General features: G+C 35.5%; 84 protein-coding genes (2 of these 84 cut by a window edge). 36 read left to right on the forward strand and 48 right to left on the reverse strand.

Annotation, left to right across the window (positions count from 1 at the left end; translation table 11 throughout):
• Window positions 1-322 carry the start of a glycosyltransferase gene (locus MY04_RS14525; RefSeq protein ID WP_066210689.1) on the reverse strand. 668 nt of this gene lie to the left of the window's left edge, so 322 of the gene's 990 nt are visible here — the first part of the coding sequence; the start codon lies at window positions 320-322; the stop codon falls past the left edge of the window.
• 329 nt (window positions 323-651) lie between these two features.
• Here MY04_RS14525 and MY04_RS14530 point away from each other — a divergent pair, with 329 nt between their 5' ends.
• From MY04_RS14530 to MY04_RS14540, 3 genes are all read left to right on the forward strand, one after another.
• Entirely contained in the window at window positions 652-1,737 is a 1,086-nt protein-coding gene (locus MY04_RS14530) for an Ldh family oxidoreductase (RefSeq protein ID WP_066210691.1), read from the forward strand.
• Window positions 1,738-1,930: 193 nt separating this feature from the next.
• Entirely contained in the window at window positions 1,931-2,500 is a 570-nt protein-coding gene (locus tag MY04_RS14535) for a Pathogenesis-related transcriptional factor and ERF protein (RefSeq protein ID WP_066210692.1), read from the forward strand.
• 308 nt (window positions 2,501-2,808) lie between these two features.
• On the forward strand, window positions 2,809-3,828 hold the full coding sequence (locus tag MY04_RS14540; RefSeq protein WP_066210693.1) for a hypothetical protein: 1,020 nt from the start codon (window positions 2,809-2,811) through the stop codon (window positions 3,826-3,828).
• A gap of 78 nt (window positions 3,829-3,906) precedes the next feature.
• Here MY04_RS14540 and fmt read toward each other — a convergent pair whose 3' ends face one another.
• The 5 genes from fmt to MY04_RS14565 form a co-directional block, all read right to left on the reverse strand.
• A complete protein-coding gene (gene fmt / locus MY04_RS14545) occupies window positions 3,907-4,830 on the reverse strand; it encodes a methionyl-tRNA formyltransferase (RefSeq protein WP_066210695.1) in 924 nt (307 codons plus the stop codon).
• A gap of 7 nt (window positions 4,831-4,837) precedes the next feature.
• Window positions 4,838-5,554 (reverse strand): TrmH family RNA methyltransferase, encoded by a 717-nt coding sequence (locus MY04_RS14550; protein ID WP_084005896.1) that lies wholly within the window; start codon window positions 5,552-5,554, stop codon window positions 4,838-4,840.
• 103 nt (window positions 5,555-5,657) lie between these two features.
• Window positions 5,658-7,436, reverse strand: a complete 1,779-nt coding sequence (bamD, locus tag MY04_RS14555) for an outer membrane protein assembly factor BamD (protein WP_066210696.1) — start codon at window positions 7,434-7,436, stop codon at window positions 5,658-5,660.
• Window positions 7,437-7,670: 234 nt separating this feature from the next.
• Window positions 7,671-8,075 carry an Hsp20/alpha crystallin family protein gene (locus MY04_RS14560; protein ID WP_066210698.1) on the reverse strand — a complete coding sequence of 135 codons (405 nt, stop codon included), beginning with the start codon at window positions 8,073-8,075 and terminating at the stop codon, window positions 7,671-7,673.
• An 8-nt stretch (window positions 8,076-8,083) separates the two neighbouring features.
• Entirely contained in the window at window positions 8,084-8,494 is a 411-nt protein-coding gene (locus MY04_RS14565) for an Hsp20/alpha crystallin family protein (RefSeq protein WP_066210700.1), read from the reverse strand.
• 394 nt (window positions 8,495-8,888) lie between these two features.
• Here MY04_RS14565 and MY04_RS14570 point away from each other — a divergent pair, with 394 nt between their 5' ends.
• The 3 genes from MY04_RS14570 to MY04_RS14580 are packed head-to-tail and all read left to right on the forward strand — an operon-like array spanning window position 8,889 to window position 11,582.
• Window positions 8,889-9,365 carry a MarR family winged helix-turn-helix transcriptional regulator gene (locus tag MY04_RS14570; protein WP_084005897.1) on the forward strand — a complete coding sequence of 159 codons (477 nt, stop codon included), beginning with the start codon at window positions 8,889-8,891 and terminating at the stop codon, window positions 9,363-9,365.
• 18 nt (window positions 9,366-9,383) lie between these two features.
• Window positions 9,384-11,168, forward strand: a complete 1,785-nt coding sequence (locus MY04_RS14575) for a L,D-transpeptidase family protein (protein ID WP_066210705.1) — start codon at window positions 9,384-9,386, stop codon at window positions 11,166-11,168.
• Window positions 11,169-11,582: a GNAT family N-acetyltransferase gene (locus MY04_RS14580; RefSeq protein ID WP_066210706.1), complete on the forward strand. Its 414-nt coding sequence runs from the start codon at window positions 11,169-11,171 to the stop codon at window positions 11,580-11,582.
• 54 nt (window positions 11,583-11,636) lie between these two features.
• Here the strand turns inward: MY04_RS14580 and MY04_RS14585 are convergent, their stop codons facing one another.
• Together MY04_RS14585 and MY04_RS14590 are read right to left on the reverse strand one after the other, a co-directional pair.
• Window positions 11,637-12,263, reverse strand: coding sequence for a carbonic anhydrase (locus MY04_RS14585; protein WP_066210708.1), 627 nt, complete (start codon window positions 12,261-12,263; stop codon window positions 11,637-11,639).
• 113 nt (window positions 12,264-12,376) lie between these two features.
• Window positions 12,377-13,198 carry a hypothetical protein gene (locus MY04_RS14590; protein ID WP_158297712.1) on the reverse strand — a complete coding sequence of 274 codons (822 nt, stop codon included), beginning with the start codon at window positions 13,196-13,198 and terminating at the stop codon, window positions 12,377-12,379.
• A 470-nt stretch (window positions 13,199-13,668) separates the two neighbouring features.
• On the opposite strand from MY04_RS14590, the gene MY04_RS14595 reads away from it, so the two are divergent.
• The 5 genes from MY04_RS14595 to prfA all read left to right on the forward strand — a co-directional run bounded on the left by MY04_RS14595 (window position 13,669) and on the right by prfA (window position 22,579).
• Window positions 13,669-14,163 carry a dihydrofolate reductase gene (locus tag MY04_RS14595; protein WP_066210711.1) on the forward strand — a complete coding sequence of 165 codons (495 nt, stop codon included), beginning with the start codon at window positions 13,669-13,671 and terminating at the stop codon, window positions 14,161-14,163.
• Between the two features lie 3 nt (window positions 14,164-14,166).
• Entirely contained in the window at window positions 14,167-14,985 is an 819-nt protein-coding gene (gene prmA / locus MY04_RS14600; RefSeq protein ID WP_066210713.1) for a 50S ribosomal protein L11 methyltransferase, read from the forward strand.
• Between the two features lie 122 nt (window positions 14,986-15,107).
• Window positions 15,108-20,498, forward strand: coding sequence for a hypothetical protein (locus MY04_RS14605; protein ID WP_066210715.1), 5,391 nt, complete (start codon window positions 15,108-15,110; stop codon window positions 20,496-20,498).
• Between the two features lie 12 nt (window positions 20,499-20,510).
• On the forward strand, window positions 20,511-21,386 hold the full coding sequence (locus tag MY04_RS14610; RefSeq protein WP_066210716.1) for a toxin-antitoxin system YwqK family antitoxin: 876 nt from the start codon (window positions 20,511-20,513) through the stop codon (window positions 21,384-21,386).
• A 119-nt stretch (window positions 21,387-21,505) separates the two neighbouring features.
• A complete protein-coding gene (gene prfA / locus MY04_RS14615; protein WP_066210718.1) occupies window positions 21,506-22,579 on the forward strand; it encodes a peptide chain release factor 1 in 1,074 nt (357 codons plus the stop codon).
• 59 nt (window positions 22,580-22,638) lie between these two features.
• Here prfA and MY04_RS14620 read toward each other — a convergent pair whose 3' ends face one another.
• The gene (locus MY04_RS14620) at window positions 22,639-23,049 is read right to left on the reverse strand and encodes a response regulator (RefSeq protein ID WP_066210720.1); all 411 of its coding nucleotides are present in this window, start codon (window positions 23,047-23,049) and stop codon (window positions 22,639-22,641) included.
• 10 nt (window positions 23,050-23,059) lie between these two features.
• Complete coding sequence (locus MY04_RS14625) at window positions 23,060-24,145, reverse strand: ATP-binding protein (RefSeq protein WP_066210722.1); 1,086 nt, start codon at window positions 24,143-24,145, stop codon at window positions 23,060-23,062.
• A gap of 264 nt (window positions 24,146-24,409) precedes the next feature.
• On the opposite strand from MY04_RS14625, the gene MY04_RS14630 reads away from it, so the two are divergent.
• Window positions 24,410-25,144, forward strand: a complete 735-nt coding sequence (locus tag MY04_RS14630; protein ID WP_066210724.1) for a shikimate dehydrogenase family protein — start codon at window positions 24,410-24,412, stop codon at window positions 25,142-25,144.
• A gap of 60 nt (window positions 25,145-25,204) precedes the next feature.
• Here MY04_RS14630 and MY04_RS14635 read toward each other — a convergent pair whose 3' ends face one another.
• From MY04_RS14635 to MY04_RS14685, 12 genes are all read right to left on the reverse strand, one after another.
• Window positions 25,205-25,963 carry a hypothetical protein gene (locus MY04_RS14635; RefSeq protein WP_066210726.1) on the reverse strand — a complete coding sequence of 253 codons (759 nt, stop codon included), beginning with the start codon at window positions 25,961-25,963 and terminating at the stop codon, window positions 25,205-25,207.
• Between the two features lie 100 nt (window positions 25,964-26,063).
• Complete coding sequence (locus tag MY04_RS14640) at window positions 26,064-26,393, reverse strand: hypothetical protein (RefSeq protein ID WP_066210727.1); 330 nt, start codon at window positions 26,391-26,393, stop codon at window positions 26,064-26,066.
• 75 nt (window positions 26,394-26,468) lie between these two features.
• A complete protein-coding gene (locus MY04_RS14645) occupies window positions 26,469-27,128 on the reverse strand; it encodes a response regulator (RefSeq protein WP_066213335.1) in 660 nt (219 codons plus the stop codon).
• Between the two features lie 7 nt (window positions 27,129-27,135).
• On the reverse strand, window positions 27,136-30,597 hold the full coding sequence (locus tag MY04_RS14650) for a sensor histidine kinase (RefSeq protein ID WP_158297713.1): 3,462 nt from the start codon (window positions 30,595-30,597) through the stop codon (window positions 27,136-27,138).
• A 102-nt stretch (window positions 30,598-30,699) separates the two neighbouring features.
• Window positions 30,700-31,281, reverse strand: a complete 582-nt coding sequence (locus tag MY04_RS14655) for an HdeD family acid-resistance protein (protein WP_169055536.1) — start codon at window positions 31,279-31,281, stop codon at window positions 30,700-30,702.
• A 50-nt stretch (window positions 31,282-31,331) separates the two neighbouring features.
• Window positions 31,332-31,811, reverse strand: coding sequence for a hypothetical protein (locus MY04_RS14660; RefSeq protein WP_158297714.1), 480 nt, complete (start codon window positions 31,809-31,811; stop codon window positions 31,332-31,334).
• 336 nt (window positions 31,812-32,147) lie between these two features.
• Window positions 32,148-33,602, reverse strand: a complete 1,455-nt coding sequence (locus MY04_RS14665) for a M48 family metalloprotease (protein ID WP_066210735.1) — start codon at window positions 33,600-33,602, stop codon at window positions 32,148-32,150.
• Between the two features lie 137 nt (window positions 33,603-33,739).
• Window positions 33,740-34,267: a transporter gene (locus MY04_RS14670; RefSeq protein ID WP_066210737.1), complete on the reverse strand. Its 528-nt coding sequence runs from the start codon at window positions 34,265-34,267 to the stop codon at window positions 33,740-33,742.
• An 89-nt stretch (window positions 34,268-34,356) separates the two neighbouring features.
• Entirely contained in the window at window positions 34,357-35,853 is a 1,497-nt protein-coding gene (locus MY04_RS14675; protein WP_066210739.1) for an arylsulfatase, read from the reverse strand.
• Between the two features lie 229 nt (window positions 35,854-36,082).
• Entirely contained in the window at window positions 36,083-36,409 is a 327-nt protein-coding gene (locus MY04_RS14680) for a nucleotide pyrophosphohydrolase (protein WP_066210741.1), read from the reverse strand.
• A 709-nt stretch (window positions 36,410-37,118) separates the two neighbouring features.
• On the reverse strand, window positions 37,119-37,253 hold the full coding sequence (locus MY04_RS28240; protein WP_257793908.1) for a hypothetical protein: 135 nt from the start codon (window positions 37,251-37,253) through the stop codon (window positions 37,119-37,121).
• Window positions 37,254-37,828: 575 nt separating this feature from the next.
• Window positions 37,829-39,304, reverse strand: a complete 1,476-nt coding sequence (locus tag MY04_RS14685) for an SDR family oxidoreductase (protein WP_066210743.1) — start codon at window positions 39,302-39,304, stop codon at window positions 37,829-37,831.
• A 494-nt stretch (window positions 39,305-39,798) separates the two neighbouring features.
• Between MY04_RS14685 and MY04_RS14690 the strand changes: the two genes are divergently transcribed.
• The 7 genes from MY04_RS14690 to MY04_RS14720 all read left to right on the forward strand — a co-directional run bounded on the left by MY04_RS14690 (window position 39,799) and on the right by MY04_RS14720 (window position 48,060).
• Window positions 39,799-40,770, forward strand: coding sequence for an AAA family ATPase (locus MY04_RS14690; RefSeq protein WP_066210746.1), 972 nt, complete (start codon window positions 39,799-39,801; stop codon window positions 40,768-40,770).
• 12 nt (window positions 40,771-40,782) lie between these two features.
• Window positions 40,783-41,718: a DUF58 domain-containing protein gene (locus MY04_RS14695; RefSeq protein ID WP_084005900.1), complete on the forward strand. Its 936-nt coding sequence runs from the start codon at window positions 40,783-40,785 to the stop codon at window positions 41,716-41,718.
• A gap of 1 nt (window position 41,719) precedes the next feature.
• Window positions 41,720-42,211: a DUF4381 domain-containing protein gene (locus MY04_RS14700; protein ID WP_066210748.1), complete on the forward strand. Its 492-nt coding sequence runs from the start codon at window positions 41,720-41,722 to the stop codon at window positions 42,209-42,211.
• Window positions 42,159-43,193, forward strand: coding sequence for a VWA domain-containing protein (locus tag MY04_RS14705; protein ID WP_066210750.1), 1,035 nt, complete (start codon window positions 42,159-42,161; stop codon window positions 43,191-43,193). The genes MY04_RS14700 and MY04_RS14705 overlap by 53 nt, the downstream gene beginning before the upstream one ends.
• The gene (locus MY04_RS14710; protein WP_066210754.1) at window positions 43,190-44,947 is read left to right on the forward strand and encodes a VWA domain-containing protein; all 1,758 of its coding nucleotides are present in this window, start codon (window positions 43,190-43,192) and stop codon (window positions 44,945-44,947) included. The genes MY04_RS14705 and MY04_RS14710 overlap by 4 nt, the downstream gene beginning before the upstream one ends.
• Window positions 44,941-46,311 (forward strand): BatD family protein, encoded by a 1,371-nt coding sequence (locus MY04_RS14715; RefSeq protein ID WP_066210756.1) that lies wholly within the window; start codon window positions 44,941-44,943, stop codon window positions 46,309-46,311. The genes MY04_RS14710 and MY04_RS14715 overlap by 7 nt, the downstream gene beginning before the upstream one ends.
• An 816-nt stretch (window positions 46,312-47,127) precedes the next feature.
• Window positions 47,128-48,060: a hypothetical protein gene (locus MY04_RS14720; RefSeq protein ID WP_066210758.1), complete on the forward strand. Its 933-nt coding sequence runs from the start codon at window positions 47,128-47,130 to the stop codon at window positions 48,058-48,060.
• Window positions 48,061-48,315: 255 nt separating this feature from the next.
• On the opposite strand, the gene MY04_RS14725 is transcribed toward MY04_RS14720, so the two are convergent.
• Window positions 48,316-49,074 carry a hypothetical protein gene (locus tag MY04_RS14725; protein WP_066210760.1) on the reverse strand — a complete coding sequence of 253 codons (759 nt, stop codon included), beginning with the start codon at window positions 49,072-49,074 and terminating at the stop codon, window positions 48,316-48,318.
• A 302-nt stretch (window positions 49,075-49,376) separates the two neighbouring features.
• Here MY04_RS14725 and fusA (MY04_RS14730) point away from each other — a divergent pair, with 302 nt between their 5' ends.
• The 5 genes from fusA (MY04_RS14730) (at window position 49,377) to rpsJ (ending at window position 55,575) form a co-directional block, all read left to right on the forward strand.
• Window positions 49,377-51,515 carry an elongation factor G gene (gene fusA / locus MY04_RS14730; RefSeq protein ID WP_084005901.1) on the forward strand — a complete coding sequence of 713 codons (2,139 nt, stop codon included), beginning with the start codon at window positions 49,377-49,379 and terminating at the stop codon, window positions 51,513-51,515.
• Between the two features lie 540 nt (window positions 51,516-52,055).
• Window positions 52,056-52,430, forward strand: coding sequence for a 30S ribosomal protein S12 (gene rpsL, locus MY04_RS14735; protein ID WP_044202330.1), 375 nt, complete (start codon window positions 52,056-52,058; stop codon window positions 52,428-52,430).
• A 101-nt stretch (window positions 52,431-52,531) separates the two neighbouring features.
• Window positions 52,532-53,014 carry a 30S ribosomal protein S7 gene (rpsG, locus tag MY04_RS14740; RefSeq protein ID WP_066210764.1) on the forward strand — a complete coding sequence of 161 codons (483 nt, stop codon included), beginning with the start codon at window positions 52,532-52,534 and terminating at the stop codon, window positions 53,012-53,014.
• Window positions 53,015-53,020: 6 nt separating this feature from the next.
• Window positions 53,021-55,159, forward strand: a complete 2,139-nt coding sequence (gene fusA / locus MY04_RS14745; protein ID WP_084005902.1) for an elongation factor G — start codon at window positions 53,021-53,023, stop codon at window positions 55,157-55,159.
• Window positions 55,160-55,269: 110 nt separating this feature from the next.
• Window positions 55,270-55,575: a 30S ribosomal protein S10 gene (rpsJ, locus tag MY04_RS14750; protein ID WP_044227810.1), complete on the forward strand. Its 306-nt coding sequence runs from the start codon at window positions 55,270-55,272 to the stop codon at window positions 55,573-55,575.
• Between the two features lie 116 nt (window positions 55,576-55,691).
• Here rpsJ and MY04_RS14755 read toward each other — a convergent pair whose 3' ends face one another.
• On the reverse strand, window positions 55,692-56,666 hold the full coding sequence (locus MY04_RS14755) for a FecR family protein (RefSeq protein WP_066210768.1): 975 nt from the start codon (window positions 56,664-56,666) through the stop codon (window positions 55,692-55,694).
• A gap of 290 nt (window positions 56,667-56,956) precedes the next feature.
• Between MY04_RS14755 and MY04_RS14760 the strand changes: the two genes are divergently transcribed.
• Together MY04_RS14760 and MY04_RS14765 are read left to right on the forward strand one after the other, a co-directional pair.
• A complete protein-coding gene (locus MY04_RS14760; protein ID WP_066210770.1) occupies window positions 56,957-57,412 on the forward strand; it encodes a hypothetical protein in 456 nt (151 codons plus the stop codon).
• A gap of 27 nt (window positions 57,413-57,439) precedes the next feature.
• Entirely contained in the window at window positions 57,440-59,626 is a 2,187-nt protein-coding gene (locus tag MY04_RS14765; protein ID WP_066210772.1) for a bifunctional alpha,alpha-trehalose-phosphate synthase (UDP-forming)/trehalose-phosphatase, read from the forward strand.
• A gap of 705 nt (window positions 59,627-60,331) precedes the next feature.
• On the opposite strand, the gene MY04_RS14770 is transcribed toward MY04_RS14765, so the two are convergent.
• The gene (locus MY04_RS14770; protein ID WP_066210774.1) at window positions 60,332-61,366 is read right to left on the reverse strand and encodes a ferredoxin--NADP reductase; all 1,035 of its coding nucleotides are present in this window, start codon (window positions 61,364-61,366) and stop codon (window positions 60,332-60,334) included.
• 18 nt (window positions 61,367-61,384) lie between these two features.
• A complete protein-coding gene (locus MY04_RS14775) occupies window positions 61,385-62,209 on the reverse strand; it encodes a hypothetical protein (protein ID WP_158297715.1) in 825 nt (274 codons plus the stop codon).
• Window positions 62,210-62,477: 268 nt separating this feature from the next.
• Between MY04_RS14775 and MY04_RS14780 the strand changes: the two genes are divergently transcribed.
• The 3 genes from MY04_RS14780 (at window position 62,478) to MY04_RS14790 (ending at window position 66,813) form a co-directional block, all read left to right on the forward strand.
• Window positions 62,478-63,938, forward strand: coding sequence for a ComEC/Rec2 family competence protein (locus MY04_RS14780; RefSeq protein WP_066210778.1), 1,461 nt, complete (start codon window positions 62,478-62,480; stop codon window positions 63,936-63,938).
• 138 nt (window positions 63,939-64,076) lie between these two features.
• Window positions 64,077-65,492 (forward strand): phosphoglucosamine mutase, encoded by a 1,416-nt coding sequence (gene glmM / locus MY04_RS14785; protein WP_066210779.1) that lies wholly within the window; start codon window positions 64,077-64,079, stop codon window positions 65,490-65,492.
• A 175-nt stretch (window positions 65,493-65,667) separates the two neighbouring features.
• Complete coding sequence (locus MY04_RS14790) at window positions 65,668-66,813, forward strand: cysteine desulfurase family protein (protein ID WP_066210781.1); 1,146 nt, start codon at window positions 65,668-65,670, stop codon at window positions 66,811-66,813.
• A 213-nt stretch (window positions 66,814-67,026) separates the two neighbouring features.
• Here MY04_RS14790 and bshA read toward each other — a convergent pair whose 3' ends face one another.
• Together bshA and ytxJ are read right to left on the reverse strand one after the other, a co-directional pair.
• Window positions 67,027-68,169, reverse strand: a complete 1,143-nt coding sequence (gene bshA, locus MY04_RS14795) for an N-acetyl-alpha-D-glucosaminyl L-malate synthase BshA (RefSeq protein WP_066210782.1) — start codon at window positions 68,167-68,169, stop codon at window positions 67,027-67,029.
• 24 nt (window positions 68,170-68,193) lie between these two features.
• Window positions 68,194-68,517, reverse strand: a complete 324-nt coding sequence (gene ytxJ, locus MY04_RS14800) for a bacillithiol system redox-active protein YtxJ (protein ID WP_066213341.1) — start codon at window positions 68,515-68,517, stop codon at window positions 68,194-68,196.
• 246 nt (window positions 68,518-68,763) lie between these two features.
• On the opposite strand from ytxJ, the gene MY04_RS14805 reads away from it, so the two are divergent.
• A complete protein-coding gene (locus MY04_RS14805; protein WP_066210785.1) occupies window positions 68,764-69,657 on the forward strand; it encodes a hypothetical protein in 894 nt (297 codons plus the stop codon).
• Window positions 69,658-69,730: 73 nt separating this feature from the next.
• Here the strand turns inward: MY04_RS14805 and MY04_RS14810 are convergent, their stop codons facing one another.
• The 6 genes from MY04_RS14810 to MY04_RS14835 form a co-directional block, all read right to left on the reverse strand.
• Complete coding sequence (locus tag MY04_RS14810) at window positions 69,731-70,831, reverse strand: hypothetical protein (protein ID WP_066210787.1); 1,101 nt, start codon at window positions 70,829-70,831, stop codon at window positions 69,731-69,733.
• Between the two features lie 85 nt (window positions 70,832-70,916).
• A complete protein-coding gene (locus MY04_RS14815; RefSeq protein ID WP_066210788.1) occupies window positions 70,917-71,687 on the reverse strand; it encodes a LytR/AlgR family response regulator transcription factor in 771 nt (256 codons plus the stop codon).
• Between the two features lie 2 nt (window positions 71,688-71,689).
• On the reverse strand, window positions 71,690-72,742 hold the full coding sequence (locus MY04_RS14820; RefSeq protein ID WP_158297716.1) for a sensor histidine kinase: 1,053 nt from the start codon (window positions 72,740-72,742) through the stop codon (window positions 71,690-71,692).
• A 101-nt stretch (window positions 72,743-72,843) separates the two neighbouring features.
• A complete protein-coding gene (locus MY04_RS14825) occupies window positions 72,844-74,181 on the reverse strand; it encodes a TolC family protein (RefSeq protein ID WP_066210792.1) in 1,338 nt (445 codons plus the stop codon).
• A complete protein-coding gene (locus MY04_RS14830; RefSeq protein ID WP_066210793.1) occupies window positions 74,168-77,323 on the reverse strand; it encodes an efflux RND transporter permease subunit in 3,156 nt (1,051 codons plus the stop codon). Before MY04_RS14830 ends, MY04_RS14825 begins: the two co-directional genes overlap by 14 nt.
• Window positions 77,324-77,334: 11 nt before the next feature.
• The gene (locus MY04_RS14835; protein ID WP_066210794.1) at window positions 77,335-78,441 is read right to left on the reverse strand and encodes an efflux RND transporter periplasmic adaptor subunit; all 1,107 of its coding nucleotides are present in this window, start codon (window positions 78,439-78,441) and stop codon (window positions 77,335-77,337) included.
• Window positions 78,442-78,698: 257 nt separating this feature from the next.
• Between MY04_RS14835 and MY04_RS14840 the strand changes: the two genes are divergently transcribed.
• On the forward strand, window positions 78,699-79,577 hold the full coding sequence (locus tag MY04_RS14840; protein WP_066210796.1) for an SDR family oxidoreductase: 879 nt from the start codon (window positions 78,699-78,701) through the stop codon (window positions 79,575-79,577).
• A gap of 164 nt (window positions 79,578-79,741) precedes the next feature.
• Here MY04_RS14840 and MY04_RS14845 read toward each other — a convergent pair whose 3' ends face one another.
• The 6 genes from MY04_RS14845 to MY04_RS14870 form a co-directional block, all read right to left on the reverse strand.
• Window positions 79,742-80,323, reverse strand: a complete 582-nt coding sequence (locus MY04_RS14845) for an SPOR domain-containing protein (protein WP_066210798.1) — start codon at window positions 80,321-80,323, stop codon at window positions 79,742-79,744.
• 99 nt (window positions 80,324-80,422) lie between these two features.
• A complete protein-coding gene (gene secA / locus MY04_RS14850; RefSeq protein ID WP_066210800.1) occupies window positions 80,423-83,806 on the reverse strand; it encodes a preprotein translocase subunit SecA in 3,384 nt (1,127 codons plus the stop codon).
• 206 nt (window positions 83,807-84,012) lie between these two features.
• Window positions 84,013-84,567: an FKBP-type peptidyl-prolyl cis-trans isomerase gene (locus MY04_RS14855; protein ID WP_066210802.1), complete on the reverse strand. Its 555-nt coding sequence runs from the start codon at window positions 84,565-84,567 to the stop codon at window positions 84,013-84,015.
• A 26-nt stretch (window positions 84,568-84,593) separates the two neighbouring features.
• Window positions 84,594-85,718 (reverse strand): FKBP-type peptidyl-prolyl cis-trans isomerase, encoded by a 1,125-nt coding sequence (locus tag MY04_RS14860; RefSeq protein ID WP_066210803.1) that lies wholly within the window; start codon window positions 85,716-85,718, stop codon window positions 84,594-84,596.
• Window positions 85,719-85,894: 176 nt separating this feature from the next.
• Window positions 85,895-86,806 (reverse strand): FKBP-type peptidyl-prolyl cis-trans isomerase, encoded by a 912-nt coding sequence (locus MY04_RS14865; protein WP_066210806.1) that lies wholly within the window; start codon window positions 86,804-86,806, stop codon window positions 85,895-85,897.
• A gap of 19 nt (window positions 86,807-86,825) precedes the next feature.
• Window positions 86,826-87,839, reverse strand: a complete 1,014-nt coding sequence (locus MY04_RS14870; RefSeq protein WP_066210808.1) for a DHH family phosphoesterase — start codon at window positions 87,837-87,839, stop codon at window positions 86,826-86,828.
• Between the two features lie 542 nt (window positions 87,840-88,381).
• Here MY04_RS14870 and mutS point away from each other — a divergent pair.
• From mutS to MY04_RS14885, 3 genes are read left to right on the forward strand one after another with little or no spacing between them, the layout of a single operon-like run.
• Entirely contained in the window at window positions 88,382-90,997 is a 2,616-nt protein-coding gene (gene mutS / locus MY04_RS14875; protein ID WP_066210810.1) for a DNA mismatch repair protein MutS, read from the forward strand.
• Window positions 90,998-91,041: 44 nt separating this feature from the next.
• The gene (locus tag MY04_RS14880; protein ID WP_066210812.1) at window positions 91,042-91,572 is read left to right on the forward strand and encodes a DUF4199 domain-containing protein; all 531 of its coding nucleotides are present in this window, start codon (window positions 91,042-91,044) and stop codon (window positions 91,570-91,572) included.
• Window positions 91,573-91,594: 22 nt separating this feature from the next.
• The gene (locus MY04_RS14885; RefSeq protein ID WP_066210814.1) at window positions 91,595-92,563 is read left to right on the forward strand and encodes a glycosyltransferase family 2 protein; all 969 of its coding nucleotides are present in this window, start codon (window positions 91,595-91,597) and stop codon (window positions 92,561-92,563) included.
• Window positions 92,564-92,680: 117 nt separating this feature from the next.
• Here MY04_RS14885 and MY04_RS14890 read toward each other — a convergent pair whose 3' ends face one another.
• The 5 genes from MY04_RS14890 to MY04_RS14910 form a co-directional block, all read right to left on the reverse strand.
• The gene (locus tag MY04_RS14890) at window positions 92,681-93,253 is read right to left on the reverse strand and encodes a DUF4136 domain-containing protein (protein ID WP_066210816.1); all 573 of its coding nucleotides are present in this window, start codon (window positions 93,251-93,253) and stop codon (window positions 92,681-92,683) included.
• A 398-nt stretch (window positions 93,254-93,651) separates the two neighbouring features.
• Window positions 93,652-99,294 (reverse strand): Ig-like domain-containing protein, encoded by a 5,643-nt coding sequence (locus MY04_RS14895; protein WP_066210818.1) that lies wholly within the window; start codon window positions 99,292-99,294, stop codon window positions 93,652-93,654.
• Between the two features lie 236 nt (window positions 99,295-99,530).
• Complete coding sequence (locus tag MY04_RS14900; protein ID WP_158297717.1) at window positions 99,531-103,616, reverse strand: hybrid sensor histidine kinase/response regulator transcription factor; 4,086 nt, start codon at window positions 103,614-103,616, stop codon at window positions 99,531-99,533.
• A 365-nt stretch (window positions 103,617-103,981) separates the two neighbouring features.
• Entirely contained in the window at window positions 103,982-105,505 is a 1,524-nt protein-coding gene (locus MY04_RS14905; protein WP_066210824.1) for a SusD/RagB family nutrient-binding outer membrane lipoprotein, read from the reverse strand.
• Window positions 105,506-105,590: 85 nt separating this feature from the next.
• On the reverse strand, window positions 105,591-108,722 hold the full coding sequence (locus MY04_RS14910; RefSeq protein ID WP_084005905.1) for a SusC/RagA family TonB-linked outer membrane protein: 3,132 nt from the start codon (window positions 108,720-108,722) through the stop codon (window positions 105,591-105,593).
• Between the two features lie 309 nt (window positions 108,723-109,031).
• On the opposite strand from MY04_RS14910, the gene MY04_RS14915 reads away from it, so the two are divergent.
• Together MY04_RS14915 and MY04_RS14920 are read left to right on the forward strand one after the other, a co-directional pair.
• A complete protein-coding gene (locus MY04_RS14915; protein ID WP_084005906.1) occupies window positions 109,032-110,162 on the forward strand; it encodes a sensor histidine kinase in 1,131 nt (376 codons plus the stop codon).
• A complete protein-coding gene (locus tag MY04_RS14920; RefSeq protein ID WP_066210826.1) occupies window positions 110,155-110,946 on the forward strand; it encodes a LytR/AlgR family response regulator transcription factor in 792 nt (263 codons plus the stop codon). The genes MY04_RS14915 and MY04_RS14920 overlap by 8 nt, the downstream gene beginning before the upstream one ends.
• Window positions 110,947-111,470: 524 nt before the next feature.
• On the opposite strand, the gene mrdA is transcribed toward MY04_RS14920, so the two are convergent.
• The 3 genes in view from mrdA to MY04_RS14935 are tightly spaced (at most 20 nt apart) and all read right to left on the reverse strand, a layout consistent with a single transcriptional unit that may run on beyond the window.
• A complete protein-coding gene (gene mrdA, locus MY04_RS14925) occupies window positions 111,471-113,417 on the reverse strand; it encodes a penicillin-binding protein 2 (protein ID WP_066210828.1) in 1,947 nt (648 codons plus the stop codon).
• Window positions 113,418-113,432: 15 nt separating this feature from the next.
• Window positions 113,433-114,467, reverse strand: coding sequence for a vWA domain-containing protein (locus MY04_RS14930; RefSeq protein WP_066210830.1), 1,035 nt, complete (start codon window positions 114,465-114,467; stop codon window positions 113,433-113,435).
• Between the two features lie 20 nt (window positions 114,468-114,487).
• Window positions 114,488-115,343 carry the 3' portion of a hypothetical protein gene (locus tag MY04_RS14935; RefSeq protein WP_066210832.1) on the reverse strand. 95 nt of this gene lie beyond the right edge of the window, so only the last 856 of its 951 coding nucleotides appear in the window; its start codon lies beyond the right edge, outside the window; it ends in the stop codon at window positions 114,488-114,490.

Consider the following 115,343-nt stretch of genomic DNA (forward strand, 5'->3'; position numbering starts at 1 on the left):
TCACCCAACTATTAGGATAAATTGTATCCGCATCAGCAAATAATAGATACTGACCTTCCACTTTTTGAGACAAAAAATGTAATACATTCAGCTTACCTTTATAGTCTTTATGATTAGGTACTGTATAACAATCTACTTCTTCATATCTATGCTTTAAATTTTCTGCAATTTTTAAAGTATTATCCTCTGACTGATCATTACCAATTAAAATTTTCACGACAATATCCTCATCCAGTTTTTGATGCACTAGACTTTCTACGCATTTTTTTAAATACTTCTCTTCGTTACGTGCCGCTAAAAGAATATTTACTTTTATTGTCATGAACAATTTTTCAGTTTGTTAAAATATGAAGTCAGCTTACTTTTTGCAGTTTGACCTAAATCATAAAGTTGATAAATTTGTGTCGTAAATGATAGAGGAATAATTTCTTTATCAGATACAAATGGAAATAAGTGTATTTATCATAGACGATTTGTTTTAATAATTCTTCAATAATTCTTAAGTAAAGAGCCTCTTCTATACTTTGATAATCATCTTTGATTAATTAGTCGAATAAATCTTTTATCTTCAATTTTTAATTTGATGCTTACTTCATTTTTTCTTAAAATAAAGAAATCATAAGCAGTTTACTTTAATAAAATATACTTTACATGTCTACAGCAATAAATTTAGTATCGTTCGAGAAGCTTTTTTCATTTAGTAAAAGTGTGTTCTTATCCATGGGTTGTCCAGAGGAAGATGCCGAGTTAGCTGCCAAAGTGCTTTTATCTGCCGACTTAAGAGGAGTCGACTCTCATGGTGTGGCTAGATTAATAGGTTATGTAAGGTTATGGGAAGCAGGAAGAATTAACCCTACTCCTAACATTAAAGTAATCCACGAGACTCCAAGCACAGCTACTATCGATGGAGACGCCGGTCTAGGACTTGTTGTTGCTCCTAAAGCAATGCAAATTGCTATCGATAAATCAGAAAATGTAGGTTCTGGTTGGGTTTCTGTTAAAAATTCGAATCACTATGGTATTGCCGGTTATCATGCAATGATGGCACTGGAACATGATATGATCGGCTTGTCAATGACAAACGCTTCCCCATTGGTATCTCCAACTTTCTCTAAAGAGAGATTATTGGGTACCAACCCAATTGCCATGGCAATTCCTGCGGGCGAAGAACCTGCTTTTGTTGCCGATTTTGCTACAACTACTGCAGCAAATGGTAAATTGGAAATCTTACAGCGTAAACAAGAGGATGCCCCTATTGGTTGGGTGCAAGATAAAGATGGTGCTCCATCTTCGAATGCTGCTGCTTTAAAAAGTGGTGGTGCGTTACTTCCTCTTGGTAGTGATAGAGTAAGAAGTAGTCACAAAGGATTTTGTTTAGGTAGTATGGTCGATATTTTATCTGCCGTATTATCTGGTGCAGGTTACGGACCTTGGGCACCTCCATTTGTAAGCTTTCTTCCATTACCTGAAGATCCTGTCGGAGAAGGTTTGGGTCATTTCTTTGGTGCGATGCGTGTGGATGCATTCAGACCAAAAGAGGACTTTAAATCTCATATGGACAACTGGATAAAACGATTCAAAACCGCTGAAACAGTAGAAGGACAAGAAAGAGTATTAATACCTGGTACACCTGAAAGGGAAATAGAACATTCTAGAAAAACCGAAGGTATACCTGTGTTAACTCCAGTTATAAAAGACCTTGAAGAAGTAGGTAAGAAATTTAGTTTAACTCTATAACCATTATCTATTAACCTAAGTTTGGGGAGTCAAACTTAGGTTAACATTCACTATAGTTAATTACTAAACCACCACTCGCTTCTTTCTGTATTTATTTAGTTTTTAAAAGGAAACTTATCAATCAATTTACCATCACGGCTTGTGTATATGGGCTGGATGTATCATCATCTTACTATCTAAAAACAAAATCAAAATGCTTTATAAGATTAAGCTAAAGAATGCTGATGAGCATGTCTTATTGTCGGGTACGGCGTACGATTTCATCACCACAAACGAATACTACAAACAACTTAATTTATTAGAAAACCTTAGAATGCACGCTTCTGGCTATGTTTTTTTTCAAAAAAACTACCCTAAGCCAAATGGAGGATATCAAAATGTCACCATTTATTTACATAAGTTAGTTGCTGAAAAATTTGTTGATCAGCCAGAGTCAGCAAAAAGATTATTCGTTAGAATCAAGAACGGAAACGCACTAGATTGCCGTGAAAAAAACTTAGAATGGGCAACTATGGCAGAACTTAGAAGGAACCAAAAGCACCACCATAACAAAACAGGTTACAGAGGTGTGGTGAAAGTTAGTAAAAAGACTTTCCGTGCAGTTTTATATTCTAAAGGACAACGTTATGATTTAGGATTATTCCCTACGGCTGAAGCAGCTGCGGAAGCATATAACAATAAGTCTCAAGAGCTTTTCGGAAGAACAAAAAGTTTAAATAAAGTAGACGAGGAATCTGAGAAACAAACTACTCCTACAAAATAAACGAGGAGATACGAGCAATAGATTAACTTGTTATCAAGTAATTAGGTAGGTAAAAACATTTTTATCTACCTTTTTTTAGTTCTATAGGTGATATTTTATTTCTATGGATATTAACCTCACGAAGATCGAATATCATTATCAAATACTTTTTGATTGAAAAAATAAAATTTCATCTAATTTTTTGGCAGTAATTGATAAAAAATTATTGTAAATACATCAAATTCAAATATTTATCCGTATATATAATGAATAAACGATCATTCATGTTTAAATTTGCTATTAGAAAATAACCTGTAAAGAGAATTACCATGGCACAACAAAGAAAAAAGAGTACTAGTACGAGTTCTGCTGGTACAAGTTCTACTACACCGAGAACGAGAAAGCCCGCTCAAAAGAAACCTACTTCGAGAGCTAGAAAAACTCAAACAAAAACAGAAGGTACTCAAACAAGTATTCCTAACGTAGATCAAGTCGCTAAAAGCGTTAAAGAAACGACAAAGTCAGTTCAAAAAACAGTTTCTACAACTGTAAAAGACACCACTAAAAAAATAAACACAATCGCTAAAGAAGTTCAAAAAGAAACGACTGAGGCTGTTAAGAAGGTGAATGAAAATGTTGACAAAGCTGCAGAGACAGTAAAATCAACAGCTAAGGAATTGGAACAAAAAGCGCAAGAAACCGCTAACAAAGGCTCAGAAAAGTTTGCCGAAACACTAGAAAATACTTCTAATTATTCTCATTCTTTAGTAAAAGATGCTAATTCATTTTCTAAAGAATCACTAGATACAGTGAATAGTAAAACGGTGCAATTCATTAATAAAAGCGAGGAAGTTTCTGGCCGATTAATGGAAGAAGCAAAAAGCTTATCTGATGCAGCTTTAGAAAGCGCAGAAGAAAATAGCAACAAGCTTATTGAAATGACGAAAGGTGCTGTTGAAAAATCTTTGGAATTTACCAACGACTTCATCAGTAACGCTATTGAGAAAAGTAAATTGTTTACTTCAGAGGCTTATACTAAATCTAACGAATCGGTAGATCATTATTCTGAACAAGCAGATGGTATTATCGACGACTCTTATCGTTTTGTAAAAGAATCATCTGAAAAGATTTTTGATACTACTAAAAAAGTAATTGAAAGTCCAGTGGATACCGTTTCTGAAATGATTAAGGAAACGAAAGAAGCAACAGTGGAAGTAATCGATGAAGCAACAGACAAAGTGGTTCGTTTATCACCTGTTGAATTACCTAAAAAAAACGAAGTGATTTCTTTTGTTAAAGGAGGAGCTGCATTCGCCATTTATCCCGTAATCAAACTTTTGAGATCTTAATTTCAATTTGATATAAAGACAAGAGGCATTATCCATTGAATAAGATAATGCCTCTTTTTTATTGTATGTGCTATTTTTTTAGAACTTCGTTCCTAGTAAAAACGCATCTATAGCCATTCTCTTCTTCCCTTGCATTTGCCATTCTTTTACTTCTATAAAACCATCTTTGGTCTTAATGTAGAAGTACTTTTTATTATCAGTAGCAAATCCATCTTCGTTTGCTTCAATGGATTCATCATAGACTTTTCCCACTTTAAATAACTTATACGTTTTCCCTTGTATCTCTGTCCAAGCTGCTGGATAAGGAGATAAACCACGAATAAAGTTATATACAGTTTCTGTATCTTGAGAGAAATCTACTTTACAAGTTTCCTTAAATATTTTAGGTGCGTGCTTTGGTTCTCCCTTAATTACCTGAGGAGTTGTAGTATAATCGCCAGCTTCAATTTTTTGAACCGTTTTAAGCACTAAATCACCACCAATGTTCATCAAACGGTAGTAAACGTCTCCTACGGTATCTTCTTCATGAATAGGTTCTTCTTGTTGGAACAAAACATCACCTGTATCAATCTCATGTTTTAAGAAGAAAGTAGTGACACCAGTTACTTTTTCACCATTAATAATCGCCCAGTTGATAGGTGCAGCACCTCTATAATCAGGTAATAATGAACCATGCAAATTAAACGTACCAATCTTAGGCATACTCCAAACAGATTCTGGTAACATTCTAAATGCTACTACAACCTGAAGATCCACCTCTAAATTTCTTAATTCAGTCTGAAACTCTTCCGCCTTTAAATTGGTAGGCTGCATAATATGTAAACCCGCTTCCTCTGCATAAGCTTTTACTGGAGAAGATTGTAGTTTTCTACCTCTTCCTGCAGGTTTATCGGGTGCAGTAATTACTCCTACTACATTGTAACCGTTTTCTACTAGTATTTTTAATGATGGTACAGCAAAATCTGGAGTACCCATAAATACTATTCTAAGATCTTTAGCCATTATATATTTATTTTTTTGGTGGATAGGTCTTCAATAAATTTTCAAAAAACTTGAGCGATTTACACACCCATGCTCCTTCTATTAATTTTTTCTCATCTTCACTCAAGGTCCAATCAATATCAGGTGATTTGCGTATTTTAATACTCAACTGATTTAAAACCAAAGCTGCTGAGACAGAAATATTAAAACTTTCTGCAAAACCATGCATTGGGATTTTCACTTTGTAATCGGCCATTTCTACCGCTTCATCTGTTAGACCCGCAAACTCATTTCCGAACATCAAAGCAAGTGGTTCATCTACTGGCAAATCATCCAAGGTCATATCCGTATGTGGAGATGTTGCTACTAATTTATAGCCTTTTGACTTAAGATGTTCAACAGAAGATTTAAGCGAAGAATATTTATGTAAATCTACCCACTTTGCAGCTCCTTTAGCCACACTTGTAGACAATTGAAATCTATCTTCAGCATCGATTACATGTAGCTGTTGAATACCAAAACAATCACATGTTCGCATTACTGCAGCTCCATTTTGTGGTTTATAAATTTCTTCCAACAAAACGGTCAGGTGATTTGTTCTCCCTTGCAGTACCTCTTGAATTTTTTCTAATCGTTCTTCGGTTGCAAAAGTTTTAAGGTAATCGATCAGTCCTTCCACTTCTGTATATTGTTTAAAATACTCGGTGTTATAGAACTTCACATAACTCTCGTCTACGTAAGGCATTCTGATGTGTGATATTTGTATATCAAAAAAACTGTTTCACAAGCAAATGTACTCATAAAACAGTTTTTCTGAGGATCTGTTTATCCTTATTAATAAGCAACAATTAATAATCCTGCTCAAACTGAGGTGGTGTCATATTTTTCAAATCACCATCAATAAATTGAATAATCGGGATATACTGATTGTCTTGAGACTCATAATAATTAAATGCTTCTTGCATATACCCTTTCATTAATTTCTCATTTTGTTTTAATGGATTCACAAAACCATTTCCATATTCCTTTAAGATATTACCGAAAGTAAACATGGTTTCAAAACCTTTAAATACAAAGTCAGAAGGCTGATTATTAAATTGCTCATGATATTTTTTTACAAACAATTTAGCATTATATGTATCGTCATTATACCAACCTGGGAACAAAATATTAATTCCGGCAGATTCCATTTGAGCATAACTCAACTGTTTAAATTTCAGCCACTCTTCTGGTACATAAACATCGGCTACAGTACCTAAAGAAAGCAACGCACTTACTGTACTTAATGCTGCCACTTCATTGGTTACTGAAATGAATACGTGAGCAGTTGAATCTCTTACATATTGAATCGAATCCAAATCGACAAACGCCAAAGGATCGAAAAGTTCTTGAGCAACATTAAAACCATCTACTGGATCGTATTCTTGGAAAACGGCAATTTTACCACCTTCTTTCTCATACGCTTCTTTAAATGATTTAGCCATTTCCTTTTCTTTCGTAGAATGACCAAAAATAACGTAAGCTTCTACCGTGTCTGCCTTTATTCTTATCGAATCTTCCTCTGGAAGTAATTCTAAATTAGCTAACTCGTCTTTTCTAAGTTTCGTACCTAAATACTTACCAATCGTTTTTGATGTTGTAGATGTAAGGAAAGAATTCGGGTACCCCTCAATAATCATATCATTTTTTGATATTGGATTGACCATTGGAATTCCAGACTCACTAGAAAACTTTTGTACGACAGGAATCATATCCGCATACAATGGTCCAATAATCAAATCAATATTTTTAAAATCTTCCTGATTCAATACTTCCCTTACATGTGCAGAATCTCTTTTGGTATCAAATGTTTGAATATTTAGGCGAATATCTCTTTTATCTAAATAGTCCTTTGCAATCAAAATACCTTGATAGATATTATAGACAAATTCATTTTTAACTCTTAAAGCAGTACCGTCTGTTGTTTCAATAAAGAAAGGAAGGACTACAGCGATATTGTAAACATCTTTATGTTGTGTTTTTCTAATGACATGCTTTTCGATAGAAATACCTAAATCAGTTGCCAATTGTTCTAATAATGCTTTGTCCACTTGATCTTCTGGTTGATCTTGAAGTTTTTCAAGCAAGGCTAATTTTAGAATTTCGTTATCGTTATATTTTTCTGATAATGGCTTTAGTTCGTCAATAGTTAAATCGCTCGCTTTTTGTGTAGTGAACGTCTTAATGTAATCTTGATACTTTTCTGATTTTACATTATTAAAAGAAACCAATGCTTGATCTAAATTTCCAGATTTCACCAAAGCACAACCTTTCAAATAGTTTACTTCTTCTTTGTTCTCCCAATTTGGGTAAGAGGTTTCTATTTTCTCTAAGTTTTTGACTGTTTCTGTATAATTTTTTTCTTCATAGTTGGCATGAGCCATTAACATCAAAGCATATGGCTGCAATGAAGCATTTTTCATGGTCATCATCTTCTCCAAGATTGTTTTTCCTGGCTGATAATTCCCTTGATCTATTAACTTCTTTGCATAAGCGTAATGTTCGGCTTCAGTTTTTCCAGGTCCATCTTGAGACCATGCTTGAAATGAAAAAATTAGACAAAAAAGAACTGTATAAAGTCGCTTCATAGTTGATGACAAAAATGTCATTTTTTTAACCGTTGAAAAAAGTACAAATTATTGATATTTAGACATGTCGTCTTTTATCAAAAAGTACAAACCAAATATAAGCATTACCAATTAATCGTAATATTCTTAGTATTTAGATTTACAAAGTGCAATTTACAGAATTCGGGATGGATTAATAAAAAAAGCCAACTTGAATAATCAAGTTGGCTAAAATTTTATTAAAATTTTCTAGAACTAAACAATTTCGATCGTTTTCTTGGCTGCTTTTTCACTTTTTGGAAGTGAAATCGTTAAAACACCTTGATCAAAATTCGCTTGAATCACTTCTACATCTACAGTATTTGGAAGATCAAAAACTCTTTCGAAATCTTTTCTTACAAACTCTCTTTTAAGATATTTTACTTCCTTATCCTCTTGGTGTTTGTAAGCAACTTTCAATTTATTATCGTCTACAGATAAAGCTACTTCCTCTTTCTTAATACCCGGAACAAAGATTTCTAGGGTATATCCTTCTTCCGTTTTTAAAATATTTACGGGTACCTGATTGTTAGGAACACTAACATTATCAAGAACATTAGCTACATCGTTAAACAATGATGAAAATAATGATGTTGGGTGGTTATTTACTGTATATCTCATGACTTTTATTATTTTATTTCGATATTAATAGGTTTTTTTTCTTCTGATTTTGGTAAACTGATTGATAAAATACCTTCATTAAATGAAGCACTAAATCTTTCATAATTTACATCTTTTGGTAGTTTATATTTCTTTTCAAAATCAACTACTTGATATGCATTTGAAATATATTTCACTTCCTCTTTAGTATCTTTATCTTTAGATGAAGTGTATTTCACCGATAGTATTTTATCCTCTATATCAATTGAAAAGTTTTCTTTTTGATACTTTGGCACAATGAACTCCACTATATATTCCTTATCATTTTCTATGATGTTTACTGGAATATTTCTTTGTAAATCATGATTCAATACTTGATTCATATTATTTATAAATCTTCTTTTACTTCTTGGAGTATAACAAACATTATTGATGCTCATTTCTATAAATATTTTTAGTGTATTTTAAATTCAAATTCAATTCGAATTAGACAATGAGTGTACCAATTGAAAACAGATGTCATTTTGTCTTATTTTAATCAAAAACAATAATAATGAAATGTCATTTTGTCTTAATCAGTGCAAATACACTTAATAATATGTCTGCTTTTTGATTTTCTCCTCGATCTAAACTCGATTATTTATCGATTTTATTTTTTCATCATTTAATTAATATCAATTTCTTATTTTGGTTAAACACAAACAATATTGTAAATTGGCTGTTTATCTAACCGGGTTATCACAAAAGTGAAAGCCCATAATTAAAGTAGTTTAATTGTTTAGGGATTGACTACTTTAAAATTGAATAAAATCAATCTACTCTAAAAATATCGCTATGAGCAATCTTATGGGAGAAGAGGTGGAAAAAAGAAGACGCCTCACTAAAATAATTGCACAAACTTCTAGACTAGGAAACTACACATTAGGAAGAGCATTCGAGAAAGAAAGCTTACCTATTTCAAGAGAACAATGGGACGTACTCGTAATGCTTTGGGAAAAAGATGGGAGAGCTCAGCAAGAATTCGCCAACTTCTTATTGAAAAATAGAGCTAGTATTACCAGTCTTATTGACAATATGGAAAAAAACAATCTAGTGACTAGAGTACCTAATCCTACAGACAAAAGATCTAAATTAGTTTACTTAACTAGAAGAGCTAGAGACCTTAAAGATCAGGTATTGGGAATTGCTGAAAAAGCGATTTTAGAAATCACTTCTGGTATTGAGATGGACGATATTAATCAAGCGGTAGTTACCCTTGAAAAATGTTTAGAAAACATCGGTAGGTATCATAAAATCATCACAGAAGAATAACATCAAAATTTTAAATTGATGAGCAAACCACTTTCTACTTATTCTAGACTCTACTCTTTAAGCATTTTATTTCTTTTGGCGTTAAGCTTAACTTCTAATAAGCTTAACGCTCAAAATTCTGTTCAAAATGAAATAAAAAATATTCTTACCACACTTAAAGAAGAACCTCAATTCACCGTTTTTTCTGATAGTTTAATGCCATTAATGTATAATAGGCTAGACTATCAGGAAATATGGAGTGATACTAGCAATATCAATGACCTATTGTATTGCATTCAAGAAGCCTATCATGATGGGTTAAATCCAGAACACTATCATTTAGAGATTATTAATAAACTGCTTGAAACTCATCCAAGATCACCAAAAGAGCAAGCACAACTGGATATTTTACTTACAGATGCCGGTATATTATTATCTTCTCACTTAATTTGGGGGAAAGTTCAACCTGAATCTATTTCCACAACTTGGAATTACGACTCCAAAGAATTTGATGGTGACCGAGTGGAGTTGTTCCTAGAACCAATACAAGGCAACTTAATTAAAGAAGCTGTTGAGCAACTAAAGCCTAAAAATGAATTGTACGTTGGGTTAAAAAAATCATTATTTGAGTTTCGAAAAATTAAAGAAAACGGGGGGTGGCATAAACTTCCTAAAATGGAGAATTTAGAAATTGGAGATGAAAATGATGAAATCCCTTTTTTAAGAAAACGTTTAGCAACAACAAGTACACTTTTTAGATATGACACCACCGTTCTAAAAATAGACACTCTTCTAAGAACACAAACAGAAGGTGTAACTGTAGTCAATTCTCCATCCATAAATCCAGAGATTGATACGATCCGATCAGTTATTCCATATTCTCCCATCCCTTACTATGATTCTTCTTGGGTAAAGGTGTCTTATTTAGATACACTTTCCAGAGTATTTGATGAAAACTTAAAGAATTCTGTCATCAAGTTTCAAAAAATGTATGGATTGGTGCAAGACGGTCAGGTGGGTAAAGCTACTCAAAAAGCATTGAACATCTCTATTGATGACCGTATCAATACATTGAGGATCAACTTAGAAAGAACGCGTTGGATTAATCATGAAGAGAAGGATAATTTTATCTTTGTCAACATCCCTAGTTTTGAACTATACCTACATAAAAATAACTCTTGGTATTATCAAACAAAGGTGATTATTGGCAAGCCTTATCATCAAACACCTGTTTTTAAAGCTAAATTAAGCTATATAGACATCAACCCAACTTGGACAGTTCCTTACAGTATTGCCTCTAAAGAAATGCTTCCTAAATTAAAAAAGGATGCCAATTACCTTTCTAGGAATAACATGAAATTGTATGATCGTTCTAATAAGATCGTTGACGCAACAACAGTTGATTGGAAGTCCATAAAGACAAACAACTTTCCATATACAATTGTCCAAGGTTCTGGTCCAGGAAATGCTTTGGGACACGTCAAGTTTATATTCCCAAATAAATATTCTATTTATTTACACGATACGCCATCAAGATATCTGTTTAGTAGAAATACTAGAGCATTTAGTCATGGCTGTATTCGAGTATATCAACCTGTAAAATTAGCTTCGATTCTTTTAGAAGACGAGAAGTACACGGAGAAAAAGATCAATGAAATCATAAAAGAAGGCGAACTCAAAAGGGTCATTATTATGCATAGGCCTACCGTTTATCTTATGTATTTCACGGCTATATTAGGTCCTGAGGAGTCTATTCATTTTTATGAGGATGTTTACTCAAGAGACAAAAGAGTTTTAAAACAGCTAGACAAAAAACCGTATTAAATGATAAAAGAAATCATTATTTCAGATTCAAAAGACATTTCTGAAGGTCAAATTATTGAACTTTATAAAGCCAATAAATGGAGTGCAGCAGAAAAGCCAGAGCAATTACATAATGCACTTAGAAATTCTCATTCTTTGATATCTGCTTGGGAAGATGATCAATTGGTAGGAATTGGCAATGCAATATCAGATGGATACTTGGTGGTGTATTTCCCACATCTTCTTGTTCATCCGGATCATCAAGGAAAAGGGATTGGAAAAAAAATTGTTGATAAGTTACTTCAGATTTACAAAGGGTTTCATATGCAAATGCTTACAGCAGATAAAGAAGCTGAGGCATTTTATCAGAAAGTCGGATTTCAAAAAGCAGGTGAAACGATTCCTATGTGGATCTATGAAGGTAATGAGCATTAAAAAAGAGGTATTCTGATGAAGAATACCTCTTTTTTAATATACTAGGTAAATTAATTAACCTAGATCATAAATATTTTCGACCTTATCAAATACTTTTTTGAAATCTACTTTAAGGTCAATAATAGTTCCGGTTTTAATATCAAATACCCAACCATGAACCTCAATTTCACCACGTTTCATTGCAGCTTGAACTTCAGGAGTTTTCATGGTATTAATAGCATTTTCAACTACGTTTAATTCTACTAAACGGTCGTATCTTTTATCCTCATCTGTAATAGCATCTAACTCTTCTGCATTCAGACGATACACATCTCTTATGTTTCTTAACCAAGGATTTAAAGTTCCTAAATCAGCTGCAGTCATTGCCGCTTTTACACCTCCACAACTATAGTGACCACACACTACAATGTGTTTTACTTTTAGATGGTCGACTGCATAATTAATTACGGATAATGCAGATAAGTCTAAATTGGATACCGTATTTGCAATATTTCTTAAAACAAATACTTCACCTGGGTTAGCCCCCATCATACTTTCTGCAGTTACTCTACTATCTGAGCATCCTATGTAAAGAATTTCTGGGCTTTGACCTTTCGCCAAGTTTTCAAAATACTTATCATCGACATTTAAATGGGACTTCACCCATTCTTTGTTATTTTCAAAGACTTTGTTGATTTTCATGAGTTTCGCTAATTCTAATTTAATGGTTTGAGTTAAAAAGGCTCTTAATTAAGACTCCAATCAGATAACTTTACGATGGAATCGAGAGTAAAGTTAATGAATAATGAATTACTTTATTTTCTACTACCGAAGAAGAAAGTTAAGAACATAGCAGAATAGAAGTTTCTATTATCATCTGTTGCCATAATTTTCACTTTTTTAGCATAGACATCTCCAATAATACCGGCTTCAATACCAGTAATACTCCTTTTGCTCATTCCAAATTCGAAAGATAGAGAGGCTTTAAACGCTAAACCTGGGGTAACACTCGCTTTAGATAAAGCTTCACCAAAAGAAGCTGTTCCTAAAATAGAGGTAAAATTGGTTAAGTAATCATCTTGATCAAATTGAGCCGATTGAGTGGTTCCATCCTTGTTGTATTTCACTAAGTAAGGAACAATCACACCAATTGAAGGACCTGCAGAACCAATAACATTTACCTGTACACCTTGTTTTCTAGCTTTTTTAAATAGAATCCACTCCTTACCAAACATTGGTCGAATAGCATATAATCTATTCATTTTACCATATACCACTCCATCTCCTGTTGGTGATGCAGCTCTTTTTTGTTCCTTAGGATGTCGGATACTAAGTATTTCTAAATTGAAAGAGTGGTACTTCCCTTCTCTTTCGATTTTTCCAACGGTACCAGTGGAGACCTTTGTTTTTCCACTACCTTGACCAAGGGATTGTTCAATTTTATGTCGATAAAAGTAATTACGGGCATGACGAATAGAAACACCTCCAATGAAACCACCGTAAGTGTTCATCATTACACCAAATGCCCATTCTTTTTCATAATACTCATCTTCTTCTTCCACAGGGAATTGAGCATAACTATTGAATGGCAATGCGAATAGAAACAAGAGTATTATTTTGTAGAATTTCTTTTTCAAGTGAGTTTTGTTTAACGTATTATCAGATGATTTAGGGTCTTTAGAAGAACTTGAAATTAAATTAAATGAGTATCAAATTCGAGCTATACAGTAATTTACATTCTATAATTGATTACTACAAGTCACCTTTTCATATAATTGATAAAAAATTCAAGTCTTTCTCTTATTTTTGTCGAACTTCTTCCATAAGATAAATTGATTTACAGTTAGATTTTTGAAAACTCTAGCTATATTTATCATTTACTAAAAGTGCATTAAAAATCAAACCGTTAAGTGGCTTATAAATGATAAACTTTAATTCATCGGAGATTGAGAAAATCTGATTTTGTTGAAAAACTTTCACTCAAACAAAATCAATTACAGGTATATTCTACATCGTAGAGTAACGATTACTATTTTTTTCAAAAATCAAAAGCGTAATCAAGATTTAATTAATCATTATCGCTTATACAGAATAATAAATTAGAATCATGAAAATATCTATCATTGTTGCTAAGGCAGCAAATAATGTGATAGGGAAAGACAATCAACTTATTTGGCATATACCCGCAGACCTTAAATATTTTAAAAAAGTTACTTCAGGACATTGTGTGATTATGGGTAGAAAAACCCATGAGTCTATCGGGAAATGCTTACCCAACAGGTTAAATATTGTCATCTCAAGAAATAAAGAATATCAGCCTTATGAAGGTGGAGTTTTATCTTCCGGGTTGGAAGAAGCGATTGAATACGCTCGCCAAAAAGGAGAAAACGAAGTCTTTATTATTGGTGGTGGTGTGCTTTATCAAGAAGCTATTAAATTGGCTGATAAACTGTACATTACAGAAATTCACGATCAATTTACAGGAGATACATTCTTTCCTGAAATTTCTTGCGAAGAATACACAGAAATATCTAGATTTGAATACCCAAAAGGAGAAAAATCTCCATATGCCTACTCATTTGTCAATTATATCAGAAATTAAATAATGAAATACACGGTCATCAAAGTTAAATGTGAGGAAGAATTGAGCGAGGTTCTTCAAGCGATTCTAGGAAATGTTGGTTTCGATGCTTTCTTAGAAAATGAAAATGGTTTTGAAGCTTCAATAGAAAGTACATTATACCAAGAGGAAGAAGTAAATGAGGCGTTGAGTTTTTTTGATGATCAATTGACTTACAGCATTGAGGAACAAGAAAAACAAAACTGGAACAAGCTATGGGAAAGCCATTACAATCCAGTAGAAATTTCTGAAGATTTACAAATACGTGCTTCTTTCCATGAGAAAGATCCAAAGTACAAGTACGAAATCATTATCACTCCAAAAATGTCTTTTGGAACGGGGCATCATGCAACAACTACATTGATGCTTAGAAACCAACTTTCTATTGATCATAGTGGTAAAAATGTAGCCGATTTAGGTTGTGGTACCGGCATACTTGCTGTAATGGCTAAAATCCTAGGAGCCAAACAAGTAGATGCTTGTGACATTGAAGATTGGTCATGTGAAAATGCCCTCGAAAATGCTAAACTAAACAATGTTGATATTCGCGTTACAGTAGGTACTGTTAGTGAGATGGAAAAGCTGGATAAATATGAAATTGTCCTTGCGAACATCAATAGAAATGTCTTGTTAGAAGAGATGTCTACATACCAAAGTCTTATTACAGATGGTGGACATTTATTACTTAGTGGTTTCTATTCAGAAGACCTACCAATAATTAAAGAAAGAGCAGCAGAATTTGGTTTAACCTATGCTTCTCATCTAGAAAAAGATAATTGGATTAGCGCTGTCTTTAAAAATTAAAGGACGTAAGTGCAATTTGGATTATTTTTTGCAATTTAAAGGTACAATACTTTAGGCTGTAACTGAAGTCACTTCACTTACAGCCTATATTTTCTAACAGAAGCCTACTTTTGATTCAAAAAATGATATCAAAATTCAGATATATACTTTTTCTTTCTATTGTTTCTTTCGTCATGATTGCCGCTCAAGACACTTTTGGTCAAGGCAAAAAAAAGAAGGTAAAAGAAGACAAAAACCAACACTTTAGGTTATTCGCAGAATACGATAGCTTTTTAGTCGACCTCAATTTATACTTTGAGAAAGGCGTGAGATATGGTACCGATTCTTTGTACGACGATTTTGAGTCACATTGGCAAAACAATGTCATCGACGACACCCAAAAACAATGGATATATAAATCCACCAAAAGACTTCATAAAAATAGAATTGATTACAGAAGACAAGCAGCAGAGTACTACAAATGTATTATTGCATTTCTTGACTCTGGACAACGATTAAACCCTCAGTTCACCCGATTTTTAGAGATTGCCGATACGAGTTTATTGGCTTATTCTCCAAAGGTTACCCAAAACTTCTTCCGAAAATCTCATGTCTTCTTAAAAGACGGCTATTTAGAAAAATCAAAGTATACCAACATAAAAGTACAGGGAGGTAATTTCACTTTCGAACACAGACTTAGTGCTTCAGGTGCTATTGCTGAAGATATGTTGGTACAAGTGGAAGAAATACCTAAAGAGGAAACTCCTAAAGAAGATTGGTTTGGTTCCGATGAGGAAAATCAAGAAACTACCGAAGAAGAAACTTCTGATACAAATACTGAGCAAAGTGATGGAGAATATAGTTGGGACGATAACGATAGTAGTGATTCTGGTGAAGAGTACAGCTGGGATGACAACGACTCTTCTTCTGATTGGAGTTCCGACGATAGTAGTTGGGACAGTGGTGATAGCAGCTGGGATAGCGATGATGCATCCTCATCTGATTGGGAAGATTCTTGGGGTGGAGATGATAGCAATATCTCTGATTATGGAGAAGATACCAATAATGCAGATAGTTATGCCAACGGAACAGATTATGTAAGCGATTGTCCGGTGGATGTGATTGAAAATAGAGATTTTGATCCAGTTATAGAAGACCTTGCCGAAGAGGAAGGTCCTATGTTGAAAATTACTGAAGCAGATTTAATTATCACTACAAAGCATGATACCCTTTTACTTGAAAAAACAGTGGGTACGCTGCTCTTTCAATCAGATACTTTGATTTGTAGAGGTGGGCGTGTGTACTGGGAAAATGTAGGCTTCTCAAAAGATTCTGCTTGGACAGAATTACCTTATTTCTCTTTCGATACCCGTAATGCTCATATTGAAGCAGATCACGCAGAGATGTATTTCCCCTCTGTATTGGACACAATCGCTATTGGTGCTTTTACCTACAAAAGTGGACATTATAATCAATCTCCAGAAAAAGCTATTTATCCACAATTTATTAGTTATAACAACATCTATAAGTGGAATAATTTAAATGATCATATTGATTTTGAAGGTGGTTTTGCGTTAAAAGGAAGACATGTTGCCTCAAAGGCCATTTCAGGTTCATCAAGTCATTTAACTTATGCAAATGATACTTCAACAGTATTCACTATTGCATCAAGTAAAGCATGGCGTTTTTCTGATGACTATTCTAATATTCGTTCTAAATCAGGAGACCTAGTGGTTTATTATGCTAACGGAGATTCAATCACCCACCCTAGTGTAAACATGAGTCTATCATTAAATGATAGTCTAGAAAATGTATATTTCAGAAAAACTACAGATGTTTATCGCTTTAATCCATTTCAATTAAGTAATCAAAAAGTTGGTGTTCATGCTGATGCAATCACCATGAACCTTCAAGAAGACTCTTTGGAGTTCCGTATTACTGGAGGTGAAAAAGTAGTTCCTCTAATTGTAGAATCAGACGATTTCTTTCAAACTGGTTTCTTCAATAGAATACAAGGTTTTAAAAAGTTCCACCCTTTGGTTATGCTCGTGTCCTACTCTCGTAATCACAGAAAAGAGTGCTTTGGAATTTCTGAACTTTTAAATGGTACAGGTATTAATGAAGATCTTTTTAGAGAGAGTTTGCAAGCGATGTCTTTGGAAGGTTTGATCCAATACAATCCATATAGTGATATTGTTAAACTTACGGATAAGGCTTACCGCTACTATGATAGATACTATTTTGCTGCAAGTGAAAGAAGAAGATATCATTTAACATCAAGAATGAATTTCGATAATCTATCTATGGCTCAAGAAGAAATGCTATTGGATAGAGACTTTGATAATATCGCTATCGCAGGTTTATTTCCAGATAATCAGACGGCCAATGCAAGTTTATCAATGGACGATTCAACTGTCCTTGATGTAAAGAAAGTACCTTACTTCCCAATATCAGATTCTTTAAATGTTTATGCAGAACCCGATAGTAATGGAGTTCAAATCAATAGCAATAGAGAAATTATTTTTGGAGGTAAATTCGTTGCTGGGACTTATATTTTTAGAGGTAGAAAATTCATATTCAATTATGATAGCTTCTTAATCAAACTCTCGGAAGTCGATTCCATTAATTTTATTGTAGAAGATTCTGCTTCAGGTAAGAAAATAGAATCTCCTAACCCACTAGTGGAAACTGGTGGTACATTATTTATCAATAAATTATTTAATAAAAGCGGATTACTTGATATCTCAGGTTATCCTTCTTTTAACGCTAGATCTGACAGTAGCAAGGGTGGTAGAATTTTCTACGATAGACCTACTGTTTTAAATGGAGCCTATGATAGACGTATCGTTTTTGAATTAGATACTTTTACAGTAGATGCCTCTAAAATACACTCTGATGTTTCTTTTGATGGTGTTTTTAACTCTGGTGGTATCTTCCCTACTTTTAGAGATGAGGTCACCATGGATCAGCAATCGGGTATTTTCACTTTAGAAAGAGAAACTGATGCCGATCAGCCATGGTCGAACCCAAGAGGGTGGCCTGTTTACCTTAACCCTAAGTTCTTAAACTCAAAAGATTCAACAAAAGGAAAAGGAGATTTTGACGGTAAAATTACTTTAAACCACCGTGGTATTAGAGGTGCAGGAGAACTTCATTACTTAGGTAGTGAATTCAAATCTGATGATTTCATTTTCTATTCTGATTCCTTAACAACGACAGGTACTGCAGGTGTTATCGAATCGGAAGTTCACCCGAGAGTAACGATGAGTACCTACGACATGACTTGGTACGTAAATCGTGACAGTATGGCTTTCACAGGAACTCATGCAAGACCTTTTACTATTTATAATGATGATATTAAGTTTAGTGGTGAGCTAGCCTTAGTTCCAAGAGAAGTATTTGGTAAAGGTGAAATCGAAACAACTGATTCCTATAACCGTTCTGCCAATATTCACTTTAAAAAGGATATTTATATTAGTAGACACTCTAAGTTCTTAATCCATTCCGGTATAGATGGCGAACCTTCTATGTTAGGCAACGACGTTATGGTCTTAAGAAACATTGAAAAAAATATTGTCGATCTGCGAACGGAACAAAATTCCAATACCAAATCTGTTCTTACTTTCCCTTTTGTACAATTTGAAACATCAATTAATAAGGCGAAGTGGAATGTTGCAGATAAAAACATTGTGATGAACAGTGAGAACAACATGAAAGGTAAGTTTATTTCAACGAAGCCTGAACAAGACTCACTATTAATCAAAGGTGATTCTGCCTACTACGACTTGGTGGATAACAAACTTAACATCATCAATGTAGATTACATTGATATTAGTAATATTAGAGTGATTCTTGATTCTGCAAATCAGACGGTTCACATCAAACAAAATGCTGAGATTGAAAACCTAGAAAACGCTACCATGATTCTAGGTAAATATTCTGAGTTAGATGATAAACACAGAATTTTTAATGCCTCAGTAAAACTTTTATCAAGTAAAAAATTAGAAGGTTCTGGAGATTACTTGTACAGAAACAATTTGGGTGAAGAAAAAATCATCAAAATTGATCGAGTTGTTGAAAAAGAATACTACAGCAATACGGCTCAAGAAAATACATTAGAAGCAAGAGCCTATGGTAAGATTTCTGTAGACGACCCTCTAATGTTCTTAGGTGGCTTAGAATACTACGGTAAGATTGGATTAACTGAAAGTAAAAGCGCAGCAAGGTTCAAAGATGGTAATGTTAGACTTGCCATGGGGGGAGACGAAAACAAATGGTTTAGTTATGAATCTAGAAATGACGATATCAATGGTGAGGAAGATACTATTGCTCATGTCATCATAGACAATACCATAAAATCTTCTGACGAAAATCTTCCATTAATTACAGGTCTTTATTTCGATAATCTAAATTATGCTATCAATAACTCATTTATTGAAAGACCTGATGATTATAGAGCTGACAATATTAGAAAACTATTCGAAATCGAAGGACGTTTAACTTTCGATTCAAACGATGGTACTTCTCAAACGGGTGTTTATCATATCAAACCTGAGTATTACTACAAAGGAATGGAAGAGGATGAGGTTCTTGCTCCTTTCTTGGGTAATTTCATGTCGTATTCTCCAGAAGAAAAGAAAGTAGAGTTTAAAGGTAAATTCGAATTCATTGCCAAAGACGATAAGGCTAAAATAAATGTATTGAAAGCTGGAGTTGACGGAAGTGCTTATCATGGATTATCAGAAACTACATTAAACGCTTCTTTCGCGATTGGAGGAGTAAAACCTTCATCTAATGTTTCTGCGAATATGAAAAACTTCTTAGCATCAAATGCTGAGAATGCAACGAAAGTTATCCCAGAAGATTATGATATCGAAGGATTAGGAGAATTAAACCATCAGATTACTTCTCTATTTGATCCATCTCAAGTCAAAGGTTATTTACAAGGAAAGAGTATCACCAACCTTTTATCCAATTATATTGTCATACTTGATAATGAAATGGAATGGAGTAGTGATTATGCTTCCTTCTATTCAACAAGTGACAATATGAAAGTTCTTTCTGCATTTGGGGAATACATTAATACCAACATAAGTGGATTTATAGAAATCCCTAAAGAAGAGAACAGAGATGAGGGAGGAGAAGAAAGCGATGATGTAGTGAATATGTTCTTAGAAGGTCCTACAGGAACATGGTATTACATTCGTCTTCAAAACGAAGAAATGAGTATATTTAGCTCAAATAAAGAATTCAACACCTTTTTAGAAAAACAAAAGGGTGTAACTTTGTCTACCCCAGATCAAACATCGGCCTTCTTAGATAGATTCTATGCCAATTATAGAGATGGGCAAATGCCTCCATCTAGATATACTGATGAATTAGACAAACAAATGTCTCCTGAAATTCCTGAAGACGACTTCGGTAACGATTTTGGAGGTGTTGATGATGAAGGAGGAAATGATGATGAGGAAGAAGGAGGAAGTATGGATGAAATTCCTGTGGATGATGAGGAAGATGACGGGGACGACTTCTAAGCCTAATAAAGTATGATGTTAGTACATAAACGTATATTCTTTTTATGCTTCTTAATCTTGGGTATTACTTTAAATACTTTTGGACAAGATGAAGAAGAAAAAAAACCAAAGAAGAAACCTTTGGTCGTCGAGATGGATTCCGTAAGCGAAGATGCACCAACAATAGAACTAAACCCAGGTGCCCCCGACGAACAAGAGGTTGCTAAAAGAAAAAAGAAGAAAAAGAAGAAGGTATTTTGGGGCATTAAAACCAAAAGAGCCTATACAAGAACGAATTCAAAAGGAAATACCATTTTTGAACTTTTCTTTATACTTCCTGAATATGAAGAACCTAGTAAATACGCTCCTGTAAAGTATTTCTACAATCCTAAAGAGAAAAAAATTGAAAAGAAAACTGTTTCTAGACCTGAATACGGTTTTCCTTTACACGGTACCTATGTAAAAATTGTAGATAAAGATACGTTGACTACGGGGCAATTCTACAAAGGACTACTAACCGGTCGTTGGGTATGGTACGGTAAAGACAAAGAAATAAAAGATAAGAAGTTCTATTATATGGGATTTCCAAAAGAGTCAAAAATTCAATATTACGATTCAAAGCAAACAAAAGTCAAAGAAGTTATTCCTATTCAATTTGAAGAGAAAAATGGCATCTATCAATCCTTTTACGAAAGTGGAAGAAAAAAGGAAGTAGGTTCCTATAAATATGGAATGAAAATCGGTGATTGGACAGAATATTACGATGCTGTAGATAAAAGAGGAAGGCAACGAAAGAAGAAAATCACTAGGCATAGAAACAAAAACAGAGTGTATGATAAAAGCTACTCTGGTCCTGTAGTAAAATACGAATGGGATGAAAAAGGAAAGGTCTTAATTAAGAATAAATAGACTTTTCCAAGAAATGACCCGTATTTTTTGAGAATAATTATTTATAAATCATATATTCTCAACATGCTATACCCAAAAAAATACTACATTTGTAGAAAAATTAGAAGAGACGTAGAGAGATGTTAGATAAACTCGAAAAAATAAAATTACGCTTTGATCAAGTAAGCGAAGATTTAGTTAAGCCTGAGACAGTTTCTGATATGAAATTGTATGCTAAGCTGAATAAAGAATATAAAGATTTACAAAAAGTTGTCGATAAATATTTTGAGTATAAAGCTATGCTTGAAGGTATTGATGAGGCAAAAGAAATATTAGAAGAAGAGAAAGATCCAGAGTTGCGCGAAATGGCAAAAATGGAGCTTGACGAACTTCAAGACGGTATTCCTACTATCGAAGAAGAGTTAAAGATGCTTTTAATACCAAAAGATCCTAACGATTCTAAAAACGCCATCTTTGAAATTAGAGCTGGTGCAGGTGGAGATGAAGCTTCTATTTTTGCTGGTGACTTACTTCGTATGTACCAACGTTTTTGTGAAAGACATAAATGGAAGTTATCAATTACCGACTTTGTAGACGGTACTTCTGGTGGTTTCAACAAAATTGTAGCCAACATCCAAGGTGAAGATGCTTATGGTATGTTGAAATACGAAGCAGGTGTACACCGTGTACAACGTGTTCCTGCTACAGAATCTCAAGGACGTATACACACTTCTGTGGCTTCAGTTGCCGTACTTCCAGAAATGGATGATGTGGAAATCGAATTGAACATGTCGGATATCCGTCGTGACGAATTCTGTTCTTCTGGTCCTGGTGGTCAGTCAGTAAACACTACTTACTCTGCCATTCGTTTAACTCACCTTCCTACAGGTATTATTGTACAATGTCAGGATGAGAAATCGAAGTTGAAAAACTACGATAAAGCACTAAAAGAATTAAAGTCTCGTCTTTATGCTATTGAAGAAAAGAAAAGACAAGAGGAAATTGGTGCTGAACGTAAATCAATGGTAGGTTCTGGAGCTCGTTCTGATAAAATTAGAACATACAACTATCCTCAAGGTCGTGTTACCGATCACCGTATTAACCACTCGGTATTTAACTTACCAATCGTTATGGACGGCGAAATTCAAGACTTTATCGATAGATTACGTATTGCCGATAATTTAGAAAAAATGGAAAATAGTGGTTTAGCATAATCACTTATTTCTTGATATAAAAAAGGTGGTTGCAAATTTAATGCAATCACCTTTTTCTTTTATACTTTTTGTTTCGACCTTACTTCTAAAACTTGATTCAACTGCTCTTCAGTTAAAGGCTTCGTTAAATATCCTTTTACGGTGGAATAGGTTAATGCTTTATCTTTATCATCTTTATTGGTAGATGTAGTAAGCATAAACAAAGTGATGTTTTCGGTAATTGATTTATCTAATTGATCAAATTCTTCTATAAACTCCCAACCATTCATTCTGGGCATATTAATATCTAATAGAATAATTTCAGGTAAAGGATATTTCTCTTTATCATATTCCTGAAGATACTCTAAACCTTTTTCTCCACTTAAAAGCATTGTACACTTTTCGGTGATATTAGCCTGTTCAATGATTAATTGATTAAAAAAGCTGATCGATTCACTATCGTCAATTAGAAGTATATTTTTTAAGAGCATTGCTATATATTTATTTTTTTGGTAGTGTAAAACTGAATGTACTTCCTTCACCATAAACCGATTCTACCCATAATTTCCCTCCACAGAGCTGTACTATTTTCTGACAGTTTGCAAGGCCTAAACCACTTCCTTTATAGATAGTTTCATCGGTATGAAGTCTTTGGAATACCTGAAATATTTTGTCTTTATGTTCCTCTTGAATTCCAATACCATTATCTTTTACATGAAATAAATAGGCACCTTCCTTCTCCTCAAATGAAATATCGATAATTGGTTTGTTATTATCCTTTTGATATTTCAATCCGTTTTCTATTAAATTTTGAAAGAGTAATCTAAGACCTATAGCACACCCTTCCACCTTAGGTAAATTTCCTATTCTTACCTCACCCTCTTTTTTTGTTATGATGCCCTGTAAATCTTTAACGATGTCGTCTAATGTTTCATTTAAGTCAACAGTTGTTACCACTATGTTAGTACCAAGACGAGAATGTTCTAAAATTCCCAGTATCATATTTCGCAATCTATTCGATGCTTCTTCTATATAGTTTAAGCATTTTAAGCCTGTTTCATCAAGAAGATCGAGATACTTAGATTTGAAAATACCGACAAAACCATTAATGGTATTTAGAGGTTGCTGCAAATCATGTGATGCGATATATGCAAATTCCTCTAATGAACTGTTTTTCTCTTTTAAATCTTTATTTTTCTGAGTGAGTTCAGATTTAACCTTTTTAAGCTCTGAGATATATTCATAGGTAATCATCACATGATCACTACTAAGAGGAGTGGCTTTTAGTATATAAGATCTCATAGCATGATCTTTATAAGAGAATTCAAACTCTCCTACTTCTATCTCCTCATTTTTCTTAAGACATTCATAGTATTTTTCAGGAAATCCTAATTCATAAATACCAGGGAAAGAGGTTCTCAAGTCTTTTCCCACAAACTGTTTCATGTCCACTCCACAAACTTCAAGATTGGCATCGTTAGCCATAACGATATCAAAATCCCGACTTTTGCTATCGGTTAATTTAAAAACTACAATAGCAACAGAGAGACGGTCTACTAAATGATAAATATCTAAACTTTCATTCATTAAGTATCATAAATTAGGTTCATGATTTAACAAGCTTCCTTTTTAGGTTTTTCTAAAGGATATAGATCGGATTATAAACTTTTAGTATAATATTTTAAGATTAAGCAATTAAATATTTCTTGTACTTAATAAATTAATAATTAATCTGCAGTTTAGCACACCGGTTAGGAAGAAAAAACTATAAATCATGGATTAATATTATTCTTCATCTGCTTAATTATATTAGATGAGTTTGTAACTTGCGGACTTAAAAATTATCTAGACATGAAAACTTACGGACTAATTGGTTATCCCCTTGAACACTCTTTCTCAAAAAAATATTTTACTGAGAAATATGAAAAAGAAGGTATTGAAGGGTGTCAGTATGAATTATTCGAATTGGAAAACATCAAACAGTTTACTGATCTTTTAAAAGAAAATCAGCTAAATGGATTGAATGTAACCATTCCTTATAAAGAACAAGTATTACCTTTCTTAGATCGATTAGATCCTGAAACTGCAGGTAAAATTGGAGCAGCGAATGTGATTAAATTCGAAGAAGACGGTACCCTAACAGGTTATAATTCTGATTATATCGGCTTCAAAAATTCTTTAGAAAGCTTTTTACCTCACACTCAGTTTAAGGCTTTAGTTTTAGGTACTGGCGGTGCATCAAAAGCAATTAAAGCTGTTTTAGACGATCTAAAAATTCCTTTCCTGTCGGTATCAAGAAATAAAACTGAAGAAAGTATTGCTTACAGCGATGTTACTGAAGAAAACTATACGACTCATACGTTAGTGATCAATACTACTCCATTGGGAATGCATCCAAAAGTTGGCGTAGCTCCAGACTTACCTTATGAGTTTACTTCTGACAAACATTATTTCTTTGATGTGGTGTACAACCCTGCCGAAACTGAATTCTTAAAGATCTGCCGTGAAAAAGGTGGTCACGGAATGAACGGTTTGGATATGTTGATTGGTCAAGCTGAAGCTTCTTGGGTGATTTGGAATAAATAATCCAATTTTGAAAATATATAATAGAGTAAGTCGAATGATCGGCTTACTCTTTTTTTATAATTAAAACTGCATATTTAAAGCTGAATACAACTGAAATAATGGTTGATTATCACCATGATGTAAAACAGAATACTGTGGCTCAATGAAGAAATTACACACTGTTTTATTAATCTTGATTACTTTCCCTAGGCCAATGCCTAATGGAATATTATAGGTTCCTTTTTCTAAATTAAAATTCCATGTAGGAGCACTTCTAAAGTAAACACCACTTCCTACCTGCCAAAATGCAAAAGGTTGAAATGCTAAAATGTTGACATCCTCTCGAAGATCATCTCCTCCAACATCCGTTCTCCATATTGCTAGACCTCCTGCCTGAAATTGAGGTGAAAGACTTGCAAAGGCAACCGCCGCTGCACCTGCTGTCCATTTTCCAGATCCCAAAGTTGCATGCGTTGCTGTAGGTGCAGAAACAGATGGTCCTAAACCTACTGATAACGTAGGTTTAGAAACGGCAAGGTAAGCTGCAAACAAATCAAAGTCTCCCAAGCCTGATGTACTCACACCTGTTTCTGGAATTGAGTAGGTGCTAATAGGCAATGATGCTCTCCATAATACCCTTCCTGTAGGTTTGGCAAATCTCAACCAATAAGTACTTGATGTTGCCTCGCTGTTTCCTGATAAATTAGGAGAATAATATTGTTGTAGATTAAACGCTGTAATCTGAGCTAAAGGATTGTTGGCTTGTGCTTTTTCCTCATCTGTTTGTGAAAAAACAGAGAATGAAATAAAAGTAAAAACGATAATAAATAGATTTTTCATAATTGAGAGATTAACTTTTTTGATGTTACAAATCTCTCGAAAAACCCCCTCCAATAATTTAGAGGATTACCCAATTGATACTTATAGGTAATTCACTTAGTTAAGGTAATATAGATGATAAGTCTTCTGAAAAATCTAAAATTGAAATATAAGCATTGTACCCTTCTTCCATTAGGTTGTTGATCATATGATCTACCTGAAAGCAGTGCATTGCTACAATACAATCGTTAGGAAACTTATTCTTGATAATACTTAATACTTTAGAAGATGGTAAATCTACATCTAAAAGATTAACAAAAATATATCCTTTGGATGTAAATCTATTTTCAATTATATCATTTAATTCAACTCTTTTGATAGGTGTTAAATAGTATATCTGTTCAATAAGTTTATTATTTAGACTGTTGTCTTTTCCAATTAATAAATTCATTCAATTTAGGTTTTCAACAAAACTAATGTGTTTCGAAAAGACGTCTATTAGAGAATTACCTATTTTTACTTTTTTCTATATATCATCAAAAAGTTCTCTATCGATAGCATAAAGTATTAATCCTGCCAGGTTTTTACTCCCCGTTTTGTCTAATAAATTTCTTTTGTGTGCGTCAACAGTTCTCACACTAATAAACAACTCCTCTGCTATCTCTTTATTGGTCTTTTCCTTTAATATTAGATGAAGTACTTCCGTTTCTCTCTCAGATAATGGAACCTCCAAAGCAACATTCGATTTTTGTGGTTTTACCTTTCTAATGTTATTTATGATTGCGTTGGTTACTTCCGGCGAATAATATGTTCCTCCAGAATAAACCATTCGAATACCATTAATCAACTCTTGTTCACTGCAGTTTTTCAATAAGTATCCCATAGCACCTTCTCCTAACATTTTTTTGATATGTTGACTTTCACCTAACATGGTAAGTGCCATTATTTTTATTTCCGGGTATTTATCTTTAACATTTTGCACCAACTCCAAGCCATCCATGATAGGCATATTCACATCGGTTAATAGAATGTCGATATCACTATTTTTTTCCAATTGATCCAAACATTCTTTTCCGTTGTCTGCTTCCCCAGTAATTTCAAAATCACTTTCATCCAATAAAAAGTTTTTTAATCCCTCTCGGATCATTTTATGATCATCGACCAAGAATAATTTTATTTTTCTCATATCTATTTTAAAAATTTTTATTGATTTCAATTAATAATGTTGTTCCTCTTCCTTCTCTACTTTCTATCTCCAAGAATCCTCCTATTGCATCCAGTCGATTTTTCATTCCTTTAAATCCTAAACCCGAATTTTCTGACAATACTTTTGATGTATCAAAACCAACCCCATTATCCTCAATGGTCAGCATATAAATATCCTCATAGTTCTTTAATTGAATATCCACTTTTGTTGCCTTTGAGTACTTAAAAATATTATTGATTCCTTCCTGTAGAATTCTATAAAGTGTAATTTCTATCTGATGATTTTCGATCTGATGCTCTTCGAAATTATGGAAAAACGAAAATTGTATTTCCTCACTACTTTTATCGACTTCAGTAATTAAACTATCAAAAGCCGATATGATCCCGAAGTCAACAATCGCTTTAGGCATTAAACTATGTGCTACAGAACGGCTCTCTGTAATTGATTTCTGAAGGTACTCCCAACCAGTCTCAAACTTATCCAACATACTATTTGATACTTCCTTCAAATTCTTTTTTACAGATTGAAAGTTCAATGAAGCAATCGTTAAAGTCTGTTGTAATCCATCGTGAATGTCTTTTGAGATACGTTGTCTTTCGTTGTCCTCAGTTCGGATAATTGCTTCTAAGACCTCTTGTGTTTTCTTTTTCTTTTCGGTGATGTCGATGTACGTTCCTACAATTCTCTGTGGTTGATTATTTTTATCTCTCTCCACAATTTTTGCTCTCACCAACAACCATATCAAACGACCATCTTTATGATGAAACCTAAATTCTTGGTCTTCTATTTCATCCTTATCCATCTGATATTGTATCGTATTATAGTAGTTCAACCAACCTTCAATATCATCAGGATGGATAAAAGGATGGATACCTGTCGCTTTATCACAATCGTTTAATTCATATCCTAAAAGATGTGCAGAAGCTTCACTAATCATTAAGATTTTCTCTTTTAGGTTCTGATCCCATATTCCATCTTTCGTAGCTTCCAAGGCGTATTTTAATCGCTCCTCACTTTGAGTAAGGTCTTCGTTGAGTAAAGAAATCTTTTTGGTTCTCTCCTCGACTAAGTTTTCTAGATTTTCATTTAGGTATTGAAGTTCTTGCGTTCTTTCATCCACCTTTATCTGAAGCTTTCTTCTTTGTAATTTCAACAACTTTAATCGCCATTGAAAAACAACTATAATGATGAGTAGGATACTTAATATGTATATGAGTTTAGCCCAAGGTGTTTTATACCAAAACTCCAGCTTTTGGAAAGAATATGGATTTGTTAAATAAGAAAACGTGTTATCAGAATTTCTGATTCGTGCTTTAAAAGTATAATTACCTGCAGGTAGATCGTTATAATAGGCGATGGATCTGGTCTGCATATTTATCCATTTTTTATCATATCCTTCGATCATGTAATCGTATGATAGTCGATCTTCTTGAGTAAAATCCAAGGTAGATAAATGGAACTCCAATTGTTCTAAATCGGCATCAATAACTGTAGGAAAGTGGTCTGATTTTTCTCCGTTAACCACCACTTCCTTTAGCAATACTTTAGGTTGAGAATAATTTACTTTCCTTGGTTGAAACAGATATAGATTATCTTCGGTTAATAAATAAAGTTGACCATTATAATTGACAAATTTCGGATCATAACCCACCTCATGGAAAGCATCATCGGCAAAATTCCACTTAAACTTTTTTCCTAGATGCAGCGTTTGTTTTCCATTGATATTTACAGGAAGAATCTCTCTTAAATATTGTTCTTTCTTGTGTGTAACAAAGAACCAATTTCCTTGAGCTTTAGATGTAGCGACCATCATGGCCTGATTTGCTGGTAAATTCGTTCTTGTATCATAATGAATGACTTCATTTTCGTTTTTAATGTGAAGTAGTCCACTACCATAGGTACCAATCCACAAAGTAGAATCTTCTCCTTGTGCTACACTAGTTATATATTTTGATAATGACGGGTGTTTATCAAATAATCTTAATGTATCGGATTCTATCAAATAGACTCCTTTATTGGTGCTTATCCAATCTTTTCCTAAGGTTCGATTAAATCCTTCAATTTCTAAAAAAGGTTTCCTCAGGCTCGTCAAAGTATCCTCTTTTGAAATGTAAAACCCTTTGGATGTATTTATTATAAATCGTCCATCTGATAATTGAAAGAGATCCTTGGTTTTACCATCATAAATTTTTCTTACCACTATCAAGGATCGTTTATCAACACTTACTTCAAAACCTCCCAAATTTGTTGATAACAAAAGGTTTCCATTCAGTGCTTTTGAGGTTTCCAGAATGTTATCCCCAATAATCTGATCAGAAAACATTTTTACTACATTTTCTCCATCGTAGGTAAACATCCCTTGATTTAATGAGCCAAATACAATTTGATTATTAATCACTAACGGACGATGAAACGTTGCATTTTTATTTGTTTCTGATTTAGGTATTTGCTTGAAAGGAGTATTTGATATATAATTTAAACCTGCCATTGCACCTACCCATAAGTTTCCATCTCTATCAATAAAGATACTTCGTACTTTGTTATACGATAAGTCATTTTCTTCTGTAAGTGTACTTACTTTATTGTTATAAACTCTATGCAAACCAAAACCACCAGCCCAGATAGTACCATCTTTCTGAACAAGAATATTTCTTATAGTAGTTTTAGTATCGTTCTTCCTCACCCAATAATGCAATCTATTATTTATTGGATTGAACTCGCACAATTCCCCCCATTGTCCTCCAATTAACAGTTTATCATGGTACTGTTTTACTGTAAAAGCCATCACTGGAATAGGCTGTTTATTTATTTTGATGGCTTTATTGGTCTTCGGATCCCAACGGTAGACAATTGATTCCTGATTATTTAAATAAGTATGCAAAGTAAGGATTTGTCCATCCTCTCCAGGCATGATCCGGAATAAAGCAGGTATGGGATAATCGTGCTCTTTTATCTGATTGTTTTCTATAGAATAGATTTTCCTTTGCTTACTAAACCAAACCACTCCATTTTCATCAGAAAACATACTAAAAATACTTTTCACCTTGCTTCCATCTTTATGAAAAACCTGAACTGCTTTGTTGTCCTCTAAATAAAAAAGTCCCCTTCTAGTGGCAAACCAAAGACGGTCATTAACATCAAATTCTATAAAAACGATGGATTCTGTTTCTATTATTGGGTCCGTTTTCAGATCAAAGACTTTCACCTGACCTCCATCAAACTTTAATAACCCTCTATCCGATCCAATCCACAAAAAGCCTTCTTTATCTTGTCGGATAGTAAATACTCTGTCGATGGGGGTTTCCTGAATTTCTGTCCATGATTTTAATTCATATTCTCCAATTGGCGTGGAAGGACTTAACGTCTGAGCACACAAAAATCTTGTTGTGAAAACAACAAGAAATACTACGATTTTGAAAGTTTGACATAAAAAAATCAGTCGGTGCATAGTAACATGAAGAGGATAATAGAAAAGTAAGATGAATATAGTGTGTTCTCTCATGAAATGAAAGAAGGAAGATACCTTTCGATACCTTCCTAGAATGAAAAACTAAACAATCTCTAAATCCACTTTTTCTTTAAGTATTTTTCTCGCTTGTTTTAACTTTAACGACACTGCTATTTGATAAACACCCAAGAAGATGAATACCGCACCAGTTAATGATATGATAGTAAACCCTGCCCAAACCGGATTCCATATTAAGATCATTGATAGAATTAAACCAACGACTCCCACATAGAATAATGGGTCTCTAGTGATGAGTCCAAAACTCTTAAGTATTTGTGAGAATGATATTGCTCCGATGGCTCTAATCATCAATGTAAATCCAACATACATAGGTAATGTCTGCATTGATATTGCTGGGTTTTTGATCAAAAATGCACCCAACAATACATTAATCAAACCCCAGAAAACTGACCATCCCCAGCCTTTTACTGTCTTTCTGTTAATAACTGAAAAAGTAATATCAGATAGTCCGGTAACAATAAAAGTGATACTGAAAACAATCGATAAAGCGATATAACTTTCAATCGGATAAGTAAAAGTAAACACACCTGCTGCTATTAATAAGAATCCAGATACTAATAATAACCACCAATGTTTTAACGATTTTTGCAATGAGTTTTTCATTTGATTTTCCATGAATTTTTGATTTTTGAGAGATTAATTAAACGATTTTATTATTTGAAAATTGATGAGGTAAGTGTCGTAATATTCGAAACAAACTCTCTACCTACATCAGTAGATTTTTGTAAATATGATTTTGTATCATTATTCATATCCTCCAACTGAATGGATATTCTAAGAATCATTTCCTCTACGCTATTTTGAAGCTGATAGATATCCAGTAATGATTCTTGTAACTTGATTTCCTTTTGAGCTTCTGTAAGGTCTCCATCACTCATAATTTTCGCCATCACCTTATATCTCATGTTGTTAAAGATGATATCGACTTTTTCGCTTACTTCATCAAAGTTTTGTTCTTCTTGAAGTGCCGCTTTACCTAGAACCTGTAAACTATCCGATTCCAGTGTTTTGATTTTATCAGCAATAGTGATTTCATTTTCCAATAAAAAATCATCTATTCTGTTAGAGATTTCTTTTTTCACTTCCATTAAACTTAATGGGTAAGAGAGCGTTTTTCTTTCTGTAGTTTTCATGATAGCAATTGATTTAAAAGAGCTTTTGATTACATTACAAAGGTGCATTAATCATCTTCCATTTATATTGCAGGGTTACCTAAATGGACAGATTAGGTAAATTACCTAAGGGTGGTATAAAAAAAAGAGGACACATTGTGTCCCCTCTTTAAGGTAGTACTAATTGTACTTCTTTACCCTAATAAATAAATACTTCAATAAATTCAGGGTTGTCCTCTCCTGCTGATGATATCTCTCCAAAAAAGATCATCATTAGCAATAGAATTATAAGTGTCACAATTTTCATTTAACTACGTATACGGTTCACATCTAATATTATAAGTCACACAACATCAATTATTTCATAATTTTAATATCATGTCTAATTTCTTTTTCTGAAGTGTAAGGATACTTCTTCACTATTTTGATACTTTCTCCTTTTTCCAGTTTTTGATCTGCTTTTTTATCGTTTAATACCTCTATCAATTGTATATCAGAGATATTACCACTTCGCTGACAAAGTTTCTGTAAGGTTTCTCCTTTGTTTGATTTCACAATAGAGATTTTTTTTGTCTTTATTTTTTCAAAGTCATCATCATCCATTTTCTTAAATGATACTATTACCTTATTGAAATTTTTAAGTGTAGGCGAATCAGAAAAATTACTTATTCTATATACTTGTCCATTCACCTTCACCCAACCGATATTGGCGTAATTCTCCTGTTTCTTTGATGTTGCTCTAAACGACATTCTAAAACCTTTATCATTACCATGATCGAAAGCCACTTTTTCAACCAGCAAGCTTTTCTCTTTATCAGATAATTTTTCTGTAAAGGATAATACCGCTTGAGTCACATCTTTTTCCTTTTCTAAATTGATGATAATTCCATCTTTATAATTCTGACTATACCCACCAAAATATTCAGCTGTATTGGTTAACATCCATTCTTTAGGAAACGTGACTTTGAATTGTAAATCTGGGTGCAAAAATTCATACCTATTAAATACTCCTTGATGAATACTATTGCCAAATAAGACCCCATCAATCTGATGTAAATACTGTCCGTTTTGGTCATTTTCTTTTACCAATGGCATAAAAGAAGCCTTTAATTCAATATCACTTTCTCGGTTAGGAGTATATGGATGATCACTAAAATAACTATGCTTTTCTTGTTCGCCGGTAACCAATTCTATAGAGGTCGTCATCCGATGAAGAATATCTTTTAAAGCTGTTGGTGTATACCCTGCTTTTACTGCTAACTCCATCCCTTCTAGGTCTGCTTCGGTTTCCTTTTTACGACCATAGGAAGCCATATACAAAGCATTGGTTGTTTTGATTGGAGCATTAAAAATAGCCCCTAAATCTTTACTGATAATGCCGATAATATCACCAGGTAATTCTAATATTTTAGGCAAAATACCTTTCTTCATTTGAGTAATGGAATGTCTGTTATGTGCATGAATAATTTCGTGCGATAGAATTCCAGCTAACTCATCTTCTGTACGGATAATACTTAAAAGACCTGTTGTGATAAACACATACCCTCCTGGCAAAGCAAAAGCATTTGGTTCTATTTGAGGAACAATTCTAAACTGATAATCAAATTGTCTTTTCTCTAATTGATTGACCAATTTTTGTCCTACTCCATCAACATATGCTGTCAATTTTTCATCTTGATAAACTCCTTGTTCTTGAATCACCTGATTGGCATATTCTAGTCCTAAGGTTTTATCTACTTCAATACTTTGTGCTTGAATTATAGAGAATTGAAAAATTAAAATAATTTGAAGAAGTACAGTAAATTGTTTCATAGCAATAATTTTTTAGAGAGCTTTTATTGTTGTGATTATCTCTTGATCACATTACAAAGGTGCAAGGATATGTGCTATTATATGTGAGTAGAAAACCTATTGTTATGAAATAGGCAAAATGCCTAAATGGGTTTCTTTTAAAACGCCTTACCAATTCCTACACTAATTGAAGAGGTATCGTACCCTTCTTTTATATCATAGAAATAGCCTACTGGAATACTCCAATCTCTTCCAATATTGAAATTTACCTCAGTCCCCATTCTGAATACTCCTAGATTATGATGCTTTTCTAGTTCAACCCCTCCACCAAGGAAAATATTCCAGTTGGGTAGAATGGTATAGGTAGCTACTCCTACTAAAACAAATGCATGATCCCTGATTAAATCTTCTTTATGAGGAATAATATAACTGCCCATTTCATAGTCTACCATTGCCCCAATTTCAAATTTTGGAGATAATCGGTACAGGTAATCAATACCAAAGCCTGGAACTAAATGTCCCTTATGATTTAAGTTATCCATATCTACTCCTTGAGGAATATATGTTTGAGCGAAAGTGATAGATACAAAATGCTTATTCTCTTTCTTTTCAACTTCGTGCAAGTCTTGAGCTACTGCTGAAAAACTAAAAAACACTATCGATATAAATACGATTACTTTTTTCATGATAAATTGGATTTTAAGATAGAGTTAATAAAAAAAGGGACGCCATATCTAGCGCCCCTTTAGGTAGTTTGCGAATATTTCCGATAAAATTATTCTACCCAAGAAGCTGCCGCTTGTCTTGGAGGGAACTCTTTGAAAGTACCCATATATTGTTTAATTCTTTCAACCGTTGGAGCCATCAAGAACATATGTTCGATGAAGAAATCTGTATAACCAGATTCGTCAATTGCTCTTTCGAAAGGATCTCTTCGAAGGTTAATGATGATCGGCGCTCTCAACTTTGTGAAAGGCTTAATCCAAACATCTAAACCTTCATGCTCTTGGATAGAGAACATAAACTTCCAATCTCCAACTCTTACAGCTGATAAATCGCCTCCGTCTGTGAAGTAGAAGAACTCTTCTCTTGGTCCTTTATCTACCTCTCCTAAGAAATAAGGCATAAAGTTGTAACCATCTAGGTGAACTTTATAAGTCATATCACCTGCCTTATGACCTTTCATTAATTTATCTTTAATTTGAGAATCGCCCGCTGCAGCAACTAATGTTGGCATCCAGTCTTCTAGAGAGATAATCTCATTTGATACTTGAGGAGCAATTGTTCCAGGCCAGCTCACCATCATTGGTGCTCTGAAACCACCTTCCCAAGTTGTATTTTTCTCTCCACGGAAAGGAATCATACCACCGTCAGGCCATGACAATACCTCTGCTCCATTATCAGTAGTATACACTACAATCGTGTTTTCTGTAATTCCTAACTCATCTAATTTATCTAATAACTGACCAACATGACCATCATGCTCTACCATACCATCCGCATAGATGCCTTGACCTGTTTTACCATCAGCCTCTTCTGTAAGGTGAGTCACAACATGCATTCTTGTAGAATTAAACCATACAAAGAATGGTTCATCATCATTATGTGCTCTATCAATAAAGTCAATAGAAGCTGCTAAGAATTCTCTATCTACAGTTTCCATTCTTTTCTTAGTTAATGGACCTGTATCAGAAATACGACCATCAGCATAAGAGTGGATTACACCTCTTGGACCAAATCTTTCTTTAAAAGCAGGATCTTTTGGATAATCTGGATGTTCTGGCTCCTCTTCCGCATTTAAGTGGTAAAGGTTACCAAAGAACTCATCAAATCCGTGGTTAGTGGGTAAGAACTCGTCTTTATCACCTAAGTGGTTTTTACCAAACTGACCCGTAGTATAACCCATGTCTTTTAGGATTTCAGCAATTGTTGGGTCTTCTTTTTGTATTCCTAGATCATCGCCAGGTAAACCCACTTTAGAAAGACCTGTTCTTTTTGCACTTTGACCAGTTACAAAAACTGAACGACCGGCTGTACAACTATTCTGTGCATAACTATCGGTAAATCGAATTCCTGAATTGGCAATCCTATCGATATTTGGTGTTTTGTAACCCATCATGCCATCGTTGTAAGCACTGATGTTAAACATTCCAATATCATCACCAAAAATGACTAATATATTAGGCTTTTGATTGGATGACTTCTTTTTCTTTTGAGCCATCAATTGTTGAGAGAATAAAGCAACAAGGATAAATAAAATAAACTGTTTCATCGTTTCTACTTTTTAATTTAAGAGAGCTGTTTTTTTTGTTTTTATGATCATTGATCACATTACAAAGGTGCAAGGTGGAGGACTCTTATAGGTGAGTAGAAAACCTAATTGGAAAGTTTAGGTAAATTACCTAGGCATATATAAGTGCTTGATTATTGACCATAAAAAAACACCTTCTTCAATATCAAATACTGAGGAAGGTGTTTTTTTATACAATAAGAATTAAACTTTACTTTAATTTCTCGTTGTTTTTATGTCTATCAGCATCACGAATGGACTTCTTTTCTAAGTTTTTCTTCAATGCTTCCGTTAAATCAATTCCCGTTTGATTGGCTAAACACACTAAAACAAACATTACATCCGCCATTTCATCGGCTAGATCAACATCCTCATCCGATTTCTTGAATGATTGTTCTCCGTATTTTCTCGCCATAATACGAGCAACTTCTCCTACTTCTTCCATTAGAATAGCAGTGTTTGTCAACTCATTAAAATATCTAACGCCAGTAGTATTGATCCACTCATCAACTACTTTTTGTACTTCCTCTAAAGTCATAATTGTCTTTGAAATTAATTGATGATCAAACTTAGTGAATTTAATTTAATTAGGTAGCAGGTAGCAAAGCTAACGCTCGTTTTTTAAGTAATAACTAATAGGGAATAACTAAGAATATCAATTAAAATGCCTAGCGTATCAAAAGCTATAGAATTCATTCCTGTGGATGTTTAGAAAGTAAAGGGAAGAGGTAAAACTGGCGCAAATGTTAGGCGATAGCGACATTTGTGCCTAAAAACGTTAGAGATCTCCCGACCTCGGTTTTTTAATTAAAGAACTGAGAAACTAAGAGGAAATAACTATTTACATTAGAGAGGTGGTGAAACCCCTCGATGAAACAAAGCTAATCAAGCGTTTTAGTCAAAACCAATTCTTATACATTTTCTTCATCTACTCACCTTCCAAAAAGAGGTGGTGTAACCCCTCGTTACACAAGCTGTTACACAAACTATTAGTTTTAGGCAATATTAGATTGGAGGTAGGAATTAGGTGTTAGGAGTTAGGAGTTAGGAATTTCTAATTGTTTTGGTATATCTACATAAAGGAGTGGTCGTTTAGAGTTAGTTGTAATTCTTTTTTTAAGTAATAATCTGGGTGAAATCTACAACGGTCAAAAAGTTTAGGGCATAAAAAAAGCCCTCATGGGCATTACTTCTTACTTCTTACTTCTTACTTCTTACTTCTTACTTCTTACTTCTAAAAGTAATGCTTAAGCATATTGCTTTACATTACCTTTTATCTCTTTTACTTCAGTTTTCTTTGTTTCTTTTGCTTTACTTACAGGAATTAAAACTGGGAAACCTGTGGCTGTTGCCGTGATAATTTGTCCTTTAATTGTTTTCATAATTTTGTTATTTATTTGTTTTAATAATAATTGGAAAGCCTGTGGCTGTATGTGTTACGATTGTGTTTTGTCTCGTTTTCATAATTTCTAAATTTTAAATTTTATTGTATTAATTACTTATTTGTTCTTACGATCACTGGGTAACCTGTTGCTGTTACTGTGATGATGTTGTTTTGATTTTTCATGTCTTTAAATGTTTAATGTTTATACTTTAATTACTTGCTTGTTTTCACGATTACTGGAAAACCTGTAGCTGTTACTGTGATGATATTATTTTGATTTTTCATGTCTTTTAAATTTTAATTTTTTGTTTTGTTTTCTATTTGATTACACGACAAAGGTGAGAATAAGTTTCGGTTTATTATAGGGCATTTATACAATTAAAGGCTATGTGAACAAAATATTATTAATATCATATTCGACACTTTATTATATTTTATTCTGCATAACACTCTACGATCAGTATATAAAAATAGAAGTGTACTTCGATCACCCTTACCAATGTTGTAAGTGTCCACCAATACACTTCTACCGAATTTTTTATATTAATTAATTGTTAATGTTTTAATTTTTCTTCAAGAGGCCGTTTTTGGATATAAATCCCTCTGTTTGTAGGAGATAATATTCTTTGCCATCCCAGGAAAAACGAATCCATGAAAAGGGTAAACAGTATACCAATACATTCTTCCCCAGATACCTAAAGGTCTAAATGTTGCTTTTTGCTCTAACCATTTTTTACCATCCTTTTCCTTAATCTTAAATTCTAACCATGCTTCTCCAGGCAGTTTCATTTCCGCAAACAGTAATAATCTTTTATGTTTTCGATCAGCAAGTATCACCCTCCAAAAATCTAAAGCTTCTCCGGTTTTTAATTCCGTTGGACTTCTTCTTCCTCTTCTTAAACCAACACCTCCAACAAATTTGTCCATGATCCCACGAATTCTCCACAGCCAAGTACCATAATACCATCCACGATCACCGCCTATCGACCATATGTTATCCAATACCTCCTCGTCGGGACGATCGAATTCAAACTTACGTTTATCGGTTAGGCATCCATATTTGGGCACTTGAATTAAATCAAGGAAGTCTTCTCTTATTGGTCCAATAATCGATTCTTTCCAACTCGACACTACTGCATTCTGTTCTATTCTTTGGAAAGCCATTTCTAAAGCTTCCTCATAACTGTATAATTTTACTGGGACAATTTCTTGTATGTTTCCATTCTGACAGACCACTTCATTGTCCATACTTTCTACCAAACTTCTAGCAAGAGTATAGGTTGTAGAAGTCACAAAATACAACCAATAAGAAGATAGGTTGGGTGTAAAAACTGGAACTACTAATATCCTTCTATTAAGTTTTCTGACTTTTGAGAAACGAAGCAACATCTCTTTATAATTAAGAATACACTTACCTCCAATATCAAATACCCTGTTGTAGGTTTCTTCTTTTAGAATTATACCGGTGAGGTAATCCATCACATTTCGAATACTAATCGGCTGACATTTCGTTTTCAACCATTTTGGGGCAATCATCACTGGTAATTTTTCTACTAAGTCTCTGATAATTTCAAATGATGCACTGCCTGACCCAATTATAATCGCTGCTCTTAAAACAGTTAGTGGCACTTTCCCACTTCCTAAAATCTCTTCCACTTGCAGTCTAGAACCCAAATGTCTTGATAACTTTTTAGCATTTACTATTCCACCCAAATAAATCATTTGCTGACAATCAGATCTAGAAACATAGTTCTTAAAATTAGTAGCCGATTTCTTCTCTAGTTTTTCAAAATCATCAAAAGAATTACTCATGGAATGTACCAAGTAATAAGCGACATCAAAATCTAAGGGTAAATTTTGTAATGATGATTCGTCGAGTAAATCTCCTTTTACCACAGTAACATTCTTCATGAAACTATCATCAAAATCTTCATAATCGAACCTTCTAGGATCCCTGCACAAACAAATAACATGATGTCCTTGCTTGACTAATAATGGTAATAATCTTCTACCAATGTATCCTGTGGAGCCGGTAAGTAATATTCTCATAATTTAAATGATTGGGTTAAGTCTTGAAGAGTGGTAAACAAATAACATCGTTCTACTCTACTTTGTTATTCTTTGATTATGAAATGACAACCTTTTATTGAAATATGAATGAAATCGATAGTTTTTATGAAAAAAATCCACTTTTTAATGTAAAGTACTTAACTTAATAGATAACAATCTATCTATTTCAATTTTAGCTTAAAAGTCTATTCAATTGATATAATTTACCTCAATAGTCAAACTTTATACTTATCTGTTCAATCTTACTTTGTTTTTCAACTTCACATCAAAATGTTAAGTATATCAATACATGTAGGTGAATTACCTAATTTAAATCAAATGGTATTTTACGCATTAAACAATAGCTATAAAACAAGACCTTTGAGGTGTTGAGAAAAGACTTCTAATGGTCTAAACAATTCTTAACAACAGCATCTCTCAAAATAAGTTTTTCGTTATTTTGTTTAATATCAAACAATATAAATCATACTACCGTGTCAGCACTAGCCTCAATACAAAAGCTACAGGAGCTTATGGCCAAATCGATTATTGGTCAAGAGCAAGTAATCAATAGAATTATTTCTTGTTTAATATCAGATGGTAATTTATTGCTAGAAGGTTTGCCTGGTTTGGCTAAAACAAGAGCAATTAATGCTCTAGCCAAGAATATGGACTTGGGTTTAAGTAGAGTACAGTTTACGCCCGACCTTTTACCCTCAGATATTACAGGTACTGAGATCTATCAAAATCAAGGTGAAGAAAATTTTGTCTTTCAAAAAGGACCAATCTTCAATAACTTGATTTTAGCAGATGAGATCAACCGTGCACCAGCAAAAGTACAATCGGCTTTATTAGAAGCGATGCAGGAACGTCAGGTGACCGTTGCAGGTACTACCTATGAATTGCCTTCTCCTTTCTTTGTGATGGCGACTCAAAACCCAATTGAGCAAGAAGGAACTTACCCCCTTCCAGAAGCACAAATGGACCGTTTTTTAATGCACGTTATCGTTAATTATCCTTCGATAGATGCAGAGTTAGAAGTATTACGTTTGGTTCGTTCAGAAGAAAAATCAACTGCCGAGAAGGTAAAGAAAGAAGTAGAAAAATTACCGAAGGACATCATCTTCCAAGCACGTCAAGAGGTGCAAGAAGTGCATGTTTCCGAGGCGATCGAAAAATATATTGTTGCATTGGTGTATGCTACTCGTACTCCAGAAAAGTACAGTGAGGATTTAGACAAGTGGATCGACGTTGGATGTTCTCCACGTGCTACCATTGCTTTAGATAAAGTAGCAAGAGTTCAGGCTTGGTTAAACGGAAGGGATTTCGTAAAACCTGAGGATATTCAGACAGTCATTAAAGACGTGTTCCGCCATAGAATTGTGAGTAGCTTCGAAGCAAATGCTTTGGGTATCTCTAAGGAACAAATAATTGATGAATTGTTGAGTAAAGTTGCTGTTGCCTAAATCTTTAATACGATGAAAAAGATCGATAAAAATGGAGATTTAAATCCGGTAAATGTGACTCTAAACGAGTTGCATGGTCTTCAGTTTGAAGCGTCTGGATTTAGTTTTCTACCCAAATACAAAGTTCAATCACTTTTAGCGGGTCGACACAAGTCGGCAATGCGTGGTCGTGGTTTGGACTTTAAAGAAGTACGTGCTTATGTCGCTGGAGACGATATCAGAAATATCGATTGGAAAGTGACTGCCAGAACTCAGAAAACACATACAAAAGTATTTTCAGAGGAAAGAGAACGTCCTGTATTATTGGTGGTAGATCAGTCTTCGTCGATGTTTTTCGGAACACAGCAATTCTTAAAATCGACCATCAGTGCACACCTTTGTGCTTTGGGTGCTTGGAGAACGGTAGAAGTGGGCGACCGTGTGGGGGCGTTTGTTTTTAACGACACGGAATATCAACAAATTCGTCCTCAACGTAGTACCACTGCCATTCTTCAGATGTTGAAAACGGTCGAAGTCTATAATCAAAAACTCAGTGCGGAGGAAGCTCCAAAATCGAAGACTGCTTTGTTGGAAAGTGTTTTTCAGAAAATCCGCTCGAGTGTGAATCACGATTACCTTATTATCATCATCTCTGATTTAAGAGGAATTTCTGATAAAAGCCTTCATCATATCTTCAATTTAAAAAGACATAATGATGTGATGATTTTCCATGTGGAAGATGAATGGGAGAAAGATTTACCTATGACGACCCTATCATTATCCAACAGCGAAAAACAGGTGTCTATTAGTAATTTGATGAAAAAAGAAAGAGACCGTCAGTCGAAATCTTTTGCAAATGATAAAGAATTGCTGACGGATCAGTTCGCCGAATATGGTATTCCATTGCTTACGTTTACCACTAGCGAGCGAGCAAGTGCTCAAGTGAGAACACTCCTAAAAGACCATTAAAATGAATGCTCAAGATATAAATACCGTTTCTGATTCTACGCAATTGGCCAATCAGGTATTGGATTTCATTCCACCGGAAAAAGTGGACATGACACCCAACGCTATCGGTTGGTGGATAATAGCAGGATTAGTGGGGTTGGTAGTGTTGGTGATGATCATCAAATGGTACATTAATTATTTGAACAGCACGTACAGACGTACCGCTATTCAACAAATTGATGAGATGATTGCACAGCAAACAACTTCCAACGACAAGGTATATCACATCAATCAGATATTAAAAAGAGTGGCATTAACGACCTATTCAAGAACTGAAGTCGCTTCTTTACAAGGAGCAGAATGGATTTCGTTTTTAAATGATCACTCTAAATCAAAGTTCAATTCCCAGGAAGAAGAACTGATGATCAATGCTCCATACATGAAAGCCGAGCAGATAAATAATGTTGAATCTTTGGCTACTTCAGCCAAAAAATGGATTAAGAGTCATGTATGAGTTAGCCTACCCTTGGATGTTTGCCTTGCTGCCTCTCCCCATTTTTATGTGGTGGTTGTACCCTGCCTACAAGCAGAAAAAGGACGCATTGTATTATCCTAAATTCGATGAATTGACGGAGGCGACGAAATTGAAGCCTCAGAAAAGTGCGACTGTTTTAAAAAGAAAGTGGTTCCAGTACTTAGTCAACTTTATTTGCTGGTGCTTGGTGGTGACCGCACTTTCGAATCCACAATATATTGGCGAACCTGCCAAGAAAGTAAAAGAAGCCAGGAACCTTCTGATCGCTGCCGATATCTCTATGAGTATGGAAACGCGCGACTGGGTGGATGAAAATGGCAACCGTATGTCGCGTTGGCAAGCCGTACAAGGTGTACTTCACGATTTTATTGAAAAGAGAGAAGGTGATCGTATCGGTCTAATGCTTTTCGGTAGTGATGTCTTTGCAATGCCTTTTACGCCCGATTTAGAAATTATCAATCACACCATTAATGAAGCGGGAATTGGTATGGCTGGCCACAAAACCACTATTGGTAATGCCATTGCCCTATCGACCCAAGTATTTGATGCCGACTCCATCGATCAGAAAGTAATGATTTTATTAACTGATGGTCAGGATAGCGGAAGTGAAATCGTTCCAATTACTGCATCGCAAATGGCGGCAGATGATTCTATTAAAATCTATACTGTCGGTATCGGCACAAAGAAATCTGCAGCTTATGAATTGGATGATAAAACCTTAAAGATGATTGCCAAGAATACAGGCGGTGATTACTTCTTCGCCGGTAATCTAGAGGAGTTAAATAAGATATACGATAAACTGAATGAGCTAGAACCTATCGAATTTGAAGACGAAAGCTATCGTCCAACACGATTGTTGTTTTACTACCCTATTTTAGGATGTTTGGCATTAGTGTTCTTCACTCAGTTTACCACGATTATAGTTCAATTGATTATATCACTTAACCGTAGAGCATCATGAAAGAAATAAATGAGTTTTTCGAAGGGTTCTCTACCAATATTCACTTTCTCCGTCCGGAATATTTATGGGCATTAATTCCTGTAGGGATACTGTTCATCATTACATGGATTTCGGTAAGAGAAGCGGAAAATTGGAAAAAGTTAGTGAATCCTCAATTGCTAAAAGTCCTTATGATAAAAGGCAATAAAAAAGGTGCATGGTTCCCTAAGTTATTAATGATTTTTACGTTAGCAATTGCGGTAGTTGCAGCAGCTGGACCTACTTGGAAAAGAGTGGACAAACCGGGAAATCAGACGGAAGCCAAAGTCATTATCGTTTTAGATTTATCACGCTCGATGTTGGCTACCGATATTGGTCCGAACCGATTGGAAAGAGCCAAAATGAAAATCAAGGACTATCTTGAAATGAATGAAGGCGTAAATACAGGTTTGATTGTCTTTGCTGGATCTGCTCATGAAGCATTGCCCCCAACCAAAGATTTCAAAACATTCCAATCCACATTGGATGCTTTATCACCCTATAGCATGCCTTTAAAAGGGAGTCGCCTAGAAGAAGCCTTAAAGCTATCTGATAACATCTTAGAAAAAACGGATGCCCCAAGTTTCGTTTGGGTAGTTACGGACGATGTGGATGCAGAAGCTACTCAAGCATTGGCAAAACGTGCAGATTCAGAAGATAAATACAACTTATTGGTTTTGGCCACTCCGGAAGGAAGTCATGTTCCTCTTTATAGAAATAAGCTACTTAGAGATAAGAACGGCAAAGCAGTTACAGTAAATTTAAATACCAATCAACTACAAAAGACATTGGCAATTCCGAATGTTTCTCTTATTCCGTTCACATTAGACAAGACCGATATTGAGTTGTATGTGAAGGAAATCAAGGAGTCTTTAGTATTTACCAAAGACAGCGAAAAAGCGGAGGAAGATTGGGTAGATGTAGGTTATTATCTAGTTTATATTATGGCTGTACTTGCCTTATTCTGGTTCAGAAAAGGACTTCTAGTACAATGGAATTGGATGATCATCCTTCCTTTTATTTTCATCTTCACAAGTTGTGATGGAGTACAACAATTACCAAAAGATGATCTTACTGTAAAGGATTTCTTTTGGACACGAGATCAACAAGCCCAAAAAGCCTTAGACAAAGGAGACACCCTGCAAGCCACCGAATTGTTTGATGATAACTCTCAGAAAGCATACGTGCTGGCTCAGAATGGAGAATACGAAAAAGCAGCCGATGCTTATGCCGAAGATATCACTGCAGATAACATGTATAACCTTGGTGTTTCTCAAGCGAAATTGGGGAATTGGGAAGCAGCACAACAAGCTTTTCAAATGGCTTTGGATATTGACCCCACTTTGGACCCTGCACAAAAGAATCTCGAAATTGCCAACGAACAGATGCGATTAATCAATATCAATATGTCTGAAGAAAGCAGTTTAGGAAAAGATAAAGCCATGCAAGGTAAAATCTATGAGCCCGAAGCAGGTGAACCAGAACAAGAATCTGCTCAAAATTCGGATCGTAAAGCGGAAGGAGCATCCGAAACCATTCAAGAAATGGGTGAGAAAGAAATAAATCCAAGTATGGAAGAGCTTTTAGAAATGCAGTTTTCGGCATCAAAGAGTCAATCCAAAGCAAGTATGATTCGTCAGGTGAAATTGGAACCAAGTACGTTCTTGAAAAAGAAATTCAAATACCAATATTTAACCAACGAGAATAAACCTAAACCTACTGATCAAAAATGGTAAGAAAGTACATATTTACAGCAATGTGCCTACTGTTGGGAGTATCGGTTTGGGCACAAGAAAGAGCCACTTTGTTTACCACCACTAAGGTAAATAAAAAACAAGTGATGGTGGGAGAGCCATTTAAAGTGCAGCTATCCATTTATACTACTACTTGGTTTACTAAAGGTCTCAATTTCGAAGATTTCCAACTACCCAACGCCTTGATGGTGAAGGACGGCAGAGCCGTTCCTAACTCCATGCAAATTGGGAAATATAAATACGCAGGCGTTCAACAAACCTATTGGGTATTCCCTTTCAGTGCGGGCGACAACACTTTTCCTTCACTAACTTTAGAAGTGGAAACACCCGATCCGGGCGATTACAAAGGGAAAAAGAGAATTCTTAAGACGAAAGAAAAGACCATTAAAGTAGTCCCACCTCCATTAGGCGAAGATCCCAAAGAGTGGTTGGTTTCTACTAATGTTCGTTTGAAAGATACTTGGAACAAAGATTTGTCTAAAGTAAAAGTAGGTGATGTGCTGAAAAGAACCATCACGATTACAGCAGGCAATACATTGGGACCACTTATTCCCGTGAGAGAATTTGATTCTCTAACATGGGCAGGTGTATACCCTGAAGCTCCAAGTAACTCGAATTATAACAATAACGAAGGGTATATATCAGGTACTCAAAGACAAGTAATTACTTACTTAGTTCAAGAGGCCGGAACTTTTGAGATTCCTGGCATTAAGGTGAGGTACTATCACCCCTACAATAAAAAATCAAAAGAAGTCACTTCTAAAGACAGAAAAATCACAATTTCTGAAAATCCTAACTTAAGCATGTTGGCTTCCCTTCAGGATAGTTTAAACAAGTTGAATCAGGTACAAGAACCCCAAGAAAAAGTGGAAGAAAAAACTTGGGAAGATTACGTACCTGTTCACTGGAAAGAAATGCTTGCGGTAGGTATCATTTTATTGATGGTTTATCGCTACCGCCCAGATCAAAAAATGAGGACCTTCATTCAGAAGAAAAAATCCACTTTCAGTTATCAAGAATCGGTCGCTTTCGGCCATTTGATATCCGCTATCAAGAAAAAGAAAATAAATGAGATCCTTCAATTATTTACTATTTGGATCAACTTACTTCCCAACCAGAGTGTGAGTAATTACAAGCAGACATTATTCGAAGCTTTACTTTCGCATCAATTAAGTGATTTGATAGATGAGGTATCGGAAGAAAAATACAAAAAAGGACAAGAGTCCATATCGGAAGAATTAAAAATTCGATTGATCAAACAACTAAAGTGGGATAGAAAAATCTTACTGAAAACGGATAAGAAAAAAAGTTGGAAGGAGAAAAAGAAAAAGAATTGGATGATTTGAATCCGTAAAGGAGAAAAGGTTCTTGTAGCAATGCAAGGACCTTTTTTATAAACACTTTTTTCATTCACTTTATGAAAAAACAGAACCCTTACATTTAAAAATAAAAATTTAACATTTAGAATAAACTTTCAAATAATATTGTCTACTCATCTGCAATTTCCTTCAGATAATACTTTTTTCAACTAATTTATATCACAATTTATATTTTAAATTATGATATTCTAATAAATACATTATCAATTTATTACAAAATAAATATTCAACAATAAAACTTGTCATACACAATAAAAAAGGATCATTTTATCTCTTAATACTCAAAAACATTCATTAACAAAAATAATTAAGAACGTTAAAATTTTATTGCGACATTTAGATTGTTATATAAAAAAAGACCTTCGTATAACACTAAAAACTTTACTCAAAAATCCAAAAACTAATTGAAAATATAGATAACTAATCATATTCTTTACCCCAGCTCGTCGTAAGCGATGAGTACCCTTCTATTCGGTGTTTCAATCACAATAAGATAATTTCTATTGGATCGTATTTGATATCCTACATTCATCGAATGTATCTATTGTTTTTTATCTGTCGGATAGACATCAATTATTTAATTTTAATCAGTATTACTATGTAGAAAACAATTTTCTAGCAAATTCACCTACCCGAAGACTAAAGTAACATCGTTTCTTTAGTGGTCACACGAAACCTAAACCCTTGAAATTATATTCTTTACCTTATATAGTTTCAGCTAAACAAACGATAGAAATCTTTCTATTGTATTTACTAAAACAACTTTAAATTCAATCATTAAAAATGAAAAATTTACCCTTATTTTTAGGTGCTTTATTAGCATCTTTCATGTTCTCATGTACAAATCAAGATGAACAACCTGAAGTAGGTCCTGAATTAGAAACAGTAGATCTAGCTGTTAAAGTAGGTGCACCTACACTATCTAATGCAAGAACAGCTGCTGTAGATTGGATTAACCAATCTGAAATCATGTTTACTATTGATGGTAAAACACAAGATGGAGAGCCTTGGGCATTTGTACCTCCAACAGACACAGAGGGAGGAAAACTAATAGATGTTCCTTTTGGTAACGCTAGAGAGTTTAGTGCTTCTTACAGCTATGATTGTGGTTCTGCAGATATCATGATCATGAATAGAATTAATGAACTGGATCCAAACATCACAATTTCTGAAGTGTTAAATGTTGCAAGATCTTCTCGTAACCCTATTGTGGCATATGAAGCAACACCTCAAGTAAAAGATGTGAATACAACAACAACTCTTGAAACTTTTGAAATGAATCCTCAAAACGGTAGAATGACTGTTGCTGCTATGTTTGAAGATCAAGAAATGCCTCGTTTCTATCAAGCAATTTTAAATGTTCACGCCTATGATGCAGATGGTAATGTAACTGACAAAACTGCTCCTATGTTCTTCTCTGGGTCAGCAGGTTGGATTGATGTTTCTAGCTGTGTTTTAACAACAGGTGCTAAGATCAAAATTGCTTTAACTATTAGAGAAATCGATGAAGAAGGCGAACTAGTAGAAGGTGGTGTTAATAAAAGATGGGACTTCAAAGCAGAAGATTATCCAAATCAAATGGTTACTCCTGGAAAAGCAAAAGGATTTGGTCTAATCATCGACAAATCTTTAACGCCAAGAGTAAAGACTTTTGAAGGTTTAAACTTTGCTTTCGAAGATCTTGAAGAAGTAGATGACACTATAGTAATAGAATAATGCGCCTCTTTGTATTAACTATTTTAATAACCTTATTATCAATTTCGTGTGATCGGTGCAAATCAGATGAAATAGAGGATGACTTTGAATTCAAAAAGTTAGTTGAAGAAGACTCCTCCATTCATGTCGATTGATACTGATTATTCAAGGCTGCTCACTTCGGAAGTAGCCTTGTATTTCCTTAATAAACCAAATAACAAAGGCTGCTTTCAAATGGAAGCAGCCTTTTTCATATACTAAAATATATTTTTCTCTTTAACTCTGAGGAAAAGTATGTTTCTTTTCATATTCAGAGAAGTAGAATTTCGTATTTCTAAACAGATTGATATTTAGAGAAACATAGAAAACGTTTCCTGTAATTTGGTTATACGATAAATTGGTTCCTTTCATATTCACCTGATTTCTACCCCAAGAAGAATTAAAGTAATCATTCAAGTAATATTTAAACTTCAAGTTGGTACCATAAGGAAATTGAACACCCAACATTAATGAGTGCTGAAGATTGACACGATCAGTAAACCAAACAGAAAAACGATCGTCCTTTCTTTCGGATACAAATGTTTTTTCTTTGTATTGAACAGGAATTTCAAACTCATACCCACCATAGAAAAATAATCCATGAAGGTTACCAACTTTAAAACCTACAGGAATACCTAAGTTATAAGTTCTAACTTTTTTTCTTACTGGTCCTTGAACAGAAGAATCTACAAATTCAGAAGGCACGTCGAAAATCATTCCGACATTTCTAATTCCAAAACCGGTATAAAGACCAAATCTTGGGCTAAAATCGAAGTTTATAAGTGATTGCCAGTTAAACACAGGAGCAAAACGAAGCACACCTCCATTGATTTCCTGTCCTGCCATTTGTAGTCCAGTATTTCCTGAAAAAATTATTTCTAAACCTCCAGTCACATACACATCTGCTTTCTGAATTTTTGCTTCTTGAGCATAGGTGTGTCCTCCAAATAGAAAGATAAAGGTAAGTAGAGGTAGTATTTTAGTTATTTTAATCATATCGCTAAGTGATAATTTCAATTACCACAAAAATGCAAAATTTTATTAATTATTTATCAATGAACATCATCTAATCTTAAATACATAGAGATAACATCAAACAAGATAGGTAAATATCAAAAAGCCTGTAAATAGTACTTGATATTGAATTTAATATCAAATTGAAAACTTATTCATTGATTATAAGAATATTAAATAGTAAATTCTGCACCAATTCAACCATTTGATTTTCATTTGAAGTAAATTTTCCACTTCAGATGTTCATCTTTAATTTAATTCACCCAACTTAAAATCTAATCATCGTGGCAAAGAAAATTAGTCTTTCGCACCAAAGAAATATTGGTATCATGGCACATATTGATGCCGGAAAAACTACCACCACAGAACGTATTCTTTACTATACTGGAAAATCTCATAAAATTGGAGAGGTTCACGACGGTGCCGCTACCATGGACTGGATGGAACAAGAACAAGAACGTGGTATTACCATTACATCAGCAGCTACTACTACGACTTGGAATTACCCCACTGAACAAGGGAAACCCACTCCAGCTTCCGAAGAATATAAAGTAAATATTATCGATACTCCCGGTCACGTTGACTTTACCGTAGAAGTAGCTCGATCACTTCGTGTATTGGATGGAGCCGTTGCTTTATTTGATGCCGTATCGGGAGTTGAACCTCAATCGGAAACGGTATGGCGTCAGGCCGATGATTACAAAGTACCAAGAATCTGTTTTATTAATAAAATGGATAGAGCGGGAGCTGACTTTTTAAAAGCCGTAAAAACAATTGAAGACAAATTAGGAGCGACTCCTGTCCCATTACAATTACCAATTGGTGCAGAAGAAAACTTTAAAGGAGTGGTTGATTTAATCACCAATGAAGCCATCGTTTGGAATGAGGCTGACCAAGGATTTACCTATGAAGTAATTGAAACTCCTGCAGACATGGTCGACGAAGTGGCTGAATGGAGAGAAAACCTTATCGAAGCAGTGTCTACACACAACGAGGAATTAATGGAAAAATTCTTCGATGATCCCGATTCGATTACTCCTGATGAAGTTCGTGCCGCTGTTCGTAAGGCGGTGATGAATATGGAATTCTCCCCTGTAATGTGTGGTTCTGCATTTAAAAATAAAGGTGTTCAGGCATTATTAGATGCTGTTTGTTCTTATTTACCCTCACCACTTGATTTACCAGATACGATTGGTACCAACCCTGAAACTGGAGAACAAGAAACTCGAAAAGCAGATGCATCTGATAAATTCGCTGCATTGGCCTTCAAAATTGCTACCGATCCATTTGTTGGTCGCTTATGTTTCTTACGTGCCTATTCTGGTACGCTTGAAGCGGGTTCCTATGTATTGAATATGCGTACAGGTAAAAAAGAACGTATTTCCCGTTTGATGCAAATGCACTCCAACAAACAAAACCCAATTCCTCAAGTGGAAGCCGGCGATATTTGTGCTGGCGTTGGTTTTAAAGATATCAAGACGGGTGATACTTTAGTTGAGCTAGGAGCTCCAATTGTATTGGAAGAAATGGTTTTCCCGGAACCAGTAATTGGTATCGCTATCGAGCCCAAAACAAAAGGTGATGTCGATAAATTAGGAGTAGCCATTGCGAAATTAGTGGAAGAGGATCCTACATTAACGGTAGAAACCAACCACGAAACGGGTCAGACGATCTTAAAAGGTATGGGAGAGCTTCACCTAGAAATTATCGTAGACCGTTTAAAACGTGAATTTAATGTCGAAATCAACGAAGGTGCTCCTCAAGTGGCCTATCGTGAAGCCATTAAATCGTCTACAGAACATAGAGAAACTTATAAAAAACAAACCGGTGGTAAAGGTAAGTTTGCCGATATCCAATTCGAATTAGGTCCAGCTGAACCCGATGAAAATGGCGTTGTACAACCAGGTTTACAATTTGTAGATGAAATTAAAGGGGGTGTCATTCCAAAAGAATTCATTCCAGCTGTTCAGAAAGGTTTTCAAGCAGCCATGGGAAGCGGTGCACTAGCAGGCTACCCAATCGATGCCATGCGTGTTAGACTATTCTATGGTTCATATCATGATGTCGATTCGGATGCATTATCATTCGAATTAGCGGCAAAACTAGGTTTCAAAGAAGCGGCCAAATCTTGTACACCAATCATCTTAGAACCTATCATGGATGTATCTGTCATCACTCCAGATGAATACACAGGTTCCGTCATTGGTGATATCAACAAAAGAAGAGGATTACCAAAAGGACAAGAAATGTCGAACGGAGCCGTAGTGATCAAAGCCGACGTTCCATTATCTGAATTATTCGGTTATGTCACTGATCTTCGTACAATTACTTCAGGTAGAGCATCAGCTACTCTTACCTTCTCAGAATATAAAGAAGTACCTAATAATATCGCTCAGGAAGTGATTGCGGATACGAAGAAGTAACCACACATTATTAATTTAATATATCATAGGCCTATGGGACATACTCATAGGTCTTTTGTTTTTTATAGATGTAGATGGTCTTTCAACATCAGTGACTGTGCTCGAGGGGCTGACGCCGCCTCGTTGAAGACGGGGATGTAAATAATCCGTCATCATCAAATAAATCAAAGTCATAGATGCTAATATTATTTCTCTACCTCAGTTCCTAACTCCTCATTCCTAACTCCTAACTTCAACAAAACTCAATGGCCTTTCCTTATTACCTATTAGTTATTACTTATTACCCCTAACTCCTAAGCTTCAAATCAATAGCTAAAAATTTAAAAAGGTCTATTTCACAACAACATTCCTCCTTAAAACCAGTGAATTACATTTTATTAACAATCAAATTAATAGATGATAACAAACTCATAACAAATAGTTTATATAAAAGAATGGAAAAAACAGAATAAATTAATACCTTTGCCCACTGTAAAATTTTTGCATTCGAGAATTAATAGTATCGAACGTTAGACGCATTTAAATTAAAAAGTTAAGTAAATGCCTACTATTCAACAACTTGTTAGAAAAGGAAGAAAGAAGATTGTTTTAAAATCTAAATCTCCTGCATTAGATTCATGCCCTCAACGTAGAGGAGTATGTACAAGAGTTTACACTACTACGCCTAAGAAGCCTAACTCGGCGATGCGTAAAGTAGCAAGGGTTCGTTTGACTAACGGTAAGGAAGTCAATGCTTATATCCCAGGTGAAGGACACAACTTGCAAGAGCACTCAATCGTTTTGATTCGTGGTGGTCGTATTAAAGATCTTCCTGGTGTGAGATATCACATCGTTCGTGGAGCTCTTGATACAGCTGGTGTTGAAGGACGTGGTCAACGTCGTTCTAAGTACGGTACTAAAAAACCTAAGAAGTAATAGGTACCTACTTACTTAAAAAATTTATTAAAGTCCAAGTCCTGAAGTAAAGACATTTTTGTCAGTAAGGACATCTCTTAAATTATTTATTCTTTAGAGAAATGAGAAAGGCGAAACCTAAAAAGCGCTACGTATTACCAGATCCAAAATTCGGTGATACTATGGTAACAAAGTTCGTTAACAACTTAATGGTTGACGGCAAAAAAAGTATTGCATACAGCATTTTCTACGATGCGTTAGAACTTGTTGGTTCAAAGCTTTCAAAAGAAGGCGAAACTGTTGATGCATTGGAAGTATTCAAAAAAGGACTTTCGAACGTAATGCCAACAGTAGAAGTTAAAGCACGCCGTGTTGGTGGTGCAACTTTCCAAGTGCCAGTTGAAGTACGTCCAGATCGTAAGCAATCTCTAGGTATGAAGTGGATGATCACTATGTCTAGAAAGCGTAACGAGCGTACTATGAAGGAGCGTCTTGCTGCTGAAATCATTGCTGCTTCTCGTGGAGAAGGTGCTGCAGTGAAGAAGAAAGACGATACTCACCGTATGGCAGAAGCAAATAAAGCATTTTCACACTTTAGATTCTAATAATCCGTGGCTAAGAAGATCCATCTTTCGCACCAAAGGAACATCGGTATCATGGCTCACATTGATGCTGGTAAAACAACGACTACAGAGCGTATCCTTTATTACACAGGTAAATCTCACAAAATTGGTGAGGTACACGACGGAGCTGCAACTATGGACTGGATGGAGCAAGAGCAAGAACGTGGTATCACTATTACGTCTGCTGCTACAACCACTACATGGAACTACCCTACTGAACAGGGTAAGGCTACTCCAGCTTCAGAAGAGTACAAAGTAAACATCATTGACACTCCTGGTCACGTTGACTTCACAGTAGAAGTAGCGCGTTCTCTTCGTGTTCTTGATGGTGCTGTAGCACTTTTCTGTGCCGTATCTGGTGTAGAACCTCAATCTGAAACTGTATGGCGTCAAGCTGATGACTATAAGGTACCTCGTATCTGTTTCATCAACAAAATGGACCGTGCTGGTGCAGACTTCTTGAAAGCAGTAAAAACAATTGAAGAGAAATTGGGTGCAACTCCAGTTCCTTTACAATTGCCAATCGGTGCTGAAGAAGGTTTCAGAGGTGTTGTAGACTTGATTACAAACGAAGCTATCGTTTGGAATGAGGAAGACCAAGGATTTACTTACGAAGTAATCGACATCCCTGCTGACATGGTAGACGACGTTGCTGAGTGGAGAGAAAACCTTATCGAGGCGGTTTCTACTCACAATGAGGAGTTGATGGAGAAATTCTTCGAAGACCCAGATTCTATTACTGCTGATGAAGTTCGTGCTGCAGTTCGTAAGGCTGTTATGAACATGGAATTCTCTCCAGTAATGTGTGGTTCTGCATTCAAAAATAAAGGTGTTCAAGCACTTCTTGACGCAGTTTGTTCTTACTTACCATCTCCACTTGACTTACCTGATACAAAAGGTACTAACCCTGAAACAGGTGAAGAGGAGACTCGTAAGGCAGATGCTTCAGATAAATTCTCAGCGTTAGCATTTAAGATCGCAACTGACCCATTCGTAGGTCGTCTTTGCTTCTTAAGAGCTTACTCTGGTACTCTTGAAGCTGGTTCGTATGTATTGAACATGCGTACTGGTAAAAAAGAGCGTATCTCTCGTTTGATGCAAATGCACTCGAACAAGCAGAATCCAATTCCTTTCGTAGAGGCAGGTGATATCTGTGCGGGTGTAGGTTTCAAAGACATCAAAACTGGTGATACTCTTGTTGAGCTTGGTGCTCCTATCGTACTAGAAGAAATGGTATTCCCTGAGCCGGTAATCGGTATCGCTATTGAGCCTAAAACAAAAGGTGACGTAGATAAATTGGGTATGGCTATCGCTAAACTAGTAGAAGAGGATCCAACGCTTACAGTTGAAACTGACCACGAAACTGGTCAAACTATCTTAAGAGGTATGGGTGAGCTTCACTTGGAAATCATCATCGACCGTCTTAAGAGAGAATTCAACGTTGAAATCAACGAAGGTGCTCCTCAAGTTGCTTACCGTGAGGCTATCAAAGGTTCTACTGAACACAGAGAGACTTACAAGAAGCAAACAGGTGGTAAGGGTAAATTCGCCGATATCCAATTCGAACTTGGTCCAGCTGAGCCAGATGAGGATGGTGTTGTTAAGCCAGGTCTTCAGTTTGTTGACGAAATCAAAGGTGGTGTAATTCCAAAAGAATTTATCCCAGCTGTACAAAAAGGTTTCGAAGCAGCTATGGACAACGGTGCTTTAGCAGGTTACCCAATCGACGCAATGCGCGTTCGTTTATTCTATGGTTCTTACCATGATGTCGATTCAGATGCTTTATCATTCGAATTGGCAGCTAAATTAGGTTTCAAAGCGGCAGCAAAATCTTGTCAGCCAATCATCCTTGAGCCTATCATGGACGTATCTGTAGTTACTCCAGACGAATACACTGGTGCGGTTATCGGTGATATCAACAAACGTCGTGGTCTTCCGAAAGGACAAGAGATCTCTAACGGTGCTGTTGTAATCAAAGCTGATGTACCTTTATCAGAATTATTCGGTTACGTAACTGACCTTCGTACAATTACTTCAGGCCGTGCGTCTGCTTCATTAACTTTCTCTGAGTACAAAGAAGTACCAAGAAACGTTGCTGAAGAAGTCATCGCTGAAGCGAAGAAGTAATTTTAGATAAATGTCAATAATCATGAATTTCTGAACCTACAACGGTAGGTTCAGGGTTTATGATATTATAAATTCTCGTTAGCGGACGGCTAACCTTATCAAAAAAAGATATGACACAAAAAATCAGAATCAAACTTAAGTCATACGATCACAATTTAGTAGACAAATCTGCTGCTAAGATCGTTGAAGCTGTTAAGAAAACAGACGCAGTTGTTGCAGGTCCAGTGCCATTGCCAACTAAAAAGGAAAAATTCACAGTTCTTCGTTCACCACACGTAAACAAGAAATCACGTGAGCAATTCCAACTTTGTACTTACAAGCGTTTGATCGATATCTTCTCGTCTTCTCCAAAGACAGTAGACGCATTGATGAAACTTGATTTACCATCAGGTGTTGATGTAGAGATCAAAGTCTAAGTTTGATAGTCTAAGACATATAAAAGCCTTGTGCTACTTCGGTAACACAAGGCTTTTTCTTTATCTATACTTTCGAAAAAAATAACTTCTGAAATACTTAGATAGAGATTATTAAATTATAAATCTTCTTCAACTATTTGTTTCAATATCACTTTTTCTCCCTCTAGGATAAAATCCATATTAATACTCTCGCATAAAGAAGCGACTGCTTTTGTGATATCTTCATCTTTAAAACTACCCGTATACAACATATCTTCAATCTCAGCGATTTCATGTTCGACAATCACCCCAAATTGATTTTCAAAGTCTTTGATGACCATTTTAAATGGAACTTCATTGTATACAAAATGTCCGGAAGGCCAAGAAGAATGAGAAGTACCTAAATCAAATGTATTACCAATTCTCTTTGAGGTAGATTTTAATGAATGTCCGTTCTGAACGATAGTTCTATTTCCTTCATCAAGATGATGAGGAGACGTCACATTCAAATGTTCATTACCTAAATTAGTCAAGTGATACAGGAAATTATCATCACGAATATCAAACGATGACCCTGTATTGGCAAAAATAACAGAGCGATCTGTTTTTACTTCATAAGAAACTCCTCCTTCTGCCGCAGGCTTGATATGAAATTGTGCATGACCATTCAGATAGATATTTCCATCAAACCTGTGTTTAAGGTAATCTATAGTTGATCCTTTTTTCAAGTAAGCCACTGATCCATCAGGAAAGGTATATTCAAGTGTTCCATCCGAAGGGGAAATGGTTTGAATTCCGTTCATGAAAAACCATAAGGCATAAATACCTACAAAGACAGCAGCCACCGCAGCCACTTTTCTAATTTGTTGCGGATTGAAAAATACTTCTATCACACCTCTTTTTTCTTGTTGAGGCGCTGCAGTTCTAATTTTTCCTTTAATATCCTTCCAAGACTCTTTTTTTGATTTCTTAGCGTCCGGAATCTTCATATTATCTACTTCATCCATTGCTTTGTGAAGGGGTGACAATTCCTTCTCAAATTTTTTATTCTTGGGATGATTTAAATCGTGAAGTGCTTTATCTATAAAGTCTTTTTCTTCTTCTTCAGACATTTCACGTTAATTTTATGGGGTGTAATGTAATAATTAACAGTTAAAATGGATTAACATTTATTAATATTACATTTGAAAAGGGTTTTACCCTACTAAATATCAAAAAAAAATAAGTTCTTTTAATTGATGCTTAATAAACCCTATATTTATTAGAAATAATCTCTTGAGCAAATTGTGCTAAAAATTTAGAACAATTACTCTTAACTATTTTTTGATGGTATCTTAGTCTAATTTCTTAAGTTTTAGAAATAGTCATCAGATACTAATGTTATAAAAACAACTTCTTTTATATGAACGATGTTTGGTATCAATTCATTCAAAACCTACAGCAATATATTTGGTGGTGGATCGGTTCAATATCTATAATTCTCATATTATTATGGGTTTACATCTACTTTCCTTTCAATAGAAAAAAGAAAGTATTTAGCCATGAGCAGTTAGGTGATTTATTTCAAGAGTTGAAAGACTCTCAGGATAGTGTTAAAGATGTCTTTAACAGTTACCAAGAAATAATCGAAGACAAAAATAGGGAACTTCAGGAATATGACGAAAAAATATTACAAAGAGAGAATAAATTACTCTTAATTTCTGACCTTCCAGATGAAGTAGAAGTTGAAATCCAGCTCAGAGATAGAAAACATAATCAGAAAATGCTTTTAATAGGAATGTTCCTTGGAGGAATTCTTGGTGCAACACTATTATGGACATTCATTCATTGGGAACGTGTGCTTCAATATATTCTTTAGTGTTTCCTACAATTAACTAACATTACAATGTCGAAAAAAACAATCATTGTCTCTAACAGACTTCCAGTTACGGTAAGCAGAAATGCAGACAAAGGAATTACATTCAAACCAAGTTCGGGAGGGTTAGCCACAGGCTTAAGTACTACTTATAAGCAAGGTGGAAATTTATGGATCGGCTGGCCTGGCACCTCAGATCACGACCAAGCAGAAAAAGACCATATTACAAATGAACTTAAAAAAGACAATATGGCCCCAGTCTTCCTTACTAGCGAAGACGTTAATAAATTCTATGAAGGATACTCTAACAAGACACTTTGGCCATTATTCCATTACTTTACAGAGTATGCGACCTATGAAATGGACCTTTGGGAGTCTTATATTCATGTAAACGAATTATTTAGAGATGCTATTTTGGAAGTAGCAGAGCCAGAAGATAAAATTTGGGTACACGATTACCAACTTCTTTTATTACCGGGCATGTTAAGAGAAGCACTTCCAAATGCAACCATCGGTTTCTTCCAACATATCCCATTCCCTTCTTATGAGATCTTCCGTTTACTTCCTTGGAGACAAGAAACTTTAGAAGGCGTATTAGGTGCTGACCTTATCGGTTTCCATACTTACGACGACATGCGACACTTTTTAAGTTCTGTCAATAGAATCGTAGGTTACGATAGCTCTTTAGGTCATATTAAAGTAAAAAATAGATTGGTTTCTGTTGATGCCTTCCCAATGGGTATCGATTACGACAAATTCGAGTCAGCAGCCGATTCTGAAAAAACGAAACAAAAAGTAATTGCTTACGGCGATTTACTAAGTAAAAATAAATCGATTTTATCCATTGACCGACTGGATTACAGTAAAGGTATTAAGCACCGTTTGATCGCATTTGATAAATTTTTATCCAAATATCCGGAATACCAAGGTCAGGTTTCTTTGATTTTGCTTGTGGTTCCATCAAGAGATAAGGTGGACCAATATCAGCATCTAAAAGAAGAAATTGATACACTCGTAGGTAAAGTAAACGGTAAATACAGTCGTATGAATTGGTCTCCGATTCATTACTTCTACCGTTCATTCAGCTTCGAAGGATTATCCGCTTTATACAAAGCCTCTTCAGTAGCCTTAGTAACACCTCTAAGAGACGGCATGAACCTAGTTTGTAAGGAATTCGTGGCAAGTAAGACAGACCAACAAGGTGTACTTATTCTTAGTGAGATGGCAGGTGCTGCAAAAGAGCTTTCAGAAGCTATCCTGATTAACCCTAATGATGAAAATCAGATTGTAGAAGCTCTTTATACTTCTTTGACAATGCCTGAAGAAGAGCAAAGAAGTAGAATGAAAGAAATGCAAAAGAAAGTAAGAAGATACAATGTACATCGTTGGGTAGAAATATTTATGAATCAACTTGATAATATAATAGAAAGACAAACCGCAATGAATATGCGTTTACTATCAGAAAAGTCAAGAGCTAAAATGCTCCAAAAATATACAGATGGACAAAAGCGTATTATTTTCTTAGACTACGATGGAACACTTAAAGGATTTGCTGCAGATCCTCAATCTGTTTCTCCTGATCAAGAATTAAGAGACATCATGTTTAATCTTACTGCTGATCCTAAAAACAGAGTGGTTATAATCAGTGGTCGTGATAAAGAAACATTAGAAACATGGTTTGCCGACTTTAAGGTAGATATCATTGCAGAACACGGTATTTGGTTAAGAAGCGGTGACGAACCATTCCAAATGATCGACAACTTAAATTCTGATTGGAAAGGCAAGATCAATGGAATTCTTGATCGTTATGTAGACCGTACTCCTGGATCGTTTGTAGAAGAAAAAGCTTATTCTGTGGCTTGGCATTACCGTAAAGCAGATGCTGACTTTGGAGATTTAAGAGCGAGAGAGTTAGTAGGTAACTTAAACTACTTGATTTCGAACATGAACCTGCAAGTAATGCACGGTAACAAAGTAGTAGAGGTGAAAAACCAAGATGTTAACAAAGGAAAGGCAGCACTTAAATTCTTATCTGAAGATAAATATGACATTGTACTTGCCATAGGTGATGATGTGACTGATGAAGACACTTTCCGTGCGATGCCTAAAAAAGCATACACTATTAAAGTTGGTATGAGTGCTTCTGAGGCGAGATACAACTTGAAAACAGTTGCTGATGTTAGGGAGTTGTTGACCGAGTTTACTAAAATTAAGTAGAAAGTAGCAATTGCTTCTTCAGAAGCTTATCTAAATAATATAGAAAAATAGAACGGCCAGTTATCCTTGGATAGCTGACCGTTTTTTTATTCATTCCTTTTATCAGTAGTAAATCTTAAAACCGTAGATACTGATAATTTTCGATACTTTATTTATGAATAGTTATAATCAAATTGGTTGACCTCAAATAAAAGGGCACATCCCCATAGACGCACCCTTTTGCACTTTTCTAAGATTAGAAAAGCATATTTCAGATGAATAGATCTTTATTTCCTAAAAAAAGGAAAATAAAGTTAATTAAAATTGAATTCCATAACCTTAATGGCGTACTGCCGTTAAGCTATATGAAAGCAATCTTAAAAGATTCAGATGAATAGATGAAGAGGAAAAGAGGAGTGATTGCTTGTACAGTCGTTAATTAAATGTCAGAGGAATAGACTGAAGAGACTGTTTACAAATAGATACGAAAAAAATATTTTTACTTAAAATTTCTAATAACTAGTATGTGTTAGTGAATACGTTAGTAAAAATAATAAGATATAAGTTTAGCGAAATGAACAGATTGAAGAGGAGTTGGAGTAACCCTTTGCCTAATAGGCGAAGGGTTCTTTGTTTCTTCAACCTTGATGTTTCAAAGTAACGACTAAAATTTTACTATTCCAAGAATAGATAACAAAAATTAGTAAATAAATATAAATTTAATGTTTAACTATAATCAATTTTAACATCTTTAGATACCGCATGGCTAATACATGTTAAGACATAGCCTTCATTTTTCTCTGATTGAGACAGTGCTACGGAGTCTCCCATTTCTACTTTTCCAGATACACACTTGCCCTTACATGCAGTACATACACCATTCTGACAAGAATAAGGTATATCTAGCCCAGCATCCAAACCTGCGTCTAAAATACTTACTCCTGCTTTAGCTTCTACTTGGTGTTCTTCTCCATCAACAACTAACGTAATCATTTCATCACCCAGATCGACATTTACCGATTCTGCATTGTCTACCGGAACAAAACTTTCTTTATATACTTTAGATGCTGGCACTTTAAATCTTTTCAAAGCACTTTCCACACTTGTCATCATTCCTTCAGGCCCACAAAGGAAATGTTCCGAATTATCTAATGTTAAACGGTTCAATACATTTACCGCCATTACATCATCAATTCTTCCTTTAAATCCTCCCCATTCAGGAGAAGGCTGACTCAATACATGAATGATCTCCAGTCGTCCCTCAAACTTTGATTTCAATTCATTCAAATGTTCATTAAAAATGATGCTGTCCTCATTTCTGTTTCCATAAATAAGGTACACATTAGAGTTTTTCTCAAAGAATAGAATACTTTTCAACATAGAGAACAACGGGGATATACCTGACCCTGCCGCCCAAAGAAATATATTTCTAGTTTTGGAATTATCTGCTTCCAAAACGAATGTTCCCATTGCATCACTGATTTCCAGACTATCTCCTGCCTTTACTGTATCGTTTAAATAATTAGATACTAAACCTCCTTCCACTCTTTTAATGGTGATATCCAAAGTGGCATCTAAGTGAGGTGCTGATGATACAGAGTAAGAACGTATCGTCTTCTTACTATCAATATCGTTATATACCGAGATAAACTGTCCAGCCGTAAACTGAACTTTTTTGAATAATGGTTGCTTTAATTTTATGGTAACAGCATCTGATGTCTCTTTAACAACATCTTTTACTTTAAGGGTGTACTTGTTCATTTTTATTAAATTTTCTCACTATTTAGGTTCGTATAATATTGCCGACCTTTCTAGTGAATTAATGTAGGGATCCGTGGCAGAATAAATTATTCTGTACCCAAGATTTTTTCTCCCAAAAAATACTATTTTAACATCTACCAGATCATCTTCATCTATGTCGATATCTGATTTCAACTTTTTTATATTAGAGTAATTATAATCGTCAGTTAAACTTGCTTTTGCATCAAAAGTATACGCTCTACGCCCAGCAAAAACAGTGTATTTACCGTTACTCACCAATTTTGATCTTTCATAAAATCCTTGACCAAATTCAGCAAAATCACCAGCTCCACTCCATTCTATGGATTTATCCATATCATAAACATCAAAGTAAGAGTAAGTTGTTTTATAACGATACAATAAACCTTTTTCAACTAACTTTTTATCAATTTCCACCTCATTAAACGTAACATCTCTTTCCGAAGAAAACATCACACCGATGTTATCAAATGAGTAGGTTTTAAGGTTACTCACTTTTTTTTCTTCTTCGGTTAAATCAACCTCAGTAGCATCAACAGATGCTTCTTCTGCCTCAACTTCCTCTTCAGTCAAGCTTTCTTCTTCAGATAACTCTTTGTGTTCTACTTTTGTTGTTGCTTTTTGGAGAGTTGGCTCCGGACGAGCTTCTACTTTTTGGGGTAACAACTCTTCTTTTTTTACTGTTTCTTCAGTATCATCAAACCATCCTTCAAATCCATCGAATATAGAATCGTCTTTTTCGACTTCATTTTGGTTTTCACTTTTATTACACGATCCCAACATCAGAAATAGTGAAACAACGCAGAATAAAAATTTTAATTTCATCAGATATATGAAGATTGGTGTTTGTTTGGAAAATTAAGAGTGTACTTCTTCGTCACCTCAAAGTTCTAAGATCTAATCAAAAAACTCAATGTATCTAGTTAAAAAGTAATGATAAATCTTTGAATTTGATAACTATTTAGCTTTCTCATACAATTATACTCCTTTTTTCAAATGCTTTTTCTTTTAAAACCAGAACAATCCATCATTTCTTTTTCTTCGTATTCAGGTTTTTAGTAATTTACTTTCGCTAACTATTCTACTGCAAAACATGACGATTCGACAAGCTCCATTCTTTTGGATAAATATCTTTTTTATACTCGGTATTCTGATTGCTGAACAATGTACTACCAATCATCTCAACAATTGGAGTGTAGTAAGCATTGGACTATGGAGTCTATTTTTGCTGCTCTTCTATATCAGAAAGTATTTCTCTGCTGTCCTACTTCTATCCTTTCTTTTTTTAAATGTTATTATGATCGGATTTATCAGTGATAAACATCAAAAAGTAGCTATAGAAAGTGATACTTTTTTAGTGAAAGTCTTAAAGGTGAAGTTATCAAAGAATCATTATATCGAAGGGGAAATACTTCATTCAGATCAATTTTATTCCCCAAAAGCCTATTTCTACCTACCTAAAGATTATTTGATACACACCGACGATCAACTGTATGTAAAAGGTAGTCTTGAAGTCATATCAAAACCCAAAAATTATCACCGGGCAAGAGGGATATTTTATAAATTAAAGGCTGATCAATACTGTTTACATGCCCAAAAAGATCTGAATTCTTGGGTATCAAAATATAGAGAATTAGTACAAAACACCTTCAGTTCCTCTTCTCAAGGTATTGCAATGGCTCTTTTTTGTGGAGATAAAAGTTTTTTAAGCACCTCTACGAAAGATATTTTCTATAAAAGTGGGAGTATGCACCTATTGGCTTTATCGGGAATGCATATCGGAATATTGGTGGTACTACTTCACTCATTATTATTCTGGTTTCGATGGATGCCCAAGAAATACCATATTATTAGATGGATGCTTACATGTATTGGTGTCTTCATATACTGTATGTTCGTTCAAGAAAGTGCTTCTATCTACAGAGCTTCCTTGATGTTGTATCTCAGTGCTATTTCATTACAGGTCAGAAATAAAATAAACCCCATTAACGTTATCTCTTTCACCTCTTTTGTGCTGTTACTGCAATCCCCTTATTTACTATTTTCCTTAAGTTTCCAGCTCTCATTTTTAGCCGTATTTAGTTTGTGCTTATTTCCTTATTGGTCGATGATCGATAAATGGAATTGGGTATATAAAACTGTATTTTCACTTTTCTTGATGGGAATATTGGCCAATTTATTCACCTTTCCTATCGTTGTTCATCACTTTAATTACTTTGCAGTTTGGGGAATGATCTCGGGCATCTTATCTGGAATTCTTATTACAGTGATGGTATATGTTGGAGGGCTTTGTTTATTGTTTTCTCAAATTATCGACCTCACCTTACTATTTGATAAACTCTTTGAACTCCTGCTATGGTGGCTAGAAATATTTAATCGTTTACCTCAAATTTCTTCTATTCAATTATCCTCTGTCCTAGCGTATGGATTAGTCGTTTGTTTGATTTGTTTTACTTACGGTTTTTATCAAAAAGACCGGACTTGGAATAAAATAGGACTGTTCTTTGGCTTGTGTTTTCTCTCCTATCATTTTTTCCTATTTGATAATTCATGAAAAATTTAAGTCCAATTATCTTTCTATCTCAAAACTATGATTAAAAATCTGATCATTAACTTCAATTTTGATTGTTAATTTACTTCATCATATCATTAATAAGTTTAATTTTGTGACTTCATCAAATTTTTTGAGACTTTGACATTAATTAAATCAATTTCCGGTATCCGAGGAACTATTGGTGGTTCCGCTGAAGATTCTTTGAATCCAGTAGATGCGTCACGTTTTTCTGCCGCTTATGCAAAATGGATTCTTGCTAACGCTGAAGGAAGCAACAACAAAGTTGTTTTGGGTAGAGATGCCCGTGTTTCTGGCGGGTGGTTATCTCAGATTGTATCGGGAACTTTACAAGCAATGGGTGTAGATGTGCTTGATTTAGGTTTATCTACAACACCTACTGTTGAACTTGCTGTTGAAATGGAAAATGCTGCTGGCGGTATTATCTTAACAGCGAGTCATAACCCTGCCAACTGGAATGCCCTAAAACTATTAAATTCAAAAGGTGAGTTTATCTCTGCTGACGCTATGAAAGAAATTCTTGACGATGCTGAAGCAGGTAACTACGAGTTTGTTGACTACAAAAAAACTGGTACAGTAACAGAAGACGATACGTATATTGACAAACATATCGAAAAAATTCTAGCACTTGACCTAGTAGATGTAGAAGCAATTAAATCGAAAAAGTTTAGAGTGGTCATCGACTGCGTAAACTCAACTGGTGGTATTGCTGTTCCAAAACTTTTGAATGCCTTAGGAGTAGATCATACAGAAGAATTATTCTGTGAGCCAAATGGTCGATTCCCTCATAACCCTGAGCCGCTTCCTGAGCACATCAGTGAGTTATGTAGAACACTAGAAAACGGAAACTACCACTTGGGTATTATTGTAGATCCAGATGTAGACCGTTTAGCTTTAGTAACTGAAGACGGTACTCCTTACGGTGAGGAATATACTTTAGTAACTGTGGCTGACTACGTTTTAGGCAAAACTGTAGGTAACACAGTCTCTAACATGTCTTCTACAAGAGCATTGAGAGATGTTACTGAAAAACATGGTGGTGAATATACTGCTGCTGCTGTTGGTGAGGTAAACGTGGTAAAAATGATGAAAGATACCAATGCTATTATTGGTGGTGAAGGTAACGGAGGTGTGATTCTTCCTGAACTTCATTACGGTAGAGATGCATTAGTGGGTATCGCATTGTTCTTGTCTAAGTTAGCTACTTTTGAAGGTTCGGCGAACATGCTTCGTGCTTCATACCCTAGCTACCATATCTCTAAGAATAAAATCGAATTAACTCCAGAAATTGATGTTGATTTGATTCTTGAGAAAATGCAAGAGCGTTATGCTAATCAACCTGTCAATACTTTAGATGGTGTTAAAATTGAGTTCGGTAAAGAATGGGTACACTTGAGAAAATCCAACACTGAACCAATTATCCGTATATATTCTGAATCTGAGACTGAAAGAACTGCTGAACATTTGGCACAGAAAATCATTTCGGATATCAAGGAAATTCTACAATCGAATAACGAAGTAGAAGAAGAAGCTTAATAAAAGAGTTAAATTACTGATAATCAAACTGATTTAACTTCAAAAGTATCCTAATATAACTTAAAGAGACGGGCAATCGTGAATAGGTTGTCCGTTTTTTTAAATAACTTTGCAGTCCGAAAAGGATTGTGATTACAACTACACACAACCAATTCAAATCATTTTATAACACACTATGAGCATTTACTTAGATAGCGCTGCTAGCACAGCCTTAGACCCTCAAGTAAAAGAGGCAATGATCTCGTCTATGGATGCCGTTTTTGGTAATCCTTCTTCAACACACGCACACGGTAGAGCATCAAAAGCTGAATTAGAAAAAGCAAGAAAGATGATCGCTCAAAACATCAATGCCCTTCCTTCTGAAATCATTTTCACTTCTGGAGGTACAGAAACTGACAATGCCGCTATCAAAGGTCTTGTGCATGCTTATGGCCTTAAAAGAATTATTACATCTAAACTAGAACATCATGCGGTGCTTCATATCACTGAACACTTAGCAAAAGAAAACAATATCGAGTTAATCTACTTGGATTGTGACAATAAAGGTGTTTTAGATTTAGATCAACTAGAACAACTTCTTTCTGAAAAAGGAGAAGAAACACTAGTAACTTTAATGCACTGCAACAACGAAATCGGTAATATCTTAGATATTAAAAGAGTAGGCGATTTATGTAAAGAAGCAGGTGCCTATTTCCACTCGGATACTGTACAAAGTGTGGGTCACTTTCCTGTAGACGTAAAAGAAATTCACGTTCATACTTTAGCAGGTGCTGCACATAAATTCCATGGACCTAAAGGTGCTGGCTTTATGTACATCAAAAAAGGCACTAAAATGCCTGCACTTATCGAAGGTGGTGGACAAGAAAGAGAAGTAAGATCGGGTACTGAAAATGTTTGGGGTATTGTTGGTCTTGCCAAAGCATTAGAAATCGCTACTGAAGAGATGGATGCACACACTTTGCATATCAAAGAAGTAAAGCAGCACATGATCGATCTTTTAAAAGAACATATCGACGGTGTTGAATTTAACGGTATGAGTGCTGATCTTGATAACAGTTTATACACTGTATTAAACGTTAGCTTCCCTCCTTCTCCAAAAAACAATATGCTATTGTTCGCTTTAGACTTACAAGGTGTTTCTGTTTCTGGCGGATCTGCTTGTTCTTCTGGAGCATCAGTGGGATCTCATGTTATCGCTGGGATTGGCGGATCAGCAGATAGAACATCTGTTCGTTTCTCTTTCTCTAAATACAACGAGAAAGCAGAGATTGATACTGTGGTTGGTAAGCTGAAAGAGATTTTGGGGCTTGTGGAAGCCTAGATTAGGTAGTAAGTAGCAGGTAGTAGGTAGCAGGTTTTCTGAGTTTACGCTCGTTTTTAGGAACTAAGGAACTAAGCTAATGGCTTTGTTAGAATAGACCTATTACTTTACCAATTATATTTATAAATGAAAACGGTCAGTTAATTTAGTTAACTGACCGTTTTTTTATGATCTATTTTTAGAGTAAAAATCAAACCTGCTATCTGCTACTTGCTACCTACTACCTACCCTGCTTTTTTCGATTGCTTCTTCATAAACGTCTACATAAAGCGGACACACCTTCTCAATAGAGAATTGTTGTGCTTGCTTTAATGCGTTTTCTTTGAAATAAGGTAAGTTTTTATCATCAAGGATATGAAGTGCGTTTTGTGCCATATCATCTACATCTCCAACTTCAGACATCATACCTGTTAAGCCATGAATGTTTACTTCTGGAATACCTCCAGCATTTGATGAAACAACTGGTACTTGGCAAGCCATTGCTTCTAAAGCGGCTAGACCAAATGATTCCTTTTCTGATGGCATCAAATATAAATCAGCTACCGATAGGATTTCTTCAACTTCGGCTATTTTTCCGAGGAAACGGACATCAGCACATGTACGAAGTTCTGCACATTTTTCTTCCAATTTAGCTCTTTCAGGACCATCACCAACCATCAGAAGTTTACAAGGAATTTTCTCTCTTACTCTCTTGAATACTTCTAAAGCATCACCTGCTCTTTTCACTTCTCTCATGTTGGAAACGTGAACTAATAGCTTTTCTCCGGAAGGACAAATAGCTGTTTTGAAGTGATCTTTTTTGTGCTTTGTAAATCTGCTTAAATCAACAAAGTTGGGAACTACCTTGATATCCGTAGTTAAATCAAAGATATCATAGGTTTCTTCCTTTAGACTTTCAGATACGGAAGTAACACAATCCGACTCATCAATAGAGAAAGACACTACAGGCTCGAAAGTTTCATCTTTACCTACCAATGTAACATCTGTACCATGTAGAGTGGTTACGATCGGCATGTTGATTCCTTTTTTTGCTAGAATCTGCTTTGCTGTATAAGCTGCAGAAGCATGAGGAATGGCATAGTGAGCGTGTAAAACATCTAATTTTTCTGCTTGAGCTACCTCTACCATTTTACTTGTTAAAGCAAGTTCGTAGGGTGGATATTTAAAGAGCGGATACGTTCTAATATCTACTTTGTGATAAAAAATATTTTCATCAAAAAAGTTTAATCGAGTGGGTTGCTCATAAGTGATAAAATGAACTTCGTGTCCTAACTTAGAAGCCAAACACTTTCCCAATTCTGTTGCTATCACCCCACTACCGCCGTAGGTAGGATAACAAATAATGCCGATTTTCACAGGTTAATACGTTTAATGGTGCAATTAGGCTAAAACTTCGTTGTAAGAGATGCCCATGTGTGAAGCAGTATATACTACTTTACCATTTTCTAAAACAATTACTTGAGGAGATTGGTGTTCTACTCCAAATTTTTCTGCAATTGCATTCGAAATTGGTCTATACTGAATAAGATCTAAATAATATGGAGTAACGTTATTATCCTCTTCCCAAGATCTTTCTAATCTATTCAATGCCATTGAACTAATCGAGCATCTTGTAGAATGTTTTAATATCATAACTCTATGTTGATGAGACTCTTCTACTATCTGATCTAGTTGATCTAACTCGTTTAATGTTTTCCAGTTCATTGTACTTTTCAAAGTTCGTTTAAACAACATTCGCAATGTACTCAAATTTTTATAGAATATCATATCTATTCAACATTTGATCATGCACCATAAAAACCGCTAATCTGCAATTTTTGTTTTAAATCATCAAATTCTTGGGTTTATCTAATTTATTTTCAAATTTATGACTTTAAACTTCTACTAATTATTTGTTTTGAGATACTGAATTTATCTCAGACTATTTTTCAATTTAATGTTACTCTTAGTATGAAACTAACTACACTATTATTCTTACTTCTTCCGTCATTTCTATTTGCACAAGAGTTGGTATCCGAATTAAACGGATTTAAACTGGGACAATACAAAATCACAACAAAAAATGAATATGGAAAGCCTTACGATGTCACCAATTTTGAAGATGGTTTTGTAGCCGAAGTGTTCTTCTTGAATACTGATCAATCCGCTTACACAATTTTTGAATATTCTAATTGGGATAAGAATAGCATTTGGTCAATACAAGTATATGGGACTGATCCAAATTTGGGTACTTTCTTTAAAGGTATTCATTTAGGAATGAAAAAAGCTGACTTATTGGCTAAAGTAGGTCAACCTACCAGCTACAAAAATGTGGGTGAATATGGGGAAATGCTCATTTATGAAAATACAAACTACTCCTTTGAAGTAAACACCCAAGGAGTACTTTCCTCCATTAAAATAATTGATACCACTTTAGAAAATTCTACAGAAGACTCTGAACCTACATCATTTGATATTTTAGCAAGGAAACTCACTTCAAAAAATAAAAATGAGGTAGCTTCTGTACTTTCCCCCTCCTTAGAAATTTATAAATATCAACAGATTCTATTCTTCAAAAACTCTTGGGAAAAGGAGGTTAAAAATGATAACAGTGAGATTTTTAAAACCATCAAAAAAATCTCTAAAAAGCTGAGAAAAGTAGATCAGAACAAAGAGGAGGAATTCATCTCTAGTCTGAGAGTTTTTTCAGAATACCCCCAAACTATGTTTGTTATTAAATTACCCAAACACAAGTACATCAATGAAATCGTTTTGAGAAATGAACTTGGAGAATATAAGGTTTATGAGATAAAGTTAAAGTCGGCTGATGTTAAAGAGAAAAAGCCAAAAGGGACTTATTTATAAATCAATAAAAAATCACGTATCATGGGTTCAAGAGTAAAAACCTTGACTCATGATACAAGATAAATGGACTCTTTTAGTCTACATTCTTATGTAACCCTTTCTCTCTCAATTTACGTTTCTCCGCCATCTCTTCTTGCTTTTTCTTCTCCCACATCTGCTCCCTCACCTGCCATTGTTTTACAGCCACTCGTTCTATCACCTCATCCAATACTTTATTGGTCAATTCTGTCACAAGTTGAGAATCCTCTGATTTATCTTTAGTAAATAAAACACCTTCTATCACTTGATAAACCACTTCTCTAAGCACTTCTTCATTTTTAGCAGATGATAAGTCTTTCAGGATATCGTTAACCACTGTGTTGACAATATCAGAAATAGCTCCCTCGAGTCTTCCTGCTGCATAGTTTCCAACTACAGGAATCAATTTGATATCGTTAATTTCTTGATTCTCCTTTACAGCATCCTCTATGAGTACATCTACATATTGCTTAAGATCATCTTCTCTATCCTTGTGCACTTTTCTCACCACATTCATCACTTTAGAGGAAGCAAGACGTGAAATATTATCTTGATAGGGCTTGACGACATCATTTAAAAATTTATTGTTACCGTATTCCCCTGTATTGACTTCATCTTTTACTCCTTCTAATACATTAATCACCACCGCATCCGAAATTTCTTCTACCACAATTTCTTTAATGTGAAGAATGGTTCTGTAAATACTTAAATTTTCGAGGTTGATGACTTCCTGACTGTGCCATCTAAATAACATGGCAAAAATTCTAAGCAAACGGAAAAAGTGCATTCCAGGAAAACTACCTATCAAATCGTAAAAATGGATAAAGGGATAGAAATACCATTTCGCATACGTCTTTAATTTTGTGGCTTCCCACCAAGAGAATAAAAACTCCAACAAATAGAAACACATAAATGTAACCTCTATTATATAGAAGTTCTCGAATACATAATCTTGATATAATAACGTAGGATAGGGTAAAATATAAAACAAAGCATCTCTAACAATTTCTGTTTCAAAGAGTGAGTTAAAGACCATCCACAAAAGGTTAAAAATGATGATATTCAACATAATGATGTCGCGTACCAACCTTTTGTATTCTTGCTTGTCTAATTTATCGTAATTAAAATGCTGTTTTATATTCAGAAAAATGTTCATCTCAGAGTCTTTGATATTATCTAGCAAAATACCAATAAATACTGACTCTTCTGAAAATAGATTATTAAGAATCTATAATTTGATGCTACTTATTCAACCACTCCTTAAACTTACTCACCTTATCTGCAGGAACAAATAACTCCGAGGGCGTTTCCGGCTGAGTAAATATTCTCAGTTTCGTCTTTGAATACCACGTGACATTATCAATAGCATTGATGTGAACAATGTACTTTCTATTGACTCTAAAAAATTGTTTAGGGTTGATTTTTTGCTCAATCTGATCCATAGTATAATTCACATCATACATTTTTCCATCTTTCACTTGAATGAAAACGGCTTTACTTTCGGCAAAAATATAGGCGATATCTTCTACTTTGATTGATCTAAGTTCATCTCTATAACTCACCATAAATCGCTCTTTGTATTCTTGATGCATCTGTTGAGCAACGATTTGCCCCAGCATATCATAATCGATTTTGTTCGATTCCTGTTTATTCGAATATTGCTTTTTAAACTTCTCTATACTTCCGTCTAATTCTGCAAAACTGATGGGTTTTAATAAGTAATCTACACTGTTTTGCTTAAACGCTTTAATAGCGTATTGATCAAATGCTGTGGTAAAAATAATGGGTGTATCCACTTGCATCTGCTCAAAGATTTCAAAGCTGTTGCCATCCGATAAATGAATATCCATAAAGATGAGCTGTACTTCTTCACCCGATTCGAAAAATTCGATACACTCTTCGATGGATTCTAAAGCGGCTACTACTTCAAAATCATCTTCCAATTTCCCTAAAAGCATTTTGAGTTTTCTTGCACTTGGTGCCTCGTCTTCTACAATCAGAACTTTATACATATTTATTGATTTATCAGTGGTAACTCTGCTATATATTGATCCTCTTTAACTCCAAAACGTGGGGTGAGATCAGAAATTAATTTATACTTTTCTGTCAGATTTTTGAGGCCTGTATGAGTGGATTCTATTTCTTTAGCATCTCTTAATTGATAGTTATTCGACACGATTATCTGATCATTTTCCTGATAAACACGGATCTCTAAAGGGTTTCTTTTTGATATTTGATTGTGCTTAATCGCATTCTCAATCAATACTTGAAGCGACAATGGAGGAATTAATTTTTCGGGAATATCGTTATCCAATTCATTTTTGATGATCAACCCTTCTTCAAAACGAATCTTTAAGAGGAATAAATAGGCGTCGATAAAATCAAGTTCTTGTTCGACAGGTACTAGAACATCCTCACTAATGGTAAGTACATAGCGATATACTTTGGCAAATTCTTGAATAAATTGATCCGACTTTTCGATATCCTCATAAATTAAAGAAGATAAAACACTCAAATTATTAAATAGAAAATGATTGTCTAATTGATTCTTTAAAGCAGAATATTTCGTTTGCAATTGAGCTTTCTCCATCCTTTCAAGGTTCAGCTCTAATTCGTTTCTTTCGTTAATTACCTCAATAGCTTCAATCGCTACTACAAATAATATGTTTTCGATGAGAGGAAGGGCAAACATTCCCTCGACGGGTGCATCAAATTCTTTGAGAGCAATAAAACGCTGCACAAAAGTATCGCTGCCAAAAGCATAGTGCATAAACCACATAATCAATGATGTCATCCCTAAAACCAAAAGAAAATCAACCAATCCCCTCAGTAGTAAATTCTTCTTCCATGGAAGGATTTTATTCAGCTTTTCTATAGCAAAATAGTAGGTGAATACTGCCAATGTGGAGAAAAATAGAATCATAGGAAGCATCTCCGTAAGAAAATGCCTGATTTTATTTTCAGATATATAGCCACTAATCGCCAATGTCGACATTGGGATAAGTATGATACAAAAAACTGTTAGTGGCAGGAAAAAGAGCCACATTAAATTCTTTTTCTTTTTCATATACATCAAATATAAGCAATAGCACTTAGAGCCTAATTGTCTAAGTGCTATATACTTTGGTGTAAATTCAATCAATCTATTTTTCTCACAGAAAATAAATCCTATTCATTAATTTGATCTAGTAGATCACCCGAAAGTTGAAGGATAGAATACTCAGCCACTTTGGCGTTGTACAAAGCATCGTTCAATCTATTCTTAGCGGTTTGAAGGTTGGTTTGTGCCGTACGGAAATCGATGCTTGTCACCTGACCAAGTTCATATTGTTCTTTGGTCTGTCTGAAGTTCATTTCCGCCTGCTCCATACTTTTCGCCTCCATATTGGCAATGCGTTGTTTATAATCGTAATCCGACCATGCATTCATTACGTCTCTTTGCAATTCTTTGGTCAACTGCATGGTCGTTTCTTGTTGAGCGATTACGTTTAACTTGGCATTCTGTTCTTTTTTCTTTTGTTGATGTCCGTTAAACACATTAAACGACATCGTTACTCCGGCTTGCATTCCCAGGTTTTCACTATATAAAACCTGACCTGCATCGTTGTTCATTCTATTGTATCCGTAAGAGGCATAAGTAGATACTGTCGGTACTTTTGATGCTTTTGCAATCTTCAAATCCAATTCCGTAATCTCTTCTTGTTTCTGTTGTGCTAATAATGACAAGTTCTCCGTCATTGCCTTATCCAAAATCACATCGGCCGTTAAACCTTGAATGAAATCGAAATTAGAATCTACTTCGTAAAGTGCATTTACCTCTCCGCCTAATACTACATTCAGTTTTCTAATCGCAGTATAATAAGCTTGTTCAGTTTGAAGGTATGAAGTGCTATCGCTATTCAAATCCACCTCGGCATTTAATACTTCCAACTTTGTCGATTGACCCAATAGGTAACGGTTTTTCAATCGTTCCAATCGTTTATTTGATGTGACAATCGTCTCCTTGGAAATATTTAAATTCTCTTGCTCACGAGAAATATCATAAAATGCTTCTACCACTTGAAGCACCGTTGTTTCTACTTCTTGCTTAAATCGAATCTCTTCCAAAGTCGCACTCTCACGAAGTTGGTTCAAGGTAAATCGATTACCATTACCGTTAAAAAGTACATAATCCATTCTAATATTAGCATCATAAGTAGTCGATGCAGCATTGTCCAAGACCATTCTATTATCGGAATCAGAAGGAGCCCCAGTGTTCATAAACTCCATTTCTGTATCGTTATTGCTATAATCTGCAGTAGCATTTGCGGTAACTGAAGGAAGTAATCCCGCCATACCAGCCGTCGCATTATTATTAGCTTGTTCTTTATTTACAGCAACTGCTTTTAAATTATGGTTGTTGGTTAAAGCCAATTGAATGGCGTCGTTGATACTCATTTTTTCCTGAGCAAAGGTGTTTCCTGCCAACATCAAGAAACTAAGGATAATAATATTAAGCTTCTTCATAGTCGTATGCCAATTCTTTGATTGCTGATTCTACTGATTCTTTTTCTACTTTCACTCCCGTGTTCAACTCTTTCAGCTTCACCTTAATTTGGTTGAACATCTTGATACAAACTGGAAGTATAATCAATGTAATGAGTGTCGCTCCTGCAATACCGTAGGAGATGGTAATCACCATTGGAATCAAGAACTGAGCTTGTAAACTTTTCTCTAATACCATCGGTCCCATACCTGCAACAGTGGTTACTGTGGTTAAGAAAATCGGACGGAAACGAGAGACACAGGCTTCGATTAACGCCTCATCGAATTTCAACCCTGCCTTTAAGTTGAGGTTGAAAGCGTTAATCAATACCAAGGCATCATTCACCATCACGCCGAGTAAGGCAATGATTCCCATAAACGACATCAAACTAATTGCAAACCCATGGATGTAGTGTGCTAATACTACCCAAATGAAACTCAGCGGTACTAAAGCAAATACTGTAAAGGCTTGACTGAATGATCTTAAAGTGAAGACTACTATCGTAAACATCAGGATAAACACAATCGGAATCACTTTGACTGCAGAATTAGAAACTTTCTCTTGTTCTCTCTTTTGGCCATCAAAGTCGGCTTCCACCGTTTGATGATCATGAAGAAGATCTGGTAACAATTCTGTTTTTATCTTATTGAGGATATCTGGAAGGGCATCATCTGGATTTTTCAGTTGAGCCGTTAATTTCATCTCTCTGTTAAAATCAATGTGATTAATTGATGAGTAACCGTCTTCTATTTCAAAGTTGGCTACTTCAGAAAAAGGATAAGCGACACCATTACCCATTCTGATTTTCATCTTTTCAAGGTCTCCGAAGCTGTTTCTGTTATCCATATCATAACGTACCCACACCTTCACTTCATCTTGTCCTCTTTGGATTCTCTGAATCTCGTACCCAAAGAAACCTTGACGAATCTGTGAAATCACCTGCTGTTCCGTTAAGCCTAACTGATAAGCTTTTTCTTTTAATGAGATATGGATTTCTCTATTCCCTGTTGGGTTATTGTCCTTTACGTTTCTCAACTCAGGCATCTTTTCCATACGGAGTTTCAATTCCTTTTTCACCACTTCCAGTTCGTCCAAATCATCACCTCTTAGAGAAACTACCACAGGATCACCGAAAGGTGAGAATGAAGCAAAACTGATGGATTCAGCTCCTGGAATCTTACCAATTTCTTCCGACAACATGTTACTTACATCTGCCGTAGAACCCTGACGAACTTCTGCTCCTAATAAAGTAAGGTTAAACTGTACTTGATGTCCAGACCCCATGTACACCATATTCACCATCTTGATAATATCCTTATCGCCTTGCTGATTAGGTCTCATTTTATCGTTGACAACATCAATGGCTGCTTCGATTTGTTGTACTCCCTTTTCGGTAACTTCTTGCTGTGTACCGTTCGGCATCACCAATGTGATGGTTACATCATCTCCTTCAATGTTAGGGAAGAAAGTAGCAGGAACGACTTTTTTTGCCATCATTCCTACTGAGAAAATAAACAGGGCAATAGTAATACTAAACGTGATGGCTTTATTCTTAAGAGCGAACGCTAAGACGGGTTTATATACTTTATCTCTAAATAAGAATAAGTATTTATCTACCGTTTTGATAATGATATTCGACTCGGTTTTCCCATCTTTTTTAAATGCTTTTGAGAAGGCTAAATGCGCAGGTAGTACAATCAGACATTCGATAAGCGACACGAATAATATCAATCCTACGATCCAGGACATGTCTTTAAAGAAATCTCCCATTGTACCGTCCAAGAACAAGAAAGTGGAGAACGCTACGATGGTGGTCAATACAGCAGAGATGACTGCGGGTAATACCTCCATGGTACCATCAATTGCAGCTCTGATCGCTGGTTTTCCCTTTTCGTAATGCTGATAGATGTTCTCCGCCACAACAATTGCGTCGTCCACAAGAATACCTAGAACTACAATCAATGCAAAAAGAGAAATCATATTGATAGTCACCCCTGTAAAGGAGATCAGAATAAACATTCCGAAAATGGAGAATGGTATTCCTAAAGCTACCCAAAAGGCGATTCTTGGGTTCAGGAACAAGGATAAAACAACCAATACAAGGACAATACCCATCACACCATTATCAATTAGTAAGTCCAAACGCTGACCTAATAAATCGGATTGATCTCGGATGACATCAATGTGTAATACTTCGTTTTGTTCGTTAAATGTTTTGATATAATCGTGAAGCACATCTGCTGTTTGAAGAATATCTTCACTGAAAGTATTATTGATAGTAACCGTTACCGCTCTTTTACCATTTAGTGTGGCTCTAGCGGGAGCATCTTCCCATTGATCGACTACTTTTGCCACATCTTTCAAACGAATCACACCTCCATTATCCGTTTGACGAATAATAATATGATCCAACTCTTTTGATGAATACCCTTTGTTATTGGCTCTAATGTAAAACTCCTCTTCACCGTCTTTGATACTACCGCCTGTCATATCCAAGTTTGCTCCTTGAACAGCCATGGCCACCTCTTCAAAAGTCATGTTATAACTTTCCAAGGCATCTTCCTGAAGTAAAATAGCGATCTCTTCACTTGGGTATCCTGAGATTTCAATTTTAGAAATCCCTTTCATCGCCAATAAATCTTTCTCGACTTTTCTAGCCGTTTCTTTCAACGATTTTAGAGAAACACCCTCTCCAGTAATACCAAACATGAAACTGAAATTGGAATCTTCGTGCTTGGATGAAACGACAGACTCCACATCCAAAGGGAAAGAAGAAATACCTTCAACAACGTTTTTCACACGAGTAAGGGCTTCGTCCATATCTGTTCCTTTGAACATCTCCAACGTAATCTTACCTACGTTTTCCTGAGAGTATGAAGTGATCTGATCCAACCCTTCCAATCCTTTTAATTCTTCTTCGATTTTGAGGATCACTCCCTCTTCAATCTCTTCAGCAGAAGATCCAGGATAAACAACATCTACATAAATAAATCGCATAGGAGCGTTGGGCATAAACGTACTCGTCATATTTCGAGCCGCCATAAAACCCAGTACCAGTGTCAGTGCCATCACTAAGTTGACCGCCACTGGAAATTTGATAAAATAGGATATTAATTTCTTCATGATCGTTCAGCTTAGTTCAATACTTGTACTTTCATTCCTGTGTAAGGGTTTTTGATATTGGTCATCAACACCGCCGTTTTCGTTGGCACTCCTTTTACAATCGCATCCGACTTAAAGGTTTCCATCACTTCGATTTCTTGCACTTCCAACTTATTGTCCTTCACTACATAAACTTGATTGTCATTGAAGATCAATTTTCTTGGGATCAACATCGCATTCTCGTAAGCGGCGCTATTCACTTGAGCCATTAAGAACATTCCTTCTTTTAAATCTTTTCCAGAAGTTTGGATATAGACTTTCACACTCTGAGAATTCGCATCCAAAGTATTTCCAATTCTGATCACCGTACCCGTCCATTCCGAATCTAATTCTGAAGAGTACAGCTTCACTTTATTTCCTTTTTTGAAGTGTTCGATGTTTTTCAAAGGAGCTGTCACTTCTAACTCATAAGATGATAAATTAACCATCTCTCCTAGTTCCTGACCTGCTCTTACGGCAGTTCCCGCTTCCACATCACTTTTTGATATCACCCCACTGAATGGAGCATAAATAGTGTATTTACTTAATTTTTCTTCTGATGATTTGATGGTATAATATGAGCTATAAATCCCGTTACCAGCAATAAAATATTTTTCTTTTTCCGTCTTCGGTTCAGGCAGAACTTTCAAAGGCTTTTTGATATCCAATTCTTTCAAATACTGATTCCAAGTAGGGTAACTTTCTGAAAAATCTTCTTTTAAATCAGGGAGAATAGCCGTTAACTCCGTCATGAAATTACTCTTGTCAGCCAACAACGTCATGTAACGTTCTTGCTGATCGATTTGAAGTAAAACCTGACCTTTTTTATAATAATTTCCTTCTCTAAATTTCTTAGCCGATGGTAATAAGCGACCTTCTACTTCAGCATAGATTTCGTATCTATCTTTTGCCTTCAGTTTTCCGGTTACTTCTATATTGTTTTGTAAAGTCTGAAGTTCAGCATACTCCACATTGACAGCAATGACGCTTTTGTCTTCGTTGGGTGCTTCTTCTTTCTTTTCTGGTAAAGCTTTTACTGCAAAAAATGCAGTGGCGATAATCACAGGACTTAGTATGAGGTATAAATGTTTGATCTTCATTTCCAATTAGATTTTCTGATATGTTTTTGATGATTGATTACGATACAAACATCCTCAAACTCTCCCTCTATATAAATTAAAGGTAGACGAAGCCGGAAAATTGGGGGATGAACCTTGAATATTCGGGATGAATCAAAAAGACAGTTTTGAGTAAAATCTCATTTTTTGAGGTAAATTATAGGTATTCAAAATGATTCCTTTTTATATTAGTTGGGTAAAACTTACTATACCTATTCGATTACAAACCAATAATCAACATGTACAACGAACCTATGTTAAGGGACAATGCACTCCAAGGAAAAAACTACATCGTTACAGGTGGAGCAACAGGATTGGGCAAGTCCATGACAAAATATTTTTTAGAACTCGGCGCTAACGTAACGATCTGCAGTCGTAAAGAAGAAAAGCTCAAAGCAGCCGCAGATGAATTGGAAGAACAAACAGGCAAACGACCATTTTATGTGGTTTGCGATGTCAGAAAGTACGATCAGATAGAAAATGTCATCAAAGAAGCCTCCCATAAATTTGGTCAGATTGATGGTTTATTAAATAACGCTGCAGGTAATTTTATCAGTCCTACAGAACGACTTAGTCACAAAGCTTTTGATACCATTGTTGATATCGTTTTAAAAGGAACCTATTATTTCACTTTGGCGATTGGTAAGCATTGGATCGCCAACGGTATTAAGGGAGTGATGCTGAATATCGTCACTACTTATGCTTCTACCGGATCAGGGTTTGTGGTGCCTTCTGCTTGTTCAAAAGCAGGTGTTTTAGCTCTAACAAGGTCATTAGCGGTGGAATGGGCAAAGTACGGTATTCGTGCGAATGCTATTGCGCCAGGGCCATTCCCTACAAAAGGTGCTTGGGATAGATTGTTCCCAGAAAATATCAGAGAACAATTTGATGAAGCAGGTAGAGTGCCTGTAGGCCGTGTGGGTGAACATCAAGAACTCGCCAATTTAGCCGCCTATCTAATGTCAGATTTCTCTGCGTATATGAATGGAGAAGTGGTGACTATTGATGGAGGTGAGTGGTTAAAAGGAGCCGGAGAATTCAATCATTTAGATGCAATACCTTCTCCTGTTTGGGATGATATCGCCTCATCCATTCGTCAATCCAATAAAAAAAAATAAATAGTAGAAGCCACTGCTTCAAAAAATAAATCCCCTTAAAAATCATTATTTGATTTTAAGGGGATTTATTAATTTAAAAGTCTTGACAAAAAAATAACTGAAGAACATCATTAAGATATTCTTCAGTTAAACTATAGTATAATCACCAACTATTTGATGATCAATTAATCATTACTTTCGTCCTCGTCTTCGCCTAATTCTGCAGCTTCTTTTCTAGCTTCAGCTCTGTCGATACGAGCTTGAACATCTTTTACATCCATTTTTTCCTTTAGAAGAAAAGCTGTTCTGTATTTCTTTTTGATTTTTGTGTGTTCAGCATGCGCCGTTAATCTATCGTAGTAGTAACCTGCTTTCACCTTATAGTTCGGTTGCTCAAAAGTAAGGTCAACTTCGTAGTTACCAAATCTTTCTTTAAGGTTATACACTACATCTTCTGCTCTAGCTCTATCTCTTCCCGAATACACTAATATTCTATAGATAGGAATACCACCTAAATCTCTTGAAGATAAATCTCCTAAAATAGTATTGACCTCTTCATTTACATCACCTGTAGGTAAAGTAGTAGACGTTACCGCTTCTTCCACTTCTTGAGGTTTTGAAGCTTCCACTTTTTCTGGGGTTGGCATGTATTTCGAAAAATCAGTATCAATTAAATCTGCCGAAGAAGTGGTCGTGGTTTGAGAAGGTTTACAGCTTATCGCTCCTAAAAATAAACCAACTAAAAAAAATCGTAAGAGTAACTTCATAATAATGATCAGATAATATTCTATTTTCTATGGAGTTTGAATGTAAAACAGGAGTGGATCCTCTTAAGAGTCCACTCCTGAATATATATTTTTGAACTACTATGATTCTAAAATCACGCAGTTACCTTTTTCTACATCCACCTCAACAGTTTTGTATTTCACACCTTCTTTTACCGTACCGTCTTGATACTTTACAGTTACACGGTCGTTTCTTTGGTATGTTTTATCACTGTGTCTTGGCTTCACCACCTCTACAGGACCTCTTGGTGCTTGTGGAGGAACACCCTCGCCTTGTTGAGGTTTTGGATCATTTCCTAAAGCTGAACCTGCTTCTGCTTTCGACGCTGTCACTTGTGGTTCAGGACGTCTTGGCTGTTGAGGAGCCGCTGGCATAGGAGGTTGCTCTTGTACAGGAATTCTAGCTTTTGATAAGAACGAGATAATCTCGTCGTTTACTTCTGCTAAGAATGACTTGAACAACTCGAATGATTCAAATTTATAGATCAATAATGGATCTTTTTGTTCGTGAACGGCGTTTTGAACTTGTTGTTTCAACTCGTCCATTTCACGTAAGTGATCTTTCCACAAGTGGTCGATTACAGCTAAAGTAGCACTTTGACCTAAAGCAGCGCTCACCTCATCTCCGTCAGAAGATAATGCTTTATCAAGGTTTACATTGATTTGGAACATTCTGTTACCATCCGTAAATGGCATCACGATGTTTTCAACTACACCACCTCTTTCTTCTTTCACTTTTTCGAAGATAGGTTTTGCTTTCTCCCAAATCGATGCATTTTTCGCCTTGTAATGCTCTAATGCTTCTTTATATAATTCTTGAGTTAAATACTCTTCATTATGTTCTTGGAATCCTTCTTCACTAATTTGAGTGGTTACACCAAGAATTTTTAATGCATCTAATTTGAATCCTTCGTAGTTACCTACGTGAGTTTCTGAGATATTTACACAAACATCAAAGAATGAGTTCATGATATCTACTTGAAGACGATCTCCAAATAAGGCGTTTCTACGACGACGGTAGATCACCTCTCTTTGGTAGTTCATCACGTCATCATATTCTAGTAGACGCTTACGAATAGCAAAGTTATTTTCCTCTACTTTTCTTTGTGCTCTTTCGATAGATTTAGTAATCATTGAGTGCTGAATTACTTCACCCTCTTCCAAACCTAATCTATCCATTACAGATGCAATACGGTCAGAACCGAATAAACGCATCAAGTTATCTTCCAATGAAACGAAGAATTGAGAGGATCCTGGATCACCTTGACGACCTGAACGACCTCTAAGCTGACGGTCTACACGACGAGATTCATGACGTGATGTACCGATAATTGCTAAACCACCTGCTTCTTTTACTTCTACAGGTAACTTAATATCCGTACCACGACCTGCCATGTTGGTTGCAATAGTTACTGCACCTGACTGACCTGCTTTGGCTACAACCTCTGCTTCACGACCGTGTTGTTTCGCGTTTAAGACTTGGTGCTCAATACCTCTCATCTTCAACATACGAGACATGATCTCTGAGTTTTCTACTGATGTTGTACCCACAAGCACTGGACGTCCTTGTTCTACCAACTTCAATACTTCTTCAGCTACAGCGTTGAATTTCTCACGAACAGTCTTGTAAACAAAATCCTCTCTATCCGCACGAACAATCGGACGGTGAGTTGGAACTGTTACTACATCCAATTCGTAGATTTCCCAGAATTCACCTGCTTCAGTAATTGCCGTACCCGTCATACCCGTTAATTTATGGTACATACGGAAGTAGTTTTGAAGCGTTACTGTTGCATACGTCTGAGTAGCATCTTCGATTTTTACGTTTTCTTTTGCTTCTAGTGCTTGGTGAAGACCGTCAGAATAACGACGTCCTTCCATCACACGACCTGTTTGCTCATCGACGATTTTTACTTTATTGTCTACCAAGATGTAATCTACATCTTTTTCGAATAAAGTATACGCCTTAAGCAATTGTTTCATCAAGTGAATACGTTGAGATTTTGTATCGAAGTCCGCAATCAAAGCATCTTTTGCTTCAATTTTAGCTTCGTCTTCCATCTCAGGATCATTTTCAATTTTACCAATACCTGTTGCCAAGTCAGGTAAAATAAAGAAGTCTGGAGAGTTGTGACCTGTAACGGTTTTGATACCTTTTTCAGTCAACTCCACACTGTTGTTCTTTTCCTCAATCACGAATAACAAAGGTTCATCCGCTTCAGGCATACGACGGTTGTTGTCTTGCATGTATTCGCCTTCCACTTTTTGAAGCAATTGCTTCATTCCTTCTTCACCAAGGAATTTAATTAGAGGTTTATATTTTGGAAGTGATCTGTGTACTCTTAGTAATTGTAATCCACCTTGAGTCTTATCACCATCTTTGATTAATTTTTTCGCCTCGTTCAACATTTTTTGAGCCTGCTTACGTTGCTCATCTACTAATGTTTGAACCTTAGGTCTTAATTCAGCAAACTCTTCTTGTTGATCACCTTTAGGTACAGGACCTGAGATAATCAAAGGAGTACGAGCGTCGTCAATAAGAACAGAGTCTACCTCATCAATCATGGCAAAGTGATGTTCTCTTTGCACTAGATCGTCCTTATCTCTCGCCATGTTATCACGTAGGTAATCGAAACCAAATTCGTTGTTTGTACCATAAGTGATATCAGAACGATATGCTTTTCTTCTTGATTCAGAGTTAGGTTGGTGCTTATCGATACAATCTACCGATAAACCATGGAATTGGAATAAAGGAGCATTCCATTCCGAGTCACGCTTTGCAAGGTAATCGTTCACAGTTACAACGTGAACACCACGCTTAGCCAATGCGTTAAGGTAAGCTGGCAATGTACCTACGAGTGTTTTACCTTCACCCGTCATCATTTCACCTACTTTACCTTGGTGAAGGAAAATACCACCCAATAACTGTACATCGTAGTGGATCATGTTCCATTCTACTTCGTTACCTGCAGCCAACCACTTGTTAGACCAAGTAGCTTTATCTCCATCGATGGTTACGTTCTCGTATTTTGCCGCCATTTCGCGGTCATAATCCGTTGCAGTAACAGTAATTGCTTTATTTTCTGTATATCTACGACCTGTTTCTTTTACTACAGCAAACGCTTGAGGTAAAAGGTCCATTAAAATTTCTTCTAATTTCTCATTTCGGTCTTTCTTTAGCTTATCAATATCTTTAAAAGCTTTGTCCTTGAAAGCCAAATCCAATTTTGGATCGTTTTCAACTGACTCTTTTAAATCACCAATTTGCTTGTCGATACCTTGTAATCCTTGCTCAATATAATCGATGAAATAAGCAGTCTTAGCTCTTAACTCATCATCGGAAATATTTTGAAGCTTTTGATATTCAGTATTAATTTTATCAAGATAAGGGGTAATTTTCTTTAGGTCCCTTTCTGATTTTGTACCAAAAACCTTTGAAAATAATTTGGTTATGGAATCTAACATATATGTATTTTAATTGTATGATCTTAACGATTGAACTGACTACCTATTTTAGTGCTTAGATAATCGCAACAAATTTAATGTAATTAAACGATTTTCAATAGTTACTAGATAGAAGATATATATGATTATTCACATTTTTTACTATGAAGCAAAAAAAACCGAAGAAAATCAGAGTTTTCTTCGGTTTTTCATTTATTTCTTAGACTTTATTGTTCGTCTGTTTTCCATAAACTATCCACTTGCATGGTAAATACTAATGATGATCTACCTGGAATACTTGGAGGACTCCCGGCCACACCGTATCCATAAGTTGAAGGAATGACAACCTTCGTCTTTTCATGCTCGTGCATTTCAAACAATGCAATATTCCACCCTTCGATAACTGAAGTTTTTCCAAGTACTACTTCAAAAGGCACACCTGTTAAAACATTACTATCAAAAGGAACAGCTTCAGGTCCCATTACCCAACCCGTATAAGTTACGTGAATAGAATCACCAAAAGAGATTTTTCTATCCGGGTTAATAGGCTCTCCAGTAGTCGTACCTGTTGATGTCATATACACACCAAACTTAAAGTACTGATCTACATCGCTATCATTATCTGCAACAAATACACTATCCGCAACAATGTATTGTCTGATTAAAAAATCTTCGGCAGCTTCTTCGTTTATTTCTTCAAGTACTTCCGTTTTTGTTGTACAAGAAAAGATGCTGAAACAAGCAGCGAATACTAAAAATAAATATGGAATGCGAATTTGCATAGTTTTATAAAAATTGACTGATTTTATTAATCTTCGTCTGCTTCCACAGTGATTTCAAAAACCAACGTTTTGAAAGGACGGATTTTTTTGAACAAATCAAAAGTTTGTGCGTTATCACCAGTATCCCAATACGCAGTATGCGATGGTAATACAAAGATAGCAGTTTCTCCTTTTTTCATTGTTCTTAATGCTTTGTACCAACCATTAATTACTTGAGATGAAGCGTTGCTATCATTAGCATCTTTACTACTTTCGTAAACTACAACATTTAATGGAGAATCAGCATCTTCATTAGAATCAAATACGATATTTTCTCTATTAGGCGATGTTACACCGATAAATTTACCTTCGTAACGAACATTAACTGTATCTCCTGCTGCAATCACATCACCTGATCCTTCTGTTACTACCTTTTTAACGATGTAATCTGGTAACTCAAGTAATTGACCATCTTTACCATATTCTTCTTCAACAATAGATTTGTTTGTGAATAAAGTATCTGATACATCTACATTAATCCCTAAAGAATCTTTTGCATAAGTAATTGCCAATTGCTTTTCGTGTTCTGCTTGAGTGTACACATTTCTCACAGCTTTAATTTTTAGATTCTCAGCTGTAACAATATCATTGAATTCTAATCCAATACCTGTAGAAGCCGTACCTCCAAATGCTAAATAAGATGGAATATAAACTCTTTCTGGTACTTCAATACCATTTAGATTAATTACTGCATCCATGTAACCTAAGCAAATTGCACCTCTACGCATTGCAAAAGTATATGTAGAATCTTTTAAGAAAACTTGTGTAACCAAGTTATCAGGATCAGTATCAACTTGTTCGTTACCGATAAGCGATTGATCAAATCTTCTAAGGTCTAGAGTAGTTTCAATAATACGTGTATCATGACCACTTTCGTCTGGTTTAGCAGGTGGGAAAAGGATTCCCGCGTTAGGAGTAATGTATACCCCGTAACCTGAACCTAATGATGAAGTTTTGAAATACTCAATATCATTATCGTTCAAGTAGTTTTCCAGGGTTTGAGTATCCTGAGCTACGTAATCGACAATGTCATTTTTAAGACATCCTGATAAGGCTAATAAGAAGCCTGCAGATGCAATAAATTTAAAGAACTTGTTGTAAGTATTGTTCATAAGATAAGTAGGTTTTATTAAATTAGATTTCAATCATTTCACCTCAAATTAGAGGAATACAAATCTACCCTATTGTATGACAACAAATTTACCACTCTTGACAGTGGTAAATCTGCTGTATTTAAATATGTTATAATTAAATAAGTCTATTTAAGAAACTTATCTTAATCCTTAAATTATTTTGAAGCAGGAGTTTCAGCTTTCGTGAAGTCAACTAACTCAACGTCAAATTTAAGAACAGAATTGGCTGGAATTTGAGCACCCATTGCTCTTGGTCCGTAAGCTAATCCAGAAGGGATATACAAAGTAGCTTTAGCCCCTTTGTTTAACAAAGCGATACCTTCGTCCCAACCTTTGATTACTCTACCTTGACCCAATACAAACGGTAATGGTTGCCCACGATCTACAGAAGAATCGAATTTAGAACCATCTAATAATGTACCTGTGTAGTGTACTTTCACATTATCACCTGCCGTAGGGTTCTCACCTTTACCTTCTTTAGTGATGATGTAATATAAACCTGATTCTGTTTTCTGAACACCTTCAATTTTGTTTTCAGTTAAGAAATCAGTGATTACTTTATCGTCTGTAGCTTTTTGTGCTTCAGCAGCTGCTTCCATTTCAGCCTCTTTTACTTGAGTATAGTCCTCTCTGTTATCAAATACTCTTGAGATACGAAGACCAACTTTTACTACGTCTAAGCTGTCTTTTACGAATGGAGGTAACATTTTACCAAAGAAATCTTTAGCAACAATAGACATTTGAGTTGAATCACCCTCATGAGCCATTGTTAACATCTCGATAATTGGATCAATTTGTTGACCTTCAGCAATTGCTTTTTTGAAAACTGAATCTGGAGGAAGAACGAACATTTCGTACTCACCTCTACCCATCATAGAGTTTTCGAATAATGTTGAGTCTTTATCATCAGAAATACTGAATTTAAATTCTACTACATTGTTTTCGATTGGTTTCACTCCATTTCCGCTTTCAACAATTTTAAACTCTTTCCCTGAAGGAGTTTTCTTAGCACAAGCAACAGCTCCCAACATAAGGGCAGCTACTGCAATTTTTTTAGTAATTTGCATATTTAGTTCAATAAAAAATCTATTTCAGTTTCTCTTCTAAAACTTTCTTAAACAAGACTACTGCCTCGTCTATTGTCATTCCGTCCACTCGGCCTCCTGCTGCGTTTTTGTGTCCACCGCCATTAAAATGTTCGGCAGCTAAATCAGCAACAGAAAAATCTCCAATTGAGCGAAGAGATACTTTAATTCCATCTCTTTCGTCTTTTTCTTTAAAAATAGCAGCGATTTTGATTCCGTTGACAGATAGTGCATAGTTCACTAATCCCTCAGTATCTCCAGACTGCAGTTTAAAGTGATCTCTATCGTCTTGTGAAACTGTAAAGAAACCAGTATTTAACTCTGGCCAAAACGTTAGATTTTCTTTTAATGCATGACCAAGAAAACGTAATCTTGTCTCTGTATTATTATCATAGATTAGATTGTAAAGACGAGCTGTGTCTAATCCTGTATCTTTAAGTGCAGCTGCAATTCTTAATGTACGGCTGCTTACACTAGGATATTTAAACGACCCAGTATCAGTAACAATACCTGCATATAAACATGCTGCGATACGTTGGTCAATTTTATTTGTTCCTTCGTCTAAATCTATAAACTCATAAATCAACTGAGCAGCAGCGGCAGCATCAATATCCCAAAGTTCATAGTCGGCGAATTCTACTTTTCCTCTATGATGGTCGATCATTACAATGGTTTTATTGCTTAATTGCTTTTCAACCATTGGACCTAAATCTTCTATTCTACTTAAGGCAGAAAAATCTACACAGAAAATAGCATCAGCGTTATTAATAATTTCCTCTGAAGCCTCTGCGTTTTCTTTATCATGAATAACAACTTCCTCATGTCCTGGCATCCAATGTAAAAACGAAGGATAGTCGTTCGGTGAAAGAACAGTTGTCGTATGCTCGAATTTTCTTAAATACCACGACAAACCCAAAGCTGACCCTATTGCGTCGGCATCCGGTTTAGTATGTGGTATAATCACCACATTTCTTGGCTCTTCTAAGAATTCTTTAAGCGTATTAAAATTATGCATAAATTAATTTCTCGTAGCATGATTACATAAACAATCAAATCGTCAAATAAATCATACTGGTGCATATGAATTAGCACACAAAAGTCTTAAAAAATGTACTCTTAATCAATTTATTATCAATTATCTAACCTGTTTATGTACTTTATTTAGTTTTTTTTGACACTAAACCACAGAACTTCAAGGTTTTAAAGCAATAATAAATCTAAATTAAATTCAATTTACAATTGAAAATAAAAGGTAAAAACAGACTCGATTTGTTAAAAAAAAGAAATTACACAACCTTTTTATTAATCAATCGTTCGAACAGAACAAAGGATAATAAAAATTGATTAGGTAGTAGATTAGTTAAGATCGTGCGAAAAAGGGACTTCACTTTGTGATATCCCTTTTTTTATTTCAAAAGTTACCTAATTCTGATTTCTAAGCTTGTATTTGATTAGTTAGTTAATCACTCATTACCTAAATTTGTCAACTTAAGTATTTTGAGTACCAACTGATGTAACAGTTGGTGATCTAAAAGTGAATTAAATTAACGGAACACATTGGCGAAAGGGAAATCTAAAGCGAAGAAGGAAACTCCAATGATGAAACAGTTTAATGCGATTAAGGCAAAGCATCCGACCGCGATGCTACTGTTTCGAGTAGGTGATTTTTATGAGACATTTGGTGATGATGCCATCACTGCTAGCAAAATTCTTGATATTGTCTTAACGAAGCGTTCGAATGGAGCAGCTTCCGAAATGGCGTTGGCAGGTTTTCCACATCATTCTTTAGATACCTATCTACCTAAATTAGTAAAAGCTGGGCAAAGAGTTGCTATTGTAGACCAATTAGAAGATCCTAAAACAGCAAAAGGTGTCGTTAAAAGAGGCATTACGGAGTTAGTAACTCCTGGCGTTTCTATGAATGATAATGTACTGAACGTAAAACAAAATAACTATTTGTGTGCAGTACATATTGTGAAAGGTCATTTAGGTATTTCTTTCCTTGATATTTCGACTGGTGAATTTTTTGTTGCACAGGGCGATCAAAATTATATTGATAAACTACTTCAAGGGTTTGCCCCTTCAGAAGTTTTGTATTGCCGAAACGATCAAGAAAAGTATAAAGAACTTTTTGGTGATGCCTACCCTACTTTCCGTCAGGATGATTGGGTGTATACATCTGAATATGCTTATGATAAATTAACCGGTCATTTTAAGACAAAAAACTTAAAGGGATTTGGTATTGAAAATCTTCCTCTTGCGATTATCGCTGCGGGTGCGATTTTAAATTATTTAGAGCTGACGGAACATCATCAGATCGAACATATTCATCAGATCAGTAGGATTCAGGAAGATAAATATGTTTGGTTGGATAAGTTTACTGCAAGAAGTTTGGAGTTGATTTACCCTCAGAATGACGGTGGTATTCCTTTAATTGATATTCTAGATCGATGTGTGACTCCTATGGGAGCACGTTTGATGAAAAAATGGACTGTACTCCCTCTTAAAGACAAGAAAAGTATTGATCATCGCTTAGCTGTAGTCAATTACTTTGTAGAAAATGAAGACACGGCAGAAGATGCCTTAGCTCATTTAAGGCAAGTAAATGATATTGAGCGTTTGATATCAAAAGTGGCGGTTGGAAGAGTCAATCCAAGAGAATTAGTCTATATCAAAAAGGCTTTACAACATTCGGCACCTATCAAAAAGTTGTTATCGACTTGTCAGGCTTCCGAAATTAAAGAGATTGCAGACCATATTAATACTTGTGATGTTCTTGTAGAACGTATCGAGCAACAATTACAAGACAATCCTCCTATCAACCCTGCCCAAGGAAACATGATCCGAGAAGGGGTAGATAAAGATTTGGATGAGTTACGTATGATCTCTCATTCTGGAAAGGATTTCCTTCAGAAAATTCAGGAAAGAGAAAGTGAACGTACAGGAATTCCATCTTTAAAAATTGGTTACAATAAAGTATTCGGCTACTATTTAGAAGTTCGAAATACGCATAGAGATAAAGTGCCTCAGGAATGGATTCGTAAATCGACATTAGTCAATGCCGAGCGATACATCACTGAGGAATTAAAACAATACGAAGAGAAAATTCTGAATGCGGAATCACAGATTTCGGTAATTGAGAATAAAATCTTTATGGATTTGGTGCACTCAGCCAATAAGTACATCACTCCTATTAAGCAGACGGCTTCCACTTTAGCTAAGATTGACTGCCTGCTTTCTTTCGCTATTAATGCGATCGAATATCAATATGTTCGTCCGAATATTACAGACGATCAGGCGTTGGATATTAAAGAAGGACGTCACCCAGTGATCGAAAGACAATTATCCGCCGATGATCCTTATATTCCTAACGATGTCTTCTTGGACAATCAAGAGCAACAAATCATGGTGATAACTGGCCCTAACATGTCGGGTAAATCGGCTTTGCTTCGTCAGACAGCTTTGATAGTTTTGATGGCACAAATGGGATCGTTTGTTCCGGCAAAAGGAGCCAATATTGGTATTGTAGATAAAGTATTTACCAGAGTAGGTGCCTCAGATAACTTATCGAAAGGTGAATCTACGTTTATGGTAGAAATGACGGAGACGGCGAGTATTCTAAACAATATATCTGATAGATCTTTGGTCTTAATGGACGAAATTGGTCGTGGTACAAGTACTTACGATGGTGTGTCTATTGCATGGGCAATTGTAGAGTATCTGCACAATCATCAAAAAGCGAGAGCGAAGACGTTGTTTGCTACTCACTACCATGAGTTGAACGAATTGGCCGAAGATTTCCCTCGTATCAAAAACTTCAATGTATCTGTAAAAGAATATCAGAAGAAAATTATCTTCTTGAGAAAACTGAAGGAAGGAGGAAGTGAACATAGTTTCGGTATTCATGTCGCTCAATTGGCCGGAATGCCGAATAATGTGGTGAGAAGATCTGAAGAAATTCTTGATCACCTAGAAAAAGATAAAAGAAAGGAAAAAAATAAAGAAAAAATCAAAGAGGTTCCGAAAGAGAATTATCAACTTTCTATATTTGATACAGCTTCGGACCCTGTAGCTAAAAAATTAAAGGAAGAAATGGAACAATTGGATATCAATACCATGACTCCTTTGGATGCTATGATGAAGTTGAATGAACTAAAAAAGCTTTTATCTTAAATTATTTTTTTAGTCAAAAACAATCTATTAAACTATTATTTGATATGAATTTGAACGAAACAGAACAACCAAACAAGTTTCCAGTTGCCATGAAATATGGTGCAATTGCAGGTGTATTCTCATTTGTATACTATATTTTTTTAACGGTATTGGATAAGTCACAAGATGGCCTTCTTTCCTCTTTGGGTATGGTTGTAACGATTACCGCTATGTTTATGGCAGTAAGGGAATATAAATCAGAGACCAATGGATATTTACCTTTTGGACAAGCATTTAAAACAGGTGCTTTTATGGGGGTAATCTCTTCTCTTATATCCTCTGTTTTAAATTATGTCTACATCACTTTTATCGATGATTCAGGTATTCAAACTGTATTAGAAGAAGCGAGATTAGAACTTGAAAAAAATCCTCAATTAACCAATGATCAAATTGATCAGGCAATGAGTATTACTGAGATGTTTGTAAATACTCCATTAGCATTAGTAGCAGGTATTATTAGTTCTGTTATCATGTCTTGTATTATTGCTTTGATGATTGCTTTCATCTTAAAACAAGAAAACCCTGACGCAGTTTAGTATTTAAAATAATTAATGATATATGTCTTCGGATAAAAAAATAGATGTTTCTGTTGTTGTTCCATTACTAAATGAGTCGGAATCTCTTCCTGAACTTATTGAATGGATCGATAGAGTTTTCAAACAAGAAAGCTTAGTGGGAGAAGTGTGTTTGGTGGATGACGGAAGCACTGACAATTCCTGGGAAGTCATATGTGAATTAAAAGAGAGATATAATTGGATTAAAGGGATTCGCTTCTTAAGAAATTATGGTAAATCCGCTGCTTTACAAATGGGTTTCCAAGAGGTTTCTGGAGAAGTGGTGATTACCATGGATGCCGATCTTCAAGACAGTCCAGATGAAATTCCTGAATTAAGAAGAATGATTCTTGAAGATGGATATGATATTGTTTCCGGCTGGAAGAAGAAACGCTATGATCCAATTACTAAAACGATTCCTACCAAAATCTACAATGCTGCCACTCGTGCTTTATCTGGAATTAAACTACACGATATGAACTGTGGTTTAAAAGCCTACCGATTAGATGTGGTGAAGGTGGTAGAAGTATATGGTGAGATGCATCGTTATATTCCTGTCATTGCCAAATGGAATGGCTTTGGTAACATTGGAGAAAAAGTAGTCGAGCACCGTGCTCGTCAGTACGGATCTACTAAATTTGGTTTGGAGCGTTTTATCAATGGTTTCTTAGACTTGATGTCGATTACCTTTGTATCCCGCTTTAAGAAAGCACCAATGCATTTCTTTGGATTACTAGGAACATTATCCTTTTTATCTGGTGCAATTGCTGCAGTATGGTTATTGGCAGAGAAAGTATACTTATCTATAAATAATCTAAAAGTAGCTAGAGAAGTAACCGAACAGCCGTTGTTCTATCTGGCTTTAACCGCCGTGATTATCGGTACACAGATGTTCATGACTGGATTTATTGCTGAAATGGTTTCTCTAAATCAACCGAATCGTAACGATTATCATATTAAAGAAAAACTATAAAAAGAGAACTAAGTAATGAAATGATGTTTATCAAAATGTATTTACAATAATAAAAATAGAGGCTGATTCAATGTGTATTGAATCAGCCTCTATTTTTATATGCATTTAATCAAATGATTAATTACTACCCGGTTGCGTTGGGTACTTTTTAAAGATGCTCTTTATAAATCGATTAATATTTCTTTCTCTTACTGTTGGGCTTTCTTGCTTTTCAGTTAATGTACTTACAGCAGCTGCTTCCCAAAGAAGTTTCTTCGCTTGAGTATCAAAAACATCAATTACAAAAGTACCTTCAGTATAATCGTACTCTGAGTAGTGAGTGGCACCCATACCCCAAGGGCCGTACCATCCACCGTAACCTGCGTTATACGATGTTACGCTTTTCTTTTCTTTTGTTGTGAATACCATACCTACTTGTAGATCGGCAGTGGTATCTTGCTCAGAATACGTGTATCCTAATCCTTGCATATTAGTGATCACAGCATTCTTAACTCTTTCTCTATCAAAAGCCGTTACCTTAGTCGAAGAAGAATTTCCCTGCCAAGGCAATAAGCTGAATGTTTTATATTGTGTGAAGTTCGTTCCAGGATTATAATCTGTTGTAATCTTAGTGGAAGAACATGAAGTAACTAAAAACGCTAAACCGATAAACGCAGCGATATTTAGCCAAATGTGTTTTATGCTTTTCATAGTCCTTTTTTGTTTTTGACGAGTATATCACATTACTCATCCAAGTTTCAAATATAAAGATTATAAATACTAGTGAGATCTTTAATATTATTTTACTCTTTTGATAAATTAAAGATTTACAGTTTAGTAAAGATTAAGACCATATATTAAATCTTAACACAATTATAGAAAACTAAATGCTTATTTATTTAGTTGTCGCAAATAAAAATATTCCGGTAAATTTTCCATTTTAGAAAACTTACCGGAATATTTTTTTATATCACCTAATTGTTTGATCCTATTACATATTGAGGTGGTCGATTTCCTTTCAATTGCTTTCTATAAGATCTGAGTCTACATCAAACAAAAAGACAATGAAGCATCGCTTACCCTTTTAAGATAAACGATGCTTTTTTTTATTATTTGATTTGAATTTTGAAATACTCATGAATATCACTTCCGTGAACGTTCATTAAGTAGATACCTGATGGTAATTGACTAACATCAAACTTATCACCTGATTGATAATTGTTGACTTTACTAATCAATACTTTACCGTTCATATCGCTTACAATAAACTCGTAGCGACCATTCTTTAGATTGTTAAATTGAACCACATCATTGGTCGGTACTGGATATACAGAGATTTTATTTCTCAAATCATCTAAGGATGATAACACTTCTGCTGTTACCGTTACATCAACAGAGGCGGTGAAACTTCCATCTTCTGTAGTGACTGTTATGGTAGCTGTTCCTACTCCTTGGGCAGTAAGTAAACCTAACTCATCTACTGTTGCCACATTTTCATCTGATGATGTCCATGTATGCTTCTTATTCGTAGCATTTTCAGGAGTAATTGTCGCCGATAATTGATGTGTTGCACCTTCTATTAACTCTAAAGCATTATCAGATAAAGTTACGCTTGTAACCAATATATCCTTGTTTTCTTCTTCACGAGCATAAACTGAGAACGCAATTTTATCAGTTAAATCGCCTGTTTCTACTGTAGCAATTACTTCTGCATTACCTATGCCTACTGCAGTTACTTTACCGTTAGCATCGACAGTCACTACATTTTCATCTGTAGAAGACCACATCACTTGACCTGTGCATCCGCCTGAGTAATTTAAAGTGACATTTACGTTAAAGTCATCACCTACAAATAAATTTTGATCCTCTTCTACTATACTGATACTTGTCACTTCACAAGGAGCTGCTAAGGCCGTTTTTAGAAGGATAATTTTATCCATATTCCATTGCCAATCGTGAGTACCTGAGGCGTCTATTCTTAAAACGTAGGTTCCATCTGTATCAATTTGTATAGAACCATCTGCTTTTAGTTCTTGATAATCGTCCCAACCTCCGTTGTTTGGAACTGGAGTTACAATAGATTGTTCGTTTAATGTAATGGTTACCTCTGCATCATCTGATGGTGTTGAAATTAAGTATTTTACTTCGTAATTACCTGCGCCCAACTGAACATCAAATTCAACATAGTCTCCTGCATTTACCCAATTGATACCAACCCCTTCGGCTCTGTTTACACCAAATGGAACGTTGCCATCATCGAAAGTTCCTCCTGTTCTATCGAAGTCTTCGGCTTCTATTACGATTTCCTCTGCTGGAGCTGCTACAGATACTGTTGCTACACCCATTACCGAGTTATCAGCTTCAGAAGTTACCCTAATATCTACAGATTTCCCTGCCGAACCATCCTTCGTTTGAACTAAGCCATTTGTATCCACAGTGGCAATGTTTTCATCAGAAGAACTCCAACTTACATTGGCATTACACACTCCTAATGGTAAAACTTCCGCTACCAACTGAATTGATCCTCCTTCGGATACCATTCTGTTAGCAGGTAAAATATTGATCGCTGTTGGTGCAGGAGCTTCTGTTACGGTTAACTGAATAGTTTCTTCTCCCAATTCTGTTGTTAATCGAATGATTGTTGATCCTGTAGTCACGCCCGTAAGCTCTCCACTTTCACTTACAGTAGCGATTGCCTCATCATCTACCGACCATTGAACTTGTGTTGGATCACAAGCTGTTACAGGTACTTTTGTAAACGATAACTGTACTGTTTGACAAGCAGTGATTGACATGTCATTGTCCATAGTAATTGATGTTAAATCCTGACAAGATACGTCACCACCGAATTGAAGTTCGAAATGTTCCAAATTCCATTGGTAAGGAGTAGAACCAGATGCTACGACACCAATTTCATGTATTCCAGCGGAAGTGATATTTACTTTTTGAGCCAACTCATACGGTTCAAAATTGTCCCATCCGTTATTGTTAATTACAGTGCTTCCTTGTAACTGACTATTGACATACATCTCTAATTTTGCATCAGCTGCTGCTGTTCCAGCAAAGAAGGTAGCCGTATATTCTCCTGCTGCAGGGAAGTAAACAAAATACACTACATAGTTTCCTGTTTTTACTGCGTTAATACCTTTCACTCCTGCAGTTGGCGCGTAGATACCTAATTCATCTCCAAATTTTTCATCAAAATCTTCTGCTTCTATGTAAATCGTTTTTCCTACAGATACATCCAAAGAAGTAGAAACCGAAGGATCAGCTACAGAAGTTGCTGTAATAGTCACTGTTCCTTCATCAGCTCCGGCTGTAACAAGTCCGTTTTCGTCAATAGTTACTAGGCTATTACTTGCTGACCAAGTCACTTCTTTTGAGTTTGTGAATTCTGGTACAAAGCCAATCACTTCCATTGGTAAAGTACTATTAGGGAATATTGCTGTTCTTTTTGCTAACAGTATTTCTGTTGGGCTTACAACTACTTCCGCATCCTGACAAGTTATTGTTATCACTGATGTTTCTACAGCATTATCTGCGTTCGCTACGCCTTTCACTTCCGCTGTGCCTGCTTTTAAACCTGTGATGATACCATTTTCTATGGATATAATATCTGCACCAGAAATAATTTCCCAAGTGACTGTTTGATCAAATGCATCTTGAGGGGTCACTTCAGCTTCGATAGGTAGTGTTTTTCCTACTTGAACCGTTCTTAACCAATCTTTAGCAACAATAGAAGTTGGTAAAATTGGATCAGCAATACTCAACATACTTTCGCAAGTAGATAAAGTAGCACTTCCATCTAGCAAGGTTAATCGTAGAGTATAATCATTGCCTATCTCAGCCAATTGATCTAACTGAAGCGTAACAGTCATAAATTGTTCGCCATTTTTAGAGGTAGTCAATTCACTTTCTCCCAATACAGTCATTCCCTTTAGGAATTCCACTTTTAAAGTTCTACCTGCTAATGCATTTGCTGAAACATTAAAAGTATATTCATCATTACCTACTAAGGCCTCGTCGTAGTCATAGCAATACACTGTTTCATTACCATTGATTATTACAGTAACGTCCACTTCGTCAGTAAATACAGTTCCTCCATTTTCAGTATCTACCACAGTGGCCATAATTGTAGCAGTTTGACCTATTACTAAACCAGAAATTTTACCTGTTACATGATCTATCTTTACAACATCCTCATCTGAACTTGACCAAACCACATCATAATTTGCCGCTGCTTCTGGCAATACATTTACCATTAAAGGTGTAGTGATATTGACCATCGTTTCAAAAGTTGCTCCTTGTGCGATTGCAATTTCTGTAATTGGTGTAGACTGATAAGGTACAGCTGTTACTACAATAGATTTTGTAAATGATCCATCTTCTGATGTGGCCGTAATAGTTACCTCTCCTGCATCAGCAAGGGCAGTTACATTACCAAACTCATCAACTGATACACTTGAAGCATCCGAAGAAGTCCAAACAATCTTTTTATTTGTTGCATTTTCTGGAGTGAATGCTACTTCCAAAGCTTCTGATTTACCATTCATTAAATCAAATGCTGTATTGGTAATTGAGATGTCCGTTAATGCCACCAAATTTGTAGGGTTCGATGAACGAGCTGGAGCTGTTGACATATCATATACTTGCAATGATACGGTTGTATAAGTCACTTTATTCCCATGAATCTCGATAGTCACTTCATTGTTTTCTTGTAAATATTCTATTGGAACATCCACTTCCATTGTACCGAACCAAAAGTTTCGAGAATCTTCATATTCGCCTCTCCAATCGGTATCATAATCTAAATTATTTCCGTTTACAGTGATGTAAGCAGGCACTAATGCATTTTCTGGGAATTTACCTGAGAATCTCAATGTTGCTTCACCGTTTGCAGGCACAACCACACCATTAATGTTTGTCGTCATTGGTGTACGACCCGGTACTTCTTTTCTAAATAATAAACCACCAATTGATGTTGTTTCATTATTTAGTGCCACACTCATGTATTTCTCTTCTTTTGATGTTTGATCAAGAACCACGTTTTTATCAAAGTGATACACTAGAATTACTGTACCTCCACCAGAAATTGTCATCGATCCAGGAGCAGTGTTTAATCTAGTTTCGTCTAATGCCACACCACCTGTCGTTCCAATATTTTCATCAAAATGCATGTATCTTTTCTCCACAAACTGAACCTTGCTCGCTTGTGTATCAAAAATATTTAGATCTACTGTTGCTTCATCAAATTGCAAGTTGTTGACGATAAGATAGACTTTATTGTTTTCCACATAAGCATCTACTTGTATATCTCTATCTGTCGCTTTCGTATCAATACGAGTACCATCCACATCTCTCCACAGTTCATACCACTTCACAAAATCTGACCATACCCATTCACAAGAAGCATCATAAGCTTCGCAATTTCTATCGACTCTGTCCATTAAAACAGAACCATATCTAGTTGTTACATTTCCGTTGGCATCTCTAACATCACCCCACTCTGCTTTTACTGGTGCGAAAGGCATTGAGTACACCACATGAGATGGACGTTCTAAAAATTGCATGAACATCCCATTGAAAGGACGAAGATTTTCCCAGGCTTTTCTTTCCATTTCCTGATCATTGATCCAACCCGAAACAGCACCAAACTCCGATAAAACGATGTCTTTTTTCTTTCCGAATTTTTGAATATCGTACCATTCCAACATATCCAACATTGCTTCAACATGTCCACCAGTACGTACCACACCTTTACCTCTTTCGCCTACCGACCAATCGTAAATATGAATACCATAGAAGTCCATATTGTCACCGCAGTTATCAATAAATCCTTGCCACATCACATCCCATTGGTACCAATCGTTTGTTCTGTAATCGTTTACTGTTGAGGTCGTCATTTCTTGTAAATACGGCATAAGATCGTCGGAAAACCATTGTTCGTATTGGTCATCAGCTACTCTATTGATACCGTCTTTCCAATAGAAATCGTGCATACCCCAAGTCATACCACCAATTTTAGGTGCTTTTGCTCCTAGACGGTTTTTGACACCTTCTGCTACAAGGTTATGGTATTCCCAAAGCTTTTCTTGGCTCGATGCATAGATCCAACTTTTACCACCCACCATCATTTCCATATCAGGTTCGTTAATTACTTCCCAATAGTGTGGTAGTGGCTCTCCTTTTTCTCCAGGTGATTTAGCAAAATAATGATCCAAATATTCCGTCACCCATTCTGCAGAAGTTTCTACTTCTAATGATTGCCATCCATGCCAAGTTTTCCCTCTTGGACTCCAATCTAGTGTTGGATATGTTGGGTGAGGATTTGTTCCCTGAATCATGAAACCTTTCCCTTCGTATTGTTTCGCATTGAGTTTGCTTTCGTGCCAATTTTTTAATTCTTCTGCCTTTAACATCATTGCAGAAACGTCTGGCTTGTTAGGTCGGTTAGGGTCTTGTGGAGTATCAGAAAATTTCCAGCTTGCTGCTCCATTGTCTCTACCCCAATACACATCAAGATCATTGATAAAATAGTCGAGTTTGTCTTCCTGTCCATCCCAATCTCTCTCTGTTGCCGCCGAGTGAACGGTAATGTGCCTATCTCTTCCAAAATCTGAAATTCCTTCTACAGAGTGCACCATATTTAGGTTCACATCCACTTGTACGTTTTGAGCCGAAACTCCCATAGATAAGAAGAACAGAGAGAAGGATAAAACACTTGTCAAAAAAGTCGTTTTAATCTTCATCATAACACTTCATTTCAAATAAATATACTTTGATTAGTTGTATGAAAAATGAGTGATTTGGATGTTAAAAAGAGTAGTACCATAGCTAAAAAAAACTTTATCATCCAAACGTTTTTCATCACACTCAAACATAGTAGGATAGGCGTTTTTTCTGCCTAGGTATTTGATACCAATGAGGTAGGTATTTACACTTTAAGTGTATATTTGACTCATTTTGATATAATTACAATCGTTTAGCTTTAGTTTTCCTTTTTTAAAGTGCTCTCTTTTCTTGTCGCTTCTTGTGCAAATTCAGAAGGGCTTACTCCAAACTTTTCCTTAAATCTTTTCCTAAATGTACCCAGGTCTGTATAGCCTACTTGCCAAGTGACTTCTGAGATATTGGTATTGCCATTTCTAAATAATTCTGCGGCATGTTTTAAACGGACATTCCTTATAAAAGCAATGGCTGTTTCCCCTGTTAATGCTTTGATTTTTTTGTTTAAATGATTTCTCGAAAGCCCATATTCTACAGACAATTTATCCACATTAAACTCGGTATTATCTAAGTGATTTTCGATGATTGAAAGTACCTTTTCTAAAAACTCTACATCCGGTGGTGTTTTGGAAATTAGAGAAGGATTGATCTTGATTTCTTTATCAAACTTTTCAATCAAACGCTCTCTATTCTTGAGGATAGAAAATACAATAGAATACAAGACATTTTGATCAAATGGTTTAGACACATAAGCATCTGCTCCTTCTATCAACCCTTCCACCTTATTCTCGTTGGTACTTTTTGCGGTTAATAATACAATGGGGATATGAGATACTTTGATATCATTTTTAATGGTGTGCAACATTTCGAGACCATTCATATTGGGCATCATCACATCACTAATGACCAAATCAGGCTGATGTATGATACATTTTTCGTAGCCCTGCTGTCCATCCTCCGCTTCAATTACCTGATGATATTCACTAAATAATGATACGACCACTTCTCTCAATTCTTCATTATCTTCTACTATCAAAAAGGTATATTTCTTCTGTGTTGGCTGTAGTATATTTTGGACTTTTTCTATAGAAAATGGAGACGGAAAATCACCTGTATCCTCCTCTTTAGTCAACTCCAGATCTAAGGTTCCTTCATTGATTTTTGGTAAAAGCACTTTAAAAGTGGTCCCTTCATCTTTCTTACTTTCAACTTCTATGCTTCCATTGTGGAGATCCACCAAGTTTTTAATTAGATTCAGTCCAATACCCGTACCTCCTCTGAAAAGCATATTCTTATTGGTCTTTTGAAAATACCTTTTAAACAGTTGCTTCTGATCATCCTCCGCGATGCCTATTCCATTATCAGTTACTCTAATCGATAGCTTATTCTCCAAAGATTCCATTTCTAAAGTCACCTCTCCGTTTTTAGGTGTAAACTTTATAGCATTCGATAATAAATTATTGATAATCTTTTCCAAACAATCCGGATCAAACGACATCATTAATTCTTCAACATTTGCCTTAAAGTATAACTTAATTTCTTTACTCTCTGCCAACGGCTGAAAGCCATCAAAAATATTTTTTACAAAACGTATACTATCCATCAATTGCATTGAGAGTTGAATTTTATTTTGCTCTAATTTTCTAAAGTCCAATATCTGATTAACCAATCGCAACATTAAATCGGCGTTGTATTTAATTATTTTCAATTGATGTTTCTTGTCTTCCTCTGTCAATTGTGACCCGTTAATTAGACGGTCTACAGGAATAGTAATGAGTGTTAGAGGCGTTCTAAACTCATGAGATATATTGGTAAAGAACCTCAGTTTGGATTGTGCAGCATCTTCTGCGTTCTTTTTTTCTAACTCTGCAATAAAGACTTCCTTTTTCTGTTTTCTTATTCGATTATAGATGGTAAATATCAAGCTGCACATCAAAACGAAACTGATGATATATATACCTATCGCTACATTACTTAACAAAGGATGTTTCGCAATGTATATTTTTAATGCAATTGTTTGATCCGACCAAGCCTCTTCGCTATTGGCCGCATTTACCTTTAGCGTGTATGTTCCCGAAGGTATATTGGTGTATTTTGCTTGTCGGCTATTGTTCCGTGTCGGTGTCCATTCCTCATCAAATCCTTCTAAGAAATATCTAAACTTTACTTTATGATGATTATTGAATTGAAAGGCTTCAAAAGATAGACTAAAGCTATTTTGATCATGCTTTAAGTATATTTCCTTGGTATGCTCAATACTATTCTCTAAGATCACTTGATGTTCATATTTAGTATTGGGTATAATGGTTTCATTTAGAATTTGAAGCTCCGAGAAATAGATTTGTGGTCTTCGAGTATCTGACACAATTTGATCAGGATAAAAGGCATTCAAACCATTTACTCCTCCAAAAAGCATCTGACCATCTTTTCTGGTGAAACTAACCAAGTCTTCAAATTCATTTGCTTGTAAGCCGTCCGACTGAACATAATTGACAAATTGATTGGATCGTGGTTGATATTTTATCAAACCATGATTACTACTCAACCATAAATTCCCTTCGCTATCTTCTTCTATTGATTTGATGGAATTACTTGATAACCCATCTTCTACAGTAATTGTATTGAATCTTATTTTTTTGTCCTTAATCTCATTAAAATAAATCAAACCTCCTCCAATTGTACCCATCCAAATTTTTCCATCTTCCGCTTCAAAGATCTTTAATAGATATTCGTTGGATAAGTCGAATGCTGTTTTCCCCTCTTTATAATTGAATACTTTTGGGTGATTTTTCTCTAATTCATTTGCGAAAATGACATTCAATCCTTTGTCTGTGCCCACTAATAAATTGCCGTTTTTATCAATGAGTATGCTTCTAATAATATCTGAGGTTAACCCTCCATTTTTAGGATTGGAATCAAATTTTTGAGCACTTAGAATTTCTCCATTCTGATCAGTTTTGATCCTCCATAATCCTTCATTATAAGTCCCTACCCACATTGTCGAATCGTTTTGCATTTCGATATCAAATACAAACCCCAGCTTTTTTGCAAAAGGAGATTGAGGCAACAATTCCATCGTATTTGGATCTAAGGCGATTAAAAAAGTGGGAAAAGTAGTGCCTAACCATAGCAATCGTTTTCTTAATTTTGATTGAGGAAGGTGTTGTTCAGCAATGGCATATACCCTATTATTTTCGTCGGGATAGTTTTTTATAGAAATCTGACCAAAACCGTTATCATAGTTGTAATTGTTTTCATTAATCAAATAGTTGAGACCACCCACCTCTGTTCCTATCCAGAGGTTTTGCTTACTATCTTCGAAAATGGCCTTTATATGATCATCAAATAGCGACTTTTTATTGGTTTGCTGATAATGCTCAAAAAGTTGTGAAAGAGGTGATATGCAATAGACGCCACCGCCTGTTGTGGCAACCCAAACCTTTTCATCATCTAAAATAATTGAAGTAACAGGGTGATATGACCGCCCATTATTACTTGTCGTTTTATAGTGCTTGATGAGGGTTAAAAATTGGTACTTATGCACTTTATAAGCAAATACCCCTTTTCTATTTCCGACCCATAAAATTCCATCTTTATATGCAATAGTATGTGCCGAATTCGCCGTAAGACCTCTTAACCGAAATCCTCCCGAATGATTTACTACACTAGATATAAATTCACCGGAAGTAATCATTGTTGAATCACAATAGGTCATATCAGAAACATTTCCAAGAGTTTTATCGTAATCAATCTGATGTAAATCTTGATGATTGTTTTTCATCTTGAACAACCCTGAATTAAGTCCTAACCATATATGATTATCTTTTCCTTTAAATATTTTTTGAATGACTACCTGATGTCGGGAAGAATCAATTTCTGACAAAAGAATAGAAGACTGATGAATAATTTTATCGTGATGATCATCTAACTGAATACGGATTAATTTGTCCCAATTGCCTATCCAAATCGTTTGTCCATCAATTAAAAAAGAAGAAATATCGTTGGTTTCAATCTTATAATCTGATTCACTATCCATAGTATAATTGACAAACCTTTCTTTTTTGATATCTAATTTTGAAAGGCCTTTACCAAAAGTGGATACCCAAATATTTCCCCATTTATCCTCCGCAATTTTTCGGGTCATATTGCTTCCAATAGCATTGTCTGATTTGCTTACTCTATATACTTTACTGTCGAGACCATTATAACGTACCAATCCATCCGAGGTCGCTAACCATAAAAAGCCCTTTGAATCTTTAAATACATCTCGAATATCCAATTGAGATATATCCGATACTTTTTTAATCTGATAATTTAGTTCATGGGTAGAATTGGCGAGCAATCTCATATTCATTGATAAAAAAAAGAAGACAATAAAGAGTTGTAGAATTACTGGAAGATTCGTTTTTCGACTGATATAGATGAAGGAATTGGTAATCATAAGTAAAAGTTTGCATCGCTTATTTTAGATGGTGTTCGTAAACCTATTTTCAACTTGTTTATCAAAGAAGAATGGAGAGATTAAAATAAGTGTCAACTGAACGACTGCAATATGGATAAACAACTGATGTTTTGGGGTGAAATTCCCCCTTTGTTCATTTATTGTCTAGTAAAAACAAAAGGATATAAAATAAAAAACACAGGCAGGAGTAAGATATACTCCTGCTTGTGCATCATTGTCCGTTATTATTATTCAACTTAAAATTTTCGATCTTATTTTGTCCACCAGAAATTTTGTGGCATATTCTGAGCGGCTTGCATGTTCTCTAAATTTGTTGCTGCTTCAGAAGCTGGGTATTCGATTTTCCATTGGTAGAAATCATCGAAACCACCATCAGTACCTTGTGATGTTTTCTTGTAATCTACGCCTGGAACGAAGATCGTTCCGAAGAACAAATCTGAATTTCTTCTAACCTCTGCATATGCTTCTGGTCCGTTACCAATCAAACCGATCCACTTTTGCTTTAAAATTTCAGCTTTAGGATTCGCATCGAAGTTAGACTTTACAGATGCCCAGAATGCTGGGTAATCCGTCTCAACATCAGATCCTAAACCATAATACTCTAAAGAAAGGTTGATCCCTTGAGTGAAATATTGTAACTGCATTGCAGCATCAGTGGTATGTTCTGCTCTTAAGAAAGCTACTTCCATTGGAGTTGCTACCATTTCAGGAGTATCATAACCACCAATATTAGTTCTATTTGCAGCAAAAGCTGGGTGCTTAGATGTTGTTAAATCCTCACCTTGCATCGTTTGAGGCTCAAACCAATCATAAACAGTTACTGTTCCATCCTCTTCTTCTACAGAGTTCACAAAGAATACTGGTAAACGAGGATCATCGTTAGTTACATCAGTATCTTTTTGGTTCATTGCATTTAGAATTGCTTGAGAAGGGAATGCGCCACCCCAATCAAATGAGAATGCATCACCGTTAGAAGCTAGACCCCAGATATCGCCTTCACCAGTAAATGGAATCAATGCGATTTCTTCGTTTGTTTCGATCAAAGGAGCATTAAGTGATTGAGTCACTTTTGCATCATCACCTAAACGAGTCGCTAATCTTAAACGAAGTGTGTTGGCTAATTTTTGCCACATCAAATGATCTCCACCGTATACTAAATCAGCTTCACCAAATGAATTACCAGCAGTACCTAATACTTGAACAGCGTTGTCCAATTTTGAGATCATGTCTGCATAGATTGCCGATTGCTCATCATACTTAGGCTTCAACATATCTTGCGTCAACGATTCACCAGCCTCAGCTGCAGCATAACCTTTTCCTGCGTTGAAATAAGGAACGTGTCCATAGATATCTGTAATACGGTGTGCATTAAATACTTTCCATACATCTAGCATTGCTAATTTTGCTGGATCCGCATCGTCTGCTGTTACATCTTTAATGGCTACTTCCAAGTTACCCACGATCTTTACGTAAGACTTGTTCCAGTATTCACCTACCCAAACAGGACCACTACCAGTTAACCAAACTCTTGAGTCGCCCCAAGCACCGATGTAGTGCATACCAATTTGTCCTGTAGTCAAAGAGTTTAAACGAGAAGTCTCGTGACCCACACCCGATACTGCCAATTGAGCAAAAGTAAATGTTTGTGCCGGTGTTGGCTTAGAAGGGTTATTAGGGTTAGTGTTTAACTCTTCGAAGTTGTCAGTACAAGACGCTGCACCAATAAGTACAGATCCTGCTACTAATATATTTTTAAGAGATTTGCTAAAATTCATAATTCTCTAATGTTTCTTGTGATAAATGATGTTGAAGTGGGTAAGACAGCCATTTTAACTGCCTTACCTATCCTACATTAATCTATTAGAATTTAAGGTTTAAGTTGAAACCGTAGCTTGCTGTCGAAGGAAGTGCAGCATACTCAATTCCTAACATACCTCTTGATACAATCGATTCTGGATCGATACCGTCCATTCCATTGTAGAAGAACATTAAGTTTCTACCTACGAATGATAATGAAGCTTGTTTCACGAATACTTTCTCAGTCCATCTAGTTGGAAGGTTATAACCTAAGCTTAATTCTCTTAATTTCACATAAGAAGCATCTGTTACAAAGTCATCCGCTACGTTATTCTGACCAACTTGACGGTAATATTCTTGTGTATCCATTAATTGTTCTTGACCGTTTGCATCTACAACTTTAACACCACCTGCATTTCTTTGCTCTGCAGTTAATTGGTGGTTACCATTTTGGTGCATAGAGAAGTTAGAGTAAGAGAACATATCACCACCTACTTTAGCATCAACAACTATGTTTAACATGATGTTTTTATAAGTAAATGTGTTAGTGAAACCAATCATGTAGTCTGGAGTGATGTTACCTAATGAAAGCATTCCGTTACCTGTCTCATCAGCATCTAACATGATATTGCCATCCTCATCTAATTGAGGTAAACCATTTGCTCCTCTTACTAATTTTGCTCCTTTGATTTCACCGTAAGGCTTACCTACTTCAGCAAAAATGTTTGCTTCACCTCTTGCAGATCTGTTTAATAAGATCTGAGTTAAACCTTCCTCTTCGTACAATTCTTCTAAAGTGTTATTGTTCTTAGTGAAGTTCACACCCATGTTCCAGTTAAATCCTGAAGGCTTTTTGAATACATCAGCAGTTACTAAAACCTCAATACCTTTGTTTCTCATCGAACCTTGGTTGATTACTACTGAATGTGCACCTGCTGTATAAGGAAGTGATACTGGAATTACTTGATTACTTGTTACTGCATTGTAGTACGTAATGTCTACTCCTAATCTGTTATTTAAGAATTTCAAGTCAGCACCCAATTCGATAGAAGTCGTTTTCTCTGGCTCGATATTCGGATCTACAAGACCTACAAAGTTGTCATCACCTCTATTGTTAATCGATCCAATAGAACCTGCTGGCTGACCATTAATTACATCTTGAGTAATTACAGAGTAATTTAATGTTTGAGAGTAAGGATTAGGATCTGAACCCACTTGTGCATATGATGCTCTAACTTTACCGAATGTGAAGATCGACTCATCTACGTTCATCATCTCAGAGAATGCAAATGCACCAGTGATTGATGGGTAGAAGTAACCACTCTTGTGAGTTGGTAATGCAGAAGACCAGTCGTTTCTTGCTGTTACATCAACAAATAACATGTTTTTGTAAGCAACACTCATTTGAGCATATAATGATTGAACTTCTTTCTCTGTTAAGTGCTCTGTAGTAGAAGTACCTCCATCAGCATTATTGAAGCTATACCAATCTTTTTCTAACAATGCATTCGCAATTGTTTGATTGTGCACTACTCTTTGCTTTAATAAGTTACCACCTGCTAAAACATTGAATGATAATTCGTTATCAAAATCCTTCTTGAAGTTTACTAAGAAGTCAGTATTTTGCTCTTGTACGTTATACAAGTCTTTTGACAATCTTCCTGGAGGGTGATATACATTTTGTCCTTTTGGAGCTGTCTTATATCTTTCGTGCTGCCAAATATCTGCAGTGTGACGTAGTTGGAAACTTAAGTTTTCAGTAAGGTCATATTTCACTGAACCTAAAGCAATTACTCTGTTTTTCTCATCCCAGTTTGGCGATTTGTTAATCGAGAAGTAAGGGTTAAATACAAATGGAGATTCAGTATAGTTGTAGTGCTCACCGTCTCTTAAGTAATTGTTCTGAAGATCTGAATTACGAATAGATCTTGGCATTTGGATAAACGTAAACATTGGGTTTTCCATTGTTTCAGCCATATAAGGTCTGTTGTTACCCTTTACATTTACATAATTTACTTTCGTATCGAAAGTGAATTTTTTGCTTCTTAAACGTCCTCTCAAACCTAAGTTATTTCTTTCGTAAGAACTTGTTGGAATGATACCGCTGTTTTGAAGGTTAGCATACGACATTCTGAAATCAGCATTTTCTGAACCACCAGAAACTGCAATTGAGTTGGTCATTGTAGAACCTGTTTGGAAGAAGTCGTTTACGTTGTTTGGTTGTGCTGTGTAAGTTGATTGGTTTCCAGTCCAGTCTACATAAGACTGACCGTTCATTCTTGGACCCCAGCTAGAACCAGAAACTTCTGGATTTCTAATTTCATCTGGATTAGGAATGTTTCCGAAAGTACCGATACCATATTCATTTTGGAATGATGGCATTACTAATGGATTTTCAAAAGTAAAGTTACCGTTGTATTCTACGCTAATACCTTCTTTTGCTTTACCTGTTTTAGTAGTGATAACGATTACACCACCACCTGCTCTAGAACCGTACAATGCAGCTGCAGCAGGACCTTTTAACACTGATAACGTTTCGATATCGTCAGCGTTAATATCACCGATACCATCACCATAGTCGATACCACCGTCCCAGTAAGAACCCTGAGCTGAGTAGAATGAAGAGTTATCGATTGGCACACCATCAATAATATAAAGTGGTTGGTTAGAACCAGTTAAAGATGAGTTACCTCGAATAACTACACGAGAAGATCCACCCGCACCAGCTGCAGTTTTAGTAATTTGTACACCTGCAACTTTACCAGATAAGTTGTTAATTACGTTTGGTTCTTTAGCGATAGCTAAATCATCTCCTTTTACCTCTTGAACAGAGTAACCTAGTGCTTTTGTCTCTCTTTCCATACCGAAAGCAGTGACTACCACTTCCTCTAATTGTTCTGCATCAACTTCTAGAGAGATATTGAAGTTGCTTTGATTACCTACAGGTACTTCCTGTGTAACGTAACCTACATAAGAGAATACTAAAGTAGCACCCTCTTGTACCGATAAACTAAATTTACCGTTAAAATCTGTAGTTGTACCAGTAGATGTACCTTTAAGTAAAACGTTTACACCAGGTAAACCGTCGGACGATCCCGATTCTGTAACTACACCCTCTATAATTTTATCTTGAGCGAGGGTTACATTTGCTAGTAAGAGCAAACTTGATAAAAGTGTTAGTAGTCTGAATTTCATATTGAACTGAAGGTTAGATGAACAGACGTGTAGATCAGAGTAATATTTCTTATTTTTGATCCACAAAACGAAGGAAACACTCCTTCGCAGTTTCTTGATATCGTAAATGTATATCTAACACTTGTGAAAAATTAAAAAAATAGATTAACAGTAGTTAACTATTGATATACTGCATTATTTTTAGGACAAACAGCATTCAACCCCATATGAACGTCATAAAAACCTAGATTTAATGCAATAATCTAATTTAATTGTTTATCATACGTTTAACTTCTATTTAGCTAATGTTTAAAAATATTCTGTTAAACAATGGCTACAAATTCTAAACAAACGTTATTCGATAGACAGGTAAATTTATTCGAAAATCTACCTTTATCAATGTCTTTAAAACTAAACAAACCACTAATTCATCATAGCATTTTTTGGATTTGCTATTATGTATTGAATGGTTTACGTTGGGGAAGTTATTACGATGACTATCCATATTCTTTTCAATCCAACTTAATTGGTTTTGCGATACACATTCCATTATCGTATTACCATGCCTATTATCTACTACCAAAGTACATCCCAACTAAAAAGTATGTAGGCTATCTACTACATTTGGGTGCGTCTCTAACAGCCATGATGTACTTAAAGGTATTTCTTACCCAACAATTCCTATTACCTGTATGGCCCGAAGCGGGTGCACAAGCAGAAATTCTTAGTGTAAATCATGTTGTAGCTATTATCACTGGAGAATTATATGTACTAGGAATTACCACTTCCATTGCTTTAACAAGAAATTGGATCGCCAACCAAAGAAAAACCAGAGAGCTCGAAAAACAGAATATGATGACGGAGTTGAGTCTTTTAAAAAGTCAGATTCAACCCCACTTTCTCTTTAATACATTAAATAATATCTATTCTCTTACTTTAGACAAAAGTGATGAGGCGCCAGATGCGGTAATGAAGCTTAGCGAATTGATGAGTTACATGCTCTATCAAAAAGAAACCCGCGTAAATCTTGATGATGAACTCTATCATATGAAAAATTATCTTGATTTAGAGAAGCTGAGATTTGGAAAACGTTTAGATATTTCCTTTAATATCGAAGGTGATGCTACAAAAGTCCGTGTTCCTCAATTATTGTTTTTACCATTTATTGAGAACACTTTCAAACATGGGGTAAAGAATAAGCTCAATCAAATCAAGATTGACTTAAATTTGATCATATCAGATGATTTTATCACATTTGAAGTAGAGAATCCAAGTATCGATCAAATACAACTACCTTTTGTACTTTCAGAAAGTTCTAATGAAACTATTAAAAAAGGTGGATTTGGTCTATCCAATGCCAAAAGAAGATTAGGGTTACTTTATGATGATAGATATACTCTTCAAATTCTAGATGGTGATGATAAATTTAACGTAACGCTTAAAATTCCAAGAGATGAGTAAGATAAAATGTATGATTGTAGACGATGAACCTTTAGCAATTAAGGTAATTGAAAATTATCTGCAACGTCTTGATGAATTTGAAATTATTGCCACTTGCGAAAGTGCTATTGATGCGTTTAACGTCTTACAGAATAATAGCGTTGATCTTATCTTTTTAGATATCAACATGCCGATGCTTACGGGAATCGATTTTGTAAAATCTTTAGAGAAAAAACCAGAAATTATCTTAACTACTGCTTACCGTGAGTATGCTTTGGAAGGTTTCGAAATTTCTGCACTTGACTATTTATTAAAACCTATCTCTTTCCAACGATTCTTAAAAGCAGCCAATAAAGCTTCTCAGTTAATCAATACTAAAGCAGCGGCTGAAAATGCACATAAAGGCACACCGGAGGTCACTTCTTCCGCTCCACCTGAACCAACAAGGATTACACCAAAAACATCTGATGAACCTCCTTTCATTTTCCTTAAAGTAGAAAAGAAAATGGTCAAGATTCTTTTAGACGACATCTTATATATGGAAAGTCTAAAGGATTATCTAAGAGTGTACACCAAAGAAAAAGAGTTGGTAGTTCATTATACCCTCACCAAAATTCTAGAAACCCTGCCCGATAACGATTTTATTAGAATACACCGTTCTTACGCGATCTCACTTAATAAAGTAAATGCTATTGAGGGAAATCAAGTAGAATTAAAAAACGGAAAAATGCTTCCTATTGGTCGTTTGTATCAACAAGTAGTGAAGGATACGATTTATAGTAAGGGGATTATGCCGGGAAACTAGGGGCAAAGTTAACGCTCGTTTTTTAATTAAAAATGAAAAGTTAAAAATGAAAAACGTAGTTAGTTACAATAATGTGTACGAAAAAACGCTCGTTTTTTTTAAGTAATAACTAATAGGGAATAACTTAGAATCCCAGTTAAAATGTTTGGTGTATCGAAAGCCCAGGAATTCATTCCTTTGGATGTTTAGACGGTAAGAGGGAATAAGTAAAGCTGGGGCAAATGTTAAGCGCTAGCGACATTTATGTCTAAAAAACGTTAGAGGTCTCCCGACCTCTTTTTTTATGAAGTAAATTTAAACCAAATGATTTCAGGAAAGAAAGTACAGATATAAGTGCCTCATAAAGCTCTTTTCATGTTTTTTTTGAATAGATCATCTGATATTAAAGATAAAAAGTGCAATTAAAGGCGCTCTCAGGGGGGGTAAAAACTCATGAATTAAATTAATATCACGATAAAAAAACGAGCGGCAGAACAACTAACCACGTTTTTCATTTTTCACTTTTAATTTTTCATTTCCCACCCCTATTCCGAGTCAGAAGTCGTCACCTTCACAGAATCCTGTTTCGCCTTACGCGCCTGAATCTCTTTATATCTCGCTTTATTTTTCTCTCTTAATTCTTTGAGTTTACGCTCACGTTCTTTTCTTGCTTCTTCTTTAGCAATTAAATCTCCGCTATAAACGTATTTCTCTAGGTAGCCACGTTTCACTTCTCCGTTCACGTACTTTTCCATCATTAGAGAGGCGATTGGAGCAGCCCATGTACCACCAAAACCAGCATTCTCTACATACACTGCAATGGCGATTTTAGGATTGTGTAACGGAGCAAATCCCATAAAAATTGAATGGTCTTCTCCGTGAGGGTTTTGTGCTGTACCTGTTTTACCACAGATCACAATATCGTTACTAAATGCTCTTCTTGCTGTACCTATTCTAGGCACATCCGCCATAGCTCTAGCAATATGATCTACATATTCTGGTTTAACATTTACCGTATGTTTCTCCTTATATTGTTCCAATGGACCTTCACCTCCAACATCTTTAATAATATGTGGAGTATAATAATGTCCTCTATTCGCTATAATTGCACCTAAGTTGGCCAACTGAATTGGCATTGATAATACTTCCCCCTGACCAATACTGATGGAATGAATCGTACTGATTTTCCATCCTCCACCTTTGTAAATTCTATCGTAAAGTTTTGAACTTGGCACTAGACCACCTTTTTCATAAGGCATGTCAACGCCTAATTTGACACCTAGACCGTAGCCTTTTACTTCGTCTCTCCATTCATCCAAAGTCTCTCTTAAACGGTCAGATGTCTGGTATCTTTTCCCTTCATCATCCATTAACCTTCGGATTTCTTGATAATACCATGGGTTACATGAGTTGACAATTGATCCGCGAACATTTAATGGACTTGCATGGTCGTGACACCCTACTAATCGTTTGTTACAAGAAAAATATGTAGTGGTGGTATCTACTACTCCTCTCTGAAGGCCAATCATGGCCATTACCGTCTTAAAGGTAGATCCAGGAGGATACCTTGATTGCATGGATCTATTAAATAAAGGCTTGTTTTTATCTCTTGAAAGGCTGCTGTAGTTTTTAGAAACTCGTTTACCCTCTCCTGTTAATTCATTTGGATCATAAGAAGGTGCTGAGATCATGGCTAAAATCTCTCCTGTGCTAGGATCTATAGCTACAATTGCTCCTTTTTTGTTCACCATCAAATCCTCTCCATATTTCTGTAAATCAAGATCTATGGATGAAGTTAATGTCGCACCTACTCTTGGAATAGTATCTAATTTACCATCAGCATATGGACCTTTTACTACCCCTTTTACGTTTTTCATCACGTAGCTTACTCCACGTTGCCCTCTTAATTGCTTTTCGTAAAATTTCTCTATACCAGATATGCCTATAAGGTCACCACTTTGATAATACTTAGTGGTATCTTTTTCTAAATAGGATCTTGATACTTCTTTTACATAGCCTAAAGCATTGGCTAAACTTTTATGAGGATAGGAACGAATCGTTCTTGCTTGAATGGAAATTCCTTTAAAACGGATGATTTTATCTTGGATCCTAGCGTAATCTATTTGACTGATCTGCTTCTTTAAAACAGAAGGTTTAAACCAAGAATATCCTCTAGCTTTTTTGATGTTGAATCGCAATTCTTCAATGGTATAATCCAACATACCTGCAAGTATTGCTGAATCTTCTTCGGCCAGTTTAAAATATTTTGGCGTAACCATAATATCAAAAACGGCAGCATTCGACGCTAAAAGTTGACCATTCCTATCGTAAATCATACCACGAAGAGGGTATTCTACTTGACGGTCTACGATGTTCGCTTCAGACATGGTTTTATACTCACTACTTAATACCTGAATATTAAGTAGTACAATACCATATAAGATGAATAGCATGGTAAAACCAAAAATAAGATGCCAGCGTCTTGTCTCCATTTAATCTCCTGAGAATTAATCTTCTAGTGCGTTCGTAAGGAAAGTACTCTTTAATGCCAACCAAATTAGGAAAAAAATCAATCCATATATCAAATAAATATGATAATAATCTTTGGTGTCTTTAAATCTTGTCTCTTTTATTTCCGCTTTCTCGTACTTATCAATTTGATCGAAGATCTTAGCTAAGGCTTTATTATTTGTTGCTCTAAAGTATTTTCCTTTACCAATTCTTGCAATGTCTCTCAAGGCCGTTTCATCCAAATGTTGTTCGATATACTTAGGTACACCAAACATATCAGTTCCGTAAGGTACTCTACCTTCTTTACCGACACCAATTGTATATACTTTTACTCCATAACCGTATGCCAATTCAGCGGCGGTTTTTGGGTCGATACTTCCTGCGGTATTTTCACCATCGGATAATAGAATTGCTACTTTTGATTTTGCTGTCGACTCTCTCATTCGGTTAATGGCTACACCCAATGCTAATCCTATTGCCGTACCATTCTTCTTGATCATGTTGAAGTCAATATCCGTTACCAGATCTTTTAGAAGGGTATAATCGGTCGTCAAAGGTGCATAAGAAATGGCTTCGCCTGAAAAGATGACCAAACCAATTCTATCTTGCACCCTGCCATCGATGAATTTAGTGGCTACTTTTTTGGCTGCCTCCATACGGTTAGGAACAAAGTCTTCGATTTTCATCGAATGGGAAATATCAAGAATTAACATGATATCGATACCCTCCGACCACTGTTCCACCTGTTCGTTTGTTTTCTGAGGTCTTGCTAAAGCGATAATCATTAACGCCATTCCAAGACTTAAAAATAATGGAGGTAAAAATCTTAGGAAGGTACTCCAGTCTGCTTGAAGCCTTCCTTCTGGAAGGGCTACATCTAATTTCTGACGTACTCTATAACGCAACAACCATCTCAATAGAAATAACAATGGAATCGCTAAAATGAAATAGAGATAATCAAAATTTTCCCAATCAAAATTGGCTAGTGTTGATGGTTTAAACCAATGTAATGACAATATATCTTCGTACATAATTACTGCTTGTAGTAATTTTACTCTTTATCTTCGGTTGTTTTTTCTTGAACGACTACGTTCATTTCAATTTCAAAAGGCTTTACAGGATCGTTGACCATCGCATGTGCGTAACCTTTTGTGGCAATTTCATCCAAGTACTTCATGACAGGTTTAGCTTCCTCGCCTCCTTGTCCAGAATAGATCACTCTATCTAATACTTTAAGGTGTTTTTCTAACTCCTCAGAATGTAATGCTTTACCTGTCTCTTTGGAAGTCAAAGGTTGAATATCAATTTTTATGGCTTTTGACAAATAAGCTTTCCAAACGGCAACAGCGTCTTCTGTCAATTTACTATCCATATCCTGTTGCAAGTACTTATCAAATGATAATTTAAATGCATCGTATTGTTTCTGTACCTTTTTCTTTCTCCATCCTTCTTTGATGCGTTTACCAAAGATCAATAAGAATAAAAGAGCAAGCACAACAATACTTCCTAGAATAATTAATAGTAAAGGCGTGTTGAATTGAGTCTCCAGATCAAGGAAGTTGACATCCGCAATAATTTTCGTAGAGTCTGATACCACTGGAATCATTTCTCTAAGGAAGATGCCATCAAGAGTTGCAAAAACGGAATCTGTAGTTCCCTCAGCTCTTTTCATTACAGGTAATCCCAATTCATAGACCGAATCGATTTCGTAAGTAGCCAATGAGTACACTACACAATCGACACTTACATTACTTAATGTTCTTGTATTGAAGTTTTGTTTGCTCAATAATTCGAATGGAGCAAAATTATAAGTAGAGTCTGGAAATAAGACCTCTTCTTCTGGAGGATGTTCGTACCTTAATGAGTACTTTATTTCCTCTCCAAGCATAATACTATCCCCGAAAAAT

It is taken from the genome of Flammeovirga sp. MY04 (assembly GCF_001682195.2).
Lineage (GTDB): Bacteria > Bacteroidota > Bacteroidia > Cytophagales > Flammeovirgaceae > Flammeovirga > Flammeovirga yaeyamensis.

Bases quoted from the DNA above. Each gene is read 5' to 3' on its own strand.
- MY04_RS14530 (WP_066210691.1), top strand. From the start codon at position 652: ATGTCTACAGCAATAAATTTAGTATCGTTCGAGAAGCTTTTTTCATTT.
- MY04_RS14535 (WP_066210692.1), top strand. From the start codon at position 1,931: ATGCTTTATAAGATTAAGCTAAAGAATGCTGATGAGCATGTCTTATTG.
- MY04_RS14540 (WP_066210693.1), top strand. From the start codon at position 2,809: ATGGCACAACAAAGAAAAAAGAGTACTAGTACGAGTTCTGCTGGTACA.
- fmt (WP_066210695.1), bottom strand. From the start codon at position 4,830: ATGGCTAAAGATCTTAGAATAGTATTTATGGGTACTCCAGATTTTGCT.
- MY04_RS14550 (WP_084005896.1), bottom strand. From the start codon at position 5,554: ATGCCTTACGTAGACGAGAGTTATGTGAAGTTCTATAACACCGAGTAT.
- bamD (WP_066210696.1), bottom strand. From the start codon at position 7,436: ATGAAGCGACTTTATACAGTTCTTTTTTGTCTAATTTTTTCATTTCAA.
- MY04_RS14560 (WP_066210698.1), bottom strand. From the start codon at position 8,075: ATGAGATATACAGTAAATAACCACCCAACATCATTATTTTCATCATTG.
- MY04_RS14565 (WP_066210700.1), bottom strand. From the start codon at position 8,494: ATGAGCATCAATAATGTTTGTTATACTCCAAGAAGTAAAAGAAGATTT.
- MY04_RS14570 (WP_084005897.1), top strand. From the start codon at position 8,889: ATGAGCAATCTTATGGGAGAAGAGGTGGAAAAAAGAAGACGCCTCACT.
- MY04_RS14575 (WP_066210705.1), top strand. From the start codon at position 9,384: ATGAGCAAACCACTTTCTACTTATTCTAGACTCTACTCTTTAAGCATT.
- MY04_RS14580 (WP_066210706.1), top strand. From the start codon at position 11,169: ATGATAAAAGAAATCATTATTTCAGATTCAAAAGACATTTCTGAAGGT.
- MY04_RS14585 (WP_066210708.1), bottom strand. From the start codon at position 12,263: ATGAAAATCAACAAAGTCTTTGAAAATAACAAAGAATGGGTGAAGTCC.
- MY04_RS14595 (WP_066210711.1), top strand. From the start codon at position 13,669: ATGAAAATATCTATCATTGTTGCTAAGGCAGCAAATAATGTGATAGGG.
- prmA (WP_066210713.1), top strand. From the start codon at position 14,167: ATGAAATACACGGTCATCAAAGTTAAATGTGAGGAAGAATTGAGCGAG.
- MY04_RS14605 (WP_066210715.1), top strand. From the start codon at position 15,108: ATGATATCAAAATTCAGATATATACTTTTTCTTTCTATTGTTTCTTTC.
- MY04_RS14610 (WP_066210716.1), top strand. From the start codon at position 20,511: ATGATGTTAGTACATAAACGTATATTCTTTTTATGCTTCTTAATCTTG.
- prfA (WP_066210718.1), top strand. From the start codon at position 21,506: ATGTTAGATAAACTCGAAAAAATAAAATTACGCTTTGATCAAGTAAGC.
- MY04_RS14620 (WP_066210720.1), bottom strand. From the start codon at position 23,049: ATGCTCTTAAAAAATATACTTCTAATTGACGATAGTGAATCGATCAGC.
- MY04_RS14625 (WP_066210722.1), bottom strand. From the start codon at position 24,145: ATGAATGAAAGTTTAGATATTTATCATTTAGTAGACCGTCTCTCTGTT.
- MY04_RS14630 (WP_066210724.1), top strand. From the start codon at position 24,410: ATGAAAACTTACGGACTAATTGGTTATCCCCTTGAACACTCTTTCTCA.
- MY04_RS14635 (WP_066210726.1), bottom strand. From the start codon at position 25,963: ATGAAAAATCTATTTATTATCGTTTTTACTTTTATTTCATTCTCTGTT.
- MY04_RS14640 (WP_066210727.1), bottom strand. From the start codon at position 26,393: ATGAATTTATTAATTGGAAAAGACAACAGTCTAAATAATAAACTTATT.
- MY04_RS14645 (WP_066213335.1), bottom strand. From the start codon at position 27,128: ATGAGAAAAATAAAATTATTCTTGGTCGATGATCATAAAATGATCCGA.
- MY04_RS14650 (WP_158297713.1), bottom strand. From the start codon at position 30,597: ATGCACCGACTGATTTTTTTATGTCAAACTTTCAAAATCGTAGTATTT.
- MY04_RS14655 (WP_169055536.1), bottom strand. From the start codon at position 31,281: ATGAAAAACTCATTGCAAAAATCGTTAAAACATTGGTGGTTATTATTA.
- MY04_RS14660 (WP_158297714.1), bottom strand. From the start codon at position 31,811: ATGAAAACTACAGAAAGAAAAACGCTCTCTTACCCATTAAGTTTAATG.
- MY04_RS14665 (WP_066210735.1), bottom strand. From the start codon at position 33,602: ATGAAACAATTTACTGTACTTCTTCAAATTATTTTAATTTTTCAATTC.
- MY04_RS14670 (WP_066210737.1), bottom strand. From the start codon at position 34,267: ATGAAAAAAGTAATCGTATTTATATCGATAGTGTTTTTTAGTTTTTCA.
- MY04_RS14675 (WP_066210739.1), bottom strand. From the start codon at position 35,853: ATGAAACAGTTTATTTTATTTATCCTTGTTGCTTTATTCTCTCAACAA.
- MY04_RS14680 (WP_066210741.1), bottom strand. From the start codon at position 36,409: ATGACTTTAGAGGAAGTACAAAAAGTAGTTGATGAGTGGATCAATACT.
- MY04_RS28240 (WP_257793908.1), bottom strand. From the start codon at position 37,253: ATGAAAACAATTAAAGGACAAATTATCACGGCAACAGCCACAGGTTTC.
- MY04_RS14685 (WP_066210743.1), bottom strand. From the start codon at position 39,304: ATGAGAATATTACTTACCGGCTCCACAGGATACATTGGTAGAAGATTA.
- MY04_RS14695 (WP_084005900.1), top strand. From the start codon at position 40,783: ATGAAAAAGATCGATAAAAATGGAGATTTAAATCCGGTAAATGTGACT.
- MY04_RS14700 (WP_066210748.1), top strand. From the start codon at position 41,720: ATGAATGCTCAAGATATAAATACCGTTTCTGATTCTACGCAATTGGCC.
- MY04_RS14705 (WP_066210750.1), top strand. From the start codon at position 42,159: ATGTTGAATCTTTGGCTACTTCAGCCAAAAAATGGATTAAGAGTCATG.
- MY04_RS14710 (WP_066210754.1), top strand. From the start codon at position 43,190: ATGAAAGAAATAAATGAGTTTTTCGAAGGGTTCTCTACCAATATTCAC.
- MY04_RS14715 (WP_066210756.1), top strand. From the start codon at position 44,941: ATGGTAAGAAAGTACATATTTACAGCAATGTGCCTACTGTTGGGAGTA.
- MY04_RS14720 (WP_066210758.1), top strand. From the start codon at position 47,128: ATGAAAAATTTACCCTTATTTTTAGGTGCTTTATTAGCATCTTTCATG.
- MY04_RS14725 (WP_066210760.1), bottom strand. From the start codon at position 49,074: ATGATTAAAATAACTAAAATACTACCTCTACTTACCTTTATCTTTCTA.
- rpsL (WP_044202330.1), top strand. From the start codon at position 52,056: ATGCCTACTATTCAACAACTTGTTAGAAAAGGAAGAAAGAAGATTGTT.
- rpsG (WP_066210764.1), top strand. From the start codon at position 52,532: ATGAGAAAGGCGAAACCTAAAAAGCGCTACGTATTACCAGATCCAAAA.
- rpsJ (WP_044227810.1), top strand. From the start codon at position 55,270: ATGACACAAAAAATCAGAATCAAACTTAAGTCATACGATCACAATTTA.
- MY04_RS14755 (WP_066210768.1), bottom strand. From the start codon at position 56,666: ATGTCTGAAGAAGAAGAAAAAGACTTTATAGATAAAGCACTTCACGAT.
- MY04_RS14760 (WP_066210770.1), top strand. From the start codon at position 56,957: ATGAACGATGTTTGGTATCAATTCATTCAAAACCTACAGCAATATATT.
- MY04_RS14765 (WP_066210772.1), top strand. From the start codon at position 57,440: ATGTCGAAAAAAACAATCATTGTCTCTAACAGACTTCCAGTTACGGTA.
- MY04_RS14770 (WP_066210774.1), bottom strand. From the start codon at position 61,366: ATGAACAAGTACACCCTTAAAGTAAAAGATGTTGTTAAAGAGACATCA.
- MY04_RS14775 (WP_158297715.1), bottom strand. From the start codon at position 62,209: ATGAAATTAAAATTTTTATTCTGCGTTGTTTCACTATTTCTGATGTTG.
- MY04_RS14780 (WP_066210778.1), top strand. From the start codon at position 62,478: ATGACGATTCGACAAGCTCCATTCTTTTGGATAAATATCTTTTTTATA.
- MY04_RS14790 (WP_066210781.1), top strand. From the start codon at position 65,668: ATGAGCATTTACTTAGATAGCGCTGCTAGCACAGCCTTAGACCCTCAA.
- ytxJ (WP_066213341.1), bottom strand. From the start codon at position 68,517: ATGAACTGGAAAACATTAAACGAGTTAGATCAACTAGATCAGATAGTA.
- MY04_RS14805 (WP_066210785.1), top strand. From the start codon at position 68,764: ATGAAACTAACTACACTATTATTCTTACTTCTTCCGTCATTTCTATTT.
- MY04_RS14810 (WP_066210787.1), bottom strand. From the start codon at position 70,831: ATGAACATTTTTCTGAATATAAAACAGCATTTTAATTACGATAAATTA.
- MY04_RS14815 (WP_066210788.1), bottom strand. From the start codon at position 71,687: ATGTATAAAGTTCTGATTGTAGAAGACGAGGCACCAAGTGCAAGAAAA.
- MY04_RS14820 (WP_158297716.1), bottom strand. From the start codon at position 72,742: ATGAAAAAGAAAAAGAATTTAATGTGGCTCTTTTTCCTGCCACTAACA.
- MY04_RS14825 (WP_066210792.1), bottom strand. From the start codon at position 74,181: ATGAAGAAGCTTAATATTATTATCCTTAGTTTCTTGATGTTGGCAGGA.
- MY04_RS14830 (WP_066210793.1), bottom strand. From the start codon at position 77,323: ATGAAGAAATTAATATCCTATTTTATCAAATTTCCAGTGGCGGTCAAC.
- MY04_RS14835 (WP_066210794.1), bottom strand. From the start codon at position 78,441: ATGAAGATCAAACATTTATACCTCATACTAAGTCCTGTGATTATCGCC.
- MY04_RS14840 (WP_066210796.1), top strand. From the start codon at position 78,699: ATGTACAACGAACCTATGTTAAGGGACAATGCACTCCAAGGAAAAAAC.
- MY04_RS14845 (WP_066210798.1), bottom strand. From the start codon at position 80,323: ATGAAGTTACTCTTACGATTTTTTTTAGTTGGTTTATTTTTAGGAGCG.
- secA (WP_066210800.1), bottom strand. From the start codon at position 83,806: ATGTTAGATTCCATAACCAAATTATTTTCAAAGGTTTTTGGTACAAAA.
- MY04_RS14855 (WP_066210802.1), bottom strand. From the start codon at position 84,567: ATGCAAATTCGCATTCCATATTTATTTTTAGTATTCGCTGCTTGTTTC.
- MY04_RS14860 (WP_066210803.1), bottom strand. From the start codon at position 85,718: ATGAACAATACTTACAACAAGTTCTTTAAATTTATTGCATCTGCAGGC.
- MY04_RS14865 (WP_066210806.1), bottom strand. From the start codon at position 86,806: ATGCAAATTACTAAAAAAATTGCAGTAGCTGCCCTTATGTTGGGAGCT.
- MY04_RS14870 (WP_066210808.1), bottom strand. From the start codon at position 87,839: ATGCATAATTTTAATACGCTTAAAGAATTCTTAGAAGAGCCAAGAAAT.
- MY04_RS14880 (WP_066210812.1), top strand. From the start codon at position 91,042: ATGAATTTGAACGAAACAGAACAACCAAACAAGTTTCCAGTTGCCATG.
- MY04_RS14885 (WP_066210814.1), top strand. From the start codon at position 91,595: ATGTCTTCGGATAAAAAAATAGATGTTTCTGTTGTTGTTCCATTACTA.
- MY04_RS14890 (WP_066210816.1), bottom strand. From the start codon at position 93,253: ATGAAAAGCATAAAACACATTTGGCTAAATATCGCTGCGTTTATCGGT.
- MY04_RS14895 (WP_066210818.1), bottom strand. From the start codon at position 99,294: ATGATGAAGATTAAAACGACTTTTTTGACAAGTGTTTTATCCTTCTCT.
- MY04_RS14900 (WP_158297717.1), bottom strand. From the start codon at position 103,616: ATGAGATTGCTCGCCAATTCTACCCATGAACTAAATTATCAGATTAAA.
- MY04_RS14905 (WP_066210824.1), bottom strand. From the start codon at position 105,505: ATGAATTTTAGCAAATCTCTTAAAAATATATTAGTAGCAGGATCTGTA.
- MY04_RS14910 (WP_084005905.1), bottom strand. From the start codon at position 108,722: ATGAAATTCAGACTACTAACACTTTTATCAAGTTTGCTCTTACTAGCA.
- MY04_RS14915 (WP_084005906.1), top strand. From the start codon at position 109,032: ATGGCTACAAATTCTAAACAAACGTTATTCGATAGACAGGTAAATTTA.
- MY04_RS14920 (WP_066210826.1), top strand. From the start codon at position 110,155: ATGAGTAAGATAAAATGTATGATTGTAGACGATGAACCTTTAGCAATT.
- mrdA (WP_066210828.1), bottom strand. From the start codon at position 113,417: ATGGAGACAAGACGCTGGCATCTTATTTTTGGTTTTACCATGCTATTC.
- MY04_RS14930 (WP_066210830.1), bottom strand. From the start codon at position 114,467: ATGTACGAAGATATATTGTCATTACATTGGTTTAAACCATCAACACTA.